The 114,889-nt window shown below is 72.9% G+C and carries 112 protein-coding genes and 1 riboswitch (1 of these 113 cut by a window edge); of the genes, 84 read left to right on the top strand and 28 right to left on the bottom strand.

Annotation, left to right across the window (positions count from 1 at the left end):
• Positions 1-329, top strand: the 3' portion of a protein-coding gene (locus IEZ31_RS29210; protein ID WP_190253205.1) for an adenine phosphoribosyltransferase. The gene continues 202 nt to the left of window position 1, outside the view; the window shows 329 of its 531 coding nt (coding positions 203-531); its start codon lies off the left edge, out of view; it ends in the stop codon at positions 327-329.
• 126 nt (positions 330-455) lie between these two features.
• Positions 456-2,930 carry a RelA/SpoT family protein gene (locus tag IEZ31_RS29205; RefSeq protein ID WP_190253204.1) on the top strand — a complete coding sequence of 825 codons (2,475 nt, stop codon included), beginning with the start codon at positions 456-458 and terminating at the stop codon, positions 2,928-2,930.
• On the opposite strand, the gene IEZ31_RS29200 is transcribed toward IEZ31_RS29205, so the two are convergent.
• The 6 genes from IEZ31_RS29200 to IEZ31_RS29175 form a co-directional block, all read right to left on the bottom strand.
• The gene (locus IEZ31_RS29200; protein ID WP_190253203.1) at positions 2,906-3,325 is read right to left on the bottom strand and encodes a S26 family signal peptidase; all 420 of its coding nucleotides are present in this window, start codon (positions 3,323-3,325) and stop codon (positions 2,906-2,908) included. The genes IEZ31_RS29205 and IEZ31_RS29200 overlap by 25 nt on opposite strands.
• Entirely contained in the window at positions 3,322-5,166 is a 1,845-nt protein-coding gene (locus IEZ31_RS29195) for an ABC transporter ATP-binding protein (RefSeq protein WP_229835948.1), read from the bottom strand. Before IEZ31_RS29195 ends, IEZ31_RS29200 begins: the two co-directional genes overlap by 4 nt.
• A gap of 2 nt (positions 5,167-5,168) precedes the next feature.
• Positions 5,169-5,720, bottom strand: coding sequence for a hypothetical protein (locus IEZ31_RS29190; RefSeq protein WP_190253201.1), 552 nt, complete (start codon positions 5,718-5,720; stop codon positions 5,169-5,171).
• Between the two features lie 14 nt (positions 5,721-5,734).
• A complete protein-coding gene (locus IEZ31_RS29185; RefSeq protein ID WP_373294708.1) occupies positions 5,735-6,355 on the bottom strand; it encodes a MauE/DoxX family redox-associated membrane protein in 621 nt (206 codons plus the stop codon).
• Positions 6,356-6,806: 451 nt separating this feature from the next.
• A complete protein-coding gene (locus IEZ31_RS29180; RefSeq protein WP_229835947.1) occupies positions 6,807-7,670 on the bottom strand; it encodes a peptidylprolyl isomerase in 864 nt (287 codons plus the stop codon).
• Between the two features lie 37 nt (positions 7,671-7,707).
• On the bottom strand, positions 7,708-8,607 hold the full coding sequence (locus IEZ31_RS29175) for a peptidylprolyl isomerase (protein ID WP_190253199.1): 900 nt from the start codon (positions 8,605-8,607) through the stop codon (positions 7,708-7,710).
• 178 nt (positions 8,608-8,785) lie between these two features.
• On the opposite strand from IEZ31_RS29175, the gene IEZ31_RS29170 reads away from it, so the two are divergent.
• The 14 genes from IEZ31_RS29170 (at position 8,786) to aroB (ending at position 26,099) form a co-directional block, all read left to right on the top strand.
• Complete coding sequence (locus IEZ31_RS29170) at positions 8,786-9,457, top strand: MBL fold metallo-hydrolase (protein WP_190253198.1); 672 nt, start codon at positions 8,786-8,788, stop codon at positions 9,455-9,457.
• A 3-nt stretch (positions 9,458-9,460) separates the two neighbouring features.
• Positions 9,461-10,780 (top strand): histidine--tRNA ligase, encoded by a 1,320-nt coding sequence (gene hisS / locus IEZ31_RS29165; protein WP_190253197.1) that lies wholly within the window; start codon positions 9,461-9,463, stop codon positions 10,778-10,780.
• Between the two features lie 40 nt (positions 10,781-10,820).
• A complete protein-coding gene (gene aspS / locus IEZ31_RS29160) occupies positions 10,821-12,644 on the top strand; it encodes an aspartate--tRNA ligase (RefSeq protein ID WP_190253196.1) in 1,824 nt (607 codons plus the stop codon).
• 43 nt (positions 12,645-12,687) lie between these two features.
• Positions 12,688-14,106 carry a replication-associated recombination protein A gene (locus IEZ31_RS29155; RefSeq protein WP_373294707.1) on the top strand — a complete coding sequence of 473 codons (1,419 nt, stop codon included), beginning with the start codon at positions 12,688-12,690 and terminating at the stop codon, positions 14,104-14,106.
• An 842-nt stretch (positions 14,107-14,948) separates the two neighbouring features.
• Complete coding sequence (locus IEZ31_RS58925; protein WP_190253195.1) at positions 14,949-16,646, top strand: hypothetical protein; 1,698 nt, start codon at positions 14,949-14,951, stop codon at positions 16,644-16,646.
• Positions 16,647-16,802: 156 nt separating this feature from the next.
• Positions 16,803-17,249, top strand: coding sequence for a DUF948 domain-containing protein (locus tag IEZ31_RS29145; RefSeq protein ID WP_190253227.1), 447 nt, complete (start codon positions 16,803-16,805; stop codon positions 17,247-17,249).
• A gap of 54 nt (positions 17,250-17,303) precedes the next feature.
• The gene (locus IEZ31_RS29140) at positions 17,304-17,570 is read left to right on the top strand and encodes a hypothetical protein (RefSeq protein ID WP_190253194.1); all 267 of its coding nucleotides are present in this window, start codon (positions 17,304-17,306) and stop codon (positions 17,568-17,570) included.
• A complete protein-coding gene (gene alaS / locus IEZ31_RS29135; protein WP_190253193.1) occupies positions 17,567-20,227 on the top strand; it encodes an alanine--tRNA ligase in 2,661 nt (886 codons plus the stop codon). Before IEZ31_RS29140 ends, alaS begins: the two co-directional genes overlap by 4 nt.
• Positions 20,228-20,871: 644 nt before the next feature.
• Positions 20,872-21,339, top strand: a complete 468-nt coding sequence (gene ruvX, locus IEZ31_RS29130) for a Holliday junction resolvase RuvX (RefSeq protein WP_190253192.1) — start codon at positions 20,872-20,874, stop codon at positions 21,337-21,339.
• A gap of 22 nt (positions 21,340-21,361) precedes the next feature.
• A complete protein-coding gene (mltG, locus tag IEZ31_RS29125) occupies positions 21,362-22,546 on the top strand; it encodes an endolytic transglycosylase MltG (protein ID WP_190253191.1) in 1,185 nt (394 codons plus the stop codon).
• Positions 22,536-23,345 (top strand): shikimate dehydrogenase, encoded by an 810-nt coding sequence (locus IEZ31_RS29120; RefSeq protein WP_190253190.1) that lies wholly within the window; start codon positions 22,536-22,538, stop codon positions 23,343-23,345. Before mltG ends, IEZ31_RS29120 begins: the two co-directional genes overlap by 11 nt.
• Positions 23,346-23,368: 23 nt before the next feature.
• Entirely contained in the window at positions 23,369-24,547 is a 1,179-nt protein-coding gene (gene aroC / locus IEZ31_RS29115; protein ID WP_190253189.1) for a chorismate synthase, read from the top strand.
• Positions 24,544-25,041 (top strand): shikimate kinase, encoded by a 498-nt coding sequence (locus IEZ31_RS29110; RefSeq protein ID WP_190253188.1) that lies wholly within the window; start codon positions 24,544-24,546, stop codon positions 25,039-25,041. Before aroC ends, IEZ31_RS29110 begins: the two co-directional genes overlap by 4 nt.
• Positions 25,038-26,099, top strand: coding sequence for a 3-dehydroquinate synthase (aroB, locus tag IEZ31_RS29105; protein ID WP_190253187.1), 1,062 nt, complete (start codon positions 25,038-25,040; stop codon positions 26,097-26,099). The genes IEZ31_RS29110 and aroB overlap by 4 nt, the downstream gene beginning before the upstream one ends.
• 22 nt (positions 26,100-26,121) lie before the next feature.
• Here the strand turns inward: aroB and mptB are convergent, their stop codons facing one another.
• Positions 26,122-27,465, bottom strand: a complete 1,344-nt coding sequence (mptB, locus tag IEZ31_RS29100) for a polyprenol phosphomannose-dependent alpha 1,6 mannosyltransferase MptB (protein WP_190253186.1) — start codon at positions 27,463-27,465, stop codon at positions 26,122-26,124.
• Between the two features lie 170 nt (positions 27,466-27,635).
• Here mptB and efp point away from each other — a divergent pair, with 170 nt between their 5' ends.
• The 3 genes from efp to IEZ31_RS29085 all read left to right on the top strand — a co-directional run bounded on the left by efp (position 27,636) and on the right by IEZ31_RS29085 (position 29,703).
• Positions 27,636-28,193, top strand: coding sequence for an elongation factor P (gene efp / locus IEZ31_RS29095; protein ID WP_190253185.1), 558 nt, complete (start codon positions 27,636-27,638; stop codon positions 28,191-28,193).
• A 32-nt stretch (positions 28,194-28,225) separates the two neighbouring features.
• Positions 28,226-28,633: a transcription antitermination factor NusB gene (nusB, locus tag IEZ31_RS29090; RefSeq protein WP_190253226.1), complete on the top strand. Its 408-nt coding sequence runs from the start codon at positions 28,226-28,228 to the stop codon at positions 28,631-28,633.
• Between the two features lie 62 nt (positions 28,634-28,695).
• Positions 28,696-29,703, top strand: coding sequence for a hypothetical protein (locus tag IEZ31_RS29085; RefSeq protein ID WP_190253184.1), 1,008 nt, complete (start codon positions 28,696-28,698; stop codon positions 29,701-29,703).
• A 324-nt stretch (positions 29,704-30,027) separates the two neighbouring features.
• On the opposite strand, the gene bldD is transcribed toward IEZ31_RS29085, so the two are convergent.
• The gene (gene bldD / locus IEZ31_RS29080) at positions 30,028-30,516 is read right to left on the bottom strand and encodes a transcriptional regulator BldD (protein WP_033356835.1); all 489 of its coding nucleotides are present in this window, start codon (positions 30,514-30,516) and stop codon (positions 30,028-30,030) included.
• A 190-nt stretch (positions 30,517-30,706) separates the two neighbouring features.
• Here bldD and pyrR point away from each other — a divergent pair, with 190 nt between their 5' ends.
• The 12 genes from pyrR to IEZ31_RS29020 all read left to right on the top strand — a co-directional run bounded on the left by pyrR (position 30,707) and on the right by IEZ31_RS29020 (position 45,479).
• Entirely contained in the window at positions 30,707-31,276 is a 570-nt protein-coding gene (gene pyrR, locus IEZ31_RS29075; protein WP_190253183.1) for a bifunctional pyr operon transcriptional regulator/uracil phosphoribosyltransferase PyrR, read from the top strand.
• A complete protein-coding gene (locus IEZ31_RS29070) occupies positions 31,273-32,187 on the top strand; it encodes an aspartate carbamoyltransferase catalytic subunit (protein ID WP_190253182.1) in 915 nt (304 codons plus the stop codon). The genes pyrR and IEZ31_RS29070 overlap by 4 nt, the downstream gene beginning before the upstream one ends.
• Positions 32,184-33,413 carry a dihydroorotase gene (locus tag IEZ31_RS29065; protein WP_190253181.1) on the top strand — a complete coding sequence of 410 codons (1,230 nt, stop codon included), beginning with the start codon at positions 32,184-32,186 and terminating at the stop codon, positions 33,411-33,413. Before IEZ31_RS29070 ends, IEZ31_RS29065 begins: the two co-directional genes overlap by 4 nt.
• Complete coding sequence (gene carA / locus IEZ31_RS29060; protein ID WP_190253180.1) at positions 33,410-34,522, top strand: glutamine-hydrolyzing carbamoyl-phosphate synthase small subunit; 1,113 nt, start codon at positions 33,410-33,412, stop codon at positions 34,520-34,522. The genes IEZ31_RS29065 and carA overlap by 4 nt, the downstream gene beginning before the upstream one ends.
• On the top strand, positions 34,515-37,817 hold the full coding sequence (gene carB, locus IEZ31_RS29055) for a carbamoyl-phosphate synthase large subunit (protein ID WP_190253179.1): 3,303 nt from the start codon (positions 34,515-34,517) through the stop codon (positions 37,815-37,817). Before carA ends, carB begins: the two co-directional genes overlap by 8 nt.
• Positions 37,814-38,800 carry a quinone-dependent dihydroorotate dehydrogenase gene (locus IEZ31_RS29050; protein ID WP_190253178.1) on the top strand — a complete coding sequence of 329 codons (987 nt, stop codon included), beginning with the start codon at positions 37,814-37,816 and terminating at the stop codon, positions 38,798-38,800. Before carB ends, IEZ31_RS29050 begins: the two co-directional genes overlap by 4 nt.
• Before the next feature lie 97 nt (positions 38,801-38,897).
• A complete protein-coding gene (gene pyrF / locus IEZ31_RS29045; RefSeq protein WP_268241696.1) occupies positions 38,898-39,740 on the top strand; it encodes an orotidine-5'-phosphate decarboxylase in 843 nt (280 codons plus the stop codon).
• Positions 39,741-39,860: 120 nt separating this feature from the next.
• Positions 39,861-40,181 carry an integration host factor, actinobacterial type gene (gene mihF, locus IEZ31_RS29040; RefSeq protein ID WP_190253177.1) on the top strand — a complete coding sequence of 107 codons (321 nt, stop codon included), beginning with the start codon at positions 39,861-39,863 and terminating at the stop codon, positions 40,179-40,181.
• 226 nt (positions 40,182-40,407) lie between these two features.
• Positions 40,408-40,674: a DNA-directed RNA polymerase subunit omega gene (gene rpoZ / locus IEZ31_RS29035; RefSeq protein ID WP_190253176.1), complete on the top strand. Its 267-nt coding sequence runs from the start codon at positions 40,408-40,410 to the stop codon at positions 40,672-40,674.
• A 6-nt stretch (positions 40,675-40,680) separates the two neighbouring features.
• Positions 40,681-41,913 carry a bifunctional phosphopantothenoylcysteine decarboxylase/phosphopantothenate--cysteine ligase CoaBC gene (gene coaBC / locus IEZ31_RS29030; protein WP_190253175.1) on the top strand — a complete coding sequence of 411 codons (1,233 nt, stop codon included), beginning with the start codon at positions 40,681-40,683 and terminating at the stop codon, positions 41,911-41,913.
• Between the two features lie 136 nt (positions 41,914-42,049).
• Positions 42,050-43,243: a methionine adenosyltransferase gene (metK, locus tag IEZ31_RS29025; RefSeq protein ID WP_190253174.1), complete on the top strand. Its 1,194-nt coding sequence runs from the start codon at positions 42,050-42,052 to the stop codon at positions 43,241-43,243.
• Positions 43,244-43,553: 310 nt separating this feature from the next.
• The gene (locus IEZ31_RS29020) at positions 43,554-45,479 is read left to right on the top strand and encodes a primosomal protein N' (RefSeq protein WP_229835950.1); all 1,926 of its coding nucleotides are present in this window, start codon (positions 43,554-43,556) and stop codon (positions 45,477-45,479) included.
• Between the two features lie 221 nt (positions 45,480-45,700).
• On the opposite strand, the gene IEZ31_RS29015 is transcribed toward IEZ31_RS29020, so the two are convergent.
• From IEZ31_RS29015 to def, 3 genes are read right to left on the bottom strand one after another with little or no spacing between them, the layout of a single operon-like run.
• Entirely contained in the window at positions 45,701-47,140 is a 1,440-nt protein-coding gene (locus IEZ31_RS29015; RefSeq protein ID WP_229835946.1) for an RsmB/NOP family class I SAM-dependent RNA methyltransferase, read from the bottom strand.
• Positions 47,137-48,081 (bottom strand): methionyl-tRNA formyltransferase, encoded by a 945-nt coding sequence (fmt, locus tag IEZ31_RS29010; RefSeq protein ID WP_190253173.1) that lies wholly within the window; start codon positions 48,079-48,081, stop codon positions 47,137-47,139. The genes IEZ31_RS29015 and fmt overlap by 4 nt, the downstream gene beginning before the upstream one ends.
• 7 nt (positions 48,082-48,088) lie before the next feature.
• Positions 48,089-48,637, bottom strand: a complete 549-nt coding sequence (def, locus tag IEZ31_RS29005) for a peptide deformylase (RefSeq protein WP_190253172.1) — start codon at positions 48,635-48,637, stop codon at positions 48,089-48,091.
• A 47-nt stretch (positions 48,638-48,684) separates the two neighbouring features.
• Between def and IEZ31_RS29000 the strand changes: the two genes are divergently transcribed.
• From IEZ31_RS29000 to IEZ31_RS28990, 3 genes are read left to right on the top strand one after another with little or no spacing between them, the layout of a single operon-like run.
• Positions 48,685-49,746, top strand: a complete 1,062-nt coding sequence (locus tag IEZ31_RS29000) for an amidohydrolase family protein (protein ID WP_190253171.1) — start codon at positions 48,685-48,687, stop codon at positions 49,744-49,746.
• 3 nt (positions 49,747-49,749) lie between these two features.
• Positions 49,750-51,477, top strand: a complete 1,728-nt coding sequence (locus IEZ31_RS28995; RefSeq protein WP_229835945.1) for an ABC transporter ATP-binding protein — start codon at positions 49,750-49,752, stop codon at positions 51,475-51,477.
• The gene (locus IEZ31_RS28990) at positions 51,474-52,076 is read left to right on the top strand and encodes a P-loop nucleotide/nucleoside kinase family protein (protein ID WP_190253170.1); all 603 of its coding nucleotides are present in this window, start codon (positions 51,474-51,476) and stop codon (positions 52,074-52,076) included. The genes IEZ31_RS28995 and IEZ31_RS28990 overlap by 4 nt, the downstream gene beginning before the upstream one ends.
• Positions 52,077-52,537: 461 nt before the next feature.
• Here the strand turns inward: IEZ31_RS28990 and IEZ31_RS28985 are convergent, their stop codons facing one another.
• Entirely contained in the window at positions 52,538-53,035 is a 498-nt protein-coding gene (locus IEZ31_RS28985) for a hemerythrin domain-containing protein (protein ID WP_229835944.1), read from the bottom strand.
• Between the two features lie 51 nt (positions 53,036-53,086).
• Between IEZ31_RS28985 and rpe the strand changes: the two genes are divergently transcribed.
• The 6 genes from rpe to ribH all read left to right on the top strand — a co-directional run bounded on the left by rpe (position 53,087) and on the right by ribH (position 58,396).
• Positions 53,087-53,767, top strand: a complete 681-nt coding sequence (gene rpe / locus IEZ31_RS28980) for a ribulose-phosphate 3-epimerase (protein WP_229835943.1) — start codon at positions 53,087-53,089, stop codon at positions 53,765-53,767.
• Positions 53,764-54,723 (top strand): GGDEF domain-containing response regulator, encoded by a 960-nt coding sequence (locus tag IEZ31_RS28975; protein WP_190253221.1) that lies wholly within the window; start codon positions 53,764-53,766, stop codon positions 54,721-54,723. Before rpe ends, IEZ31_RS28975 begins: the two co-directional genes overlap by 4 nt.
• An 81-nt stretch (positions 54,724-54,804) precedes the next feature.
• A riboswitch (FMN riboswitch) is annotated at positions 54,805-54,950 on the top strand.
• Between the two features lie 107 nt (positions 54,951-55,057).
• Entirely contained in the window at positions 55,058-56,077 is a 1,020-nt protein-coding gene (gene ribD, locus IEZ31_RS28970; RefSeq protein WP_190253220.1) for a bifunctional diaminohydroxyphosphoribosylaminopyrimidine deaminase/5-amino-6-(5-phosphoribosylamino)uracil reductase RibD, read from the top strand.
• A gap of 3 nt (positions 56,078-56,080) precedes the next feature.
• Positions 56,081-56,677, top strand: a complete 597-nt coding sequence (locus IEZ31_RS28965; RefSeq protein WP_190253167.1) for a riboflavin synthase — start codon at positions 56,081-56,083, stop codon at positions 56,675-56,677.
• On the top strand, positions 56,674-57,918 hold the full coding sequence (locus IEZ31_RS28960; RefSeq protein WP_190253166.1) for a bifunctional 3,4-dihydroxy-2-butanone-4-phosphate synthase/GTP cyclohydrolase II: 1,245 nt from the start codon (positions 56,674-56,676) through the stop codon (positions 57,916-57,918). Before IEZ31_RS28965 ends, IEZ31_RS28960 begins: the two co-directional genes overlap by 4 nt.
• A 1-nt stretch (position 57,919) precedes the next feature.
• The gene (ribH, locus tag IEZ31_RS28955) at positions 57,920-58,396 is read left to right on the top strand and encodes a 6,7-dimethyl-8-ribityllumazine synthase (protein ID WP_190253165.1); all 477 of its coding nucleotides are present in this window, start codon (positions 57,920-57,922) and stop codon (positions 58,394-58,396) included.
• A gap of 402 nt (positions 58,397-58,798) precedes the next feature.
• On the opposite strand, the gene IEZ31_RS28950 is transcribed toward ribH, so the two are convergent.
• The gene (locus IEZ31_RS28950) at positions 58,799-59,281 is read right to left on the bottom strand and encodes a hypothetical protein (protein WP_229835942.1); all 483 of its coding nucleotides are present in this window, start codon (positions 59,279-59,281) and stop codon (positions 58,799-58,801) included.
• Positions 59,282-59,388: 107 nt separating this feature from the next.
• On the opposite strand from IEZ31_RS28950, the gene IEZ31_RS28945 reads away from it, so the two are divergent.
• The 25 genes from IEZ31_RS28945 to IEZ31_RS28825 all read left to right on the top strand — a co-directional run bounded on the left by IEZ31_RS28945 (position 59,389) and on the right by IEZ31_RS28825 (position 86,399).
• A complete protein-coding gene (locus tag IEZ31_RS28945; RefSeq protein WP_190253164.1) occupies positions 59,389-59,919 on the top strand; it encodes a SigE family RNA polymerase sigma factor in 531 nt (176 codons plus the stop codon).
• Positions 59,916-60,929, top strand: coding sequence for a GerMN domain-containing protein (locus tag IEZ31_RS28940; protein WP_190253163.1), 1,014 nt, complete (start codon positions 59,916-59,918; stop codon positions 60,927-60,929). The genes IEZ31_RS28945 and IEZ31_RS28940 overlap by 4 nt, the downstream gene beginning before the upstream one ends.
• Positions 60,930-61,035: 106 nt before the next feature.
• Positions 61,036-61,299 (top strand): phosphoribosyl-ATP diphosphatase, encoded by a 264-nt coding sequence (locus tag IEZ31_RS28935; RefSeq protein WP_190253162.1) that lies wholly within the window; start codon positions 61,036-61,038, stop codon positions 61,297-61,299.
• Between the two features lie 45 nt (positions 61,300-61,344).
• On the top strand, positions 61,345-62,199 hold the full coding sequence (hisG, locus tag IEZ31_RS28930; RefSeq protein ID WP_190253161.1) for an ATP phosphoribosyltransferase: 855 nt from the start codon (positions 61,345-61,347) through the stop codon (positions 62,197-62,199).
• Between the two features lie 16 nt (positions 62,200-62,215).
• Positions 62,216-62,680, top strand: coding sequence for a PH domain-containing protein (locus IEZ31_RS28925; RefSeq protein WP_190253160.1), 465 nt, complete (start codon positions 62,216-62,218; stop codon positions 62,678-62,680).
• Positions 62,681-62,916: 236 nt separating this feature from the next.
• The gene (gene infC / locus IEZ31_RS28920; RefSeq protein WP_190253218.1) at positions 62,917-63,534 is read left to right on the top strand and encodes a translation initiation factor IF-3; all 618 of its coding nucleotides are present in this window, start codon (positions 62,917-62,919) and stop codon (positions 63,532-63,534) included.
• A gap of 144 nt (positions 63,535-63,678) precedes the next feature.
• Positions 63,679-63,873, top strand: coding sequence for a 50S ribosomal protein L35 (rpmI, locus tag IEZ31_RS28915; protein ID WP_190253217.1), 195 nt, complete (start codon positions 63,679-63,681; stop codon positions 63,871-63,873).
• A gap of 88 nt (positions 63,874-63,961) precedes the next feature.
• The gene (gene rplT / locus IEZ31_RS28910; protein ID WP_033356865.1) at positions 63,962-64,324 is read left to right on the top strand and encodes a 50S ribosomal protein L20; all 363 of its coding nucleotides are present in this window, start codon (positions 63,962-63,964) and stop codon (positions 64,322-64,324) included.
• Position 64,325: 1 nt separating this feature from the next.
• Positions 64,326-65,120: a TrmH family RNA methyltransferase gene (locus IEZ31_RS28905; RefSeq protein ID WP_229835940.1), complete on the top strand. Its 795-nt coding sequence runs from the start codon at positions 64,326-64,328 to the stop codon at positions 65,118-65,120.
• A gap of 139 nt (positions 65,121-65,259) precedes the next feature.
• On the top strand, positions 65,260-66,339 hold the full coding sequence (gene pheS, locus IEZ31_RS28900; RefSeq protein ID WP_190253158.1) for a phenylalanine--tRNA ligase subunit alpha: 1,080 nt from the start codon (positions 65,260-65,262) through the stop codon (positions 66,337-66,339).
• A gap of 1 nt (position 66,340) precedes the next feature.
• A complete protein-coding gene (pheT, locus tag IEZ31_RS28895) occupies positions 66,341-68,815 on the top strand; it encodes a phenylalanine--tRNA ligase subunit beta (protein ID WP_190253157.1) in 2,475 nt (824 codons plus the stop codon).
• Between the two features lie 232 nt (positions 68,816-69,047).
• Positions 69,048-70,250 carry a nucleotide sugar dehydrogenase gene (locus IEZ31_RS28890; protein WP_229835939.1) on the top strand — a complete coding sequence of 401 codons (1,203 nt, stop codon included), beginning with the start codon at positions 69,048-69,050 and terminating at the stop codon, positions 70,248-70,250.
• A 109-nt stretch (positions 70,251-70,359) separates the two neighbouring features.
• Entirely contained in the window at positions 70,360-71,166 is an 807-nt protein-coding gene (locus IEZ31_RS28885) for a glycosyltransferase family 2 protein (protein ID WP_190253156.1), read from the top strand.
• A gap of 11 nt (positions 71,167-71,177) precedes the next feature.
• Positions 71,178-72,203, top strand: a complete 1,026-nt coding sequence (locus tag IEZ31_RS28880) for an NAD-dependent epimerase/dehydratase family protein (RefSeq protein WP_190253155.1) — start codon at positions 71,178-71,180, stop codon at positions 72,201-72,203.
• Positions 72,204-72,345: 142 nt separating this feature from the next.
• Positions 72,346-73,554 carry a hypothetical protein gene (locus IEZ31_RS28875; protein WP_190253154.1) on the top strand — a complete coding sequence of 403 codons (1,209 nt, stop codon included), beginning with the start codon at positions 72,346-72,348 and terminating at the stop codon, positions 73,552-73,554.
• A 100-nt stretch (positions 73,555-73,654) separates the two neighbouring features.
• Positions 73,655-76,375, top strand: a complete 2,721-nt coding sequence (locus IEZ31_RS28870) for an AAA family ATPase (protein WP_190253153.1) — start codon at positions 73,655-73,657, stop codon at positions 76,373-76,375.
• Positions 76,376-76,948: 573 nt separating this feature from the next.
• A complete protein-coding gene (gene argC, locus IEZ31_RS28865; RefSeq protein ID WP_190253152.1) occupies positions 76,949-77,953 on the top strand; it encodes an N-acetyl-gamma-glutamyl-phosphate reductase in 1,005 nt (334 codons plus the stop codon).
• Positions 77,950-79,122 (top strand): bifunctional glutamate N-acetyltransferase/amino-acid acetyltransferase ArgJ, encoded by a 1,173-nt coding sequence (gene argJ, locus IEZ31_RS28860; RefSeq protein WP_190253151.1) that lies wholly within the window; start codon positions 77,950-77,952, stop codon positions 79,120-79,122. The genes argC and argJ overlap by 4 nt, the downstream gene beginning before the upstream one ends.
• Positions 79,119-80,009, top strand: a complete 891-nt coding sequence (gene argB, locus IEZ31_RS28855; RefSeq protein ID WP_229835938.1) for an acetylglutamate kinase — start codon at positions 79,119-79,121, stop codon at positions 80,007-80,009. The genes argJ and argB overlap by 4 nt, the downstream gene beginning before the upstream one ends.
• A complete protein-coding gene (locus IEZ31_RS28850; protein ID WP_190253150.1) occupies positions 80,006-81,175 on the top strand; it encodes an acetylornithine transaminase in 1,170 nt (389 codons plus the stop codon). Before argB ends, IEZ31_RS28850 begins: the two co-directional genes overlap by 4 nt.
• Positions 81,176-81,308: 133 nt before the next feature.
• Entirely contained in the window at positions 81,309-82,217 is a 909-nt protein-coding gene (argF, locus tag IEZ31_RS28845; protein WP_190253149.1) for an ornithine carbamoyltransferase, read from the top strand.
• Between the two features lie 25 nt (positions 82,218-82,242).
• The gene (locus tag IEZ31_RS28840; RefSeq protein ID WP_190253148.1) at positions 82,243-82,764 is read left to right on the top strand and encodes an arginine repressor; all 522 of its coding nucleotides are present in this window, start codon (positions 82,243-82,245) and stop codon (positions 82,762-82,764) included.
• Positions 82,761-83,960 (top strand): argininosuccinate synthase, encoded by a 1,200-nt coding sequence (locus IEZ31_RS28835; RefSeq protein ID WP_190253147.1) that lies wholly within the window; start codon positions 82,761-82,763, stop codon positions 83,958-83,960. Before IEZ31_RS28840 ends, IEZ31_RS28835 begins: the two co-directional genes overlap by 4 nt.
• A 93-nt stretch (positions 83,961-84,053) precedes the next feature.
• Positions 84,054-85,484 carry an argininosuccinate lyase gene (gene argH / locus IEZ31_RS28830; protein ID WP_229835937.1) on the top strand — a complete coding sequence of 477 codons (1,431 nt, stop codon included), beginning with the start codon at positions 84,054-84,056 and terminating at the stop codon, positions 85,482-85,484.
• 9 nt (positions 85,485-85,493) lie between these two features.
• Complete coding sequence (locus IEZ31_RS28825) at positions 85,494-86,399, top strand: NADP-dependent oxidoreductase (protein ID WP_190253145.1); 906 nt, start codon at positions 85,494-85,496, stop codon at positions 86,397-86,399.
• Positions 86,400-86,453: 54 nt separating this feature from the next.
• Here the strand turns inward: IEZ31_RS28825 and IEZ31_RS28820 are convergent, their stop codons facing one another.
• From IEZ31_RS28820 to IEZ31_RS28810, 3 genes are read right to left on the bottom strand one after another with little or no spacing between them, the layout of a single operon-like run.
• On the bottom strand, positions 86,454-87,152 hold the full coding sequence (locus IEZ31_RS28820; protein ID WP_190253144.1) for a hypothetical protein: 699 nt from the start codon (positions 87,150-87,152) through the stop codon (positions 86,454-86,456).
• Positions 87,149-88,018, bottom strand: coding sequence for an ABC transporter ATP-binding protein (locus IEZ31_RS28815; RefSeq protein WP_190253143.1), 870 nt, complete (start codon positions 88,016-88,018; stop codon positions 87,149-87,151). Before IEZ31_RS28815 ends, IEZ31_RS28820 begins: the two co-directional genes overlap by 4 nt.
• Positions 88,015-88,374, bottom strand: coding sequence for a GntR family transcriptional regulator (locus IEZ31_RS28810; RefSeq protein ID WP_190253142.1), 360 nt, complete (start codon positions 88,372-88,374; stop codon positions 88,015-88,017). Before IEZ31_RS28810 ends, IEZ31_RS28815 begins: the two co-directional genes overlap by 4 nt.
• An 84-nt stretch (positions 88,375-88,458) precedes the next feature.
• Between IEZ31_RS28810 and IEZ31_RS28805 the strand changes: the two genes are divergently transcribed.
• Together IEZ31_RS28805 and IEZ31_RS28800 are read left to right on the top strand one after the other, a co-directional pair.
• A complete protein-coding gene (locus tag IEZ31_RS28805; protein WP_229835936.1) occupies positions 88,459-88,914 on the top strand; it encodes a hypothetical protein in 456 nt (151 codons plus the stop codon).
• A 65-nt stretch (positions 88,915-88,979) separates the two neighbouring features.
• Complete coding sequence (locus IEZ31_RS28800) at positions 88,980-89,390, top strand: ribonuclease domain-containing protein (RefSeq protein WP_308429447.1); 411 nt, start codon at positions 88,980-88,982, stop codon at positions 89,388-89,390.
• 25 nt (positions 89,391-89,415) lie between these two features.
• On the opposite strand, the gene IEZ31_RS28795 is transcribed toward IEZ31_RS28800, so the two are convergent.
• Complete coding sequence (locus IEZ31_RS28795; protein WP_190253140.1) at positions 89,416-89,595, bottom strand: DUF4236 domain-containing protein; 180 nt, start codon at positions 89,593-89,595, stop codon at positions 89,416-89,418.
• Positions 89,596-89,752: 157 nt separating this feature from the next.
• Between IEZ31_RS28795 and IEZ31_RS28790 the strand changes: the two genes are divergently transcribed.
• Positions 89,753-90,121, top strand: a complete 369-nt coding sequence (locus IEZ31_RS28790; protein WP_190253139.1) for a PH domain-containing protein — start codon at positions 89,753-89,755, stop codon at positions 90,119-90,121.
• Between the two features lie 29 nt (positions 90,122-90,150).
• Here IEZ31_RS28790 and IEZ31_RS28785 read toward each other — a convergent pair whose 3' ends face one another.
• Positions 90,151-91,020 carry a hypothetical protein gene (locus tag IEZ31_RS28785; RefSeq protein WP_190253138.1) on the bottom strand — a complete coding sequence of 290 codons (870 nt, stop codon included), beginning with the start codon at positions 91,018-91,020 and terminating at the stop codon, positions 90,151-90,153.
• A gap of 34 nt (positions 91,021-91,054) precedes the next feature.
• Here IEZ31_RS28785 and IEZ31_RS28780 point away from each other — a divergent pair, with 34 nt between their 5' ends.
• The 5 genes from IEZ31_RS28780 (at position 91,055) to IEZ31_RS28760 (ending at position 96,354) form a co-directional block, all read left to right on the top strand.
• Positions 91,055-92,170, top strand: a complete 1,116-nt coding sequence (locus IEZ31_RS28780) for a M20 family metallopeptidase (protein ID WP_190253137.1) — start codon at positions 91,055-91,057, stop codon at positions 92,168-92,170.
• The gene (locus IEZ31_RS28775; protein ID WP_190253136.1) at positions 92,167-92,994 is read left to right on the top strand and encodes a GNAT family N-acetyltransferase; all 828 of its coding nucleotides are present in this window, start codon (positions 92,167-92,169) and stop codon (positions 92,992-92,994) included. Before IEZ31_RS28780 ends, IEZ31_RS28775 begins: the two co-directional genes overlap by 4 nt.
• Complete coding sequence (gene menC, locus IEZ31_RS28770; protein WP_190253135.1) at positions 92,991-94,097, top strand: o-succinylbenzoate synthase; 1,107 nt, start codon at positions 92,991-92,993, stop codon at positions 94,095-94,097. The genes IEZ31_RS28775 and menC overlap by 4 nt, the downstream gene beginning before the upstream one ends.
• A gap of 68 nt (positions 94,098-94,165) precedes the next feature.
• On the top strand, positions 94,166-95,686 hold the full coding sequence (locus IEZ31_RS28765; RefSeq protein ID WP_190253134.1) for an MFS transporter: 1,521 nt from the start codon (positions 94,166-94,168) through the stop codon (positions 95,684-95,686).
• 8 nt (positions 95,687-95,694) lie between these two features.
• On the top strand, positions 95,695-96,354 hold the full coding sequence (locus IEZ31_RS28760; protein WP_229835935.1) for a TetR/AcrR family transcriptional regulator: 660 nt from the start codon (positions 95,695-95,697) through the stop codon (positions 96,352-96,354).
• Here the strand turns inward: IEZ31_RS28760 and IEZ31_RS28755 are convergent.
• The gene (locus tag IEZ31_RS28755) at positions 96,341-96,694 is read right to left on the bottom strand and encodes a winged helix-turn-helix transcriptional regulator (protein WP_190253133.1); all 354 of its coding nucleotides are present in this window, start codon (positions 96,692-96,694) and stop codon (positions 96,341-96,343) included. The genes IEZ31_RS28760 and IEZ31_RS28755 overlap by 14 nt on opposite strands.
• Positions 96,695-96,800: 106 nt before the next feature.
• Between IEZ31_RS28755 and IEZ31_RS28750 the strand changes: the two genes are divergently transcribed.
• Positions 96,801-97,370 carry an NADPH-dependent FMN reductase gene (locus IEZ31_RS28750; protein WP_190253132.1) on the top strand — a complete coding sequence of 190 codons (570 nt, stop codon included), beginning with the start codon at positions 96,801-96,803 and terminating at the stop codon, positions 97,368-97,370.
• Between the two features lie 27 nt (positions 97,371-97,397).
• Positions 97,398-97,988, top strand: a complete 591-nt coding sequence (locus tag IEZ31_RS28745; RefSeq protein WP_190253212.1) for a DNA-3-methyladenine glycosylase — start codon at positions 97,398-97,400, stop codon at positions 97,986-97,988.
• A 289-nt stretch (positions 97,989-98,277) separates the two neighbouring features.
• Here IEZ31_RS28745 and recQ read toward each other — a convergent pair whose 3' ends face one another.
• Positions 98,278-100,104 (bottom strand): DNA helicase RecQ, encoded by a 1,827-nt coding sequence (gene recQ / locus IEZ31_RS28740; RefSeq protein ID WP_229835934.1) that lies wholly within the window; start codon positions 100,102-100,104, stop codon positions 98,278-98,280.
• A gap of 85 nt (positions 100,105-100,189) precedes the next feature.
• Positions 100,190-100,546 (bottom strand): YciI family protein, encoded by a 357-nt coding sequence (locus IEZ31_RS28735; RefSeq protein ID WP_190253130.1) that lies wholly within the window; start codon positions 100,544-100,546, stop codon positions 100,190-100,192.
• An 81-nt stretch (positions 100,547-100,627) separates the two neighbouring features.
• Here IEZ31_RS28735 and IEZ31_RS28730 point away from each other — a divergent pair, with 81 nt between their 5' ends.
• Entirely contained in the window at positions 100,628-101,539 is a 912-nt protein-coding gene (locus IEZ31_RS28730; protein ID WP_229835933.1) for an RNA polymerase subunit sigma-70, read from the top strand.
• Here the strand turns inward: IEZ31_RS28730 and IEZ31_RS28725 are convergent.
• Positions 101,534-102,508, bottom strand: coding sequence for a hypothetical protein (locus IEZ31_RS28725; protein ID WP_190253129.1), 975 nt, complete (start codon positions 102,506-102,508; stop codon positions 101,534-101,536). The two genes, IEZ31_RS28730 and IEZ31_RS28725, sit on opposite strands and share 6 nt — an antisense overlap.
• 59 nt (positions 102,509-102,567) lie before the next feature.
• Here IEZ31_RS28725 and IEZ31_RS28720 point away from each other — a divergent pair, with 59 nt between their 5' ends.
• From IEZ31_RS28720 to IEZ31_RS28700, 5 genes are all read left to right on the top strand, one after another.
• Complete coding sequence (locus IEZ31_RS28720; protein WP_190253128.1) at positions 102,568-103,119, top strand: hypothetical protein; 552 nt, start codon at positions 102,568-102,570, stop codon at positions 103,117-103,119.
• A 64-nt stretch (positions 103,120-103,183) separates the two neighbouring features.
• Positions 103,184-103,804, top strand: a complete 621-nt coding sequence (locus IEZ31_RS28715) for a hypothetical protein (RefSeq protein ID WP_190253127.1) — start codon at positions 103,184-103,186, stop codon at positions 103,802-103,804.
• Between the two features lie 48 nt (positions 103,805-103,852).
• Positions 103,853-104,473 carry a PadR family transcriptional regulator gene (locus IEZ31_RS28710; RefSeq protein ID WP_190253126.1) on the top strand — a complete coding sequence of 207 codons (621 nt, stop codon included), beginning with the start codon at positions 103,853-103,855 and terminating at the stop codon, positions 104,471-104,473.
• 156 nt (positions 104,474-104,629) lie between these two features.
• Positions 104,630-105,580 carry an ABC transporter ATP-binding protein gene (locus IEZ31_RS28705; protein ID WP_190253125.1) on the top strand — a complete coding sequence of 317 codons (951 nt, stop codon included), beginning with the start codon at positions 104,630-104,632 and terminating at the stop codon, positions 105,578-105,580.
• Entirely contained in the window at positions 105,577-106,338 is a 762-nt protein-coding gene (locus tag IEZ31_RS28700) for an ABC transporter permease (RefSeq protein ID WP_190253124.1), read from the top strand. Before IEZ31_RS28705 ends, IEZ31_RS28700 begins: the two co-directional genes overlap by 4 nt.
• Positions 106,339-106,484: 146 nt before the next feature.
• Here IEZ31_RS28700 and IEZ31_RS28695 read toward each other — a convergent pair whose 3' ends face one another.
• Positions 106,485-106,997, bottom strand: a complete 513-nt coding sequence (locus IEZ31_RS28695) for an NAD(P)-dependent oxidoreductase (RefSeq protein WP_190253123.1) — start codon at positions 106,995-106,997, stop codon at positions 106,485-106,487.
• A gap of 67 nt (positions 106,998-107,064) precedes the next feature.
• Here IEZ31_RS28695 and IEZ31_RS28690 point away from each other — a divergent pair, with 67 nt between their 5' ends.
• Both IEZ31_RS28690 and IEZ31_RS28685 read left to right on the top strand, forming a co-directional pair.
• A complete protein-coding gene (locus IEZ31_RS28690) occupies positions 107,065-107,436 on the top strand; it encodes a winged helix-turn-helix transcriptional regulator (RefSeq protein ID WP_190253122.1) in 372 nt (123 codons plus the stop codon).
• A complete protein-coding gene (locus IEZ31_RS28685) occupies positions 107,433-108,206 on the top strand; it encodes an SGNH/GDSL hydrolase family protein (RefSeq protein ID WP_190253121.1) in 774 nt (257 codons plus the stop codon). The genes IEZ31_RS28690 and IEZ31_RS28685 overlap by 4 nt, the downstream gene beginning before the upstream one ends.
• 130 nt (positions 108,207-108,336) lie before the next feature.
• Here IEZ31_RS28685 and IEZ31_RS28680 read toward each other — a convergent pair whose 3' ends face one another.
• From IEZ31_RS28680 to IEZ31_RS28660, 5 genes are all read right to left on the bottom strand, one after another.
• Positions 108,337-109,242, bottom strand: coding sequence for an NADP-dependent oxidoreductase (locus IEZ31_RS28680; protein ID WP_190253120.1), 906 nt, complete (start codon positions 109,240-109,242; stop codon positions 108,337-108,339).
• Between the two features lie 13 nt (positions 109,243-109,255).
• Positions 109,256-110,734, bottom strand: a complete 1,479-nt coding sequence (locus IEZ31_RS28675) for a class I SAM-dependent methyltransferase (RefSeq protein ID WP_229835932.1) — start codon at positions 110,732-110,734, stop codon at positions 109,256-109,258.
• Positions 110,735-110,736: 2 nt separating this feature from the next.
• Positions 110,737-111,045 carry an antibiotic biosynthesis monooxygenase family protein gene (locus IEZ31_RS28670; protein ID WP_190253119.1) on the bottom strand — a complete coding sequence of 103 codons (309 nt, stop codon included), beginning with the start codon at positions 111,043-111,045 and terminating at the stop codon, positions 110,737-110,739.
• Positions 111,046-111,117: 72 nt separating this feature from the next.
• Positions 111,118-111,564 (bottom strand): hypothetical protein, encoded by a 447-nt coding sequence (locus tag IEZ31_RS28665; protein WP_190253118.1) that lies wholly within the window; start codon positions 111,562-111,564, stop codon positions 111,118-111,120.
• Positions 111,561-112,988, bottom strand: a complete 1,428-nt coding sequence (locus tag IEZ31_RS28660) for an O-antigen ligase family protein (protein ID WP_190253117.1) — start codon at positions 112,986-112,988, stop codon at positions 111,561-111,563. Before IEZ31_RS28660 ends, IEZ31_RS28665 begins: the two co-directional genes overlap by 4 nt.
• A 153-nt stretch (positions 112,989-113,141) precedes the next feature.
• Between IEZ31_RS28660 and tyrS the strand changes: the two genes are divergently transcribed.
• Positions 113,142-114,410 carry a tyrosine--tRNA ligase gene (gene tyrS, locus IEZ31_RS28655; protein WP_190253116.1) on the top strand — a complete coding sequence of 423 codons (1,269 nt, stop codon included), beginning with the start codon at positions 113,142-113,144 and terminating at the stop codon, positions 114,408-114,410.
• Positions 114,411-114,889: the final 479 nt, after the last annotated feature.

The following is a 114,889-nucleotide window of genomic DNA, read 5'->3' as shown; positions in this document are numbered from 1 at the left end:
TCGCCGCCGCGGTGGCCTACGCGACCGGCAAGGGCATCGTGCCCGTCCGCAAGGCCGGCAAGCTGCCCCGGCAGACGGTGTCGGCGACGTACGCCCTGGAGTACGGCGAGGCGACCCTGGAGGTGCACGCCGACGCGTTCCTCGCCGGCGAGCGCGTGCTGGTCGTCGACGACGTGCTGGCGACCGGCGGCACGGCGGCCGCCACCCTCAACCTCGTCGAGCAGGCGGGCGGCCGGGTGAGCGGCTTCAGCGTGGTGCTGGAGCTCTCGTTCCTCGCGGGCCGGGAGCGCCTGGAAGGACGTCCGGTTCATGCCCTCTTGACCGTCTGAGCGGTCCTTTTGCTGCGGGGAAATGTCAGCCGGGGCAGGTAAGCTTGGCGTTCCTACGTTGTCGGCGATGAGGAGCGGCCGGTGACCGGCGACATCGCACCCCCCATTGAGGGTACGGTCGACCACGTGCAGGATGAACCGCGGCAGGACACGCCCACGACCCCCGAGCCGGAGACGGCCGAGGCCGGTGGTGTGGTGCTGCAGTTCCCCGTGGCGCCCGTGCAGTCCGAGACGCCGCAGCGGCGGGCGAGCGACCGCCGCCCCGCCGGCGACGCGCCGGGGGAGGACACCGAGGACCTGACCGAGGCCAGCACCGTGACCGGCGCCGCCCTCGGCCTGGTCGGCGCCGCGCCGACCGGCCGCCGGGTCCGCGCCCGGCTGGCCCGGTTCAACGCGCCCTGGCAGAGCCCGCAGGTCAGCGAGGTCCTGGAGCCGCTGATCGCGCAGCACAAGGCGAGCCACCCGAAGGCCGACGTGCGCCTGCTCCAGCGGGCCTACGACATGGCCGAGCACTTCCACAAGGGCCAGTTCCGCAAGTCCGGCGATCCCTACATCACGCACCCGCTCGCCGTCGCCACCATCCTGGCCGACCTGGGCATGGACACCACCACGCTGGTGGCCGCGCTGCTGCACGACACGATCGAGGACACCGAGTACACGATCGAGCGGATGCAGGTCGACTTCGGCGGCGAGGTCACGCTGCTCGTCGACGGGGTGACCAAGCTCGACAAGGTCAAGCTCGGCGACGCGGCGAAGGCGGAGACGATCCGCAAGATGGTCGTGGCCATGGCCAAGGACCCGCGGGTGCTGGTCATCAAGCTGGCCGACCGGCTGCACAACATGCGCACCCTGACCTTCCTGCCCCGCCCCAAGCAGGAGCAGAAGGCCAAGGAGACGCTGGAGATCCTGGCCCCGCTCGCCCACCGCCTCGGCATGAACACGATCAAGTGGGAGCTGGAGGACCTGGCGTTCCGCACGCTGTTCCCCAAGCGCTTCGACGAGATCAGCCGGCTCATCGCCGAGCACACCCCGCAGCGCGACTCGCTGCTGCGCACGGTGACCCAGAAGGTCGCCACCGACCTGCGCGCGGCGAAGATCAAGTCCGAGGTGACCGGCCGCCCGAAGCACCTCTACTCCGTCTACCAGAAGATGATCGTCCGCGGCCGCGACTTCGGCGACATCTACGACCTGGTCGGCGTGCGCATCCTGGTCGACACCGTCCGCGACTGCTACGCGGCGCTCGGCGTGATCCACGCGAACTGGCAGCCTGTGCCGGGCCGGTTCAAGGACTACATCGCCATGCCGAAGTTCAACATGTACCAGTCGCTGCACACGACGGTCATCGGCCCCACCGGCAAGCCGGTCGAGCTGCAGATCCGCACCTACGCGATGCACCGCACCGCGGAGTACGGCATCGCCGCCCACTGGCGCTACAAGGAGACCAAGAACGCGACGATTGCCGGTCCGCCGGCACACATCGACGAGATGACCTGGCTGCGGCAGCTGCTCGACTGGCAGCGCGAGGCGAGCGACCCGAGCGAGTTCCTCGACGCGCTGCGCTTCGACCTGTCCAGCCAGGAGGTCTACGTCTTCACGCCGAAGGGCGACGTGATCGCGCTGCCCACCGCCTCCACCCCGGTCGACTTCGCCTATGCGGTGCACACCGAGGTCGGCCACAAGTGCATCGGCGCGCGGGTCAACGGCAAGCTCGTGCCGCTGGAGAGCACGCTGTCCAACGGCGACGTGATCGAGATCTTCACGTCGAAGTCCGAGACCGCCGGCCCCACCCAGGACTGGCTGGGCTTCGTCAAGAGCCCCCGGGCGCGCACGAAGATCCGGCAGTATTTCAACAAGGAGCGCCGCGAGGAGGCGATCGAGGCCGGCAAGGAGGCGATCGTCAAGGCGATGCGCAAGCAGGGCCTGCCCCTGCAGCGCCTGCTGACCTCCGAGTCGCTCATGACGATCGCCCGCGAGCTGCACCTGGCCGACGTGGCGGCGCTCTACGCGGCCGTCGGCGACGGCCAGGCCTCCGCCCAGTCGGTCGTCCAGCGCCTGGTCGCCGGCTACGGCGGCGAGGAGGGCGCGGTCGAGGACATCGCCGAGACCGCCATTCCGACCCGCCCGGCCCGCACCCGCACCGGCGCCTCCGACCCGGGCGTCGAGGTGCTCGGCGTCGACGACGTCTGGATCAAGCTGGCCCGCTGCTGCACGCCGGTCCCCGGCGACGCCGTCTTCGGCTTCGTGACCCGCTCCGGCGGCGTCAGCGTCCACCGCGACGACTGCGCCAACGCGGCCGACCTCAAGGAGCAGCCGGAGCGCGTGCTGGAGGTGAGCTGGAAGCCGACTAGCGCGTCGACCTTCCTGGTCGCCATCCAGGTCGAGGCCCTCGACCGCCACAAGCTCCTGGCCGACGTGACCCGCGTCCTGTCCGACGAGAAGGTCAACATCCTCTCCGCGACGGTGACGACCACGCGCGACCGGGTGGCGATCAGCCGCTTCAGCTTCGAGATGGCCGACCCGAAGCACCTCAACCACCTGCTGGCCGCCGTGCGCCGCATCGACGGCGTCTACGACGCCTACCGGGTCACCTCGGGCGCCTGACGCCGAACCCTGCCTACCACGACCCCGACGACCCGCTCGACGGGTACCGGACCGAGCCGACGCGAGTCAATGCTGTCCGGTCGGGTGCCTAGCACGACCACCGCACCGGTTGGCACGACCATGCCCGGGATCGCGTGCCGTATGGCGTCCGGCACGGGATCACCGGCAACCGCGACTATCCGCTTGACCATCGGCATGCTGCCTGGCTCGAGCCGCAGGAGCGCGATGTTGCCCGACCGGTATCGGCGGCGGCGGTGGACCAGCACGACGTCGCCTCGGTTGAGATCCGGGGCCATGCTGTCACCGTTGATCGTAACCAGGAGCAGGCTGCTGCGCGCGCGCCAGAGCATCGCCAACAGCGCGACGATCGCGGCTGCGACGGAGACGACTGTCATCTCGACGCCACGCGCTCGTCCTGATAGCGACTGGCCTGCAAGGTGAACAGGCGGGCGTAGGCGCCGCCGGCTGCCATGAGTTCGTCGTGGGTCCCCCGCTCGGCGATCCGCCCCCCGTCGAGCACCACGATCTCGTCGGCGTCTCGGATCGCACCGAGTCGGTGTGAGACCAATAGCGTGCTCCGCCCAGCCCGTACGTTCCGCAGGGTGCAGTGCACCGCGTTCTCGGCGTCGGGGTCGAGCCCCGAACTCGGCTCGTCCAGGATCAGCAGGTCGGCGCCGTCGCGCAGGACGGCGCGGGCGATCGCCAGGCGTTGCAGTTGCCCACCGGAGAGCATGGTGCCGGCCTCGTCGGAGGCACCGAAGAAGTCAAGGCTGATCATCGTGGCGTAACCATGGGGGAGACGCTCGATCCGATCGGCGATGCCGGCCAGTGACGCGGCGCGCTCAACGGCGGCCTGGTCGGTGAGCCGGGCGAGGTCACCGACCCCGATGTTTTCCGCGGCGGTCATGTCGTACGTGGTGAAGTCCTGGAAGACGGCAGAGATCCGGCGGCGCAACTCGGCGACCCGTAGGTCGCGGAGATCCAGCCCGTCCCATGTGATCGAGCCGCGGGTCGGGTCGTAGAGCCGGCACAGCAGCTTGGCGATTGTGCTCTTGCCAGCACCGTTGAGCCCAACCAACCCAATCGAGCGGCCGGCTGGGATCGTCAGGTCGACGCCGCGAAGCACCCACGGGCCGTCATCGCTGTAGCGGAACCAGACGTCTCGCAGTTCGATGCAGTTGCGCAGGGGTGGCGCTGCGGCGCCGCCGTCCGGCAGATCTGGTGAGCCCGTCATGAACTCGTGGTAGTGACCGAGTAGTGCTGCCGCCTCCTCGACGCGGCCGAACTGCACGATGATCGTGCCGATGGCGCCCTGCAGCGCCGCGACGGCTGCGATGAACATCGTGACGTCGCCGACCGTCAGCGTGCCGCGCTGCGCCTGGACGACCACGACCGCCACGCCGACGCAGCTGACCAAGCCGTTGGCCAGCGTGAGGCCGCCCTGCAGCAGGGTGGCGCGGCGGTGGACAGCCTGCTCGGTGCCGGTGCTTTCGGCCAGCGACGCCACCATACGCTCTCGAAAGAAGCTGCCGAGTCCGAAGATCCGCAGCTCTTTGGCGGGCTGAACCTCGGTCATCAGCGACCGGTAGTAGAACTGCAGCCGCTGCATCGGCGACACCGCCTCGGCAACCGCAACCTGGTGTCGTACCAGCCCTCGCTGGGCCAGATACGCGGGTAAGGCGGCGATCAGCAGCAACAGGGCCATCGGCGGCCAGATGCCGAGCATCGCGGCGACGAACCCGGTAAGGGCGGCGGCCTGGCGTGCCGTGTCGAGTGTGAACGCGGCAACGTCGTGCGGCGCGCTGTCGGCGGCCTGGCCGGCAAGCCGCAGACGATCGTGGTGGGCGGGATCTTCGAAGTACCGCAATCCCACGAACTCATCGAGCCGCCGCGCGAGCCTGTCCTGTACCTCAATGGTGACCGTACGCCGGACGAGCGCGTTGACGTACATGCCGACCTGACCGAGCACAACGATAACGGTTGTGCAAAATGCGGCGCCGATCGCTGGCCACAGGACGGCGGCGGCGTCCGTCCGCCCCGCAGTCAGACGGTCGATGAAGACTTTGCTCAGCCAGGCCGCGAGAGGTGCGGCGGCGCCGCCGGCAACGGCGAGCGTAACGAGCAGGACGTATCCGCCGGGGGCGGCGCGCAGTCCGAGGAGCAGCGCCTGGCCCGCTGCCCGCCATCGACTGCTCTCATGAGCAAATGGTGGCGGGCTTCCCACAGAGAATCGCACGCTCATGGTGTATGGGCGAACTGGTAGTCCTTCTCCAGGTGCTCGAGCGTGATGCCCCCGCGGGCAATGACCCCGCCGGTGACACGAACGACCCGCGGATAGCCGTCGATGCCACCGAAGGCGGCGGCCACGTCGCCGCCAACGGCGGCCATCGCCACGCGGGCCGCCGAGAGCCGGGCGGCTATCGCCTCGACGTCGGCCTCGACGCCGAAGACGAACACCACGAGCGTCCCGAGGGTGTGCTGCTGTCGCTCCAACTGCTCCAAGACCTGCTTGCACGTTTCGCACGTTGCCGACACAAACGCCACAACGCTGTCGGTGGCGACGTCCTCGGTCGTGACAACGACGCCACCGGGTGTAGTGGCCCGGAACGGTCCGACTCGGGCGCCGACGGGCACCAGCGACATGGAGTGGTTGCCGTGCTGCTGTCCATGCCCGTGCCCCGGCTCTGTTGGGTTGTCGCGCATGCGTCGGACGATCGCGAAGGTCAGCGTCAGGTTGAGCAGTGAGATGACGAGCGCCGCAATGACGGCGACGGTCAGTATCCAAGTCACGATATGACCTCCGGTCAGCCTCGGTCGGTGCTCTGGGAGCCCGCTGTTCCGAACAGGAACGAGAGATCCCGCCAATGCGTCAGAGCGACGGCGCACAGCATGCCGGAGCTGATCGCGACTCCGGCGGCGACTGCTGGCACATCGAACGCCGATGCCTGATCATGGGCCGGGAGTGTCCCGGCCAGGAAAGTCCCGGTCGCGATGAGTATCAGAAGACCGTTGCGTACGAAGTGCCAGCCTTCGACCGGTCGGTCGTCGGCGCCGAAGCACGCGCAGCGGATATCGCCGCCGGCCGCGCGTGCTGCGGCCAAGGCCGCTGTCACGACGCTGAGGAACAGCGCGCAGAGCACCAAGCCGAGCAGGGCGGTCTGCGGGATCGCGAGCAGGACGATCAGCGCCGCCTCAGCCACCATCACGCTGAGCGGCAGAGTCGGGCGCAACGCGCGCGGGACCCAAGCAAGAGCCTCGAGTGACGCCCGAAACGCGCGCCTCGATTCGACGTCGGAGAGTTTGCCGGCGACGGCAAGCACCATGACGAAAGCTAACAACCCGCGGCCGGCGAGATATCCGTATGTCAAAATTGTCCCCGTCCGGAAAGCATGGCCGGAGCTGGGCCCGAACCCGGCTCCGGCCATGCTCTGCAATTATTCCGGATATTCATCCGGAATATGTTCTGGTCAGCAGGTGCCGATCTTCGGACCGTACGTGCAACGGCTCCAGTTGATCTGGCAGCCGCAGTCGCAGGTGTAGTAGCGCACGCAGGTCACCGTGCTGTAAACGGTGCCACGGCACGCGTAACCCTGGTACGGAGAGCACGGGCCAGGGCACTCGGTGCAGGCGCCAGCCTCTTGTTTGCGCAGGAATGATCCAAGCATCTTGTCGCCGACGCGCGCCAATACTTTCGTCATTTGATCCTCCCGTGATGCGCTGAAATGACTTAGACGCTGATCATCGTCGAGGAACTATAACCGGGCCTCGCCCGCCGGTTCAAGACATTGACAAATGACGAATATTGAGCTTCCCTGAACGAGATAAGGCGCGGCCCGGCAACTGCCGGGCCGCGCCATATCTGCGGTGAGCGGGACTTCAGGGGGTCGGGGGGCCCACCGTCAGTGTCTTGATCAGGACCTCGGTCTTCGGTGCTCCCTCGCTCGCCGGCGAGTTCGGATCCGCTGAAGCGTCCGGGACGACCCCGGCCTCGGCGACCTTCTTCACCAGGTCCAGGCCCTCGGTCACCTTGCCCACGACGGTGTAGTCCGCCGATAGGGACTCGATGTCCTTGTAGACGATGAAGAACTGGCTGCCGGTGCTGTTCGGGTCCTGAGTCTTGGCCATCGCGACCATGCCCTCCGTGTAGGCAGGGCGACGCCCGGTCGGCAGGTTCTCCTCCGCGTAGCGGTACGTCGGACCGCCCAGGCTTGTACCGCTCGGGTCACCGCACTGCAGCACATAGATGTTCTGCGTCACGAGGCGATGGCACTTCGTGTTGTCGAAGAACTTCTTGCCGGACAGGTAGGTGAAGCTCGCCGCGGCGCAGGGAGCGTGCGCGGTGTCCATCTCGATCTTGATGGTGCCCACGGTGGTGTCGAGCGTCATCAGCTGGGTGCCGGTGCGGGGCTCGCCGGACGTGGGCGGGGTGCCGACGTCCTTGACCTCCTTGGGGATCTCCGGCTTCGGCGACGCCGACGGGTCGACGAGCGGCAGCCAGGTGCAGTTCGCCGGGGTGGCGGTCGCCGAGGGGTTGGCGCCCGCCTCGGTCGACGTCTTGTCGTCGCCGGTCAGCGCGACCACGAGCCACGCCACGCCGAGCAGGACCACCAGGCTGCCCGCGCCCACGGCGATCGTCGTGTTCCTGCGCCGTCGGTGCCGGGACTTCTCGGCGCGATCAGCCATCTCCCGCTCCAGCCGCGCACGTGCCGCGGCGCGCTGGCGGTCCCGGTTGGTGGTCACGGTCGGTACTCCTTGCTCAACGGGGATGGATGATGTGTCACGACTGGCTCGAGGCGCTCGCCGCGGGCGAGGCGGAGGCCGACGTGCTCGCCGAGGTCGACGCGGACGGCGCCGTCGACGGCTCCTCCGGCGCGATGTCGGTGACGGTCAGCGAGCTGATCTTGACGTCCTGGTTCGGCTTGCCGCCGCCGGCCTGGTTGCTGCCGTCGTTGCCGCCCTCGCCGATCTTGGTCAGCACGTCCAGGCCGCCGACGATCGTGCCGAAGACCGTGTAGTCGGCCGGGTACTGCACGTCCTTGAAGACCAGGAAGAACTGGCTGCCGTTGCTGTCCGGCTCGGACGAGTGCGCCATGGCCAGGGTGCCCATCGGGTAGAGGGCGTTGCCCGTCGACGAGGCGTCGGCCGAGGCGGAGGCCGAGGGGTCGACCGTCGGCGACGGCACGTTCTCGTTCGGGAAGCGGTACGCCGGGCCGCCGCTGCCGGAGCCCGACGGGTCGCCACACTGCAGGATGGCGTCGGTCAGCCGATGGCAGACCGTGTTGTCGAAGAACTTCTTGCTGGCCAGGTAGGTGAAGCTCTCCACCGTGCACGGCGCCTTGCTCGGGTCGAGCTTCGCCGTGACGGTGCCCTGGCCGAGCGAGATCGTCATCGTCTTCACGCCGTTCTTGACGATGTCGTTCGTGCGCGGCTTGCCCACGTCGACGATCCCCGAGCCCGCCTCCACCGAGGTCCAGGCGCACTCCGAGGCGCGGACCGGCTCGGGCTCGAACCCCCCGGTCTTCCAGATCACCACGAGGACGATCAGGGCGAGCGCGACCGCGCTGCCGATGCCGGCCTGCCATTGGCGGCGGCGCCGCGCCGCGGCTGCTCGTCGCGCGATCTGCCGCTCGGTCTTCGCCCGCGCCAGAGCGCGCTGCCGGGCCTTACTGGAAGCCACCGGTGCTCCCCTCCAGGAAAATACATTTGGGTGCCACGTCACACGCCCGCCAGAGTGTACGGGTAGAACCCGGAATGCGGGTCGCCGCCCGGTCACGGTTCGCTGTGCCTGACCTCCGGATAGGGTTTACGAGGTCCTCAGCGGCCGGATTCAGGACATCGACAGGGAGGAGCGCCGCGTGCTCATCGCCGGCTTTCCCGCCGAGGTGTTCGGGACGAACTGCTTTGTCGTCGCCCCGGCCCCCGGCGAGCAGTGCGTGGTGATCGACCCGGGCATCGGCGTCACCGACCGGCTCGACGAGGTGCTCGCCGAGCACCGGCTGCAGCCGGCCGCGGTCCTGCTCACGCACGGCCACCTAGACCACACCTTCTCGGTCACCCCGGTCTGCGGCGCGCGCGGCATCACGGCGTACATCCACCCGGACGACGGCGAGATGCTCAAGGACCCGGCGAAGGGCATCAGCGCCGACCTCACCGCCCTCTTCGGGGGCCGCCTCACCTGGACCGAGCCCGACGACGTGGCGCCGCTGGAGGGCGGCCTGGTGCTGCGCATCGCCGGCCTGGAGCTGACCGTCGACCACGCGCCCGGCCATACCCGCGGGTCGGTGATGTTCCGCAGCGAGGGCACCTGCTTCAGCGGTGACGTGCTCTTCCGCGACTCGATCGGACGCACCGACCTGCCGGGCGGCAGCATGAGCCAGATGGTCGCGAGCCTGCGCGACAAGGTGCTCACCCTGCCCGACGAGACCGTCGTCCTGCCCGGCCACGGCCCCCAGACCACCATCGGCCGCGAGCGCCAGCGCAACCCGTACCTGCGCGAGGCCGCCGAGGCCCCCCGAAAAGGCTGGTAACCGATGTCCCTTTCCGCCTCGCTGTCGGGCTTCCCGGAGTGGACGCCCGCGCAGCGCATCGTCGAGCAGCAGGTCCTGGACCGGCTGCGGCGCACCTTCGAGCTCTACGGCTTCTCCTCGCTGGAGACGCGCGCGGTCGAGCCGCTCGACCAGCTGCTGCGCAAGGGGGAGACCTCCAAGGAGGTGTACACGCTGCACCGCCTCCAGGCCGCCGAGGGCGAGGAGGAGGCGAGCCTGGGGCTGCACTTCGATCTGACCGTTCCGTTCGCGAGGTACGTGCTGGAAAACGCCGGTAGGTTGCAGTTTCCCTTCCGGCGGTACCAGATCCAAAAGGTCTGGCGGGGAGAAAAGCCCCAAGAAGGACGGTATCGGGAATTTCTCCAGGCCGACATCGACATCGTCGACCGTGACACCCTCCCGCCGCACTACGAGGCCGAGATCCCGCTGGTCATCGGCGACGCGCTGCGCTCGCTGCCGATCCCGGCCGTCAAGATCATGGTGAACAACCGGAAGCTCTGCGAGGGCTTCTACCTCGGCCTCGGCCTGGCGGAGCCCGACGAGGTGCTGCGCACCGTCGACAAGCTCGACAAGATCGGCCCGGACAGGGTCGCCGAGGTGCTGATGAACGCCGGCGCGAGCGACGCGCAGGCCAAGGCCGTCCTCGCGCTGGCCGAGATCCGTTCGTCCGACGCGTCCTTCGAGGCGGCCGTGCGCGGCCTCGGCGTCGAGCACCCGCTGCTCGACGAGGGCGTCGCCGAGCTGGCCGCGGTCGTCGAGACCGCTCGCGAGCACGCGCCCGGCCTGGTCGAGGCCACGCTGAAGATCGCCCGCGGGCTCGACTACTACACCGGCACCGTGTACGAGACCGAGCTGGCCGGCTACGAGCGCTACGGCTCGATCTGCTCCGGCGGGCGGTACGACAACCTCGCCAGCGCCGGCAAGGACGTCTTCCCCGGCGTCGGCATCTCGATCGGCGTCTCCCGCCTGCTCGGCCTGCTGTTCGCCCAGAACGCGATCAGCGCGTCCCGGCCGGTGCCGACGGCCGTGCTGGTCGCCCTGTGGAACGAGGAGGAGCGGCCGGTCAGCAACCGCGTCGCGGCCGCCCTGCGGTCCCGGGGGATCGCGACCGAGGTCGCGCCGGTGCCGGCGAAGCTCGGCAAGCAGATCCGCTACGCCGAGCGCCGCGGGATCCCGTACGTGTGGTTTCCGGCCAACGGCGACATTCCGGACCAGGTCAAGGACATCCGCTCCGGCGAGCAGGTGGCCGCGGACAGCGCCGGGTGGAACCCCCCGGCCGAGGACATGGCGCCGACCCTGCAGTGAAAGAATGGGGCGTCTTGCGTAGTTCGCCGAAGGAGACCCTGTGATCCGATCCCATGAGTCCGGCACCCTGCGGGGGACCGACGCCGGCACGACCGTGACGCTGGCCGGGTGGGTGGCCCGCCGCCGCGACCACGGCGGCGTGATCTTCGTGGATCTCCGGGACGCCTCCGGCGTGGTGCAGGTCGTGTTCCGCGAGGAGATGGCGGCCGCCCACGCCCTGCGCAACGAGTACTGCGTGCTCGTCACCGGCGAGGTGCGGGCCCGGCCGGCCGGCAACGAGAACCCCGACCTGCCCACCGGCGACGTCGAGGTGGTCGCGACCGCGCTGGAGGTCCTCTCCGAGGCCGCGCCGCTGCCGCTGCCCGTCGACGACAACGAGGCGGCCAGCGACGACGTCCGCTATCGGTACCGCTATCTCGACCTGCGCCGCTCCGGCCCGCACAAGGCCATGAAGCTGCGCTCCCGGGCCAACCAGATCGCCCGCAACCTGCTCGCCGACCGGGACTTCGTCGAGGTGGAGACCCCGACGCTGACCCGCTCCACGCCCGAGGGCGCGCGCGACTTCCTGGTGCCGGTGCGCCTGCAGCCCGGCACCTGGTATGCGCTGCCCCAGTCGCCGCAGCTGTTCAAGCAGCTGCTCATGGTCGGCGGCCTGGAGCGGTATTACCAGATCGCCCGCTGCTACCGCGACGAGGGCTTCCGGGCCGACCGCCAGCCGGAGTTCACCCAGCTGGACATCGAGATGTCGTTCGTCACCCAGGACGACATCGTCGAGCTCGGCGAGGCGATCGTGCGGGCGCTGTGGTCCGACCTGGCCGGGCACGAGGTCGCCGGCGAGATCCCGAAGCTGACCTGGCACGACGCGATGGCGCGGTACGGCTCGGACAAGCCCGACCTGCGGTACTCGGTGGAGCTCACCGAGCTCACGGAGTACCTGCGCGGCACCGAGTTCCGGGTGTTCGCCGGCGCCATCGACGCGGGTGGCTACGTGGGCGCGGTCGTGATGCCCGGCGGCGCCGCCCAGACCCGCAAGGAGCTCGACGGCTGGCAGGACTGGGCGAAGGCGCGCGGCGCGAAGGGCCTGGCCTACGTCGTGCTCGACGCCGACACCGGCGAGCCCCGCGGCCCGGTCGCCAAGAACCTCTCCGAGGCCCACCTGGCCGGCCTGGCCGACGCCGTCGGCGCCAAGCCCGGCGACGCGGTCTTCTTCGCCGCCGCGGCCGAGCGGCGCGAGGCCCAGGAGCTGCTGGGCGCGGCGCGCATCGAGATCGCCAAGCGGGCCAAGCTCGTGGACGAGAGCGCCTGGGCGTTCTGCTGGGTGGTCGACGCGCCGATGTTCGAGCCCACCGACCCCGACGCCGGCGGCACCGGCGGCGGCGCCAAGGGCTGGACGGCCGTGCACCACCCGTTCACCTCGCCCAACCACGACTGGATCGAGCGGTTCGAGGAGTCGCCGGGCGAGGCCCTCGCCTACGCCTACGACATCGTCTGCAACGGCAACGAGATCGGCGGCGGCTCGGTCCGTATCCACCGGGCCGACGTGCAGAAGCGGGTCTTCGAGGTGCTCGGCATCAGCGCCGACGACGCCGCCGACAAGTTCGGCTTCCTGCTGGAGGCGTTCAAGTACGGGCCGCCCCCACACGCCGGCATCGCCTTCGGCTGGGACCGCATCTGCATGCTGCTGGCCGGCGCCGACTCGATCCGCGAGGTCATCGCCTTCCCGAAGACGGGCGGCGGCTACGACCCGCTGACGGGCGCGCCCACGCCGATCACCCCGGAGCAGCGGGCCGAGGCCGGCGTCGATGCCAAGCCGAAGGCTCCTGTTCCGCACACCGTCACCGTCCCGGTCGAGCGTTCGAACTGAGCGGTTACCCGCCGGTCGGCCCCCGACTGTAGGGTCGGGGGCCGTGGACGGGTTGTTCGAGGTGCAGTCGTCGGTGGGCAGCGGTGATCCCGCGGTCACCGGCGGTTTCGACACGGTCGCGCATGACGCGCCGCTCGCGGTGCGCATGCGCCCGGCGACCCTCGACGAGCTGGTCGGGCAGGAGCACCTGCTGGCGCCGGGCGCGCCGCTGCGCCAGCTGGTCGGTGGGGCGTCGCCGATGTCGGTGATCCTCTGGGGCCCGCCCGGCTCCGGCAAGACCACGATCGCGCACCTGGTGGCCGGCGCCACCGACCGGCGCTTCGTCGCCCTGTCGGCCCTGTCGGCCGGCGTGAAGGACGTGCGCGGCGTCATCGACACGGCCCGCAAGGAGCGCCGCCGCGGCGGCCCGCCCACCGTGCTGTTCATCGACGAGGTGCACCGCTTCAGCAAGACCCAGCAGGACTCGCTGCTCGCCGCCGTCGAGGACCGCACGGTGACGCTGCTCGCGGCGACCACCGAGAACCCGTACTTCTCCGTCATCTCGCCGCTGCTGTCCCGCTGCGTGCTGCTGACCCTGCAACCCCTGACCGAGGAGGCCGTCCGCGCGCTCCTGCGCCGGGCGGTCACCGATCCGCGCGGGCTGGACGGCGCCGTGACGCTCGCTCAGGCGGCGGAGGATCATCTGGTACGGCTGGCGGGTGGCGACGTCCGGAAGGCGCTCACGGCGCTCGAGGCGGCGGCGGGGGCCGCGCTCGCGCAGGACATGCCGGAGGTCGACCTCGCCACCGCCGAGAAGGCGGTCGACGTCGCCGCGCTGCGCTACGACCGGGCCGGCGACGAGCACTACGACGTGGTGAGCGCGTTCATCAAGAGCATCCGCGGCTCCGACGTCGACGCCGCCCTGCACTACCTGGCCCGCATGATCAGCGCCGGCGAGGACGCGCGCTTCATCGCGCGCCGGATGGTGATCTCGGCCAGCGAGGACATCGGCATGGCCGACCCGACGGCGCTGCCGGTCGCGACGGCCGCGGCGCACGCGGTGGAGTACGTCGGACTGCCCGAGGTCCAGATCGTCCTGGCCCAGGCGGTGATCCACCTGGCCCTGGCCCCGAAGTCCAACGCGGTCGTCGCCGCGATCGGGTCCGCCATGGCGGACGTGCGGTCGGGCCACGGCGGTGCAGTTCCCGCGCATTTGCGCGATTCGCATTACAAGGGGGCGGCCCGGGTCGGGCACGGCCAAGGGTACAAATATCCCCACGACGACCCCAGAGGCGTTGTGACGCAACAGTACGCGCCGGAGGGGCTCGGCGACCGGGAGTACTACCGCCCCACGGGCCATGGCGCAGAGCGCGCGGTGGCGGAACGATTGCCGAAACTGCGGCGTATCGTGCGGGGGACCGGAGCGGCCACCGACACGGCCGCCGCCCCGGACACGACCGGCACGGAGGAGCGGCACCGGTGACATCGGGTCGAGATGAGGCCAAGAAGCGGCGCGGCCGCGGCAAGGCCGAAGAAGGCCCGAGCGACGAGGACCTGGGCTGGCTCGCCGAGCTGCGCAGCGCCCGCGGCGACGACGCCCCGGACCTCGGCTACGGCGGGCCGCCACCGATCCAGCGCGACGTCCTCGACCAGGTGACCCCCCCGGCGCCGGCGCCGCAGCCCCGCGCCCCGGAGCCGACGCAGACGTGGCGGGCTCCCGCGGCGCCGGATGCTCCGCCGGCCCGGCGCGCTCCCGCGGCGCCCGAGCCGACGCAGGCGTGGCGTGCTCCCGCCGATCCTCCGCAGGGTCGCCGCGCTCCGGCGCCTCCTGCGGCGCCGGATGCTCCGCCGGCCCGGCGGGCTCCCGCGGCGCCGGACGCTGGGCAGGCCCGACGTGGGCCGGCGGCGCCCGAGCCGACGCAGGCCTGGCGGGCTCCCGCGGCTCCCGCGGCGCCGGATGCTGCCCAGGCCCGGCGTGCTTCCGCGGCGCCCTCGGGTCCTGCCGCACCTGCGGCATCCGAGCCGATCCGGGGCCGGCGCGGTGCCGCCCCGGACGCGGGGGAGCCGGCGACGGGCTGGCGCGGCTCGGCGGCCGAGCCTCCTGCCGGCCGGTCCGCGGGCCGCGCGGGCGTCCCGGATGCTCCGACCGGCCGTGCCGCCGCTCCGACCGGCCGCCCTGGATTACCGGACGCGCCGGCCGGGCGTGCCGCTGCTCCGACCGGCCGTACAGGGGCACCGGACGCCGTTCCGGGCCGCCCGGCCGTGCGTGCCGCTGCTCCGACCGGCCGTACAGGGGCACCGGACGCCGTTCCGGGCCGCCCGGCCGTGCCCGACCAGCGGCCGCCCTCCATCGAACCCCCGGCCGCCCCGCACCGCCCGGCCCGCCACGACGCACTTCCGGTGTGGCCGTCCGGCCAGGAGGAGTCCCCGTCCGGCCGCCGCCGCGCCGATGACGCGTTCGAGTCCCCGTCCGGCGGCCGCCGCCGCGCCGACGAGTCCTTCGAGTCGCCTTCGGGCCGCCGTCGCGCGGAGGAGGCCTTCGAGTCGCCGTCCGGTCGCCGGCACGCGGCGCCTGACGACGCGTTCGAGTCGCCGTCCGGCCGTCGCCATGCGGCCCCGGAGGAGTCTCCGTCGGGCCGCCGCCGCGCCCTTCCCGACGACGAGTCCCCGTCCGGCCGCCGCCGTGCCCTTCCCGACGACGAGTCTCCGTCGGGCCGCCGTCGCGCGCTGCCCGACGAGGAGTCTCCGTCGGGGCGGCGGCGCGCCAACCCGGATGACGAGTCTCCGTCGGGTCGCCGTCGTGCGCTGCCGGACGAGGAGTCCCCGTCGGGTCGCCGTCGGGCCGCCGAGCCCTGGCGCCAGGAGCCGCCCTCCGGCCGCCCCGGCGGCGACGGCACCGGCCGCCCCGGCGGTCCGGGCGGCGGCCGCGCGACCGGCCCCGATGGCCTCCGCTCCGGCGCACCCAGCGCACCCGGCCCGCAGCGCAGCCCGCAGCCCGACCAGCATCAGGGCCCGCAGGCCGGCCCACGTTCGGCGTCCGGCGCCCAAGGCGGCCCGCCCGGAGGCCGCGGCGCCCCTGGCCGCGCCACCGTGCCCGGACGCTCCGGTCCGGGCGGCCGCCACCCGGGCGGCCCCGGTGGCCCAGCCGGTCCCGGTGGACCCGGTGGCCCAGCCGGTCCCGGCGGTCCTGGCGGTCCTGGCGGTCCTGGTAGGCCCGGCGGCCCCGGTGGCCCTGGCGGGCACCCGGGCGAGGCGCCGCCGAAACCGTTCGTCGACCTCGCCCGCTTCGACCCGAACCCGGTCACCTACCGGGGCACGGCAAAGACCCCGGGCGCGTTCGACTGGGAGTCAACGACGCAGATCGCGCCGTTCGGCCTGCTGCAGCGCGCCCAGGCCAAGCGGGTGCGGCAGCTGCGGATGGCCACGATCATCTTCATGGTGCTTGCGGTGGTCAGCGCCCCGGCCGCATTCTTCATCATCCGCGAGTTCACCCGCGACCCCGTGTTCGTCGAGCTCGACCAGCTGAACCTGCCGGAGTGGGCGGCCCGCAACCCCACCGACGGCGCGCTCGGCAGCCGCTGGTGCATTGGTGAATGCCGATCCCGCCAGCGTACCTGGGAGTCCGCCCGCGGTCCGGAGGAGACCAACCGGGCCTTCGTCGGCAAGCTCCGCGACGCGGGCTGGGTCGAGTGGGACATCCCCGACTGCCAGCCGGAGGGCGTGGACGGCATCGAGACCTGCTGGCAGCGCGACGAGTACGTGCTGGACCTGTGGGTGCGGGCCGCCGTCTGCGACGTCAAGGGCACCCGGCCGACGGTGAACGCGTCGCCGCCCCCCGCCAGCGGCAAGCCCACCGGCAAGGCGCCGGTCAGCCAGCCCGCGAGCCAGCCGGCCGAGCCGCAGCCGAGCGAGATCGAGTCGCCGGCGCCCGGTCCGACGGCCATCTGCCCCCTCGCCGTGACCACGATCAAGGTCTTCAACCGGATCAGTTACGACCCCGGCGGTACCCGCGGCGGCGAGTGACGCCAGAATTGACGCCGGATTCTTGTCGTACCCCCGGCCTACGGTCTCTCCCAAGACCAGCGACACGGCCGGTCGAAAGGCGGCGATGCGTCACGGAGGGTAGATTTCCTCCGTCGGAGACGCGCGTCCAGTGAGCAAAGGAGGAACGGCGTGACCGTGACCTGGGGCGGTTTGGCGGCGCTGATCGCAGCGCTGGCGTTTCTCGTGCTCGTGTGCGTCCTCGCGGTGCCGATCCTGCGGCTCCGCCACACCATCGACGCCGCCACCGGTGCGCTGCGTGACGCCGCGGACCAGACCACGCCCATGCTGGAGCGGGTCAACATGACGATCGACAACGTCAACGTGGCGCTGCAGCAGACCCACACCACGCTGGACGGCGTCAACATGCAGCTCGCGAGGATCGACACGATCACCGAAAACGTCTCGCACATCAGCTCCAACGTTGCGAACCTGTCCACTGTGGTCAGCGCCGCCGCGGCCAATCCGCTGGTGAAGGTCGCCGCCTTCGGCTACGGCGTGCGCAAGGCCGCCGCCAACCGCCGGCGCGAGGCGGACGAGGCCGAGGTCCGCGAGCAGATCAAGCAGCGCCGCCGGCGCGGCTGAGCCAGACGCGGGCGTCCGCCCGCACTACATTCGAAGCGATAGAGAGGTTGAGCCATGCGGCGTTTGCTGTGGCTCGGGATCGGACTCGCCGTCGGGGCGTTGGTGGTCCGCGCGATCACCAAGAAGGCGCAGGCCTTCACCCCGCAGGGCATCGCCGCGTCGGCGCGCGACTCGGCCGCCGGCATCGCCGGCTCGGTGCGCGACTTCGTCGCCGACGTGCGTGACGGCATGGCCGAGCGTGAGGCCGAGATCCAAGCCGCGTTCGCCGACGGCTCGACCCTGGACGATGACCTTTACCCGGAAGGCCCGCAGCACCGATGAGAACCGCGGAGATCAAGCGCCGTTTCCTGGCCCATTTCGAGGCGAACGGGCACGCCGTGGTGCCGTCGGCGCCGCTGCCGGCCGTCGACGACCCCAACCTGCTGTTCGTCAACGCCGGCATGGTGCAGTTCGTGCCGTTCTTCCTCGGCCAGCGCACCCCGCCCTACCAGCGGGCGACGTCGGTGCAGAAGTGCATCCGCACGCCGGACATCGACGAGGTCGGCAAGACCAGCCGCCACGGCACGTTCTTCCAGATGAACGGCAACTTCAGCTTCGGTGACTACTTCAAGGAAGGCGCGATCAAGCTCGCCTGGGAGCTGTCGACCAACCCGGTCGACAAGGGCGGCTTCGGTCTCGACCCCGACCGGATCTGGGCCACCGTCTACCTCGACGACGACGAGGCCATCGACATCTGGAAGCGCACCGGCCTGCCCACCGAGCGGATCGTGCGCCGCGGCAAGAAGGACAACTTCTGGTCGATGGGTATCCCGGGCCCGGCCGGCCCCTGCTCCGAGCTCTACTACGACCGCGGCTCCGCCTACGGCCAGGAGGGCGGCCCGGAGGTCGACGAGGACCGCTACCTGGAGTATTGGAACCTCGTCTTCATGCAGCACGAGATCACCAACGTGCGCTCGAAGGAGACGTTCGACATCGTCGGCGACCTGCCGAACAAGAACATCGACACCGGCATGGGCCTGGAGCGGATCGCGTCGATGCTGCAGGGCGTCGACAACCTCTACGAGATCGACGAGGTCAACCCGATCCTCAGCAAGGCCGCCGAGATGACCGGCAAGCGCTACGGGCAGGCCGTGTCGCACGTGGCCGCCGAGTCGCACCCCGACGACGTGCGCCTGCGGGTGATCGCCGACCACGTCCGCACCGCGCTGATGGTGATCTCCGACGGCGTGATCCCGTCGAACGAGGGCCGTGGCTACGTGCTGCGCCGCATCCTGCGCCGCGCGATCCGGTCGATGCGGCTGCTCGGCTGGCAGGAGGGCCCGGCGCTGCCGCTGCTGCTGCCGATCGCCCGCGACTGCATGTCGCCGTCGTATCCGGAGGTGGCGGCCGAGTACGACCGCATCTCGTCGTATGCGTACGGCGAGGAGGAGCGGTTCCTGCAGACGCTGCACGCGGGCACGACCATTCTCGACCTGGCGGTGACCGAGACGAAGGCCAAGGGCGACAAGACCCTGGCCGGCGACAAGGCGTTCCAGCTGCACGACACCTACGGCTTCCCGATCGACCTCACGCTGGAGATCGCCGCCGAGCAGGGCCTGCAGGTCGACGAGGACGGCTTCCGCCGGCTCATGGCCGAGCAGCGGGCCAACGCCAAGGCCGACGCCCAGGCCCGCAAGACCGGGCACGCCGACCTGTCGGTCTATCGCCAGGCGCTCGACGAGGGCGGCCCGGTCGAGTTCACCGGCTATCGCGAGGTCGCCCGCGAGACGCGGATCCGCTCGCTGCTCGGGGCGAAGGTCGCGGGGGAGGGCGAGGAGGTCTCGCTGGTCCTCGACGCGACCCCGTTCTACGCGGAGAGCGGTGGCCAGCTGGCCGACCTCGGCGTCATCACGGTCGGCAGCGGCCGGGTCGAGGTGCTCGACGTCCAGTCGCCGGTCCCCGGCCTCGTCGTGCACCGCGCGCGGGTCCTGGCCGGCGAGGTCCGGCCCGGCGAGGCCGCGTTCGCCGAGATCGACGTCAACCGGCGCCGCGCCGTCTCCCGCGCGCACACCGCGACGCACCTGATCCACCAGACGATGCGCAACTTCCTCGGCGAGTCGGCGACCCAGGCCGGTTCGCTCAACGCGCCGGGCCGGCTGCGGTTCGACTTCAACACGCCGGGCGCCGTGCCGCAGAGCGTGCTGACCGACGTCGAGCAGCAGGTCAACGAGGTGCTGCTGCGTGACCTGCTGGTCCACGCCTTCATCACCACGCAGGAGGAGGCGCGCAAGATCGGTGCGATGGCGCTCTTCGGCGAGAAGTATGGCGACGAGGTCCGCGTCGTCGAGGTCGGCGACTACGCCCGCGAGCTGTGCGGCGGCACTCACGTCGAGCGCTCCAGCCAGCTCGGCCTGGTGAAGATCCTGTCCGAGTCGTCGGTCGGCTCCGGCGTCCGCCGGGTCGAGGCGCTCGTCGGCATCGACGCGTTCAGCCACCTGGCCCGCGAGCACGTCCTCGTGTCCCGCCTCGCCGAGCTCTTCCGCGTCCCCGGCGACCAGGTCGCCGACCGCGTCGAGCAGACCGTCGCGCAGCTGCGCGACGCCGAGCGTGAGCTGGAGAAGCTGCGCACCCAGCTCGTCCTGGCCGGCGCCGCCGGCCTGGCCGACTCGGCCCGCGACATCGGCGGCGTGGCGTTCGTGGGCACCGAGGCCCCCGAGGGCACCTCCGCCAACGAGGTCCGCACGCTCGTCCAGGAGATCCGCGGCCGCTTCCCGGCCGACCGCCCCGCGGTGGTCGCCGTGACGTCCCGCGCGGGCGGCAAGGCCTCCCTGGTCGTCGGCCTCAACGCCGCGGCCAAGTCCCGCGGCCTCAACGCCGGCACGCTGGTCAAGGCGGCCCTCTCCGGCCGCGGCGGCGGCAACGCCGACCTGGCCCAGGGCGGCGGCGTCCCGGCCGCGGACGCCCCGACCCTCCTCACGGCCGTGGAGCGCGCCCTGTAGCAAACCCGGCGCGCGCCCGAACCACCGTTGCCCTGCCCGTCCCCGACGGGCAGGGCGCCGCTGTCTCCGGCCCGGGCCGCAGGGGCAGGGCGCCGCTGTCTCCGAGCCCGGCCGCAGGGCGCAGCGCGGCGCCGTCTCCGAGCCGGGCCGCAGAGGCAGGGTCTCCGGCCGTGCGGGTGCCTGGAGCGGTGGACCGGGGCGAGGCCACGAGGGCGTGGGTCGTGTCCGGGCGCGGGAGACGCTCGGGTCGGAGCTTTCCGGGCGTGGGAGCAGCGCCCATGATCGATGGAGACTTCTGGTTGCCATGACAGCCAGCGGCCTCCATTGATCATGAGGCCGCGTCCGGGGCGGTCTCCAGGGAGGCTCCTGGTTGCCGGGGCAGCCAGCTGGTTCCCTTGATCATGGAGTGGCCGCAAGGGTGGCGCGACGGAGTGGGGCACCTGTGCGCATGTCCGAAATGTCGCCCAACGGGTGAGGCGTGCGGTGCTGGTGGGAGCTGAGTGACGCAGGGTGAACGCCGTGGGTGAACGATGTCGATGGGAACGGGCATATTGCCCCGAACGCGGTCGTAACAGCGACGGCAAGGGCTAGATCAACGACTCCGGGGCGGTTCGGGGGAGGCGAGGAGGGTTAGGGTGCCTAGCGTGACAGGCGAGTGGGTCCGCGGCAGGCGGATCGGTGTCGATGTCGGCAGTGTCCGCGTGGGGATCGCCGTCTGCGACCCCGACGGGATTCTCGCCAGCCCCGTCGCCACGCTCGCGCGCGACCAGCGCGCCGACGACGGCGACCCTTCCGACATGTCGCAAATCATGGCCTACGTCGCCGAGTACGAGGCGATCGAGATCGTCGTCGGGCTCCCCATCAACCTGGCCGGGAAGGAAGGGCCCGCGGCCGGGCTTATCAGGCAGTACGCGGATCGGCTCGGGCGAATGGCCGCGCCCGTGCCTGTCGTGCTCACTGACGAGAGGATGTCCACGGCGGCGGCAGCACGTAGGCTGTCCGAGCGTGGCGTCCGAGGACGGCGCCAGCGGGCGGTCGTCGATCAAGTGGCCGCCGTGGAGATCCTGCAAGGGTGGCTCGACGCGCGACGGGCCGGACCAGTTCGCGGCTGAGCAGCCAGGAGGCAGTGTGCAGATGAACGAGCTGGATCTGGCGTGGGACGAAGAGGAGCGGCCGCGGCACCGGCGCCGCGCTTCTTCTGCGCCCCCCAGGAAAAAGAAGAAGGGGCGCGGCGGAAGGACCTTCCTCGCCTTCTTCATCAGCCTGCTGGTCATCGGCGGTCTCGCGTTCGGGGCCTACGCGGGCATCGACCGCGTCAAGGACCTGTTCGCCGCCCCCGACTACAACGGCGGCGGCACCGGTGAGGTGACGGTCGAGGTCAAGAGCGGCCAGACGTCGCTGGAGATCGCCCAGACGCTGCTCGAGGCCGGCGTCGTCAAGAGCACCAAGGCCTTCGTCGAGGCGGCGAAGAAGAACGAGGAGCGCAGCAAGAAGATCCAGCCCGGCTTCTACAAGCTGCGCAAGCAGATGCGCGCCGAGGACGCCCTGACGACGCTCGCCGATCCCAAGAACAAAGTGGTCGACCGGGTGACGATCCAGGAAGGCCTGACGATGAAGGCCACCTTCGAGCTGCTGGCGAAGGAGACCGGCATCAAGGTCGAGGAGTTCAACGCCGCGGCCAAGGACCCGATCGCGCTCGGCGTGCCCGACTTCTGGTTCAACCGCACCGACGGCAAGACGGCCAACAAGACGGTCGAGGGCTTCCTGTTCCCCGACACGTACGAGTTCGGGCCGGGGGAGACCGCGACCACGATCCTCAAGAAGATGGTCGCCCATTTCCTGTCGGTGGTGCAGGAGCTCGACCTCGTCAACATCGCCCAGGGCAAGGAGCTCATGCCGTTCTCGGCGCTGATCAACGCCTCGCTGGTGCAGGGTGAGGCCGGCACGATCGCCGACATGCCCAAGGTCGCGCGGGTCATCTACAACCGGCTCAACAAGAAGCCGCCGATGAACCTCGAGTTCGACTCGACCACCAACTACTGGCGCGAGCTGCAGGGCCAGCCCCGCAAGCACAACCTCACGACCGCCGAGCTCACCGACCCCAACAACCCGTACCGCACGTACGGGCAGGCCGGCCTCCCGCCCGGCCCGATCTGCAGCCCGGGCAAGGACGCGCTCAGCGCGGCGCTCAACCCGACGCCGGGCGAGAAGTGGCTGTACTTCGTGCTGATCGACAAGGACAAGAACTCGGCGTTCACCGACGACTACCAGCAGCACCTGCGCAACATCGAGACGGCGAAGAAGAACGGTGCCTACTGAGCAACGAGCGGCCGTGCTCGGCAAGCCGGTGAGCCACTCCCGCTCACCGGTCCTGCACAACGCGGGCTACCGGGCCGCCGGTCTGACGCACTGGCGGTACACCTCCTTCGAATGCGGCGAAGAGGACCTCAAGGGGCTGGTCGAGGGCCTGGGCCAGGAGTGGGCCGGGCTCTCGCTGACCATGCCGCTCAAGGAGGAGGCGCTGCGCGTCGCCGCGCTCGTCGACCCGTTCGCGCAGGCGATCGGCGCGGCCAACACGCTGGTCCGCCGGGCCTACGGCTGGCACGCGTACAACACCGACGCCCCGGGCATGGTCCGCGCCCTGCTGGAGGCGGGCGTGTCCCGCACCCGGCGGCTCGCCCTGCTCGGCGGCGGTGGCACCGCGCGGGCGGCGATCGCGGCCGCGGCCAGCCTCGGCGCCGACGTCACGGTCTACACCCGCCGGCCGGAGGCGGCCGAGGAGCTCAGGCCGGTGGCGGAGGCGCTGAACGTCGACCTGGCCGGCGAGCCGTGGGACCGGGCGCACGAGGCGGCCACGGCGCCGGTGGTGATCTCGACGGTACCGAAGGGGGCCGCCGACCACCTCGCCACCGCCGACTGGTCGGGCCGTCCCGTGGTGTTCGACGCGGTCTACGACCCGTGGCCGACGCCGCTGGCCGCCGCCGCGCAGGCGGCCGGGTGCGCGATCGTCTCCGGGCTCGACCTGCTGCTGTGGCAGGCCGTCGACCAGTTCGAGTTGTTCACCGGCGTGGCCGCGCCAGTGGGTGAGATGCGCGCGGCCCTCTACGCCGCCGGATGACGGCGGCGTGACAGACTTGCCACGTGTTGCGCTGGTTGACCGCTGGTGAATCCCATGGCCCGGCGCTCGTGGCCATCCTGGAGGGCGTCCCCGCCGGGATCGAGCTGACGAGCGCGTCCGTGGCGGCAGAGTTGGCCCGTCGGCGCCTCGGCTACGGCCGCGGCGCGCGGATGAGCTTCGAGCAGGACGTCGTCGAGTTCGTCGGCGGCCTCCGGCACGGGCTCACGCTCGGCAGCCCGGTCGCCATCCGCGTCGGCAACAGCGAGTGGCCGAAGTGGGAGACGGTCATGGCGGCCGACCCGGTCGACCCCGACGTGCTCGCCGCCCAGGCCCGCAACGCGCCGCTGACCCGGCCCCGGCCGGGGCACGCCGATCTTGCCGGCATGCAGAAGTACGGGCACACCGACGCCCGCCCGATCCTGGAGCGGGCCAGCGCGCGGGAGACCGCGGCGCGGGTCGCGGTCGGCACCGTCGCCAAGGCGCTGCTGCGCCAGGCCCTCGGCGTGGAGATCGTGTCGCACGTGATCGAGCTCGGCTCGGTCGCCGCGAAGCCCGGCCTGGTGCCGCGGCCCGAGGACTTCGAGCGCATCGACGCCGACCCGCTGCGCTGCCTCGACCCGGAGGCGAGCGCGCGGATGGTCGAGGAGGTCGACGCCGCCAAGAAGGACGCCGACACGCTCGGCGGCATCGTGGAGGTGCTGGCCTACGGCGTGCCGCCGGGCCTCGGCAGCCACGTGCAGTGGGACCGCAAGCTCGACGCCCGCCTGGCCACCGCGCTCATGTCGATCCAGGCGATCAAGGGCGTCGAGATCGGTGACGCGTTCACCCAGGCGCGCTCCCGCGGCTCGGTCGCGCACGACGAGATCATCAACACGCCCGACGGGGTCCGCCGGATCACCGACCGGGCCGGCGGCCTGGAGGGCGGCATCACGACCGGCGAGCCGCTGCGCGTGCGGGCCGCGATGAAGCCGATCTCGTCGCTCAACCGGGCGCTGCAGACCGTCGACGTCACGACCGGCGAGCCGGCGACCGCGATCAACCAGCGGTCGGACGTGTGCGCGGTCCCGGCGGCCGCCGTCGTGGCCGAGGCCATGGTGGCGCTGGTGCTGGCCGAGGCCGCCCTCGAGAAGTTCGGCGGCGACTCGGTCCCGGAGATCCGCCGCAACGTCGCCGGCTACCTCGAGCACCTGGTGATCCGGTGAGCCCCCGCGCCGTGCTCGTCGGCCCGCCGGGGGCCGGCAAGACGACCGTCGGCGGGCTGCTCGCCGAGGCGCTCGGCGTCGAGTTCCGCGACGTCGACACCGACATCGAGACGATCGCCGGCAAGCCGATCCCGGAGATCTTCTTCGACGAGGGCGAGGACCACTTCCGGAAGCTGGAGCGCGAGGCCGTCGCCACCGCGCTGTCCACGTTCGGCGGCGTGCTCGCCCTCGGCGGCGGCGCGATCCTGGCCGAGCAGACCCGGGCCGCCCTCGCCGGGCACACCGTGGTGTACCTGTCGGTCGGGCTCTCCGACGCCGTCTCGCGGGTCGGGCTGGGCGCCGGCCGGCCGCTGCTCGCGATGAACCCGCGGGCCACCCTGAAGTACCTGCTCGACCAGCGCCGCCCGCTCTACGAGGAGGTGGCGACCGTGACGGTGGAGACCGACGGCCGCGAGCCGGAGGACATCGCCGCCGAGCTGGCGGGGCGGCTGTGACGATCGTCGACGTCAAGGACTACGCGGTCGAGATCGGCCGCGGCCTCGCCGACCGGGTGCCGGTGCTCGTCAAGGGCGCCAACCAGGTCGCCGTGCTCTACGCCGGCCCCGTCGAGGGCCACGCGACCGCCGTGCTGGACGCGCTGCGCGCGGCCGGGTTCGGCGTGCTGCCGATCGAGCTGCCCGACGCCGAGGCCGGCAAGGACATCACGGTCGCCGCCCGCTGCTGGGACGAGCTCGGCGCCGCCGCGTTCACCCGCTCCGACGCGGTCGTCGGCGTCGGCGGCGGGGCGGTCACCGACCTCGCCGGCTTCGTCGCCGCCTGCTGGCTGCGCGGCGTGCGCCTGGTGCAGGTCCCGACCAGCCTGCTCGGCATGGTCGACGCGGCCGTCGGCGGCAAGACCGGCGTCAACACCGCCGCCGGCAAGAACCTCGTCGGCGCCTTCTACCCGCCGGTCGGCGTGGTCTGCGACCTGGCGACCCTCGACACGCTGCCCGGGGACGACCTGCGCGCCGGGATGGCCGAGGTGGTCAAGTGCGGGTTCATCGCCGACCCCGGCATCCTCGACCTCGTCGAGGCCGACCCGGCCGCGGCGCTCGACCCGCGCGGGACGGTGCTGCCGGAGCTCGTCGAGCGGGCGGTGGCGGTGAAGGCGCGCGTGGTCTCGGCCGACCTGCGCGAGGCGGGCCTGCGCGAGATCCTCAACTACGGGCACACCCTCGGCCATGCCATCGAGCGCCACGAGGGGTACCGCTGGAAGCACGGCCACGCGATCAGCGTCGGCCTGGTCTATGCCGCGGCCCTGGGGCGGCTCACGGGGCGGCTCTCGCCGGAGGTCGCCGCGCGGCACCGGGCGATCCTGGAGCTGCTCGGGCTGCCGGTGACCTACCCGGCGGCGGCGTGGCCGCAGCTGCACGCGGCGATGCGGGTCGACAAGAAGGCCCGCGGCGCGATGCTCCGGTTCGTCGTCCTCGACGGGCTCGGCGTGCCCGGCACCCTGGAGGGCCCGTCCGACGAGCTGCTCGTGGCGGCGTATCAGGACGTCGTCACGACGTGACCGGGCCGGAGCGCAGCGGAGGTCACACGACCGGGACCAACGCCGGCACCGGCGGGCGCAGCCTGAGGTAGAGCAGGCCGGCGACGGTGCCGATGACCGCGGCGACGACCGCCTGCGGGTAGCCGGGGGCGCCGCCCGGCAGCAGGAACATGGCCACCCCGACGCAGCCCCAGACCGCCGCCGGCGGCACCCGCCGCAGGCCCGCCGCGATCGGGACGATCGGCCACAGGAGGTACCAGGGATGCACCACCGGGCCGAAGAGGACGATGGCCGCCAGCGCGATGCCCACGCCCGCCACCGGGTTGGGTGCCCGTAGCAGCGCCCAGGCGGCGATGAGGCAGCCGAGCCCGAGCGCCACCGTGCGGATCGCCTGGGTCGCGCCCGGCCAGCCGGCCTCACCGACGAGCATGGCGATGTCGGTGCTGAACGACAGCCCGTTGCGCACGGTGGTCGGGGTCCGCAGCGCGCCGATCCAGCCCAGCCCCAGGTCGGCGGCGAGCTGCAGGGAGAGCAGGGCGCCCGCGCCGGCGACGACGATGCGCAGGATCTTGGTCGGGGCGAGCGCGATGACGGCGACGATGGCGAGCGCGGCCGGCACCTTGATGAGCGACGCGGCCACGATGAGGGCGGTGGCGAGCATCGGGCGCTGCTTGGCGGCGCAGTAGAGGCCCGCGGCCATCAGCCCGACCATCACCGCGTCGTTGTGCACGCCCGCGACGAGGTGCAGCAGCAGGAGCGGGTTCAGCGCGCCGAACCACAGCGCGCGCTGCGGCGGCACCCCGAACCGGGCGGCGATCCCCGGCAGGCACACGACCACGAGGGCGACCCCGGCGAGGGCGACGACGCGCAGCCCGAACACGCCCCAGACCGCGTGGTCGCCGGTCACCTCCACCACGCCGGCGGCGGCGCGCAGGAACACCGGCCCGTAGGGCGCCGGGGTGTCCTGCCAGATCGGCGGCACGTTGGCCGCCAGGGGACCGCCGAGGCTCGACGGCCCGAACTTGTACGCGTCGAGCCCGTCGCGCACCATCGCGCCCTGGGCGAGGTAGCTGTACACGTCCCGGCTGAACATCGGCGGGGTCAGCGCGAGCGGCGCCCCCCACCACAGCAGCGTCTTCACCAGGTCGCCGGGGCTCTGCTCGTCGAGCGTCGAGCGCAGGCGCAGCCAGGCGCCGCACAGCAGGGCCAGCCCGAGGTAGGTGCCGGCCACCCCCAGCAACGGGAACGCCCGCAACTCCCGCACCACCGGCCAGTGCTCGAACGGGTCGCGCAACGGCAGGGCGCCCGCGGCCAGGCCGCCGATGGCGATCGCGATGGCGCCGGCGAAGCCGAGGGTACGGTTGACGGTGAGTTCCGGTCGTCCCACCCGGGCACGCTGGCAGAGTCAGATGTCTCGATGGAAACGTGCGGGTGAACACAGCCCGTTGCGGCCGGTATGCTGCTTCGGGCCGATTTCACTTCGACCGGTACACTTCACCGGGCCTTTTTCCGCCGGCGGACGCCGCGGACCATTCGACGAAAGTGACGTCTATCCACATGGCAACCACGAACGACCTGAAGAACGGCCTGGTGCTCAACCTCGACGGCGACCTCTGGACCGTCGTGGAGTTCCAGCATGTCAAGCCGGGCAAGGGCGGCGCGTTCGTGCGGACCACGCTGAAGAACGTGCTCTCCGGCAAGGTGGTCGACCGCACGTTCAACGCCGGGACCAAAGTTGACACCGCCACGGTCGACAAGCGCACGATGCAGTACCTCTACCTCGACGGTGAGGACTACGTCTTCATGGACCTGGAGACGTACGAGCAGATCAGCGTCCCGGGCGGCACCGTCGGCGAGGCGAGCAACTTCCTCCTGCCCGAGGCCGAGGTGATCGTCGCCACGCACGAGGGCGCGCCGCTCTACATCGAGCTGCCCACCTCCGTGATCCTCGAGGTGACCTACACCGAGCCCGGCCTGCAGGGCGACCGCTCGACCGGCGGCACCAAGCCGGCCACGGTGGAGACCGGCGCGACCGTCAACGTGCCGCTGTTCATCTCCACCGGCGAGAAGATCAAGGTGGACACCCGCGACAGCCGTTACCTGGGCCGGGCGTGAACTCTTTCCTTGGGGGCGACGTCACCGCGCAGATGACCGCGCGGCGCAAGGCCCGCAAGCGCGCCCTGGACGTGCTCTACCAGGCCGACCTGCGCGGTGAGCCGCGCGGGTCGGTCCTGACGGCCTACGTGGCCAACCTGGAGGAGCCGAAGCCGGCGTATCTGCCCTACACGGTCCGCCTCGTCGAGGGCGTCGAGTCGCACGCCGCCCGCATCGACGAGCTGCTGTCGAGCTACGCCGAGGGCTGGACCCTGGAGCGCATGCCGGTGGTGGACCGCAACCTGGCCCGCATCGCGGTGTACGAGCTGCTGTACAACGACGAGATCGACAACCCGGTGGCCATCACGGAGGCGGTCGAGCTCGCCGAGACGCTGTCGACCGACGACAGCCCCCGCTTCCTCAACGGCATCCTGGGCCGCATCGCCGACTACGCCACGTAGGGTTATCCACAGGCCGCACCCGGGGGCAGCGCTCGCCACCCGGCTCGTGCCACGGTCGGGGCATGTCCTGGAACACGGCGGAGCGCGAGCCCCCGCGCGGTGACGACCCGTTCGAGCACCTGCTGTTCCGGCAGCACCGGGTCGTCTCCCGCCGCCAGGCCCTGGGTCACCTGTCGGAGAGCGCCCTGCGGCACCGGGTCTCGTCCGGCCGCTGGCAGCGGCCGCACCGATCGGTCTACGTGGCCGTTCCCGGCGAGCTCGGCGTCGCGCAGCGCCGCTGGCTCGCGGTGCTGGCCACGGACGGCCTGCTCGCCGGGCTCAGCGCACTGGAGGCATCCGGCCTGCGGCACTACTTCCGGCATGAGACGTACATCCTGGTGCGCTCCGGCCGCAAGCTCGTGGCGCCGCCCGGGACCGTTGTGCGCCGGACCGTCCAGCTGCCGGCGGCCGACACGCTGGGCAACGCCGCACCGCCCCGGACGTCCGCCGCCCGCTCGCTGATCGACGCGGCGCAGTGGGCGGTGGACGACGCCGAGGCCGCGGCGGTGATCTCGGCCGGGTTCCAGCAGCGGCTGGTCGCGGGCGACGACGTGCACGCCGCGCTCGACCGGATGCGCGGCCTGCGGCGCGAGCGGCTGATCCGGGCCGCCGCCGACGACGCCCGGGGCGGCTCGGAGTCGCTGCCGGAGGTGGACTTCGTCCGGCTCTGCCGGCGTCACGGGCTGCCCGAGCCGAGCCGGCAGGTGGTGCGCCTCGACAGCCTCGGGCGCAAGCGGTACCGCGACGCGCTCTTCGACGACTTCGGCGTCCACGTCGAGATCGACGGCGGTCAGCACATGGAGGCGCGGGCGTGGGTCGCCGACATGCGCCAGCACAACGACGTGGCGATCGCGGGCGGCCGGCTGCTGCGGTTCGCGGCCTGGCAGGTCCGTCACCGGCCCGCCGAGGTGGCGGCCCAGGTGCGCGCGGCGCTGTGGTCCGCCGGCTGGCGCCCACCGGACGGCGCCCGTGCGCCTGGTCCTCGTCCGGCCGCGGACCCGGCGCGCGGTCGCCGTCCGCTGCCGGGTTGACCTTGGTGGATTTCCGCTGCCCTGGCGACCGGAATCCACCAAGGTCAACTTGAGGAACAAGGTCAACCAGAGAGACAAGGTCAACTTGAGAAATTGGTCACGGCCCGGGAGCGGGGCGAGGTGCGGGGCGTGCGGCGTGGCGGCGCGCGGTCGCCGTCCGCTGACCTTGGTGGATTTCCGCTGCCCTGGCGACCGAAACCCACCAAGGTCAACTTGAAGGAGCCGGCCGCCGGCCGGGCAGGGGCCCGCGGGCAGGCGGCCGGCGGTGGGGACGCAAAAGGGCCGCCCCCGGCCGGGCGCGGCCCCCTCAAGAGGCGCGTTTCGTCAGCTCTGGAACAGGCTGCGCGGGTCGGTCACCAGGACGCCGTGCTCGTTCAGGCGCTCGACCAGGCCCGACGGCGAGGCGTCGTAGACGATCGCCAGAGCGCGCAGGTCGTCCGCGCGGATCGACAGGACGCGGCCGTTGTAGTCGCCGCGCTGCTGCTGGATGGCCCGCGCGTACCGCGCCACGTAGGCCAGGTCCTCGGCGCCGGCGTCGTAGAGGCGCTCCAGGTCGAGGACGATCTTGTTGGTGGGCTCGTGGCGGACGCCGCTGCCCTCGGGGAGCAGTTCGGCGACGGGGACGCGGTAGAACTCGGCCAGTTCGGCGAGGCGCGACACCGTGACGGCACGGTCGCCGCGCTCGTAGGAACCGACGACGACGGCCTTCCAGCGCCCGGCCGACTTCTCCTCGACACCCTGCAGAGACAGCCCCTGCTGCTGTCGGATGGAACGCAGGCGAGCACCAAGAGACTTGGCGTACTCAGACGGCATACGGACACTCCCAGTCACTGGCCTGAGGGGTTTCCCCAGCGATCGCTACGGAGCGTGACCGTAACTGGGTTACGGCGCGTGGTCAAGTGCCCGAGACCCTTCCGTTGCCCTGGTCAGGGCGGTTGTTAGGGTAGGTGACGTTCGACGTCCTTTAACGACCCGTCCAGCGAGGCGGGGAAGGAGGTCTGGTTTGTCGTCCCCGACAACCGGCACTGAGCTGGGAAAAACCATCCTCTCGGCGGAAGATGTCGCCCGGGTGGTGGACCGGATTGCCCACCAGATTCTGGAAAAGACGTCCGGCGCGGCCGAAACTGTGCTGTTGGGCATACCCACCCGCGGCGTGCCGCTGGCCCGGCGCCTCGCCGCCCGGATCGCGACCTTCGAGGGCACGGACGTTCCGGTCGGTGTGTTGGACATCACGCTCTATCGGGACGATCTGCGCCTCCAGGCGACCCGTGCGGTTGGTCACACGGAGATCCCTCCCGGGGGCCTCGACGGGCGCCGCGTCATCCTCGTCGACGACGTCCTCTTCTCCGGCCGCACGGTCCGCGCCGCGCTCGACGCGCTGAAGGACCTGGGCCGCCCCCGTGCCGTCCAGCTCGCCGTCCTCGTCGACCGGGGCCACCGCGAGCTGCCGATTCGCGCCGACTACGTCGGGAAGAACATCCCGACCTCGCTGGACGAGAACGTGCGCGTGCTGACCGCCGAGCACGACGGCCTCGACGCGGTGATGATCCAGACGAAGGGGCAGAAATCATGATCAAGCATCTGCTCAGCGCCGCCGACCTCGACGCCGCCACCGCGACCCAGGTGCTCGACACCGCGGAGGAGATGGCCGGGCTCGCCGCCCGCGAGGTGAAGAAGCTGCCGACGTTGCGCGGACGCACCGTGGTGAACCTCTTCTACGAGGACTCCACCCGCACCCGCATCTCGTTCGAGGCGGCCGCGAAGCGGCTCTCCGCCGACGTCATCAACTTCTCGGCCAAGGGCTCCAGCGTGTCCAAGGGGGAGAGCCTCAAGGACACCGCGCTCACCCTGCAGGCGATGGGCGCCGACGCGGTGGTCATCCGTCACCCGGCCTCCGGCGCGCCGCACCGCCTCGCCAACTGGGTCGAGGGCAGCGTGGTCAACGCCGGCGACGGCACGCACGAGCACCCGACCCAGGCGCTGCTCGACGCGTACACCATGCGCAGCCGGCTCAAGCGGGTCGCCGGGCTCAACGTGGCCATCGTCGGCGACGTGCTGCACTCCCGGGTCGCCCGGTCCAACGTGCTGCTGCTGCACACGCTCGGGGCGAAGGTGACGCTCGTCGCGCCGCCGACCCTGCTGCCGGTCGGGGTGGCGGCGTGGCCCGCCGAGACCAGCTACGACCTCGACGCCGTGGTCCCGGACGCCGACGTCGTCATGATGCTGCGGGTCCAGCGGGAGCGGATGGACCAGGCGTACTTCCCGTCCGAGCGCGAGTACGCCCGCCGCTACGGCTTCGACCTGCCGCGCATGCGCCGCCTGCCGGAGCACGCGATCGTCATGCACCCCGGCCCGATGAACCGGGGCATGGAGATCGCGCCCGAGGTGGCCGACTCGGCCCGCTCCACGATCGTCGAACAGGTCGCCAACGGCGTGTCCGTGCGGATGGCGGTCCTCTACCTGCTCCTGGGGGGAAAGTCATGACCGTCATCAAGGGCACGCACCTGGGCGACATCCACGTCGAGAACGGGGCGATCGTCCGCATCGATCCGGACCGCAAGGGCGACCTCATCGCCCTCCCCGGCCTCGTCGACCTCCACACCCACCTGCGCGAGCCCGGCCGCGAGGACGCCGAGACCGTCGAGTCCGGCTCCCGCGCCGCCGCCCTCGGCGGCTACACCGCCGTCTGCGCCATGGCCAACACCTCACCCGTCGCCGACACGGCCGGCGTCGTCGAGCAGGTCTGGCGGCTCGGCCGCGAGGCCGGGCTGGTCGACGTGCAGCCCGTCGGCGCGGTGACCGTCGGCCTGGCCGGCGAGCAGCTCGCCGAGCTGGGCGCGATGGCCGACTCCGCCGCCCGGGTGCGGGTCTTCTCCGACGACGGGCACTGCGTGAGCGACCCGCGGCTCATGCGGCGGGCCCTGGAGTACGTGAAGGCCTTCGACGGCGTCATCGCGCAGCACGCCGAGGAGCCGCGGCTCACCGTCGGCGCGCAGATGAACGAGGGCGAGGTCGCCGCCCGGCTGGGCCTCACCGGCTGGCCCGCCGTCGCCGAGGAGGCGATCATCGCCCGCGACGCCCTCATGGCCGGGCACGTCGGCGCGCGCCTGCACATCTGCCACGTCTCCACGGCCGGCAGCGTCGAGCTCATCCGCTGGGCCAAGTCGAAGGGCTGGCGGGTCACCGCCGAGGTGACGCCGCACCACCTGCTGCTCACCGAGGACCGGGCCACCGGCTACGACCCGGTCTTCAAGGTCAACCCGCCGCTGCGCACCCAGGCCGACGTCGACGCGCTGCGCGAGGGCCTGCGCGACGGCACGATCGACTGCGTCGCCACCGACCACGCGCCGCACACCGTGGAGGACAAGGAGTGCGAGTGGGCGTACGCCCGGCCGGGCATGCTCGGCCTGGAGACCGCCCTCGCCATCGTGGTCACGACGATGGGCCCCGACTGGGACCGCATCGCCGAGTGGATGTCGGCGGCGCCGGCCCGCATCGCCGGGCTGGAGGGGCACGGCCACGCCCTGGCGGTGGGCGCCCCCGCCAACATCGCGCTCTTCGACCCGGCCGTCAGCTGGACCGTCGACCCGACGGCCCTGGCCAGCCGGTCCCGCAACACCCCCTATGCCGGAACGGAACTGCGCGGCCGCATCGTGGCGACCTACCTGCGCGGGGAGCCCACGGTACTGAACGGAAAGGCCACGCGGTGAAGCGCAGAGAGGCACTGCTCGTCCTCGAGGACGGTCGCACCTTCCGCGGCGAGGCGTTCGGCAGCATCGGCGAGACGTTCGGCGAGGCCGTCTTCAACACCGGCATGACCGGCTACCAGGAGACGCTCACCGACCCGTCCTACCACCGCCAGGTGGTCGTGCAGACCGCGCCGCAGATCGGCAACACCGGCATCAACGCCGAGGACGACGAGTCGGACCGCATCTGGGTGGCCGGCTACGTCGTGCGCGACCCGTCCCGCTCCTACTCGAACTGGCGCGCGGGCGGCAGCCTGGAGGACCGGCTCGCCGTCGAGGGGATCGTCGGGATCAGCGGCATCGACACCCGCGCGCTCACCCGCCACCTGCGCGAGCGCGGGGCCATGCGGGTCGGGGTGTCCAGCGTCGACGACGACCGCGGAGGGCTCCTCGAGCGCGTCCGGCAGCAGCCGGAGATGCTCGGCGCCGACCTCTCCGCCGAGGTGAGCACGCCCCAGCGGTACACCGTGGAGGCCGACGGCGAACGACGGTTCACGGTCGCCGCGATCGACCTCGGCATCAAGCGCAACGTGCCGCGCCGGCTCGCCAAGCGCGGCGTCACCACCCACGTGCTGCCGGCGAGCGCCACGCTCGACGACATCAGGGCCGTGGGCGCCGACGCCGTCTTCTTCTCGCCCGGCCCGGGCGACCCGGCGACCGCGGACGGCCCGGTGGCGCTGGCGCGGGCCGTGCTGTCCGCCCGGATCCCGTTGTTCGGCATCTGCTTCGGCAGCCAGATCCTGGGCCGCGCGCTGGGGTTCGGCACGTACAAGCTGGGGTACGGCCACCGGGGCATCAACCAGCCGGTCGTCGACCGGATCACCGGCAAGGTCGAGATCACCAGCCACAACCACGGCTTCGCGGTCGACGCGCCGGTCGACCGCCGCCACGACACCGAGTTCGGCGCGGTCGAGGTGAGCCACGTCTGCCTCAACGACGACGTCGTCGAGGGACTGCGGTGCCTGGACGTGCCGGCGTTCACGGTGCAGTACCACCCGGAGGCGGCAGCGGGGCCGCACGACGCGGATTACCTGTTCGACCGATTCGCGGAGTTGATGAACACCAATGCCTAAGCGGACCGACCTCCGGCACGTCCTCGTCATCGGCTCCGGCCCGATCGTCATCGGCCAGGCGTGCGAGTTCGACTACTCCGGCACCCAGGCCTGCCGCGTGCTGCGCGCCGAGGGCCTGCGGGTCAGCCTGGTCAACAGCAACCCGGCGACGATCATGACCGACCCGGAGTTCGCCGACGCCACCTACGTCGAGCCGATCACCCCCGAGTTCGTCGAGCAGGTGATCGCCAAGGAGCGGCCCGACGCGCTGCTCGCCACGCTCGGCGGGCAGACCGCCCTCAACACCGCCGTCGCGCTGCACGAGGCGGGCGTGCTGGAGAAGTACGGCGTGGAGCTCATCGGCGCCGACATCGAGGCGATCCGCCGCGGCGAGGACCGCCAGCTGTTCAAGGACATCGTGGCGCGGGCCGGCGGCGACACCCCGCGCTCGCGGGTCTGCCACTCGATGGAGGAGGTCCACGCGACCGTCGCCGAGCTCGGCCTGCCCGTGGTCATCCGGCCCTCGTTCACGATGGGCGGCCTCGGCTCCGGCATGGCGCACACCGCGGAGGACCTCGACCGGCTCGCGGGCGGCGGCCTGGCCGCCTCGCCCGTGCACGAGGTGCTCATCGAGGAGAGCGTGCTCGGCTGGAAGGAGTACGAGCTGGAGCTGATGCGCGACAAGCACGACAACGTGGTCGTCGTCTGCTCCATCGAGAACGTCGACGCGATGGGCGTGCACACCGGCGACTCGGTCACCGTCGCGCCGGCGATGACGCTCACCGACGTCGAGTACCAGCGCCTGCGCGACCTCGGCATCGCCGTGCTGCGCGAGGTCGGCGTCGACACCGGCGGCTGCAACATCCAGTTCGCGGTGCACCCGCGCACCGGCCGCCTGGTCGTCATCGAGATGAACCCGCGGGTGTCCCGCTCCAGCGCCCTGGCCAGCAAGGCCACCGGCTTCCCGATCGCGAAGATCGCCGCGAAGCTGGCCATCGGGTACACGCTCGACGAGATCCCCAACGACATCACCCTGAAGACGCCGGCCGCGTTCGAGCCCGCGCTCGACTACGTCGTGGTGAAGATCCCGCGCTTCGCGTTCGAGAAGTTCCCGGGCGCCGACCCCGAGCTCACCACGACGATGAAGTCGGTCGGCGAGGCCATGTCCCTCGGGCGCACCTTCGCCGAGGCGCTCGGCAAGGCGATGCGGTCGCTGGAGACGACGGCCGCGGGCTTCTGGACGGTGGCCGACAAACCGGACGTCAACGCCCTTGACGCCCTGAAGACGCCGCACGACGGCCGGCTCTACACCGCCGAGCGGGCGCTGCGCGAAGGGCACAGCGTCGCCGCCGTCGCCGCGGCGTCCGGCTTCGACCCGTGGTTCGTCGACCAGCTCGCCGCCCTCGTCGACCTGCGCGCCGAGATCCTCGACGCCGCCGTGCTCGACCTGCCGCTGCTGCGCCGGGCCAAGCGGTCGGGTCTGTCCGACCGGCAGATCGCGGCGCTGCGCCCCGAGTTCGCCGGCGAGGACGGCGTGCGCACCCTGCGCCACCGGCTGGGGCTGCGGCCGGTCTACAAGACCGTCGACACGTGCGCCGCCGAGTTCGCGGCCGGCACGCCGTACCACTACAGCACCTACGAGGAGGAGACCGAGGTCACGCCGTCGGCGCGGCCCAAGGTGATCATCCTCGGGTCCGGCCCGAACCGCATCGGCCAGGGCATCGAGTTCGACTACTCGTGCGTGCACGCGGTCATGGCGCTGCGGGCCAAGGGCTACGAGACGGTCATGGTCAACTGCAACCCGGAGACGGTCTCGACCGACTACGACACGGCCGACCGGCTGTACTTCGAGCCGCTCACCTTCGAGGACGTCCTCGAGGTGTTCCACGCCGAGGACGAGTCCGGCCACTCGGCCGGCGGCCCCGGCGTCGTCGGCGTGGTCGTGCAGCTCGGCGGCCAGACCCCGCTGGGCCTCGCCGAGCGGCTGTACCGGGCCGGGGTGCCGATCGTCGGCACCTCCCCGGCGGCGATCGACCTCGCCGAGGACCGCGGGCTGTTCGGCAAGCTGCTCACCGAGGCCGGCCTGCGCTCGCCGGCGCACGGCACCGCGACCACGTTCCCGGAGGCGAAGCTCATCGCCGACGAGATCGGCTACCCGGTGCTCGTCCGGCCGTCGTACGTGCTCGGCGGCCGCGGCATGGAGATCGTCTACGACGAGCCGACCCTGCGCGACTACATCGGCCGGGCGACGGAGATCTCGCCGGCGCACCCGGTGCTCGTCGACCGGTTCCTCGACGACGCGATCGAGATCGACGTCGACGCGCTGTGCGACGACACCGGCGAGGTGTACCTCGGCGGTGTCATGGAGCACATCGAGGAGGCCGGCATCCACTCCGGCGACTCGTCCTGCGCGCTGCCGCCGATCACGCTCGCCGCGGTACACCTGGCGGAGGTGCGCCGCTACACGGTGGCCATCGCCCGCGGGATCGGGGTGCGGGGGCTGCTCAACGTGCAGTACGCGCTCAAGGACGACGTCCTCTACGTCCTGGAGGCCAACCCGCGCGCCTCGCGGACCGTGCCGTTCGTGTCGAAGGCCACCGCGGTGCCCCTGGCCAAGGCGGCCGCCCGGATCGCGCTCGGCGCGACGATCGCCGAGCTGCGGGCCGAGGGCCTGCTGCCGGCCGAGGGCGACGGCGGCACCCTGCCCGACGACGCGCCGATCGCGGTCAAGGAGGCGGTGCTGCCCTTCAAGCGGTTCCGCACCGCCGAGGGCAAGGGCGTCGACAACCTGCTCGGCCCGGAGATGAAGTCCACCGGCGAGGTCATGGGGATCGACGCGTACTTCGGGCACGCCTTCGCCAAGTCCCAGGCCGCCGCCTACGGCTCGCTGCCGACCGCCGGCACCGTGCTGGTCACGGTGGCCAACCGGGACAAGCGCGGGATCGTCTTCCCGGTGAAGCGCCTCGCCGACCTCGGCTTCGCGATCGTCGCCACGGCCGGCACCGGCGAGGTGCTGCGCCGCTACGGCGTCGCGTGCGAGATCGTCCCGAAGCACTACGAGGAGGGCAGCGGGCGCAACGCGGTCGCGCTCATCGCGGGCGGCGAGGCCGACCTCGTCATCAACACCCCGCAGGGCTCCAGCGGCCGCCAGGACGGCTACGAGATCCGCAGCGCGGCCGTCGTCGCCGACATCCCGTGCATCACCACGCTGCCGGGCGCCGCGGCCGCCGTCATGGGCATCGAGGCACTGCTGCGCGGCGAGATGACCGTGCGCCCGCTGCAGGAGCTGCACGCGACCATGCGCGAGGCGCGGTGAGCCGCTACGAGCGCGTGGTCCGCCCCCTGCTGTTCCGGTGGGGCGGCGGGGACGCCGAGACCGTCCACGAGCGGACCCTCCGCGTGCTGTCGCGGGTGCCGGGGACCCGGCGCCCGGTCAGCCCGCCCGGGGCCCGCCGGACGGTCTTCGGCGTCGACTTCCCCAACCCGGTCGGCCTGGCCGCCGGGATGGACAAGGACGGGCGCGCGCTGCGCGCCTGGCCCCAGCTCGGCTTCGGCTTCGTCGAGGTGGGCACCGTCACCCGGCACGCCCAGCCGGGCAACGAGCGGCCCCGCCTGTTCCGCCTGCCCGAGCACGAGGCGATCGTCAACCGGATGGGCTTCAACAACGCGGGCGCGGAGGCCCTGGCGGCCCGCCTGCGCGCCCTGGGGCCGTTGCCGGTGCCGCTGGGCATCAGCCTGGGCAAGTCGAAGGTGACCCCCCTCACGGGCGCCGTCGAGGACTACGTGCACTCCTTTCGCCAGCTGTACGGCCTGGGCTCCTACTTCGCCGTGAACGTGAGCTCGCCGAACACGCCCGGGCTGCGCCAACTGCAGGACAAGGCCCAGCTGTCGGCCCTGCTCGGCGCGCTGCGCGCGGAGAACCGCGAGGGCAAGCCGGTGCTGGTCAAGGTCGCCCCGGACCTCACCGAGACGGCGCTGGGCGAGCTGCTCGACGTGTGCCTGAGCCTGGGTGTCGCGGGTCTCATCGCGACGAACACCACGGTCGAGCGCCCGGTGCCCTTCGCCGGGCCGGGCGGGCTCAGCGGCCGCCCGCTGGCGGCGCGGGCGCTGGAGGTGGTCCGGTTCGTGGCCAAGGAGAGCGGCCTGCCGGTCATCGGCGTGGGCGGGATCACCCGCCCGGCGGACGCCCAGCGCCTGATGGACGCCGGCGCGAGCCTGGTCCAGCTCTACAGCGGCCTGATCTACCACGGCCCCGCCCTCGTCCGCGGCTGCGTCGCGGCCACCCGGTTGCCGCTGTGACCCGGGCGCCCGGCCCACCCCGCCGCGGTCGCCGCCGGGCCGTTTCCCCTCTCCCGTCCCGCCGCGGTCCGGCCGCGGCCGATCTCTGGAGTCGCACGTGACCGTTCCGTTCGGAGCCCGGCTGCGGGCCGCCATGGACGCCCTGGGGCCGCTGTGCGTGGGGATCGACCCCCACCCCTCCCTCCTCGCCTCCTGGGGCCTCTCCGACGATGTCAAGGGCCTGGAAGCGTTCAGTCAGACGGTGGGGGAGGCGCTGGCCGAGCGGGTCGCGGTGATGAAGCCCCAGTCTGCCTTTTATGAGCGTTTCGGCTCCAGGGGCATAGCGGTTCTGGAGTCAACTATCCGACAGTTGCGCTCGGCCGGAACTCTTGTGCTTCTCGACGTCAAGCGGGGTGACATCGGTTCCACGGCCGCCGCGTACGCCGACGCCTACCTCGACCCGGCCGCTCCGCTGTGCGCCGACGCGATCACGATCAGCCCGTACCTCGGCTTCGGCGCACTGCGCCCGATCGTGGAGAAAGCCCAGCAGAACGGCCTCGGCGCGTTCGTGCTCGCCCTCACCTCGAACCCGGAGGGCGCGGCCGTCCAGCGGGCCGTCGGGGCCGGCGGCAAGACCGTCGCGCAGGCCGTGATCGATGAGATTTCCCAGGTCAACCAGGGTGCGAAGCCGCTCGGCGACGTCGGCGTGGTGATCGGTGCGACGATCGGGCCGACCGGTCACGATCTGACCAACCTCAATGGACCGATCCTCGCGCCCGGGCTCGGCGCCCAGGGCGGGCGGGCCGAGGATCTGCGGGCCGTCTTCGGCGACGCCCTCGGCGACGTCCTCCCGTCGTGGTCCCGCGAGGTGCTTTCGGCGGGCCCGGACGTGGCCGCGCTGCGGGCCGCGGCGGACCGCGCGAGGGACGTCTGCGCCGCCGCAATTGCGGTCACCGCCTGATCACCGAATCGGCACGGGCCGTCGATCTTGTCTTCCGACGTTGCTGAAATGGCTTCTGACCGCTAGTTTTCCCCGCGCTAGACCATCAACACTTTTTTTCAAGGGACCTGAGGAGACCTGGTGCCGCTCCCGTCACTGAGCCCGGAACAGCGCGCGGCCGCTTTGGAAAAAGCGGCTGAGATCCGAAAGGCTCGCGCTGAGCTGAAGGAGCAACTCAAGCAGGGCAAGACGACGCTTGCTGCCGTGATCGACCGCGCGGAGTCCGACGACGTCGTCGGCAAGCTCAAGGTCTCGGCCGTGCTCCAGGCGATGCCCGGCATCGGCAAGATCCGGGCAACGCAGATCATGGAGAAGCTGAAGATCGCCGAAAGCCGTCGCCTGCGCGGCCTGGGCGACCAGCAGCGCAAGGCACTGCTCGGGGAGTTCGCCGGCGGCAAGTGACCGCCCAGCCGGTCCCCCCCGGACCAGTGTGAGACCTCGAAGCGCCCGGGCCACGGCCCGGGCGCTTCGCCGTTGCCCTCCGTGTCGGCCATTCGACACCCCGATCGGCTGGCTTGCGCTGGTCATCGCGCGACGCTGCGACGAGGGTCACGCCGACGGTCGTCACGCTCTGGTAAGGTTGCTGGGTTCGTGAGCCGTCAATTGCGAAAGTGTTGAGGTTGTTTCCGTGGCCGGAACCGTGGCAGACCCGCAGGGGATCACCAACCCGCCGATCGACGAGCTGCTCGAGAAGACGACGTCGAAGTATGCGCTGGTGATCTTCGCGGCGAAGCGTGCCCGCCAGGTCAATGCCTACTACAGCCAGCTCGGCGAGGGTCTTCTCGAATACGTGGGCCCGCTCGTCGAGACCACGCCGCAGGAGAAGCCGCTCTCCATCGCCCTGCGGGAGATCAACGGCGGTCTGCTGACCGCCGAGCGCATCGACGAGGCCTAGGCCTCGATGGACCAGCACGCCGAGGCACGGCCGCGCGTCGTGCTCGGCGTCGCCGGCGGGATCGCCGCCTACAAGGCCTGTGAGCTGCTCCGCCTGCTGACCGAGTCGGGCCACCGGGTGCGGGTCGTGCCCACCGCCGCGGCGCTCACCTTCGTCGGCGAGGCGACCTGGGCGGCCCTGTCCGGCCAGCCGGTCGCCACCGACGTCTTCACCGGCGCCCACGAGGTGCCCCACGTGCGGCTCGGCCGCGAGGCCGACCTGGTCGTCGTCGCGCCCGCCACCGCCGACCTGCTCGCCCGGGCCGCGCACGGCCTGGCCGACGACCTGCTCACGAACACGCTGCTCACGGCCCGCTGCCCGGTCCTGTTCGCGCCCGCGATGCACACCGAGATGTGGGAGCACCCGGCGACCCGGGCCAACGTCGCGACGCTGCGCGAGCGCGGCGCGGTCGTCCTGGAGCCCGCCGTCGGCCGGCTCACCGGCGCCGACACCGGCAAGGGCCGGCTGCCCGAGCCGCCCGAGATCTTCGCCGCCGCCGTCCGCCTCCTGCGCCGCGGCGGGCTACCCCCCGAGCAGGCCCTCGACCTGGCCGGACGGCACGTCGTGGTCACCGCCGGCGGCACCCGCGAGCCGATCGACCCGGTCCGGTTCATCGGCAACCGCTCGTCGGGCAAGCAGGGCTACGCCATCGCCCGGGCCGCGATCGCCCGCGGCGCCCGCGTCACGCTCGTCGCCGCCAACGTGGCGCTGCCCGACCCGGCCGGCGCCGACGTGGTGCGCGTGGAGACGACCGAGCAGTTGCGGCAGGCCACCGTGGCCGCGGCCGGGACGGCCGACGTGGTCGTCATGGCCGCCGCCCCCGCCGACTTCCGCCCGGCGGTGTTCGCCGAGAGTAAGATCAAGAAGGTGGACGGCGCCGCACCCACGCTGGAGCTGGTCACCAACCCGGACATCGCGGCCGAGCTGGGCGCGGCCAAGCCGGCCGGCCAGGTGCTCGTCGCGTTCGCCGCCGAGACGGCCGAGCTGGAGCGCGCGGTGGCCAACGGCCAGGAGAAACTGCTGCGGAAGCGGGCCGACCTCATCGTCGTGAACGAGGTGGGCGTCGGCAAGACGTTCGGCGCGGAGCACAACCAGGCCGTGATTCTCACCGCAGAAGGCACGCGCGTCGCAATGCCCGAACTGTCCAAAGACGACCTAGCCGATAGGATTTTGGATCTGGTTTCGGACCGTTTGCGCTGATCACTGAGCCGGATTGGGGTCCCCAGGGTGAGTTTCTGGGGTTGTTTCACGCGATGCCTTTGCCGGTCGTCATGCGTAGGGTCGTACACTCTGGCGAAGCCCGAAATCCGATCGCCGTAACCCCTGAGGAGCACCATTGGCCCGCCGCCTGTTCACGTCAGAGTCGGTCACCGAAGGTCACCCGGACAAGATCGCCGATCAGATCAGCGACGGTGTCCTCGACGCGCTCCTCGCTCAGGACGCGCGGAGCCGCGTGGCGGTCGAAACGCTGATCACCACCGGTCAGGTCCACGTCGCCGGCGAGGTGACCACCAGTGCGTACGCCGACATTGCCAAGATCGTGCGGGAGACGATCCTCGGCATCGGTTACGACTCGTCGAAGAAGGGCTTCGACGGCGCGTCGTGCGGCGTGAGCGTCTCCATCGGGTCCCAGTCGCCCGACATCGCGCAGGGTGTCGACTCGGCGCTGGAGGTCCGCGAGGGCAGCGGCGAGGACGCCCTCGACCTGCAGGGCGCCGGCGACCAGGGCATGATGTTCGGCTTCGCGTGCAACGAGACGCCGGAGCTCATGCCGCTGCCGATCGCGCTCGCGCACCGGCTGGCCCGCCGCCTCTCGGCCGTGCGCAAGGACGGCACGATCCCCTACCTGCGCCCCGACGGCAAGACGCAGGTCACGATCGAGTATGACGGGCTCCGCCCGGTCCGCCTGCACACCGTCGTGGTGTCCAGCCAGCACGCGCCCGACATCTCGCTGGAGTCGCTGCTGACCCCCGACGTGCGCGAGCACGTCATCGCCCCCGAGCTGGAGGGCCTCGGCCTCGACACCGAGGGCTACCGCCTGCTGGTCAACCCGACCGGCCGCTTCGAGATCGGCGGCCCGATGGGCGACGCCGGCCTGACCGGCCGCAAGATCATCGTCGACACCTACGGCGGCTACGCCCGCCACGGCGGCGGCGCCTTCTCCGGCAAGGACCCGTCGAAGGTCGACCGCTCCGCGGCCTACGCGACGCGCTGGGTGGCCAAGAACGTGGTGGCGGCCGGCCTGGCCGACCGCTGCGAGGTCCAGGTGGCGTATGCGATCGGCAAGGCCCACCCGGTCTCCCTGTTCGTCGAGACGTTCGGCACCGAGGTCGTCCCGGTCGAGCGCATCGAGAAGGCCATCAACGAGGTCTTCGACCTGCGCCCCGCGGCCATCATCCGCGACCTGGACCTGCTCAAGCCGGTCTACCAGCAGACGGCTGCCTACGGTCACTTCGGCCGCGAGCTGCCCGGCTTCACCTGGGAGCAGGTCAGCCGCACGGCGGAGCTCAAGTCCGCCGCCGGCGCCTGACCCCGGCCCCGCGCCCGTGCCGCCGGCCGACCCGTCCCGTTCGTGGACCGGTCGGCCGGCGTCGTCTGCGCCCTCGCCCGCCGCGCCGCGACCGGCCACCGTATTGACTTCGGACGATGTTGTCATTCCGGCGACATCCGCCGTCGCGGGTGCCCGCGAAGCACCCATAGATCCACTGGCGTCTATAGAATCGACCGGCGGGGAAGCGCCCGCGCTCTTTCCCGAATCGGCCGTCGCGCCCCGCGGGGCCGCCCGGGCCGGGAAGGCGCGCAAGGCCGCCGCCGAGCGCCCCGCCGCCGCGGAGCTGCCGATCGCCCGGGTCTGCGTCGACACCCCGCTGCCGCACCTCGACCGGCCCTTCGACTACCTCGTCCCGGCCGATGCCGACGCCGCCGCCCGGCCCGGCGTGCGGGTCCGGATCCGGTTCGCCGGCCAGCTCGTCGACGGCGTCCTGCTCGACCGCACCGCCGCCTCCGGGCACGACGGCCGCCTCGCCTTCCTCGACCGCGTCGTGTCGCCCGAGGTCGCCGCCGCCCCGGAGGTCGTCGCCCTGGCCCGGGAGATCGCCGACCGGTACGCGGGGACGCTGTCGGACGTGCTGCGCCTCGCGGTACCCCCGCGGCATGCGAAGACCGAGGCGGCGCCGGTGCCGGATCCCCCGCCCGCCTGGGCCGGGACCGTCGCGCCCGACGGCTGGGGCCGCTACCCGGCCGGCGCCGCCTTCCTGCGCGCCCTCGGCGACGGGCGGGCGCCCCGGGCCGTCTGGACCGCGCTGCCCGGCGAGGACTGGCCGGCCCGCCTCGCCGAGGCCGCCGCCGCCTGCCTGGCCGGCGGGCGCGGCGCGCTGCTCGTCGTCCCCGACGCCCGCGACCTCGACCGCGTCGACGGCGCCCTGACCCGCGTGCTCGGCGGGACGGCGCACCACGTCGCGCTCTCCGCCGCGCTGGGGCCGGCCGAGCGGTACCGCCGCTTCCTCGCCGCCGCCCGCGGCCGCGCCCGGATCGTCGCCGGCACCCGCGCCGCCGCGTTCGCCCCGGTGGCCGGCCTCGGGCTCGTCGCGATCTGGGACGACGGCGACGACCTGCACGCCGAGCCCCGGGCGCCGTACCCGCACGCCCGGCAGGTCCTGCTGTCCCGCGCCGAGCAGACCGGCTGTGCCGCGGTCGTCGGGGGATTCGGCCGTACCGCCGAAGCCCAGCAACTCGTCGAGACCAACTGGGCGATCGAGGTCACCGCCGGCCGGGATGGGCTGCGCCGCGCGATGCCCCGCGTGATCACGACCGGCGAGCACGACCAGCCGCGCGAGCCGGAGGCCGTCGCCGCCCGGCTGCCGTCGATCGCCTGGCGCGCGGCCCGCGAGGCGCTGGCCCGCGACGCGCCGGTCCTCATCCAGGTGCCCCGGCGCGGGTACATCCCCGTCGTCGCCTGCGCCGACTGCTACACCCCGTCGCGCTGCGTGCACTGCGCCGGCCCGCTCGCGCTGCCCTCCGCCACCGAGGCGCCGCTGTGCCGCTGGTGCGGCCGCCCCGCGGCCAACCACGCCTGCCCGGAGTGCGGCGGCCGCCGGCTGCGCGCCGCGGTGATCGGCGCCCGGCGCACCGCCGAGGAGCTGGCCCGCGCCTTCCCCGGCACGCCGGTGCGCACCTCCGGCCGCGACGAGGTCCTGGCGACGGTCCCCGCCGGCGCGTCGCTCGTGGTGGCGACCCCGGGCGCCGAGCCGGTCGCTGCCGAGGGCTACGGCGCCGTGCTCCTCCTCGACACCTGGGCCCTGCTGACCCGGGCCGACCTGCGCGGCACCGAGGAGGCGCTGCGCCGCTGGCTGGCCGCGGCCGCGCTGGCCCGCCCGGCGGCCCGGCACGGCCAGGTGGTCGTCGTCGCCGAGGGCGGCCTGGCGGTGGTGCAGGCCCTGCTGCGGTTCGACCCGGGGTGGCTCGCGGCGCGGGAGCTCGCCGACCGCCGGGAGCTGGGCTTCCCGCCCGCGGTCCGGATGGCCGCGGTGACGGGGGTGCCGGCGGCGGTCGCGGAGCTGCTGGCCGCCGCGCAGCTGCCGGCGGGGGCCGAGGTGCTCGGGCCGGTGCCGGTTCGCGAGCCGGGGCACGAGCGGATGCTCATCCGTACCCCGCGGTCAGCCGGACGGGCGCTGGGGCTGGCGCTGCGGGCGGCGGCTGGGGTGCGGTCGGCGCGCAAGGCCCCGGACCCGGTCCAGATCCAGATCGACCCGCTCGACCTGCTCTGACCGCCGCGCGGTGCTTGCTCATGATCCAGGGAAGCTTCCGGCCCGCCCCGGCAGCCAGACGCTTCCCACGATCATGGGCGGACGCGGGCCCGGGCGGTGGTGGCCTCGCTCATGATCGATGGAGCGTTCCGGCTGCCATGACAGCCGGAACGCTCCATCGATCATGAGCGCGGCCGGTCGCGGAGCGGCGGCCCGGTGCGCGGCGGTGCGGGCGCGGTGTGCTAGGCGGTGCGGCGCAGCAGCGCCAGGAACATCGCGTCCGTGCCGTGCCGGTGCGGCCACAGCTGCACCGTCGGCCCGGTGCCCACCTCGGGCAGCGAGCCGGGCAGGTACGGCCGCGCATCCACCAGGTCCACCTCCACGTCCGAGCGCCGCGCCGCCTCGGTCACCGACACGGAGGTCTCGGCCTGGTGAGGGGAGCAGGTCACGTACGCCACCAGGCCGCCCGGCCGGACCGCCCGGAACGCCGCCTGCAGCAGCTCCCGCTGCAGGCGAGTCAGCGGCGGCAGGTCCGACGGCTGGCGGCGCCAGCGGGCCTCCGGGCGGCGGCGGAGCGCGCCCAGGCCGGTGCACGGGGCGTCGACCAGGACCCGGTCGAAGCCGCCCGCCGGCAGGTCACGGTCGCGGCCCACGTCGCGGCCGTCGGCGTTGATGGTGTACACCGGCAGGCCCGTCGTCGCCGAGGCCACCAGGGCGGCGCGGTGGTGGGCCACCTCGACCGCGGTCACGTGCGCGCCCCGCTGCAGGGCCAGCGCGCCGAGCAGGCCCGCCTTGCCGCCGGGGCCCGCGCAGAGGTCGAGCCACGTGTCGTCGCGACCGTCGAGCGGGGCCGTCGCCAGGGCGTTCGCGACCAGCTGGCTGCCCTCGTCCTGGACGTGGGCGCGGCCGTCGCGCACCGCCGCGATCGCGGCCGGGTCGCCGCCGCCGGACAGGACGACCGCATAGGGGGAGTACCGGCCGACCGACGCGCCGCGCAGCGAAGCGGCCAGGTCGGCGGTGTCGATGAGACCCGGGTGGGCGCACAGGTGCACCGGCGGGGCCAGGTTGTCGGCGTCGAGCGCCAGCTCCGCCTCCTCCAGGGAGCCCAGGGCGTCGGCGAAGGCGCGCACGATCCACGCCGGGTGGGCGTGGGTCAGGGCGGCGCGGTCCACCGGGTCGGCCGGGGCGAGCCGGGCCAGCCAGGCCGTGCGGTCGGTCTCGGCGACCCGGCGCAGCACGGCGTTGGCGAAGCCGGCGGCGCCGGGCACGAGCGAGCGGACCAGGTCGACCGTGGTCGCGACCGCCGCGTGGGCGCCGACGCGCAGGTGCAGCAGCTGGTAGGCCCCGAGGCGCAGGGCGTCGCGCACCGGCGGGTCGATGCGCTCCATCGGCCGGTCGGCGGCGGCCGCGACGATCGCGTCGAGGGTGCCGGTCTGGCGCAGCGTGCCGTACGTCAGCTCGGTCGCGAACGCCGCGTCGCGGCCGGTCACGCCGGACTCGCGCAGGATGCGAGGGAGGACCAGGTTGGCGTAGGCGTCGTCGCGGTGCACGGCCGCCACCGCCTCGTACGCGGCCTCGCGGGCCGGGTCGAGCGCGGGCCGCCCACCGCGGGGCGGGCGGGCGAGGCGGTCGTCGCGCCCGCCGGCCGGCCGCGCGCCCGGACCACGGCGCGCGGATCTCAAGACGCCCGCTCCCCCGACTCCACGCGGGCACCGCGGGCCCAGGCATCGGCCGGCATCGCCTTCTTCCCCGGCGCGGTGACGCTGCCGAGGACGACGGGCACGGTCCCGGTGCCGGCGAGCACCCGGTTGCGCTCGACGACCAGCTCCCCGGGCGCGGGCGACGGCGACCCGCCGATGACGGTCGCGGCGGTCAGCGGCGTGACCGGGCCCAGCTTGAGCCGCTCGCCGCGGAACGTCGTCCACGCGCCGGGCGCCGGCGTGCAGGCCCGGATCCGCCGGTCGACGGCGAACGCCGGGTCGGCCCACCGGACCTGCGCGTCCTCGACGGTCAGCTTCGGCGCGAGCGAGATGCCTTCCTGCGGCTGCGGCACCGCGGACAGGTCTCCCGAGGCGATCCCGTCGAGCACCCGGACCAGCAGCTCCGCGCCCGACACCGCGAGCCGGTCGAGCAGGTCGCCGGACGTGTCGCGCGGCCCGACCGGCTCGGTCAGCGTGCCGTAGACGGGGCCGGTGTCGAGGCCCTCCTCGAGCAGGAAGACGCTGGCGCCGGTCATGTCGTCACCGTGCAGCACCGCGTGCTGGACGGGCGCCGCGCCGCGCCAGGCGGGCAGCAGCGAGAAGTGCAGGTTCACCCAGCCGTGGCGGGGGACGTCGAGGGCGATCCGCGGGACCAGCGCACCGTAGGCGACGACGGGCGCGCAGTCGGGCTCGAGGGCCTTGAGCCGGTCGAGGAACTCCGGCTCGCGCGGCCTGGCCGGGGTGAGCACCGGGATGCCACGCTCGGTCGCCCAGGCCGAGACCGGCGACGGGACGAGCTGGCGGCCCCGGCCGGACGGCGCGTCGGGCCGGGTGACGACCGCGACGAGCTCGTGGCCCGAGGCGGCGATGGCGTCGAGGGAGGGCAGCGCGACCGCCGGCGTCCCCGCGAAGACGAGCCTCATCCGCGCCTCACCGGATCCCGAAGAGCCCGTGCGGGCTGGACTTGACGACGGGCGGGGCGTCCGGGTTGTACCACTCGGCCGCGCGGATCTCCTTCATCGCCTGCTTGCGGCGCTCGGCGTCGAGCCGGTCGACGAACAGCACGCCGTCGAGGTGGTCGGTCTCGTGCTGCGCGCAGCGGGCCATGAGCCCGGTGCCGACGATCTGGATCGGGTCGCCGTGCTGGTTGAAGCCCTTGGCGATGACGTTCTGCCGCCGCTTGGTGTCGACATACACCCCGGGGATCGACAGGCAGCCCTCGGGCCCGTCCTGCTCCTCCTCGTCGGGGAACTCCAGGACCGGGTTGATGAGGTGCCCGACCACGTCGTCGACGTCGAACGAGAACACCCGCAGGCCCACCCCGATCTGCGGGGCGGCCAGGCCGGTGCCGTTCTGCTGGGCCATCGTGTCGAGCAGGTCCTTGACCAGCTTGCGCAACTCCTTGTCGAAGTCCACGACGGGATCGGCGGGCGTGCGCAGCACGGGATCGCCGAACAGGCGGACGGACTGGACGGTCAAGCGGCACCTCTTATCTGATCCGAGTCAATCAAGTCTAGTGTGACCGGGTGACCAGCCTGCACCTGCGTGGCACCGTGCTGCCGGAGGGTGAGGTCCGCGACGTCTGGGTGGTGGGCGACCGGCTGACGTTCGCCCGCCCGGCCGGCGGCGCGGACACCGTGGTGGACGGCGGCTACCTGCTGCCCGGCCTGGTGGACGCCCACGCGCACCTCGGGCACGACCCGGCGACGATGGCGTTCGACCCGGCCCTGTTCACCGAGGCCGCGCTGGCCTACGCGGCGGCGGGCACGACCCTGCTGCGGGTGCCCGGGCACCGGTCCCCGATCCCGGCCGGGCTGCGGGCCGACCGCCGCCTGCCCCGCCTGGTGACGGCCGGCGAGTGGCTCGCCTGGAGCGGCCTGCACGACCTCGACGGGCCGCAGTCGACGCCCGGGGACCTGACCGCGGCCGCGGTCGCGCAGGCCCGGGCGAACGACGGCTGGTGCAAGACCTACGGCGACTGGGAGCCGTTCACGCCCGCGGTTCCGGCAGGTGTACTGCGGGAGCTGTGCGCGGCCGTCCACGCGGCCGGCGGCCGGGTCGCGGCACACTGCCAGACGGCGGAGGGCACCCGCAACGCCGTCCTCGCCGGCGTCGACTCGATCGAGCACGCGTGGTACCTCACCGACGACCTCCTCGCCGTGCTGGCCGAGCGGGGCGGGGCGGTCACGCCGACCTGGTCGGGCTTCCTCCCGCACGTCGCCGGCGTGCGCACCAAGCCGGAGGGCCCGCGCAAGGACTGGTTCCTCGGCGGGGTCGAGAGCCTGCGCACCGCGACCGTCGCCGCGCACGAGGCCGGGGTGACCGTGCTGGCCGGCACCGACTCGCTCGCCTTCGGCGACGTGGTCACCGAGATCGAGCACCTGGTGTCGGCCGGCCTCCCGCCCGCGGCGGCGGTCGGCGCGGCGAGCTGGGACGCCCGCCGCTACCTGGGCTTCCCGGGCCTCACCGAGGGCGCGCCGGCCGACCTGGTCGCCGTCGCGGACGACCCGCGCCGCTTCCCCGGTGTGCTGCGTCACCCGTCGCTCGTCCTGCTCAGCGGTACCTCAGCGAATCCTGGCTACCGTTGACCCGTGGCGGATGAACGGGCGGCCGTCGGACTGCGGTCGTTGTTGCCCTACCTGCGGGACCACCGCGGCACCCTCGTGGTCGTCGGGGTCCTCTCCCTCGCCGGGTCGGTCACGACCCTGGCCCAACCACTGCTCACCCGGCAGGTGCTCGACGGGCTGCAGGCCGCGCGGGCGGTCGGCGGCACCGTCGCCGTCCTCGTGGCCGTCCTGGCCGGCGTCGCGCTGCTCAACGCGCTGCGCGACTTCCTGCTCCAGCGCACGGCCGAGGGCCTCGTGCTCACCGCGCGGCGGCGGCTGACCCGGCACCTGCTGCGGCTGCCGATCAGCGAGTACGACCGGCGGCGCACCGGCGACCTGCTGTCCCGCGTCGGCGCCGACTCGACGCTGCTGCGGGCCGTGGTCACCGCCGGGCTGTTCGAGACGGTCACCGGCGTGGTCATGGTCGTCGGCGCCGCGGTCGCGATGGTGCTGCTCGACCCGGTGCTGTTCCTCACCGCCGGCGCCGGGCTGGCGCTCGGGCTGACCATCGCGCTGGTCTTCGCCCGCCGGGTGCGGCCGGCCTCGGAGGCGGCCCAGGCCAGGATCGGCGAGATGACCAGCGCCGTCGAGCGCGCGCTGACCGCGGCCCGCACGATCCGGGCCAGCAACGCCGAGGAGCGGGAGCTCGCCACGGTCGACGCGAGCGCCACCGAGGCGTACCGCGCGGGCGTGCGCATCGCGAAGCTGCAGGCGCTCGTCGGCCCGGCCAGCGTCGCCGCCATCCAGGGCGCGTTCCTGCTGCTGCTCGGCGTCGGCGGCGCCCGCGTGGCGGCCGGGACGATCACGGTCGGCGATCTCGTGGCGTTCGTGCTGTACCTCTTCTTCCTCGTCATGCCGCTCGGCCAGGCCATCCACGCGTACACCCAGCTGCAGACCGGGCTCGGTGCGCTGCAGCGGATGGAGGACGTCCTGGCCGTGCCCCTGGAGGCCGACACCGGCACCCGGGCACCCACCTCGGGCCCGGTCGCGGTCGCGTTCGACGGCGTGACCTTCGGCTACGGCCCGGACGGCGTGGTGCTGCGCGACGTGACGTTCACCGTGCCCTACGGCACCCGCACCGCCCTCGTCGGGCCATCGGGCGCGGGCAAGTCGACGCTGCTGCAGCTCGTCGAGCGGTTCTACGACGTCACCGGCGGCGCCGTGCGGGTGGCCGGCGTGGACGTGCGGGAACTGCCGCGCACGACGCTGCGGGGGATGCTCGGGTACGTCGAGCAGGAAGCCCCGGTGCTCGCCGGCACCCTGCGGGAGAACCTGCGGCTGACCGTCCCCGACGCCACCGAGGCGCAGATGCTGGCGGTCCTGGACGCGGTGAACCTCACCGACATCGTCGCCCGCACGCCCGAGGGCCTCGACGCCCAGGTCGGCGAGGGCGGCGTGCTGCTGTCCGGCGGCGAGCGGCAGCGGCTGGCGATCGCCCGCACCCTGCTGGCGGCCCCGCCGATCCTCCTGCTCGACGAGCCTACGTCCAACCTCGACGCCCGCAACGAGGTCGCCCTCCGCGAGGCGATCGACACGGTCGCCCGCAACCGCACGATGATCGTCGTCGCGCACCGCCTCTCGACGGTCGTCGACGCCGACCAGATCGTGGTCATGGACGGCGGCCGGGTCGTCGCCACCGGCCGGCACGAGGAGCTGACCGAGACCAGCGCCCTCTACCGCGAGCTCGCCACCAACCAGCTCCTCGTCGCATGACGGCTGTCGCCTGGGTGGTCGCCGGGCCGCCGGGAGCCGGCAAGTCGACCGTCGCCGACCTGCTCCTCGGGATGCTGTCGCCGGTGCCGGCCCTGCTCGACAAGGACACCGTCTACGGCGACTTCGTGGCGGCCACCCTCGCCGCCGCGGGCCGGCCGCCGGGCGAGCGCGAGGGCCCGTGGTACGACCGGAATATCAAGGTCCACGAGTACGCCGGCCTGGCGGCGACCGCCCGGGAGATCCGCGCCCACGGCTGCCCGGTCCTGCTGTCGGGCCCGTTCACCGGCCAGATCACCGACCCGGCGCGCTGGTCGGCGTTCGCCGGCGCGCTGGGCGGCGAACCGGTCCGCCTGATCTGGGTCCGCTCCGACCCCGAGACCCTGCGGGAGCGGCTGACCGCCCGCGGCTCGCACCGCGACGGCCAGAAGCTCGCCCGCTGGGACGAGTTCCTGGCCGCCATCCCGCCGGACCGCGCCCCGGCGGTGCCGCACCTCGCGGTGGACAACCGCCGCGACGCCCCGTCCCCGGCCGAGACGCTCAGGGAGGCGCTGCGAACGGCGGGCTGGCTGGGCGCCCCGCCCCCACCTGGCCGCCGCTGACCCCGGCCTCGTGCCCGCGCCGGAGGCCCGACGCGGCCGGGCTTCCCGCGCCCCGACCACGCCGGCCGCGCCCCGACCACGCCCCGGACCGCGCCGCGCCGCGCCGGCCGCGCCCCGACCACGCCCCGGACCGCGCCGCGCCGGCCGCGCCCCGACCACGCCCCGGACCGCGCCGCGCCGGCTGCGCCCCGGACCGCGCCGCGCCGGTGCGCGCCCCGACCGCGCCGCGCCGGCTTGGCGAAGACGTTGGTCGATCTACCATCAAGTTGATCTCGAGTTTTGAGGGTAGATCGACCAACGTCTTCGCGGGAGCGGCCCGGTCGAGGGCCCCGCGCCGCCCGGGCGCCGGCCGGCCCGGCTCCATGATCGTGGGAACGATCTGGTTGCGCCGGCAGCCGAATGGTTCCCACGATCATGAGCGCGGCGGCGGCCGTGGGCGCGATGCCGTCCCGCGGCGCGGGTCAGTCGGGGAGGAGGGCGGCCACGGCGTCGCGCGAGCCGCAACCCGTGGCGATCAGGCGGTCACGCTCGGCCAGCCAGGCCGCGCCCAGCGACGCCCGCGTGTCGGCGTCCAGGTTCAGGCGGGCGTCGTTGAGCAGCGTGCGCTCCTCCTCGTCCAGGTGGTGGGTCAGGGAGTTGGCCAGCTTGCCCAGCGCCCGGTCGAAGTCCTTCGCCGTCACGTCCGCGACGTCCAGGAGGGCCAGCAGCTTGCGGTGGCCGTCGACGTGCTCGTCCTCGCCGTGCTCCACGTGGCCGTCGCCGCCGAAGAGCTCGCGCAGCTTCGGGTACACCTCGGACTCCTCGGCCAGCGCGTGCGCCACCAGCAGGCCGGCCAGCTCCGCCCGGTCCGCGCGGCGGCGGGCGCGGAGGGCGTCCAGGTCGATGTCACGGGCGCGGAGCCGGCGCAGCAGGTTCTCGAACCGCACATGGTCGGCGATGATCACGTCCACGACATCCATGCCGGCCATTGTCGCAGTTGGGTGACCGCCGGCGCACAGTACAGTGAGCGGGTGCAGGAGAACGTGCTGATCGCGCCGTCGATTCTCGCCGCGGATTTCGCCCGTCTGGCTGACGAGGCGCGGATCGTGGAGGGTGCGGCCGACTGGCTGCACGTCGACGTCATGGACTACCACTTCGTCCCCAACCTCACGATCGGGCTGCCCGTGGTGCAGAGCCTGCGCAAGGCCACCACGCTGCCGTTCGACTGCCATCTCATGATCGCCGACCCGGCGCGCTGGGCGACGGAGTACGCGGAGGCGGGGGCGTACAACGTCACGTTCCACGCCGAGGCGGCCGCCGACCCGGTCGCGATCGCGAAGGACCTGCGCTCGGCCGGCAGCCGGGCCGGGCTGGCGATCGACCGGGACACGCCGGTGGAGGGGTACCTCGACCTGCTGCCCCACTTCGACCTGCTGCTGATCATGACGATCAAGGCGGGCTTCGGCGGCCAGCGGTTCCTGCCGCACCTGCTCGACAAGGTCCGCGCCGCCCGGCGCCATGCCGACGCCGGCCACCTGGAACTGCGCATTGAAGTCGACGGCGGGGTGGCCGAAGATACCATCGCGGCCTGCGCCGAGGCGGGTGCCGACACGTTCGTGGCGGGCACCGCGGTCTACGGCGCCGACGACCCGGCCGCCGCGGTGCGCAAGCTCCGCGCCACGGCCGCAGCGGCCAGCGCACAGACGGGATAGATGTGGGCGAGCCGGACGTCATCCTCGTGGTCGACGACGACGTCGACATCGCCCGCTTCATCAAGGTCAACCTCGACCTGGAGGGCTTCGAGGTGCTGCTCGCCCACGACGGCGAGACCGCGCTCGACATGATCGCCCGGCGCCAGCCGGCCCTGGCCGTGGTCGACTGGATGATGCCGCAGCTCGACGGCCTGGAGCTGACCCGCCGGCTGCGGGCCGACCCGATGACCGCGCCGATGCCGATCATCCTGCTCACCGCCCGCGGGCAGACCGCCGACAAGGTGATCGGGCTGCAGGCCGGGGCCGACGACTACCTGGTCAAGCCGTTCGACACCATGGAGCTGATCGCCCGGGTCCGCTCGACGCTGCGGCGCAACCAGGAGAACCGCGAGGTGTCCCCGCTCACCGGGCTGCCCGGCAACAGCCGCATCCTGCGCGAGATCACCGACCGGGCCCGGACCGGCATCGACTTCGCCGTCTCGCACGTCGACATCGACCGGTTCAAGCCGGTCAACGACGTCTACGGGTTCGCCCGCGGCGACGAGTTCATCACCTCCCTGGCCCGGGCGCTGCACCGGGCCGTGGTCGAGGTGGGCCTGCCGCCGGCGTTCCTCGGCCACATCGGCGGCGACGACTTCCTCGTCGTCTGCGCCCCCGAGCAGCTCAAGGACCTCACCACCAAGGCGATCCTGGAGTTCCAGAACGCCGCCGACGCCCTCTACGACCCGATCGACGCCGAGCGCGGCTACATCGAGGTCGTCCAGCGCAACGGCGAGGTCCAGCAGGCCAACCTGGTGACGCTGTCGATCGGCGTGGCGATCGGCACCCCGTCGATGGGCGGGCCGCTCAGCGACCCGCGCGACGTCATCTCCGTCGCCACCGAGATGAAGTCGGTCGCCAAGAAGCACCACGGCAACTACGTCGCCGTGGACCGGCGGGGCGTGGTCGGGCTCTGAGCGGGTCTGTGACGCATGTCCCTCGCCCGGGACGGCGGTAAGGACCGCATTCGTGTGGCAGACTCGGGTTACGTACCCACCACGCGCTGGCGGGGCTCGGTGCAATTCCGAACCGGCGGTGACCGGCCGAGAGGCCGGAAGCCCGCGACCCGGCCGAAGCCATCGGCCGGTGGACCTGGTGTGAGTCCAGGGCCGACGGTGAAAGTCCGGATGGGAGTTCAGCGCGCGGAAGCAGGGGACGGTCCGCGCGTCCGCGCGTGACCCGTCACCCCCTGCCGCCGTTGTGTCCCCATCAGCCTCCCCACGCGTGACCTTGACCGCGCGGGAGTTGGCGATGGACGACCAGGAGCTCATGCGCCGAGCCGTGGAGCTGGCGCGCCTGAGCCTCGGCGAGACCAGCCCCAACCCCAACGTGGGCGCCGTCATCGCCGCCCCCGACGGCACGGTCGTCGGCGAGGGGCGCACGGCCCCGGCCGGCGGGCCGCACGCCGAGGTTCGGGCCCTGGAGCAGGCCGGCGAGCGGGCCCGGGGCGCGACCGCATACGTCACGCTGGAGCCCTGCAACCACACCGGCCGCACCGGCCCCTGCACCCAGGCGCTCATCCGCGCCGGGGTGACCCGGGTCGTGGCCGGTGTCCGCGACCCCAACCCGGTCGCGGCGGGCGGCGTGGAGGCGCTCCGCGCGGCCGGGCTGGCGGTGGAGATCGGCACGGTCCTGCCGGACGAGGCCCGGGACGCGATGGCCGGCTGGCTGACCGCGGTGACCCGCGGCACTCCTTACGTCATCTGGAAGTTCGCGGCCACGCTCGACGGGCGCTCCGCCGCCGCCGACGGCACCAGCAAGTGGATCACCTCGCCGGAGGCCCGGGAGGACGTGCACCGGCTGCGGGCCGGCGTCGACGCGATCATCGCCGGCGGCGGCACGGTGCTGGCCGACGATCCGCAGCTCACGGTCCGGCTGCCGGACCGGCGGGCGCGCCCGCTCCGCGTGGTCGTCGAAGGCTCCCGCAGTACACCCGGGGGATCCAAGGTCCTCGACGACAGCGCCCCGACCTGGGTCGTGACCGGGGAGGGCGGCCGGGTGGCGCTGCAACCGATGCTGCACGAGTTGTACCGCAGGGGCGTGCGCACCGCGCTCCTGGAGGGCGGCCCCACCCTCGCCGGGGCCTTCCTCGCCGAGGGCCTGGTCGACCGGGTGGTCGCCTACCTGGCCCCGAAGCTGCTCGGCGCCGGGCCGGCCGCGCTCGGCGCCGCGGGAATCTCCACGATCAGCGAAGCATTGACGTTCGACGTTGTCGACCTCGCCAGGATCGGGCCCGACGTCCGCCTGACGGCAACTGTGAAAGGTGTGTGACCAGTGTTCACGGGCATCATCGAAGAGCTCGGGACGGTCGTCTCGATCGACGAGCTGGGCGACTCGGCGCGGCTGGCGATCCGCGGCGCCACCGTCACCTCGGACGCCGCCCACGGCGACTCGATCGCCGTCAACGGCGTGTGTCTGACCGTGGTCGACAACGCCGACGGCGTCTTCACCGCCGACGTGATGGGCGAGTCGCTCAAGCGCTCCACCCTCGGGTCGCTGCGCGTGGGCTCGGCGGTCAACCTGGAGCGGGCCGCCACCGTCGCCACCCGGCTCGGCGGGCACATCGTCCAGGGCCACGTCGACGGGGTCGGCGAGGTACTCGCCCGCGAGGCCGGCGACCAGTGGGAGACGGTGACGTTCGCGCTGCCGGAGCAGCTGGCGCGGTACGTCGTGGAGAAGGGCTCGATCACCGTGGACGGCATCTCGCTCACGGTCACCGCCGTCACCGCGGACACGTTCTCGGTCGGGCTCATCCCGACCACGCTCAAGCTCACCACGCTCGGCGCCCGGGGCGTCGGCGAGCGGGTCAACCTGGAGGTCGACATCATGGCGAAGTACGTGGAGAAGCTCCTCGGGGCGGTGCGGTCATGAGCGACCCCGTCACGGGCCTGGACCCGATCGAGCGGGCGATCAAGGACATCGCCGCCGGCAAGGCCGTCATCGTCGTCGACGACGAGGACCGCGAGAACGAGGGCGACCTCATCTTCGCCGCCGAGTTCGCGACGCCCGAGCTGGTGGCGTTCATGGTGCGGTACACGTCGGGGTACATCTGCGTCCCGATCACCGAGGAGGAGGCGGACCGCCTCGACCTGCCCCCGATGTACCGCACGAACCAGGACCGCCGCGGCACCGCCTACACGGTGACCGTCGACGCCCGGTTCGGCGTCTCGACCGGCATCTCCGCCGCCGACCGCGCGCACACCATCCGGCTGCTCTCCTCGCCCGACACCGCCCCGACCGACCTCTCCCGCCCCGGCCACGTCGTGCCGCTGCGCGCGAAGGCCGGCGGCGTGCTGCGCCGCGCCGGCCACACCGAGGCCGCCGTCGACCTGGCGAGCATGGCCGGCCTGCGCTCCGCGGGCGTGCTGTGCGAGATGGTCAACGACGACGGCACCATGATGCGGCTGCCCGACCTGCGCCGCTTCGCGCAGGAGCACGACCTCGCGCTGGTCAGCATCGCCGACCTCATCGCGTTCCGCCGGCACACCGAGCAGCAGATCGAGCGGGTCGCCGAGACCCGGCTGCCGACCGAGCACGGCGTGTTCCGCGCGGTCGGGTACACCACGATGTTCGACAACGGCGAGCACATCGCCCTCGTCTACGGCGACCTCGGCGACGGCGAGGACGTGCTGGTCCGGGTCCACTCGGAGTGCCTCACCGGCGACGTGTTCACGTCGGTGCGCTGCGACTGCGGCCCGCAGCTGCAGGCCTCGATGCAGATGGTCGCCGCGGAGGGCCGGGGCGTCGTGCTCTACATGCGCGGCCACGAGGGGCGCGGCATCGGCCTGATCCACAAGCTGCAGGCGTACCAGCTGCAGGACCTCGGCCGCGACACGGTCGACGCCAACCTCGACCTGGGCCTGCCCGCCGACGCCCGCGACTACGGCACCGGCGCCCAGATCCTGGTCGACCTCGGCATCAAGACGATGCGCCTGTTGACGAACAACCCGGCCAAGCGCGCGGGCCTGGAAGGGTACGGTCTGTCCGTGCTGGGTCGCGTGCCCCTGCCGACCCGGCCGCACCCGGAGAACGTGCGGTACCTGCGCACCAAGCGGGACCGGATGGGTCACCTGCTCGACGAGCTCGACGAGGTCGCGGAAGGACTTGCGTAAGATGGCTGGTAGTGGAGCGCCCGTCCTGCAGCGCGTGGACGGCACCGGACTGACCCTGGGCATCGTCGCCACCCGCTGGCACGGCGAGCTCGTCGACCACATGCTCAACCGGGCGATCGAGGCCGGCGAGGCGTCGAACGTCGACCACATCACGGTGGCCCGCGTCGACGGCGCGGTCGAGCTCCCGGTGCTGGCCCAGGCCCTGGCCCACCGCTTCGACGCCGTGGTGGCGCTCGGCGTGGTGATCCGGGGCGACACGGCCCACTTCGACTACGTCTGCCAGTCGGTCACCGACGGGCTGACGCGGGTCGCGCTGGACGAGTCGACCCCGGTCGCCCACGGCGTGCTGACCGTGGACAACTACGACCAGGCCCGCGACCGGTCCGGCCTGCCGGGCTCGTCGGAGGACAAGGGCTACGCGGCGACGCTGGCCGCGCTGGACGCGGCTCACGCGCTGCGGCTGGTCGCCAAGTCCTGAGGGCTGCGCTCGGCCCGCCGCGCGCCCCGGCGTCCGGGTCCAGGGAGCGCAGCGTGCCCGCCCGGGCCCGCGCCGCCCGGGCCCGCGCCGGCCACGCTCGCCTGGCGGCACTCGCGTGTCCGGCGGCGGCCCCGTGTCCGGCCGCGCTTGCCTGCCCGGCCGCGATCTTGGAGTTGTGGTTCCCGCTTTATGCGGAAATTTCCGACAAATCCGGGACCCAACTCCAAGATCGTGGAGGTGCGCGCGGCGTGGAGGTGCGCGCGGCGCGGTGAGTCGCGGTGAGTGTGGTGCGGTGAGTGACGTCCGTTCGGGCGGGCGCAGCGCGGGCCAGCACCGTGCGGGCAGGCGCGGCCGCGCCGCCGGTGAGCACGGCGCGGCCCGAGACAGCGGGGGAGGGGCGGGTCAGACCGCCAGAGCCGTGGCCAGGGAGTCGCGGAACGAGCGCTCGGCCGGCGTCACCTGCTCGCCGCCCAGCCCCAGCACGCCGCCGGTGCGGGTGGCGCTGACGACCGCGTCCGTGACGGTGATCAGCCAGAAGCGGTACGCCTCGGCGTCCTCCGGGTCGGCCTTGGCGACCAGCAGCTCGTGGGCCTGGCCCGCGCGGCTGATCACGTCGGTGATGCCCGCGTCGCGGTCCGGGAACTCGATGATCGGGGGCTCCTCGCCCTCCTCGACGTTGCCCTGGCGGGCGACCACCTCGGCGGCCACCGACTGTACCAGCGACGACGCCGAGCCGCGGCCGTCGGCGATCGCCGTCATGCCGACCGTCCACTCCTCGCGGGTGCGCCGGCTGCCGTCGGCCTCCGCCTGGGAGGCGGCGATGAGCACGGACTGCGGCAGGCCTACGAGGAGGCCCCACTCTTCGTCGGTGTAATCCACATCCACGATCGACAGATTATCCGCGGCGCCGATCAGGTAAACCGACGGGCACGTTCGTGCGTCAGTGGGGCGTGATGGCGAATGCCGGGGCGGCGGCGTGGGACGGTAGGCCCATGGTGGGTGAGGCCGCCCTGGAGGAGCCGTGGAGCGCGGACGAGGCCGTCACCATGCTGTTCTCCGCCCACTACCGCGGCCTGGTCCGCCTCGCGGTGCTGCTGCTGCACGAGGAGCCGCTCGCCGAGGACGTGGTCCAGGATGCGTATGTGGCGCTGCACCGGCACTGGTGGCGGCTGCGCGACGCGGACAAGGCGCTCGCCTACCTGCGCACCAGCGTGGTCAACGGCGCCCGGTCGGCGCTGCGCAAACGGGGGGTCGCCGACCGGTATGTCGCCCGCAGCAGCGCGGACGAGCGGACCGTCGCCAGCGCCGAGACCGGCGCGCTGAGCCTGCTGCGGCACCGGGAGATCCTGGAGGCGGTGCGGCGCCTGCCGGCCCGGCAGCGGGAGGCGATCGTGCTGCGGTATTACGCGGAGCTGTCCGAGGCCGAGATCGCCGACGCGATGGGGGTCAGCCGCGGCGCGGTCAAGAGCCACGCCGCGCGGGGCATGGCGGCCCTGCGGGAGATTCTGGAGCACGCGCCATGAGACCAGGCGAGACGCCCGAGGACCGGCTGCGCGACGCGCTGCGGGCCCGCGCGGTCGAGGTCGAGCCGGCGCCCGACGCGCTGGCCCGGATCCGGATGCGCACCGCCGGGCGGCGCCGCAGCGGCTGGGCGATGATCGGCGCCGCCGGCGCGGTGGCCGCCGCCGTGGCGGCCGCCGTGGTCGTGTTCGCGCCGGAGCGCGGGCCGGAGCCCGACCCCCAGCCGGCCGCCACCGCGAGCCGCGTCACCCCGTCGCCGGCGCCGCCGAGCGCGTCGGCGGCCCCGTCGCCGGCGAGCGTGCAGCTGCCGGTCTACTTCATCCGCAACGGGATGCTGTACCGCGAGTTCCACGCCGTCCCGCTGACCGCCGACACCGACGCCGACCGCATCGCCGCCGCCGTCCGCGAGTCGCTGACGGGCGAGGCGCGCGACCCGGACTACGGCACGGCCTGGCCCCCGGGCATCACGGTCCGTGGCGTGTCGATCGACGGCAAGGCCGTGACGGTCGACCTCGGGGACGTCGGCGCCGACGCGCGCGACGGCGCCCGGGCCCTCGCCGTGCAGCAGTTGGTGTACACGGTGGCCGCCGCCAGCACGTACACCTCGATCAAGAAGGCCGACGCGATCCGTCTCGTGGTCGACGGCGCTCCCGTGGCGAAGCTGTGGGGGAGCGTCGACGCGGGCGGCCCGCTGCGCCAGGCGCCGATGACCGAGGTCCAGGGCCCCGTCTGGGTGATCGACCCGCAGCAGGACCAGCAGGCCGGCCGGAGTTTCACGGTGTACCTCGCGGGCGTGGTCCACGAGGGCACCGTCCAGCTGCGGATCCGCGGCGCCGGGGGGAAGGTCGTGTTCGAGCGGACCGTCCAGCTGAGTGCGGGCGCGCCGGCGCTCGGCGAGGCGCGGGTGCCGGTGACGCTGCCGCCCGGTCGCTACACGGTGGAGTCGTGGTACGTCTCGATGCAGGACAGCAGTGTGCAGGCCGTCGACGACCACGAGTTCACGGTGGGGTGAAGCGGCGGCGTGCAGCGGCGGCGTGCAGCGCGGTGGCGTGAGGCACGACACGCCTGTCGAGATATGGATTCCGTGCCGGGGCCGGAGCCTGCGACAATTCGTGCCCGTGAAGACCTTCGACGAGCTGTTCGCCGAGCTGGCCGCCAAGGCCGAGGCGGGCACCCCGGGATCCGGCACCGTCGCGGCGCTGGAGAAGGGCGTCCATTTCATCGGCAAGAAGGTCGTCGAGGAGGCCGCCGAGAGCTGGATGGCGGCCGAGCACGAGGGGCCGGAGCGCACCGCCGAGGAGCTGTCCCAGCTGCTCTACCAGGTGCAGTGCCTGATGCTGGCCACCGGGCTGTCGCTGGAGGACGTGTACCGACATCTCTAGTCGGACACCCGCCTTCCCCCAACGACGCACAAAGGAGCCCGCGCCATGCTGCGCATCGCCGTCCCCAACAAAGGAACCCTCTCCGGCCCCGCCGCCCAGATGCTGCAGGAGGCCGGCTACCGCCAGCGCAGCGACCCCAAGGACCTGCTCTGCCGTGACGTCGCCAACGACGTCGAGTTCTTCTACCTGCGCCCCCGCGACATCGCCACCTACGTCGGCTCGGGCGACCTCGACCTCGGCATCACCGGCCGGGACCTGCTCATCGACGCCGAGAGCGACGCCGAGGAGCTGCTCGACCTCGGCTTCGGCAAGGCCACGTTCCGCTTCGCCGCGGTGCCGGGCTCGCTGAAGGGGTCCGAGCCCGGCGACCTGGCCGGCCTGCGGGTGGCCACCGCCTATCCGGGCGTGATGCAGCGGTACCTCGCCGAGCACGGCGTCACCGCCGAGGTGATCCGCCTGGACGGCGCGGTCGAGAACGCCATCCGGCTGGGCGTCGCCGACGTGATCGCCGACGTCGTCGAGACCGGCGCCACGCTGCGCCAGGCCGGCCTGGAGACGCTCGGCGAGCCGATCCTGCGCTCGTCGGCGGTGCTCATCCGCCGGGCCGGCTCGGACACCGGGAACGCCGGGTTCAAGCAGCTCCTGCGCCGCCTGCAGGGCGTCCTGGTGGCCCGCCGCTACGTGATGCTCGCCTACGACGTGCGGGCCGACTCGCTCGACGCCGCCGTCGCGCTGACCCCCGGCATCGAGTCGCCGACCATCTCCCCGCTGCACCGCGAGGGATGGGTCGCGGTGCAGGCCATGGTGCTGCGCGAGGAGATGCACCGGATCATGGACGAGCTGTACGACGTGGGCGCGCGCGCCATCCTGGTGACCGACATCCACGCGTGCCGGCTGTAGTGGCACACTCGAACCCGTGAGCAGCACCGTCTCCGCACGCCCGCAGCGGGCCCGCGTCATCGCCTACGTCCTGGCGGCGGTCGTCGTCGTGGTCTTCACCCTCATCGCGTTCGGCCTGCACGGCAAGACCGGCGACGGCCCGGGTTACTTCCAGCGCGGCGACCAGGCCGCGATGATCGGCCTGGGCCTGTGCGCCGCCGCCGGCATCCTGCTGATGACCCGGCCGCGGGTCGTCGCCGACGAGCAGGGCGTGCGGGTGCGCAACATCGTCGGGTCCTACGACCTGCCGTGGGACGTGGTCCGCGCCGTCACGTTCGGCCGGGGCACCCCGTGGCTCACCCTCGACCTCGAGGACGACGAGCGGGTCGCGGTCATGGCGGTGCAGATGGCCGACAAGGAGTATGCGGTGCAGGCCGCCCGCCGCCTGCGGGCCCTGCACACCGCGCACACCGCGAGCCGCGCGGCGGGCGTGGTAGAGTAGTCGGCGTCGACCGCATCCTGCCTCCGGGTGGGATGTTCGAAGCGGAGCGCACCAGGCTCCCACCCGTGCGGCGCAAGGCGGCCGGGTCCGGTCTGACCGTCACGGCCCGCCGGGCTGGCGTCGGTCGAATGGGACCTCGCATGCGCACAAGCGCGGCGGGGCCTTTCCGTTTTGGAGGCCCAGCGTTTGGGTCCAGCGTCGACCACCGGAGTTGAAACACCGATCGAGGAGGCCACATCAGCGTCGAGCCACGCGTCAACGAGCAGATCCGGGCACGTGAGGTCCGGCTGGTCGGCCCGGAGGGTGAGCAGGTGGGCATCGTCCCCCTGGAGCGCGCTCTGCAGCTGGCCGCCGACGTGGACCTGGACCTGGTCGAAGTTGCGCCCATGGCACGCCCGCCCGTTTGCAAGCTCATGGACTTCGGCAAGTTCAAGTACGAGAGCGCGCTCAAGGCCCGGGAAGCCCGGCGTAACCAGCAGCAGACCGTCATCAAGGAGATGAAGCTCCGCCCGAAGATCGACCCGCACGACTACGAGACCAAGAAGGGTCACGTGGTGCGGTTCCTGAAGGCGGGCGACAAGGTCAAGGTAACGATCATGTTCCGTGGCCGCGAGCAGAGCCGCCCGGAGCTGGGGTTCCGGCTGCTGCGCAAGCTCTCGGAGGAGATCCAGGAGCTGGGCTTCGTCGAGGCCGCGCCCAAGCAGGACGGCCGCAACATGATCATGGTCTTGGCACCGCACCGCAACGTGAAGGCCGCGGCGACCCAGTCCCGCGAGACCAAGGCGGACGGCGGCGCGGGCTCGGAGGGTGAACCAGCCGCCGTGCCCGAGGTCGTCACCGCAGACCAGGCATAACCAGCACCGACACATATCAACCAACCGCGTCGTGCGGGCGGGACCTGCACCACGCGGGGTTCTCGGCTGCGCGCCGGCGCGTCACGGCACCCTGACCACGGCAAGATCAGGGTGCCGGCGCACCTCATGAAGGGCAACACCAGCATGCCGAAGTTCAAGCCGCACTCCGGGATGAAGAAGCGCGTGAAGATCACGGGCAAGGGCAAGTTCCTCGCCGAGCCGGCCGGCAAGCGCCACCTGCTCGAGGTCAAGCCCACCAAGCGCACCCGCCGCCTGAGCGGCAACGTCGAGCTCGCCGGCACCGAGACCCGGAAGATCAAGAAGCTGCTCGGCCTCTGACCCGCTGCGCCACAAACCCCCCGACTTTGACCGTTTCTTTCCGGCCGGCCCATCTCCCCGGGCCGGTCTCGCATGAGGAGTACGAACCGTGGCACGCGTGAAGCGGGCAGTGAACGCCCAGAAGAAGCGCCGCACCGTCCTGGAGACCGCCAGCGGCTACCGGGGCCAGCGCTCCCGGCTGTACCGCAAGGCCAAGGAGCAGGTGCTGCACTCGATGCAGTACGCCTACCGCGACCGCCGTGACCGCAAGGGCGACTTCCGCCAGCTGTGGATCACCCGGATCAACGCGGCGGCCCGCGCCAACGGCCTGACCTACAACCGGCTCATCCAGGGCCTGCGCCTCGCCGGCGTCGAGGTCGACCGCAAGATCCTCGCCGAGCTCGCGGTGAGCGACGCCAAGGCGTTCAGCGGCCTGGTCCAGGTGGCGAAGACGGCCGTTGCCGCGGCCTGACGTGATCCGGCAACCCGGGGCGGTCTTCACCACGCGGACCCCCCGGGTTGTCGCTGCCCGGCGCCTGCAGCGCCGCCGCGACCGCGACGAGACCGGCCGGTTCCTGGCCGAGGGTCCGCAGGCGGTCCGCGAGGCGCTCCGCGCGGGCGTCGTCGCCGAGCTGTTCTGCACCGCCGACGCGCACGAGCGCCATCCCGAGCTGACCCGCGACGCGAGCCTCGTCGACGACGCCGCCCTGGAGGCGCTCACCGAGACGGTGAACCCGCAGGGCATGGTCGCCGTCTGCCGGCAGCGCGACGTGCCGCTCGCCGAGGCCCTGGCCCGCGCGCCCCGCCTCGTCGCCGTGTGCGTCGAGATCCGCGACCCCGGCAACGCCGGCACCGTCCTGCGCACCGCCGACGCCGCCGGCGCGTCCGCCGTGGTCTTCGCCGGCGACAGCGTCGACCCGTACAACGGCAAGGCCGTCCGCGCCTCCGCCGGCAGCCTGTTCCACGTCGACGTCGTCCGCGCCCGCGACACCGCGACGACCGTCGACGCGCTGCGCGCCGCGGGCCTGCGGGTGCTCGCCGCCGACGGCTACGGGCCGGTGGACCTGTTCGACCTTTTCGATACGGGGACGCTCGGCGCGCCGACCGCCTGGCTGTTCGGCTCCGAGGCACACGGCCTGCCCGAGGACGCCAAGGCGCGTGCCGACGCCCGCGTCCGGGTGCCCCTGCTGGGCGGCGCCGAGAGCCTCAATCTGGCTGCGGCCGCGGCGGTATGCTTGTACAGTTCCGCGAAAGCGATGAGGGAGTAGATCCGTGAGCGTCCTGTTTATGCGGCCCGCCGGTGACGGTGGGCGACAGGCGCTCTCGCACGCCTCCTGACGCCTCCCACGATCCGGCGGGCGGACCTCACTACACTGTCCGAGGCCAATCTCGCGTGGGAAGAGTCTGATGACGTACCGCAATGATCCGTACGATCCGAAACAGGCCGCGCTGCTGGACCAGGGCGCACTCGACGACGCCGTCGCCGCGGCCGAGAAGGCGTTCGCGGGAGCGGGCGACCTCGACGCGCTCGCCGCGCTGAAGCACCAGCACCTGGGCGACCGCGCCCCGGTCTCCCTGGCGCGCCGCGAGATCGGCAGCCTGCCGCCGGCCGCCAAGGCTGATGCCGGCAAGCGGGTCAACGTGGCCCGCGTCGCCGTGCAGGCCGCCTACGACGCGCGCCTCGCCACCCTCACCGCCGAGCGCGAGGAGCGGGTCCTGGTCGAGGAGGCCGTCGACGTCACGCTGCCGGTCGACCGCCGGCCCCGCGGCGCCCTGCACCCGCTGACGAAGATCATGGAGCGGGTCGGCGACCTGTTCGTCGGCATGGGGTACGAGATCGCCGAGGGCCCCGAGGTCGAGTGGGAGTGGTACAACTTCGACGCCCTCAACATGCACCCCGACCACCCGGCGCGCTCGATGATGGACACGTTCTTCGTCGCCGCCGCCGGGGTCGAGGAGGACTCCCGGATCGTCCTGCGCACCCACACCTCGCCGGTGCAGGCGCGCACGATGACGACCCGCAAGCCCCCGATTTACATCGTCTGCCCCGGCCGGGTGTACCGCACGGACGAGCTCGACGCCACCCACACCCCCGTCTTCCACCAGGTCGAGGGCCTGGTCGTCGACAAGGGCATCACGATGGCGCATCTCAAGGGCACCCTCGACCACTTCGCCCGGATGATGTTCGGCCCCGAGGCGAAGACCCGGCTGCGCCCGTCGTACTTCCCGTTCGTCGAGCCGGGCGCCGAGATGGACCTGTGGTTCCCGCAGCACCGCGACGGCCCGCGCTGGGTCGAGTGGGGCGGCTGCGGCATGGTCAACCCGCGAGTGCTGCGCGCCTGCGGCATCGACCCGGAGGAGTACTCCGGCTTCGCGTTCGGCATGGGGATCGAGCGCACCCTGATGTTCCGCAACGAGGCGAGCGACATGCGCGACATGGTGGAGGGCGACGTGCGGTACGCGCGGGCGTTCGGATGGGAGGCCTGAGGTGCGCGTAACGCTGTCCTGGCTGCGCGAGCACGTCGACCTGCCGGCCGGCCTCGACGCCGACGGGCTGGAGAAGGCCCTGGTGAAGGTCGGCCTCGAGGTCGAGGAGATGACCGACACCGGCGCGGCCGTCGAGGGGCCGCTCGTCGTCGGCCGGGTCGAGTCGATCGAGGAGCTGACCGGCCTCAAGAAGCCCATCCGGTACTGCCTGGTCGACGTCGGCGAGGACCAGCCCCAGGGCATCATCTGCGGCGCCCGCAACTTCGCCGAGGGCGACCTCGTCGTGGTCGCCCGGCCCGGCGCCGTGCTGCCCGGCGGGTTCGCGATCTCGGCCCGCAAGACCTACGGCCACGTCTCCAACGGCATGATCTGCTCCGGCCGCGAGCTGGGCGTCTCCGACGACCACGACGGCATCATCGTGCTGGCCGCCGACTCGGCGAAGCCCGGCGACGAGGCCCGGCCGCTCGTCGGGCTCGACGACGTCGTGGTCGAGATCAATGTCACGCCCGACCGCGGGTACTGCTTCTCCGTGCGCGGCATCGCGCGGGAGCTGTCGCACTCGCTCGGCGGCGCCTACCGCGACCCGGTCGCGGCGATCCTCCCGCTGGAGGGCGACGGCACCGAGGCGTACCGCATCGACGTCCGCGACAGCATCGCCTGCGACCGGTTCACCGCCGTCGCCGTGCGCGGCGTCGACCCGGCCGCGGCGACGCCGAAGTGGATGAAGGACCGGCTCACGGTGGCCGGCATCCGGTCCATCTCGCTGCCGGTCGACATCACCAACTACGTGATGGTCGAGCTGGGCCAGCCGATGCACGCCTGGGACCTCGCGCAGCTCACCGGCCCGCTCGTGGTGCGCCGCGCGGCGGCGGGGGAGAAGCTCACCACGCTCGACGGCGTGCAGCGGACCCTCGACCCGCAGGACATCGTCATCGCCGACGACACCGGCGTCGTGTCGCTCGCCGCCGTCATGGGCGGCACCACGACCGAGGTGTCGCCGGCGACCGTCGACGTGCTGCTGGAGGCGGCCCACTGGGACCCGCTGTCGGTCGCGCGCACGATCCGCCGGCACAAGCTGCCGAGCGAGGCCGGCAAGCGGTACGAGCGCGGCGTCGACCCGCAGATCACCGCCGCTGCCTGCGCGCGCGCCGCGCGGCTGCTGGCCGAGTACGGCGGCGGGACGATCGAGCCGAGGGTCACCGACGTCTACGCGGTGCAGCCGCCGGCGCCGGTCACGATGCCGCTGTCGCGCCCGTCGGCGCTGGCCGGCATCGACTACACGCCGGAGCGGGTGCTCGAGGTCCTCGCCATGATCGGCACCCAGGCCGAGGTCACCGGCGACACCGTCACCGTCACCCCGCCGAGCTGGCGGCACGACCTCAACGACCCGGCCGACCTGGTCGAGGAGGTGCTGCGGCTCGACGGCTACGACCGGATCCCGAGCGAGCTGCCGATCGCGCCGCCCGGCGCCGGGCTCAGCGCGACGCAGCGCCGCCGCCGCACCGTCGGGCGGGCGATCGCCGACGCCGGGTTCGTCGAGGCGCTGAACTACCCGTTCGTGGGGCAGGCGACCCTCGACGCGATGCGCGTCCCCGACGGCGACCCGCGCCGCGACCTGGTGCTGCTGCGCAACCCGCTCTCCGACGAGGAGCCCGGCCTGCGCACCACGCTGCTGCCGCCGCTGCTCGCCGCCCTGCGCCGCAACCTCGGCCGCGGCCAGCGCGACGTCGCGCTGTTCGAGGTCGGCATGGTGTTCCTGCCCCGCGGGCCGATCGCGGTCGCGCCGGCCGCCGGGGTCGACGGACCGCCGCCGGCCGCGGAGCTGGCCGCCGCCGACGAGCTGCTGCCGCACCAGCCGTGGCACGTCGCCGCGGTGCTCGCCGGCGACGCCCAGCCCGCCGGCTGGTGGGGCGCCGGCCGCCCGGCCGACTGGGCCGACGCGGTCGAGGCCGCGCGCATCGCCGCCGATGCCGCCGGGGTCGAGCTGACCGTCCGCCCGGCGGCCGAGGCGCCCTGGCATCCCGGGCGATGCGCCGCCCTCCTGGTGGGTGACACGGTGGTGGGCCACGCGGGTGAACTCCACCCGGCCGTCTGTGCCGATCTGGACCTGCCGCGGCGCACCGTCGCAATGGAGCTCGACCTCGACCTGCTGCCGATCCCGGGTGCGTGGCCCGCGCCGCGGCTGTCGTCGTTCCCGACCGCGCTCATCGACGTCGCGCTCGACGTCGATGCGGCCACCCCGGCCGCCGACGTCGAGGCGACCCTCGCCGAAGGGGCCGGTCCGCTGCTGGAATCGGTGCGGTTGTTCGACGTCTACGCCGGAGCGCAGCTCGGCGAGGGTCGCAAGTCGCTCGCCTACAAGCTCACGTTCCGGGCGCCCGACCGGACGCTCACCGGTGAGGAGACGCTCGCGGCCCGTGACGCCGCGGTCGCGCTGGCCGCCGAACGGCACGGCGCGGCCCTCCGCGGGGCCTGATCGAAGGATCGACGGCGGCCACTTCAACGTGGGTGGCCGCCGTCGCTCCGGGTCAGATATCGGACCGTTGGCCTTCGTCCGCGTCCGATCGCCGAGTCGCGAAAGTGGTACCGTCACGGCGCCGAGCCGTACTTCCGCCGTGCACCCTGCGGCGTGACCCGATTGCAGGCTCGGCCCGCGCCAAGCGCCGGTATCGAATCTCGGCTTCCTGGAGGGGCAGCGCGTGTCAGAAGTGAGTGCATCGGCGGGGTTCACCACCGACGTCGTGGTGATCGGCGGGTGCGGCCGGGTGGGGCTGCCCCTGGGCATCGCCCTCGCCTCCCGCGGACTGCAGGTGACGCTGTACGACATCAACGCGGCCGCGGTCGCCGTGGTCAACGAGGGCCGGCTGCCCTTCGACGAGGAGGGCGCGGCGGCGCCGCTCGCCAGCTCGGTCGCGGAGGGCCGCCTCAAGGCGACCACCGACCCGGCCAGCGTCGCGACGGCCGAGCACCTCGTCGTGATCGTGGGCACACCGGTCGACGAGCACCTCAACCCGAACATCGCGGCGGTGCCGGCGGCGATCGAGCGCTGCGCGGACTTCCTGCGCGACGGCCAGCTCATCGTCCTGCGCAGCACCGTGCACCCGGGCGTCACCGCGCTGACCGAGAAGCTGCTCAAGCGGCTCGGGGTCAACGCCGACGTCGCGTTCTGCCCGGAGCGCATCGCCGAGGGCAAGGCCATGACCGAGCTGTTCGAGCTGCCGCAGATCGTCGCCGCCCGCACCCCCGAGGCGACCCAGCGCGCCGAGAAGCTGTTCCGCAACCTGGCCAGCCAGATCGTCGTGCTGGAGCCGGAGGAGGCGGAGCTCGCCAAGCTGTTCACCAACACCTGGCGATACATCAAGTTCGCGGCCGCCAACCAGTTCTGGATGATGTCCAACGACTTCGGCCTCGACTTCGAGCGGATCCGCCACGCGATCCGGTTCGAGTATCCGCGCGCCGCCGACATGCCCGGCGCCGGTTTCGCCGCCGGCCCGTGCCTGCTCAAGGACACGATGCAGCTCGCGGCGTTCAACAACAACAACTTCGTGCTCGGCCACAGTGCGATGCTCATCAACGAGGGCCTGCCGCTCTACGTGGTGTCGAAGCTGCAGGAGCGCTTCGACCTGTCGGAGCTGACGGTCGGCATCCTGGGCATGGCGTTCAAGGGCGGCAGCGACGACATCCGCGAGTCCCTGGCCTACAAGCTGCGCAAGGTCGTCATGCTGCGGGCCAAGGAGACGCTCTGCACCGACCCGTACGTGAAGGACGACCGGTTTGTCCCGCTCGACGAGGTGCTCCAGCGGGCCGACCTGCTCATCGTCGCCGCCCCGCACCCGGAGTACCGTGACCTGCAGACCGACATCCCGGTCGCGGACATGTGGGGTGTGACCAACAAGGGCGTGCGCATATGAGCGGTCCGGAGCGAAGCGGAGGTCGCGTGGCGGGTCCGGAGCGCAGCGGAGGGGCCGCTCATCATGGGCTCAGTGTGAAGGCGTGCCGACGGAGCGAAGCGGAGGCGGCATGACCTTGACGCCGCAGATTTCTGTGGTCATTCCGGTGTACAACGAGGGCGACGCGATCGTCCCGTGCCTGGAGCGCATCCTGCGCGCGGTCATGATGCCCGCCGAGGTCCTCGTGGTGCACGACATGCCCGAGGACACGACCGTCCCGTTCGCGCTGGAGGTGCAGGCCCGCGACCCGCGGGTCCGCCCGGTCCTCAACACCTACGGCCGTGGCCCGGCCAACGCGATCCGGTTCGGCATCGACGTCGCCCGGGCTCCCGTCGCGGTGGTCACGATGGCGGACGGGTCCGACGACCCGCGCCAGATCGAGGACCTGGCCCGGCTCGTCGACCGCGGCGTCGTGGTCGCCGCGGCCTCGCGGTACATGCCGGGCGGTCAGCAGGTCGGCGGCCCGCGCTTCAAGCGGCTGCTGTCCCGCACCGCCGGCCGCACGCTGCACATGTTCGCCCGCGTCGGCACGCGCGACGCGACGAACAGCTTCAAGGCCTACTCCACGAGCTTCGTCCGGCAGGTCGGCATCGAGTCGAAGACCGGCTTCGAGATCGGCATCGAGCTGACCGCGAAGGCGACCCGGCTGCACCTGCCGGTCGCCGAGATCCCGACGATCTGGCTCGACCGCCAGCTCGGCGAGTCGCGGTTCGACATCGGCCGGTTCATGCCCAGCTACCTGAAGTGGTTCCGCTTCGCCTTCGGCCGGCGCCTCACGATGGAGCAGCTGGCCAAGCGGCCCGCGTCGTCGGCGGCCCGGTCGGACGCCCAGACGGCACGCGCCAACTTGTCCGAGAATCAGACAGTCCAGAGCTAGAAGGAGCGTTTGTGGCAAAGGTCCTGGTCACCGGCTCGGCCGGCTTCATCGGTGGATACGTCGTCGAGGAGCTGCTGTCCCGCGGCTACCAGGTGGTCGGCCTGGACAACTACTCGAAGTACGGTCCGGTCACCCGCAGCTACGACTCCCACCCCGACTACCGCTTCGTCGAGGGCGACGCGCGCGACGTCGACCTCGTCTCCGAACTGCTGGACGGCTGCGACCACTTCATCGCCGGCGCGGCGATGATCGGCGGCATCTCGTACTTCCACGCCTACGCCTACGACCTGCTCGCCACCAACGAGCGGATCATGGCCTCGTCCTGCGACGCGGCGATCAAGGCGCACCAGGCGGGCACGCTGAAGAAGATGACGTACCTGTCGTCCTCGATGGTGTTCGAGTCGACCACGCACTGGCCGTCGAAGGAGGGCGACGAGCGCAAGGTCGCGCCGCCGCTGTCGTCGTACGGCTTCCAGAAGCTCGCCGTCGAGTACTACGCGAAGGCGGCCTGGGACCAGTACAAGCTGCCCTACACGATCGTCCGGCCGTTCAACTGCGTCGGCGTCGGCGAGGGCCGCGCGCTGGGCGAGGTCGAGGTGCTCTCCGGCAACGTCAAGCTGGCGATGTCGCACGTGGTGCCCGACCTGGTGCAGAAGATCGTCAAGGGCCAGGACCCGCTGCACATCCTGGGCTCCGGCGAGCAGGTCCGCCACTACACCTACGGCGGCGACCTCGCCAAGGGCATCATCGCGGCGATGGAGCACGAGAAGGCCTTCAACGAGGACTTCAACATCTCCACGGCCGAGTCGACCAACGTGCTCGAGCTCGCCGAGGTGATCTGGCGCAAGATCAAGGGCCCGGACGTGCCGTTCAGCGTCGTGTCCGACGACCCGTACGAGTACGACGTCCAGAAGCGCGTCCCGGACGTCTCGAAGGCCAAGGAGATCCTCGGCTACGAGGCGACCACGTCGCTGGACGAGATGCTCGACGAGGTCATCCCGTGGGTGACCGAGGCGGTCAAGGAAGGCCGCCTGTAGTTCCGCCTGCTGCCGAGCGCCCCGCCACGACCGTGGCGGGGCGCTCGTTGTTCTCTGCGTGGCAGTGACGACCCGGCCGGCGATCGAGGAGATGCGGCCCTCAGCTCCAGCTCGTGCTCCCCGACGGCGGTGGGCGGCCCCGGTGCTGGCCGTCGTGGGCGCGGCGGTGGTCGGGCTGTGGCGGACGCGCACGCCGGCCGCCGTCGACTCGATCTGGGCCGAGGACGGGCAGAACTTCCTCACCGACGCGGTGACGCTCCCGTGGTACGAGGCGATCGTCACGCCCTTCAACGGGTATTTCCACGTCGTCGCGCGCGCCTGCTGGGCCGTCGTCGCGCTCTTCCCGCTGGCGTGGGCGGCGGCGCTCAACGCGGTCGTCGACGCGGTGCTCACCGCGCTGCTGGCGCTCGGCGTGTACGCCGCCGCCCGCAGCCGCCTGCCGCGCGCCGCCGCCGTGGTCGTCGGGGCGAGCGCCGCGGTACCGATCGGCTTCGAACCCAACACGCTCGCACAACTGCAGTTCCCCCTGGTGTACTGCGGCCTCTGGATGCTGCTGCGGGAGCCCGGCGGCCGCGTCGCGCGGGTGGTCGCCGCGGCGGTGCCGGCCCTCGCCGTGCTCAACTCGATGCTGGGCGTGCTCCTCCTGCCGGTCGCCGTGCTGCGGCTCGCCGCCCGGCGGGACCGCGCCCGGCTGGTGCCGGCGCTCGCCCTGCTGCCGGGGGCGGCGCTGCAGGTCGTGCCGCTGCTCACCGGCGCCAGCGAGCGCTCGCTGGGGGAGCGGCCGGACACGAACCCCGTCTCGGTGGCCGAGACCTACCTGCGGTGGGGCGTGCCGCGCTCGTTGCTCGGGCAGGCCTGGCTGGCCCCGCCGTACGAGGACGCCGCCGCGCACACCGCGCTCGTCGCCCTCGGCCTGGTGATCCCGGCGGTGATCGTCGCGCTGGCGGTGTCGCGCCGGACCCGCGCCGAGTGGGGGCTGGCCGCGACCCTGGCCGGCTTCGCCGCCCTCGCCGGCGCCGTCCAGCTCGCCGCGCACGGCGGGCCGGAGGACCGGTACCTCGTCCTCGTCGCCCTGCCGAACATCGCCGCCGCCGTCTGCCTGCTGTTGCCGACAGGCGCAGAAACCGGCAGAACGCCACTTGTCGTGTTCGCGACACTCCTGAGCGTGGTTTTCGCGGCGAACCTGCGGGTCCCCGGCCCGCGCGACGGCATCCCGGAGTGGGGGCCGACGGTCGCCGCGGCCCGGGCGGAATGCCGCGCTGCGCCCGGATTGACCTGGGTAACCGTCCACATCGCGCAATGGCCGGAGATCGGCTGGCAGGCCGTCCTCCCGTGTGATCGACTACGCTGACCGCTCGTAGCCCGTCTGTCATCGGACGGCCGGGTGACGTTCGTCAGCCGTTGCGGTGAGGAAGCGTTCGTTAGAGACTCGGCGTCGTGGTGAGACGGTCGTGGTGAGCACAGGGTCGGCCGCGCCCATCGGCCGCGCGGACCTGCTGGCCCACGCCCGGGAACGGCTCGCGGGCGGCGGCAGCGTGGTGGTCTGCGGACCGGCCGGCATCGGCAAGTCGACAATCCTCGACGCGCTCGCGGCCGGCGAGACGGAGGCCCTGGTCCTGCGCGCGGCGGCCGCCGAGGCCGAGGCCGACCTGCCCTATCTCGCGCTGGTCGACCTGTTCGACGGCGCGCCCGACGCGGCCGAGCACCTGCCGCCCCACCTGCGCGCGGCCCTTGACGGCGCCCTGCTGCGCAGCGCCCTGCCGGCCACCCCGCACGACCAGCTCGCGGTGCGGCTGGCGGTGCTGGAGCTGTTCCGCGGCCTGGCCGCCAACCGGCCGGTCCTGCTCGTGCTCGACGACGTCCAGTGGATCGACGAGCCGAGCGCGGGCGTGCTGCGGTTCGTCGCGCGGCGCCTCGGCGACGTGCCCGTGCGGGTGCTCGCCGCCGAGCGGCTGCCCGACGGCGGCGCCCCGACCCGGCTGGACCTGTGCCCGCCGCCGAGCATCACGCTGCCGGTGCCGCCGCTGCCGCAGAGCGACATCGCCGACCTGCTGCGGGCCCGCTACGGTCCCGAGGCCGGCCGGGCGCACGTCCAGCGGATCTACGACGCCAGTGCCGGCAACCCGCTGTACGCCGTGGAGCTGGGCCGGACGCTGGGCAACGCGCCGTATCCGGCGACCGATCCGCTCCTCGTCCCCGAGCGCCTCCGCGAGCTGCTCGCCGCGCGCCTGGCCACGCTGCCGGCCGAGGACTGGCCGGTGCTGCTCACGGTCGCGGCGGCGGCCCGGCCGAGCCTCGCGCTCCTGGAGCGGTGCGGCCTCGCCGAGGCGAACCTCGAGGCGGCGGTGGCGGCGGGTGTACTGCAGGTCGAGCCGGACGGCGCGATCCGGTTCAGCCATCCGCTGCTGCGCGAGATGGTCTACGCCGACGCCACGGTCGCGGCGCGGCGGGAGACCCACGAACGGCTGGCCGAGACCGTCTCCGACCCGGTCGACCGGGCCCGGCACCTGGCCGCGGCCCGCCCCGAGCCCGACGAGGCGCTCGCCGAGTGCCTCGCCGACGCCGCGTCCGCCGCCCGGCTGCGCGGCGCCCCGGCAATGGCCGCCGACCTGGCCGCGCTCGCCGCCGAGCGCACCCCGCGCGACACGCCCGGCGTGGCCGCGGTCCGGCGGCTGAGCGCCGCGCAGTACGCCTACGCCGCCGGCTCCCCGGTCGACGCCCGCCGCCATGCGGCCGCGGCCCTGCGCGACGCCGCCGACCGCCGCACCCGCGTCGGTGCCCGGCTGCTGCTGGTCGAGATGTCCGGCGAGGACCACTCGAACTCCGGCCCGCTGCTCGACGCCGCGTTCGTCGAGGCCGTCGAGACCCCCGACCTGCTCGCCCACGTGCGGCTCTACAAGGCCGTGAAGGCGTATTACGACGGCGACGGCGAGGCCGCGCTCGCCGAGCTCAAGCGGGCCGAGGAGGCCGCCGAGCTGTGCGGCGACATGGAGCGGCTGGTCGAGGTCCTGAGCTGGCGGGGCAACATCCTGCTCGGCACCGAGGGCGACGAGTACCTCGAGCGCGCCGGCAAGCTGGCCCGCGGCCTGTCCCTCACGCCCGCCACGGTCGCGGCCCGGCAGGTGGCCGCGATGAGCCGCCTCTTCAAGGGCGAGACGGCCGAGGCCGTGCGCCGCATCGAGGCCCTGCGCATCGCCGTCGAGCGGGCCGGCACCGTCCGCGACCTGGCCACGGTCCTGGTCTCGGTCGCCGGCATCTACTGGCGCGCCGGCCGCTGCGCCGACGCCCTGGCCGCCGGCCGCGACTGCGTCCGCCTGTACGTCGACGTCGAGACCACCCCCGGCCCCGGCTACCTGGTCGCCGCCCTCGCCGAGAGCGGCGGCGGCACGGCCACGGCCGCCGCGGGCTTCGCCGAGCGCGGCCTCGTCGCCTGCCTGGCAGCCGGCGACGAGGACTGGATCAAGCTCGCGTACGCCACCAGCGGCCTGGTCCACGTCCTGCGCGGCGACCCGGTGGCCGCCGCCGAGGCGATGCGCGAGGCCTACGCCCTCGACCAGCGCCTGGGCCGCCTCGACCCGGGCATCCTGCCCTGGCACGCCGACTTCATCGAGGCCCTGGTCGGCGCGGGCGCGCGGGCCGAGGCCGCCGAGGTGCTCGACGAGGTCGAGAAGCACGCCCGCCACCTGGACCGCCGGGTCGTGTTCCTGGGCCTGGCCCGGGCCCGGGCGGTGCTCACGGCGGCGACGGGCGAGGCCCGCGAGGGCGCGGAGACGCTGCACCGGGCGATCGAGGAGTGGCAGGACCACCCGTACCCGCTGGAGGTCGCCCGCGCCTATTACACCCTCGGTGGCCTGGAACGCCGGGCCCACCGCCGCGGCGCCGCACGGGCGGCCCTGTCGGAGGCGGTCCGCCGCTACGCGCTGGCGGAGGCGCACCCGTGGCGCGAGGTGGCGTCGGCCGACCTGGCCCGCCTGGACGGCGGCCGGGGCGCGGGCCTGTCGGAGACGGAGCGCCGCATCGTGGAGCTGGTCCGCGGGGGCGCCACGAACCGCGAGATCGCCCGGGCGCTGTTCCTCTCGATCAAGGCCGTCGAGGCCAACCTGACCCGCCTGTACCGCCGCCTGAACGTCCGCAACCGCTCCCAGCTGGCCCGCTTCCTCGATCCGGAGTAGCGCCCGCGTCCGACGGCTCGGGCTTTCCGCACGGTGGTGTCAGGTGTCCGTCCCCGCCTCCTGCTTCCGTCGCGCGTCCTGCCCGCACGCTGTCCCTCAGCGCGTTTGTGTCCGCGCGCCCGTGGTCGCCTTCCGATGAAGACGGACTAGGTTCCTAGGAAGCTTTGCACGGCGGGTGCGCTGTCGCTGTCGCTCCATCTTCGGCCGGCGGGCTGCTACGCGCGGCGGCCCGCCGGAACCCGCGTCCGGGCCGTCGAAGGCGCGGCGCAGCCCAAGACGTTGGTCGATCCACCCTCGTTTTTCGAGATCGACATGAGGGTGGATCGGCCAACGTCTCTGTGTTGGGATGGTGCGGGACGTGTGGGCGGAAGCGGACGGCCCCGTGCGAGCGCCAGCTGCGCCCCTTGGTCATGGAATGGCGTGTGCAACCGCTCTGCGGCCGGCCGGCGGGTGGCCCGCGGGTGAATGGCTGGCCGACCGCATGGGAGGCGGAGGTGGCAATCTCATCGGCCGGGGTGACCCTGGCCGCAATCTCCTTGAAACCTACGGATGCATAGAGATACAGTCGAGCGCATGGGAATACGCGTCGCTGTGGTGGGTGCGTCCGGGTATGCGGGCGGTGATCTGCTGCGCATCGTCGCCGGGCATCCGCATCTCGAGCTGGCCGTCGCCACCGGGCATGCACAGGCCGGCTCCACGATCGGGAGTGTCCATCCGCACGTGCGATCGTTCCGCGACGTCGTGCTCGCCAAGACCGAGCCCGCCGCGCTCGCCGGGGTGGACCTCGTCTTCCTCGCGCTGCCGCACGGGCAGTCGGCGGCCGTCGCCGCGCAGCTGCCGGAGTCGGTCAAGGTCGTCGACCTCGGCGCCGACTTCCGGCTCAAGGACGCCGCGGCCTGGTCCCGATACTACCCGGGAGAGCACGCCGGCACCTGGACCTACGGGCTGCCGGAGCTGCCGGGCCAGCGCGAGCTGATCGCGGCCGCGAGCCGGGTGGCCAGCACGGGGTGCTACGCCGTCAGCACGACGCTCGCGCTCGCGCCGCTCATCGCGGCCGGCGTCGCGGACCCCGAGGACGTGGTCGTGGTGGCCGCGTCGGGCACGACCGGCGCGGGCCGGGCGGCCAAGCAGCACCTGCTGGCCTCGGAGGTCATAGGCTCCCTGTCGCCGTACAAGGTCGGCGCCCACCAGCACGTCCCCGAGATCAAGCAGGCGACCGGCGCGCGGACGCTGTCGTTCACGCCGGTGCTGGCGCCGATGCCGCGGGGCATCCTGGCGACGGTCACCGCCCGGCCGACCGGCGACGCCGACCCGGCCGAGGTGCTGCGCGCGGCGTACGCGGACGAGCCGTTCGTCCACGTGCTCCCGCCCGGCGAGTGGCCGCGCACCAGCGCCACGTTCGGGTCGAACGCCGCGCACCTGCAGGCGACGATCGACGTCGACAGCGGCCGGATCGTCGTCGTGTCCGCCATCGACAACCTGGGCAAGGGGGCGGCCGCGCAGGCGGTGCAGAACGCCAACCTGATGCTCGGCCTGCCCGAGACCGCCGGCCTCGCCGTGGACGGGGTGGCACCGTGAGCGTGACGGCACCGAAGGGTTTCCGGGCCGCCGGCGTCGCGGCCGGGATCAAGGCGAGCAACGCCCTCGACGTGGCCCTGGTGGTCAACGACGGGCCCGACACCACCGCGGCGGCGGTGTTCACCGGCAACCGGATCAAGGCCGCGCCGGTCCTGTGGAGCCAGCAGGTCCTGCGGGCCGGGATCGTGCGCGCGGTCGTGCTCAACTCGGGCGGCGCCAACGCCTGCACGGGGCCGGCCGGCTTCCAGGACACGCACGCCACCGCCGAGCACGCGGCGGCCGTGCTGTCCGGCCGTGCGTCGCGCTTCCCGGTCGGCGCCGGTGACGTGGCGGTCTGCTCGACCGGCCTGATCGGCGAGCGGCTGCCGCTGCCGAAGCTGCTGTCCGGCGTCGACGCGGCGGCCCGCGGGCTGTCCCGCGACGGCGGCGCGGACGCGGCCACGGCCATCATGACGACCGACACCGTCTCGAAGACCGCGGTCCACAGTGGACAGGGCTTCACCGTGGGCGGGATGGCCAAGGGCGCCGGCATGCTGGCCCCGGGCCTGGCGACGATGCTGGTGGTGCTGACGACCGACGCGGTCGCCGACGCGTCCACGCTGGACGGTGCGCTGCGGGCGGCCACCCGGCGCAGCTTCGACCGGGTCGACTCCGACGGCTGCATGTCGACGAACGACACCGTGCTGCTCATGGCGAGCGGCGCGTCCGGGATCGAGCCGACGCCGGAGGAGCTGACCGCGGCGGTCACCGAGGTCTGCGTCGACCTGGCGCTGCAGCTCGTCGCCGACGCCGAGGGCGCCACGAAGGAGATCGCGATCGAGGTCCGCGGCGCGGCGAGCGAGGACGACGCCGTCGAGGTCGGCCGGTCGATCGCGCGCAACAACCTGGTGAAGACGGCGTTCTTCGGCAACGACCCGAACTGGGGGCGCATCCTGGCCGCGATCGGCACGACGGCGGCCGCGTTCGAGCCGGACGAGGTCGACGTCGCCATCAACGGCGTCTGGATCTGCAAGGGCGGCGCCGCGGGGGAGGACCGGACCAAGGTGGACCTCACCGACCGCTCCGTGACCGTGTCGGTCGACCTGCACGCGGGCGGCGCGGCGGCCACGGTGTGGACCAACGACCTGTCGATGGGCTACGTCCACGAGAACTCGGCGTACAGCTCGTGAGCGCGCGGGTGCGGGACCTCGGCATCGCGCTCGGCAAGGCCAACACGCTCATCGAGGCACTGCCCTGGCTGGAGCGCTTCTCGGGCTCGACGATCGTCGTGAAGTACGGCGGCAACGCCATGGTCGACAACGAGCTGAAGCGCGCCTTCGCGGCCGACATGGTCTTCCTGCGGCACGTGGGCATCAAGCCCGTCGTGGTGCACGGCGGCGGCCCGCAGATCTCGGCCATGCTCAAGCGGCTCGGCATCGCCAGCGAATTCAAGGGCGGCCTGCGCGTGACGACGCCGGAGACCGCCGACGTGGTGCGGATGGTGCTCGTCGGGCAGGTCGGCCGGGAGCTCGTCGGGCTCATCAACGAGCACGGCCCGCACGCGGTCGGCATGTCGGGCGAGGACGCGGGCCTGTTCACCGCGGTGCGCCGCCCGGCCATCGTCGACGGCGCCCCGGTCGACATCGGGCAGGTCGGCGACGTCGAGCACGTGAACGTCGGCGCCGTCGCCGACCTCATCGCGGCCGGCCGGATCCCGGTGGTGTCGACGGTCGCGCCCGACGCCGACGGGGTGCTGCACAACCTCAACGCCGACACGGCCGCCGGCGCGCTGGCAGTGGCGCTCAAGGCGCGCAAGCTCGTCGTCCTGACCGACGTCGAGGGCCTGTACGCGCGATACCCGGACCCCGATTCGCTCATCTCGCAACTGACCACCGACCAGCTGGCGGACCTGCTGCCGACGCTGGAGGCCGGGATGGTGCCGAAGATGGAGGCCTGCCTGCGGGCGGTCAAGGGCGGAGTCCCCGCCGCCCACGTGGTCGACGGCCGGGTGCCGCATTCGTTGCTGTTGGAAGTGTTCACGTCGGAGGGTTTCGGGACCATGGTGGTGAGCTCATGAGCCTCGTTGAGCGGTTCGAAGCGTCGGTCATGAACACCTACGGCGCACCGCAGCTGGGCCTGGTGCGCGGCGCGGGCGCCGTGGTCGTCGACGAGTCCGGCCGGTCCTACCTGGACCTGCTCGGCGGCATCGCGGTGAACCTGCTGGGCCACGCCCACCCGGCCGTCGTGGCCGCGGTGACGCAGCAGATCTCGACGCTGGGTCATGTCTCGAACCTGTACGCGTCGCCGCCGCCGGTCGCGCTCGCCGAGAAGCTGCTGTCGCTGGCCGGCCGCACCGGCGCGGTGTTCTTCTGCAACTCGGGCGCCGAGGCCAACGAGGCGGCGTTCAAGCTGTCCCGCCGCACCGGCCGCACCAAGGTCGTGGCGGCCCAGGCCGGTTTCCACGGCCGGACGATGGGCGCGCTGGCGCTGACCGGCCAGCCGGCCAAGGCCGACCCGTTCCGCCCGCTGCCGGGCGAGGTGGTCCACGTCCCGTACGGCGACGTGGCCGCCCTCGATGCCGCCGTCGACGGCGACACCGCGATGGTGCTGCTGGAGCCCATCCAGGGCGAGTCGGGCGTCGTCGTCCCGCCGGTCGGGTACCTGACCGCCGCCCGCGAGATCACCGCCCGCCACGGCGCGCTGCTCGCGCTCGACGAGGTGCAGACCGGCACCGGTCGCACCGGATACTGGTTCGCGCATCAGGCCGAGGGCGTGCGCCCCGACGTGGTGACCCTCGCCAAGGGCCTCGGCGGCGGGCTGCCGCTCGGCGCGCTGCTCGCCTTCGACGACGCCGCGACCCTGCTCGGCCCGGGCATGCACGCCTCGACCTTCGGTGGCAACCCGGTGTGCTGCGCGGCCGGCCTCGCCGTCATCGACACGATCGAGTCGGAGCAGCTGCTCGACCACGTCAAGCAGCTCAGCGAGCGGATCCGCCGCGGCGTCGAGGCGCTCGGCCACCCGCTCGTCACCGGGGTGCGGGGCGCCGGCCTGCTGCTCGGCATCACGCTGCGCGGCCCGGCGGCCGGCGCGCTCGCCGCCGTGCTGCGGGACAGGGGCTTCCTCGCGCAGGCGGCCCAGCCGGACGTGCTGCGGATCGCCCCGCCGCTGATCCTCACCGACGAGCAGGCGGACGCGTTCCTGGCCGCGCTCGGCCCGTCGCTCGACGCCGTGCAGCCGTCATGACCGGTCCGGAGCGCAGCGAAGGGCGCATGACCGGTCCGGAGCGCGGCGGAGGGGCCGGTCAACATAGGCTCGGAGTGGAAGGCGTCATGGGCTCAGTTTGGAAGGCATGCGACCGGAGCGAAGCGGAGGGCGCATGACCAGGCATCTCCTCCGGGACGACGACCTGACCGCGGCCGAGCAGCGGGAGGTGCTCGACCTCGCCGCCGCGATGAAGGCGGACCGTTTCGGCTTTCGCCCCCTGGCGGGCCCACGGTCCGTCGCCGTCATCTTCGAGAAGCAGTCGCTGCGGACCCGCGTCTCGTTCGAGACCGGCATCGCCGAGCTCGGCGGCACCCCGATCATCATCGACGCGCTGTCGACCCACTTCGGCCGCGGCGAGGCGATCGGCGATGCGGCCCGGGTGCTGTCGCGCTACGTCGACGCGATCGTGATCCGGTCGAACGTGGACGCCCGCGTCCGTGAGCTCGCCGAGCACGCGACGGTGCCGGTCGTCAACGCGCTCACCGACGGCTTCCACCCCTGCCAGCTGCTCGCCGACCTGCAGACCGTGCGGGAGCGGCTGGGCGGCACCGAGGGGCGCACGCTCGCCTACCTCGGCGACACCGCGAACAACATGGCCCACTCCTACGCCCTGGCCGGCGTGACGGCCGGGATGCGGGTGCGGCTGTCCGGCCCGGCCGGCTTCGAGCCCGCCCCGGAGGTACTGGAGGCGGCCCGCCGGCGCGGCGTCGTCGAGGTCGTCACCGACCCGGCGGAGGCGGTCAAGGACGCGGACGTGGTCGCCACCGACACGTGGACGTCGATGGGCCAGGAGGCTGACGGGCTGGACCGGGTCACGCCCTTCCGCCCGTTCCAGATCAACGACGCGCTGCTGGTGAACGCCAAGCCCGGTGCGATCGTGCTGCACTGCCTGCCGGCGCACCGCGGCGACGAGATCACCGACGACGTGATCGACGGCCCGCAGAGCGCGGTCTGGGACGAGGCGGAGAACCGCCTGCACGCACAGAAGGCGCTGCTGGCCTGGCTGCTGGAGCACTCGTGAGCGGGCCGGGAAGCCGGGCGGCGGGATGAGCTCGCCGACCACCAAGGCCGCCCGGCACGACCGCATCTCGGCGCTGATCCGGGGTTCGGCCGTGCGCTCGCAGACCGAGCTGGCCGAGCTGCTCGCGAGCGACGGCATCCAGGTCACCCAGGCCACGCTGTCGCGCGACCTGGAGGAGCTGCGGGCGGTGAAGGTCCGCGGCGCGTACCTCATCCCGGAGGACGGCGAGCGCGTCCTGCGCCCGGCCGAGGAGCCCCCGACGCGGCTGATCCGGCTGCTGCGGGAGCTGCTCACCGGCGTCGACTGCTCCGGCAACCTCGTCGTGCTGCGCACCCCGCCGGGGGCCGCGCAGTTCCTGGCCAGCGCCATCGACCGGACCGGCCTGCCCGACATCGTGGGCACGATCGCCGGCGACGACACGATCCTCGTCGTTGCCCGCGAGGCGCCGGACCCCACCCGGCATCCGTCGGCCGGCGAGCTGCTGGCCGCGAAGCTCACGGCCTGGGGCCAGCCCGGCGACGAGCATCTGGAAGGAACGCCGAAATGACCGACCGGGTCGTCCTGGCCTACTCCGGTGGCCTGGACACGTCGGTCGCGATCGGCTGGATCGCCGAGCAGACCGGCGCCGAGGTGGTCGCCGTGACCGTCGACGTGGGTCAGGGCGGCGAGGACCTGGCCGTCGTCCGGCAGCGGGCCCTCGACTGCGGCGCGGTCGCGGCCGAGGTCGTCGACGCCAGGGAGGAGTTCGCCGCCGGCTTCTGCATGCCGGCGCTGCGGGCCAACGCCCGCTACATGGACCGCTACCCGGTCGTGTCGGCGCTGTCGCGCCCGCTCATCGTGAGGCACCTCGTCGACGCGGCGCTGCGGCACGACGCGACGCACGTCGCCCACGGCTGCACCGGCAAGGGCAACGACCAGGTCCGCTTCGAGGTCGGCATCGGCGCGCTGGCGCCCTGGCTGCGGGTGATCGCCCCGGTCCGCGACTCGGGCTGGACGCGGGACAAGGCCGTCGCCTACGCCCAGGAGCGGGGCCTGCCGGTCGGCGTGACGCACCGGTCGCCCTACTCGATCGACCAGAACCTGTGGGGCCGCGCCGTCGAGACCGGCTTCCTGGAGGACATCTGGAACGCGCCGATCGCCGAGCTGTACTCGTACACGCAGGACCCGGGCCTGCCGCGCGACCCCGACACGGTCGTCATCACGTTCGACCAGGGGGTGCCGGTCGCGCTCGACGGCGAGACGGTGACCCCGCTGCAGGCGATCCGGGAGCTCAACCGCCGCGCGGGCGAGCACGGCGTCGGCCGCCTGGACTTGGTCGAGGACCGGCTCGTCGGCATCAAGAGCCGCGAGGTCTACGAGGCGCCGGGCGCGATCGCGCTGATCACCGCCCACCAGGAGCTGGAGAACGTCACCGTCGAGCGGGACGTCGCCCGCTTCAAGCGCTCCGTCGACCAGCGCTGGGCCGAGCTCGTCTACGACGGGCTGTGGTTCTCGCCACTGCGGCAGGCTCTCGACGCGTTCGTCGACGAGACGCAGCGGCACGTGTCGGGCGAGGTCCGGCTGGTCCTGCACGGCGGCAAGGCCGTGGTGACCGGCCGCCGCTCCGAGGCGAGCCTCTACGACTTCGGCCTGGCCACCTACGACTCGGGCGACACGTTCGACCAGTCCCTCGCGCGGGGCTTCGTCGAGCTGTGGGGCCTCCCGTCGCGGCTCGCCGCCGACCGGGACCGCCGGCTGGGCTGACGCGCGACCGTTCCCCGCGCCGATCGGCACGTGGCGGTCCGCGACCGCAACGCCAAGATCGGCGCTCGTCGTCCGTGTGGAAGGATGGACTTCGTGGTGACCTCTGATACGCCGACCCGCCTGTGGGGCGGCCGGTTCGCCGGCGGGCCCGCCGAGGCGCTGGCCCGGCTGTCGGTGAGCGTGCAGTTCGACTGGCGGCTCGCGCCCTACGACATCGCCGGCTCCCGCGCCCACGCCCGGGTGCTCGCCCGCGCCGGCCTGCTCGACGCGGAGGAGCTGGGCCGGATGCTCGCCGCGCTCGACGACCTGGAGTCGGCGTGCGCGGCCGGCGAGTTCCGCCCGACCGTCGACGACGAGGACGTCCACACCGCGCTGGAACGCGGGCTGCTGGAGCGGCTCGGCACGCTCGGCGGCAAGCTGCGCGCCGGCCGCTCGCGCAACGACCAGGTCGCCACGGACCTGCGCCTCTACCTGCGTGACCACGCCCGCGGCGTCGCCGCCCGGATCGTCGAGCTCGCCGACGCACTGGTCGAGCAGGCGGCCCGCCACGTCGACACGCCCGCGCCGGGCTTCACCCACCTGCAGCCGGCCCAGCCGATCGCCTTCGGCCACCAGCTGCTCGCCCACGTGCAGGCGCTGCTGCGCGACCTCGACCGGCTCCGCGACTGGGACGCCCGGGCCGCGGTGAGCCCGCTCGGCGCCGGCGCGCTGGCCGGCTCGTCGCTGCCGCTGGACCCGACCCAGGTCGCCAAGGAGCTCGGCTTCACCTCCGCCGCGCCGAACTCGATCGACGCCGTCGCCGACCGTGACTTCGTCGCCGAGTTCCTCTTCGTCGCGGCCCTCACCGGCGTGCACCTGTCGCGCCTGGGCGAGGAGGTCGTGCTGTGGACGACGCCGGCCTTCGGCTGGGTGCAGCTCGACGACGCCTTCGCGACCGGCTCGTCGATCATGCCGCAGAAGAAGAACCCGGACATCGCCGAGCTCGCCCGCGGCAAGTCGGGCCGGCTCGTCGGCCACCTCACCGGCGTGCTGACCATGCTCAAGGGCCTCGCCCTCGCCTACGACCGTGACCTGCAGGAGGACAAGGAGCCCGTCTTCGACGCGGTCGACACGCTGGAGCTGGTGCTGCCCGCGCTGGCCGGCATGATCTCCACGATGACGGTGCGGGTGGACCGGCTGGCCGCGCAGGCCCCGGTCGGCTACACCCTGGCCACCGAGGTCGCCGAGTGGCTGGTGCGCCAGGGTGTGCCGTTCCGCGAGGCGCACGAGATCACCGGCAAGCTCGTCGTCATCTGCGCGGCCCGCGACGTCGGCCTCGACGAGGTGTCGGACGACGACCTCGCCGCGGTCAGCCCGCACCTGACCCCCGCGGTCCGTGAGGTGTTCTCGGTGCCGGGCGCGCTCGCGGCCCGCGTCACGCCCGGCTCGACCGGCCCGCGCCCGGTCGCCGACCAGCTCGCGGTCGCCTCCGACAAGCTCGACCGGTGGCGCGACTGGTCCGCGGAGCCCGTCCTGCCGGCGTAGCCTGACGCCGTGCGGAAGATCACGCAGGACGTCCTCGGCGGCCCGTCGGTGCTCCGGCTGGTCGAGACCGAGGTGCCGGTGCCGGGCCCGACCGAGATCCTCGTCGAGGTGCACGGCATCGGGGTCAACCCGGTCGACTGGAAGGTGCGCACGTCCGGCGGGGTGCTCGGCACCCCGCCGTTCACCGTCGGCTGGGAGGTCTCCGGCGTCGTCGCCGCCACCGGCCCCGGCGTGACCCGCTTCGCCGTCGGTGACGAGGTCTTCGGCATGACCCGCTTCCCCAAGGAGGCGGCCGCCTACGCCGAGTTCGTCACCGGGCCGGCCCGCCAGTTCGCCCGCAAGCCCGACGGGCTGACCCACGTCGAGGCCGGCGGCCTGGCGCTGGCCGGCCTCACCGCCTGGCAGGTCCTCGTCGAGACCGCCGCCGTGCTGCCCGGCCAGCGGGTCTTCGTCCCGGCCGCGGCCGGCGGCGTCGGCCACCTCGCCGTGCAGATCGCGAAGGTTCGCGGCGCCCACGTCATCGCCACCGCCTCGGCCCCGAAGCACGACTTCGTCCGGTCGCTCGGCGCCGACGAGGTCCTCGACTACCGCACCGAGGACCTGTCCGCCGTCACCGGGATCGACGTGGCCGTCGCCACCGTCGCCGGCCAGGTGCCCGACCTGGCCAGGATGCTGCGCCCGGAGGGCCTGCTCGTCGCGCTCAACGGCGTCGACGCGCAGGCCGCCACCGACGCCGGGGGTGTCTTCCTGCTCGCCGAGCCCGACCGGGCCGGGCTGGAGACCCTCGCCGCGCTGGTCGTCGAGGGCCGGCTGCGGGTGCATGTCGACCGGGTCTTCCCGCTGGCCGAGGCGGCCGAGGCCCACCGCGCCGGCGAGGCGGGCCACACCACGGGCAAGCTCATCCTGACGCCGTGACAGCCATCGAAGGAACATGGCCGACACCGTAGAACGGGTGTACGACAAAACCGGTCAGGCCGTCGCCCGCCGCAGCGTGGCCCACGACGCCAGCGCCAGCACCACGGCCAGGCCCAGCGGCAGCAGCCCGAAGAGCGTCAGCACCGACTGGTCGATCAGCCACCGCCCGATGGCGGGCCAGCTGCGCGTCCAGGTCAGCAGCGCCGCCAGCCCGCCCAGCACCAGGAGCAGCCCGGCCGTCGTGGCGAACACGCCGTTGACCTTCCAGCGGATGTGGATGGCGCCGAGCGTGACCCCGATGAGGGACATGGCGAGCATGGGCAGGCCGTAGGCGGCCAGCTGTGCGGGCACGCCGACCTCGTCGATGATCCCGAGGCCGAAGAACCGCAGCCGCATGCCCCAGCCGTCGGTCGCGTGCTCGATCGCCTGGCAGACGGTCAGGATCACGCTGTACAGCACGGCCTGGCCGAACAGGAACAGCCCGAGCCCCGTCGCGAACTCGCGTCGGGTGACGCTCATGCCGAGCGCGAACGGGAACTGCTGGCTGACCGCGACCGCCCCGAACGCGAGCGACGCGATGTAGACGCTGGCCAGCCCGCCGGTGATCGGCTCGCCGTCGAGGGCCTCGTCGCCGATCGCGGCGAAGACCAGCAGGTTGACGGCGAACGCGATGGCGGCGATGACCAGCGGCCAGAGCAGGCCGTCGCGGCGGCCCAGCGCCTGCAGGCGGGCGATGGCGAGGATGCGGTTCATGACGTGGGTTCCTTCCTCGTGATCCGGACGACCAGCTGCTGCAGCGAGACCGGCTGCAGCTCGACCCCGGCGGCCCGCGCGTCGCCGGCCTCGACCCGGCCGCGCACCGTCGCGCGGGTCAGGCCGCCGAGCCGCTCCCGGTGCAGCTCGTCGGTGTTGGCGGTGAGGGCGTCGACCGCCGGCGCCGGGCCGGTCAGCGTGACGACCTGGCCGCGCAGGGTCTCGGCGTCCTCGTCGAGGACGATCCGGCCGCGCTCGATGAGCAGCACGTGCTCGATGAGGTCGGCGACCTCGTCGATGAGGTGGGTGGACAGCACGACCGTGCGCGGGAACTCCGCGTAGTCGGCGAGCAGCCGGTCGTAGAAGAGCTGGCGCGAGACGGCGTCGAGCCCGAGGTACGGCTCGTCGAAGAAGGTCAGCGGCGCGCGGGACGCCAGCCCGATGGTGACGCCCAGGGCCGACAGCATGCCGCGGGACAGCTTCTTCACCGGCCGGCGCAGCGGCAGCTGGAAGTCGTGGACGAGCTCGCGCGCGAACCGCTCGTCCCAGTCGGCGAACATCAGCCGGCCGGCGAGGAGCGCGTCGCGGACGCGGTACGTGTCGGGGTACTTCTGGCTCTCCTTCACGAAGGCGACCTGCCGCAGCACGGCCGGGTTCTCGACCGGCGACGCGCCGAAGACCTCGACGCTGCCGCGGGTCGCGAACTGCTGCCCCGTCAGGATCTGCATGAGGGTCGTCTTGCCGGCGCCGTTGCGGCCGAGCAGGCCGTAGACCCCGTTGCGTCGCAGGGAGAAGCTGACGTCGTCGAGCGCGGTCACGTCCCGGAACCGCTTCGAGAGGCCGCTCACCGTCACGATCGTGCTCATCGGTTCTCCTCGTAGCGGTCGATCATCGACTTCAGTTCGGTCGGGTGGATGCCGAGCTTGGCGGCCTCGGCCAGCAGGGGCTGCAGGAACTGCTCGGAGAACTGGTCGCGGCGGCGCTGCCGGAGCTTGGCCTGCGCGCCGGGGGAGACGAACATGCCGATGCCTCGCTTCTTGTGGAGCACGCCGTTGTCGACGAGCTGGTTGACGCCCTTCGCGGCGGTCGCGGGGTTGATGCGGTGGAAGGCGGCCAGCTCGTTCGTCGACGGGACCTGCGTCTCCTCGGGCAGGCTGCCGTCGATGATCGAGTTCTCGATCTGCTCCGCGATCTGCAGGAAGATCGGCCGCCCGTCGTCCATCAGTCGCCCTGGTTCATCGGTTCGTTACTCATGTAACTAACCATGCAACCGAGGAACCCGGGTGTCAAGCGCTATGTTCGAGGGGTGACGACGGCAGGCTTCGGCCCGAAGATGAGCTGGCTGGCGGTGCGGGCGGACGACCCCGAGCCGGTCATGGCCGGGTTGGGCCTGCGTGACCTGGGTGAGGTCGACGTGCGGGCCGGTCTCGACCTGGCCCACTTCACGGACGACCGCGTCATCGTCACCGGGCCGATCGAGGGCTGGGTGCTGGTCGCCGGTCGCTGGCTCTTCGGCGAGCACCCGGCCGCGGGCCTGTCGGCCAAGCTGTCGACCGAGGTGCAGTATTTCGCCACGCACCGCGGCACCCTGACGCACCGCTGGGAGCGGGCCGTCGACGGCGACCTCTCCGACGTGTTCCGCGGCACCGAGGACGACCTGGTCGACGAGCAGGACGTCTTCGCCCGGGCGAAGGGGTGGAGCGTCGACCCGCGCCGGCTGCCGGTCGCGACGTTACATATCGCGGCGGTACCTGTTAACTAATAATCTTCCATGCGTCGATGTATTTCCAAGAGGATTGAGGCTCCCCGATCCTCTTGGAGGCATGCGTGACCCGTCTGCTGTCAAGGCTGACCCTCGCCGCCGTGCTGGTCGCCGGCCTGATCGCCGGCCCCGCCGTGGTGGCCCCCTCGACCGTCGACGCCGCCCAGGCGTCGGTCTTCTCCTCGTGCAACATCTCCGGCTGCGCCGACGCGCGGGCCGCCCGCTCCGGCTGGAGCAGCCTCGGCTTCCCGACGACCCGCGCCTGGTACCAGTGGCCGGCCGGCAAGTACAACTTCGCGGGCGGCCGCTACTACAACCGGGAGGCCGAGCTCCCGGCGAACGCGACCTACTACGAGTACGACGTGATCCCCCGCAACCAGGGGGCCGCCCGCGACGCCAAGCGCATCATCGTCAACCGCAGCACGGGCGCCACCTGGTACTCGCCGAACCACTACACCGACTTCTACCGGCTCTGAGGCACCGGCGGCAGGGGCGGGCGGGTCAGCTCCGCTTGCCCTTGCTGCGCCACGAGAACGGGCCGGGCAGGTCGTAGCGGTGGGCGCGGGTGCGGGAGTTCCACGACCAGCGGCCGATCTTCAGCCCCCACGAGGAGAACCCCTTCGGGGTGAAGTTCAGCACCAGCGGGCCGATTCGCATCGCCTTGCGGAACAGGATCGGCACTGCGTTCCTCCTCGGGGTGGTCTACGCCATCCAGCATGACCCATGGCCGCCACACCATCGGCCGAGGGGTCCATTGACGGCGCGCCACGCCGCGGCGTGCGGGTCGGACGGTCGCCGGAACATGACTGCGGTTGCGGCTTCCGCTTAGGTTGGAGGCATGGCACAGCAGGTGAAGTACGACCGGCGGGAACAGTACGAGCAGATCGTGTCCGGGCTGCTGCCCGGCGAGAGCGTCATCGCGGTCTACGACGCGGTCGGGGTGGGCACCGGCTTCATCGGGCTCACCGACAAGCGGGTGATCCTGCAGGACCGGTCGTTCGTGGGCAAACGGGTCGCCATCACGTCGATCCCCTACGGCAAGGTCACCGCCGTGTCCGTGGTGAGCAACAAGTCGTGGGCCGGCAGCTTCTTCAGCAGCGGATCGATCGCCGTCCACGTCGGCACGCACACCTACGAGGTCGAGCTGCGCGGGGTCGAGAAGACCCAGCACGTGCACAACGTGATCCTGCACTACGCCGCACGGTGACCGATCGGTGATCCGCCCGCCGCGTCCAACTAGGCGGTCAGCAGCCGCCCCAGGGCGCGGGCGACGGCGGCGCGCTGGCGCGGGTCGCGGCGGATCACCCAGCCGAGCTCCAGGTGGATGAACTGGGCGCCGACGGCGGCCGCGGCCTTGCCCTGCTCGTTCCCGGCGCCCTCCAGCCGGCCGCAGCGCTGGTCCCAGGCCCGGCGGACGACCAGGCCGGTGCCGGCCTCCAGGCCGCTCGCCAGGTCGCGGGCCAGCCGGCCCGGCGCGCCCGCGCCGGTCGACACGACGACCTGCGCCTCGGGCAGGTTCCGGTCGGCGAAGCCGTGCAGCTGGACCTGCGGCAGGCCGCGCCCGGCGAACGCCGTGGCCAGCGTGTGGAACATCGAGCCGCTGTTGTGCGCCACGTCGGCCGCGCCGCCCTGGGCGGCGCGGTGCGCGCCGGCGACCAGCAGGACGGCCCCGGGGACGAGGCGGTGCACGGCCACGCCGAGCTTGTCGGTGTTGGTGTCGAAGCCCGGATGCGGTACCTCGACGACGACGCTCGGCGGCGCCGACCGGTCGACGAGGAGGAGCCCCCAGGCCGGCTCCTCGGTCGGGCTCATGGCGAACATGCGGTAGGGCCGGCCCGTCGCCGGGTCGGTGCCCGCGGACGCCGGGTAGCCCAGCGCGCCGAACGCCGCGTCGACGGCCGCCCGGTCGTCGGGCCGGTCGAGCAGCAGCCGGACGGCGGCGCGCGCCTTCGCCCGCTCCGGCGCGGACGGGTCGCGGTAGGGCCCGTCGCGCGAGAGCCGGGCGGTGTGCGCCTCGACGATTGAGCCCGGCGGCGAGCCCTCGACCGGTGGGCCGCACGCCGTCGGCCGGACCACCGGCCGGCCCGCCGGGGAGTCGCGTGACACTGGAACGACACTACCCAACGGCTACGGTGGCACTATGAGCGCCTTGCGGAAGCTGCGGTCCGCTGCCCCGGTGATGCTGGACGACCTCGCCGAGCTGGTCCACGTCGAGTCGCCCTCCGCCGACGTCGACGCCCTCGCCCGCTGCGCCGACGTGGTGGCCGAGCTGGGGCGGCGGTGCACCGGGGAGGCGCCCGAGCGGCTCGTGGTCGGCGGCCGGCCGCACCTGCGCTGGCGGTTCGGGTCCGGCACGCCCCGCGTCGTGCTCATCGGCCACTTCGACACCGTCTGGCCGATCGGCACGCTGGCCCGCTGGCCGTTCACCGCCGAGGGTGACCGGGCCACCGGGCCGGGCGTGGTGGACATGAAGGCCGGCCTGGTCATGCTGTTCCACGCCCTCGCCGCGCTCGGCGGCGACCTCGACGGGATCACGGTGCTGGCCAACAGCGACGAGGAGATCGGCTCGCCGACCTCGACGGCGCTCATCGAGGACACCGCCCGCGGCGCGGCCGGCGCGCTGGTGCTGGAGGGCAGCGCCGGCGGGCGGCTCAAGCTGGCCCGCAAGGGGATCGCCCACTACACCGTGCGGGTCGCCGGCCGGGCCGCGCACGCCGGCATCGCCCCGCACCTCGGCGTCAACGCCGGCGTCGAGCTGGCCCACCAGATCATCCGCATCGCTGCCCTCGGCGACGCCGAGCGCACCACGACCGTCACCCCGACCGACGCCACCGCCGGCACCACCAGCAACACCGTGCCCGCGTCGGCCCGGGTCAGCGTCGACGCGCGCTCCTTCGACCCGGATGAGCTGGCCCGGGTCGACGCCGCGTTACGGCGGCTGACCCCGGTGCTGCCGGGCGCCGAGGTGCACGTCGAGGTCGGCCCGGCCCGGCCGGCCATGCCCGACTCGGCCTCGGCCGCGCTGTTCGCGCTCGCCCAGGGCCTGGCCGCCGGCCAGGGCCTGCCGCCGCTGGTCGGCGAGGCGGTCGGCGGCGGCTCCGACGGCAACCTCACCGCCGGCATCGGCGTGCCGACGCTCGACGGGCTCGGCGCGGTCGGCGGCAACGCCCACGCCGAGGGCGAGTGGATCGAGCTGTCCAGCCTGCCGGACCGGGCCGCCCTGGTGAGCGTGCTCGCCGGCGCGATCGGCCGATGAGCGCCCGGGAGGCCGCGGCCGAGGCCGCCGCGCGGGCCGGGGTCATCGTCGCCGAGCTGTTCACGCCGGACGAGTGCGAGGCGGCGTCCGCGCTGCTGCAGCAGGTCTGGCGGGCCGACCACCCGGCCGAGATCGCGGCGCCGTCGCTGCTGCGCACCTACGCGCACGCCGGCGAGTACGTCGCCGGCGCCTACCGCGACGGCCAGCTCATCGGCGCGGCGACGGGGTTCTTCGGGTTCCGGCACGGCCGGGCACACCTGCACTCGTTCGTCGCCGGGGTGACGCCGGGCCGGCTGGGCAAGGGCGTCGGCTTCGCCCTCAAGCAGCATCAGCGCGCCTGGACGCTGGAACGCGGCGTGGCCGAGGTGCACTGGACGTACGATCCGCTCATCCTCCGCAACGCGTACTTCAACCTGCAGAAGCTCGGTGTGACCGTGACCGGCTACCTGCCGGAGTTCTACGGGGTGATGACCGACGGCATCAACCGCGGCGACCTGAGCGACCGCCTCTACGTGGAGTGGCGCCTCGACGCGCCCCACGTGGTGGCCGCGGCGAACGGGTCACCGGCCGAGGTCGACGCGGGGCGGGCGGTGGCGGCGGTGGCGGCCGGTCCGGACGGCGGACCGGTCGAATCCACAATGGACGAGGAGGAGATCTCGGTGGCGGTACCGGAGGATGTCGAGGCCCTGCGCGGGCACGACCCGGGGCTGGCGCTGCGCTGGCGGCATGCCGTCCGCGCGGCGCTCGCCGACCGGCTGGCCGGCGGCTGGCGCGTCGAGGGCATCACCCGCGACGGGCGCTACCTGTTACGGAGGCCGTCGTGAAACTCAACGGGCTGGAGCTGCGGCGCATCGCGATGCCGCTCGTCGCGCCGTTCCGCACGTCGTTCGGGGTCGAACGGGAGCGTGACGTGCTGCTGGTGCGCGCGGTCGCCACCGACGCCGAGGGGTGGGGCGAGTGCGTCGCGATGGCGGCGCCGCTCTACTCCGCCGAGTACGTCGACGGTGCGGCCGAGGTGATCCGGCGGTATCTCGCCCCGGTCATCGGCGCCGGTGACGTCGACGCGCACATCCTCGAGGCGCGGTTCGCCCGCTTCAAGGGCCACCCGATGGCGAAGGCCGCCGTGCTGACCGCGGTCCTCGACGCCCAGCTGCGGGCGGCCGGGATGCCGCTCGGCACGTACCTCGGGGCGGTCAAGGACCGCGTCCCGGCCGGGGTGTCGGTCGGCATCATGGACTCGATCGGCGAGCTGCTCGACGCGGTCGCCGGCTACCTCGACGCGGGGTACCTGCGGATCAAGCTGAAGATCGAGCCGGGCTGGGACGTCGAGCCGGTGCGGGCGGTCCGCGAGCGCTTCGGCGACGCGGTGCTGCTGCAGGTCGACGCCAACACCGCGTACACGCTGCGCGACGCCCGCCACCTCGCCCGGCTGGACCCGTTCGACCTGCTGCTCATCGAGCAGCCGCTCGACGAGGACGACATCCGCGGCCACGCCGAGCTGGCCAAGGTCGTGCGCACGCCGGTCTGCCTCGACGAGTCGATCACCTCGGCCCGCGCGGCGGCCGACGCGATCGCGCTCGGCGCCTGCTCGGTGGTGAACGTGAAGCCCGGCCGGGTCGGCGGCTACCTGGAGGCCCGCCGCATCCACGACGTCTGCGCCGCGGCCGGGGTGCCGGTCTGGGCCGGCGGGATGCTCGAGACCGGGCTGGGCCGGGCCGCCAACGTCGCGCTCGCCGCGCTGCCCGGGTTCACGCTGCCCGGCGACACCTCCGCCTCCGCCCGGTACTACACCCGCGACATCACCACCCCGTTCGTCCTCGACGGCGGGCACGTGGCCGTGCCGACCGGCCCGGGGATCGGCGTGACGCCGGTGCCGGAGCTGCTGGAGGAGGTGACGACGGCCACGTCGTGGATCGAGCTCGGCTGACTTTACACGCGTTAGCTGACGGGTCTAACCTTACGGGCGTAAATACACGCCCGTAAGGAGCCCCGGTCATGTCCGAGTACCCGCGCAGGTGGGCCGCGCTGGCGGTGCTGAGCCTGACGCTCGTCGCCGTCACCCTCGACAACTCCGTCCTCAACACCGCCCTGCCGTCCCTGGCCCACGCCCTGCGCGCCGGCACCGCCGACCTGCAGTGGATCACCGACGCGTACACGCTGGTCTTCGCCTCGGCGCTGATCCTCGCCGGCACCATCGGCGCCCGGATCGGCTCGCGCCGGGCCCTCATCGGCGGCCTGGCGGTCTTCGGCGGCGGCTCCGCGATCGCGGCGCTGTCCGACTCGCCCGGGCAGCTCATCGCCTGGCGCGCGGTGATGGGCCTCGGCGCCGCGTTCGTCATGCCGGCGACGCTGGCGATCATCACCCGGATCTTCCCGCCGGCCGAGCGCCCGAAGGCGTTCGGTGCCTGGTCGGCCGCCGCCGGCATCGGCGTGCTCATCGGCCCGGTCACCGGCGGTGCCCTGCTCGAGCACTACTCGTGGAGCAGCGCGTTCTGGATCAACGTGCCGCTGGTCGCGGCGGCCCTCGTCGCGGTGCTGTACCTCGTGCCCGCGGTGCCCGCCGTGTCGAGCGGCCGGCTCGACGTCCTCGGGGCGCTGCTCTCCACCGCGGCCGTGGCCGCCCTGGTCGACGCCGTCATCCAGGCGCCGTCGCGGGGCTGGACCGACGCCCTGACACTGGGGGAGCTCGCGGTGGCCGCCGGGCTCGCCGCCGGGTTCGTGCTCTGGCAGCGCCGCGCCGCCGCGCCGCTGGTCCGGCTCGACCTGTTCGCCAACCGTACCTTCCTCGTCGCGGCGCTGTCGCTCTCCGTGGTTTTCTTCGTGCTCTTCGGGACGCTGTTCGAGCTGTCGCAGTACCTCCAGCTCGTCCACGGCTTCACCCCGCTGGTCGCCGGCCTGGGCGCGATGCCGTTCGCGGTGGCCGTGGCGCTCACCTCGGCGACGTCGGCGCCGCTGTCGGCCCGCATCGGCGTGCGGGCCACCCTCGCCGCCGGCCTGCTGCTGGCCACGGCCGGCCTGCTGGACCTGGCCACCACCGGGGTCGCGACGCCGTTCTGGAAGATCGCCATCGGTACCGGCGTGATCGGCCTCGGCATGGGGATGATGATGGCGCCGGCCAGCCTGCAGATCTCGGGCTCGGTGCCGGTGCAGTTCACCTCGATGGCGAGCGCGCTGAACAGCGTCATCCGGGAGCTCGGCGGGGTGCTCGGCATCGCGGTCCTCGGCACGGTCGTCTCCTCGGCCTACCGGTCCGGCGTCGGTACCGATCTCGGGCCGGCCGGCACCGACCTGCCGACCGCCCACGCGGTGGCGGCACAGCTCCCGGCGCCGGCGGCGGAGCGGGTGCTGTCGACGGCGGACGCGGCGTTCACCTCGGCGATGGACCGCGGGGCGCTGGTGGCGGCGGGGATCGCGTTCGCGATGGCGCTGGTGGTCATCCTGGTCCGCCCGCGGGTCGCCGCTGCGGTCCCGGCTCCCTCGCCCGTCGAGGCTTCCCTCGCCGCCAGCACGGCATGATGAATGGCATGACAGCGGACTCGCCGGGTGCGGCCAGCGGTGGCCGCACCCGCAACCGTCGTGGTGAGGGCGGCCTGCTGCGCGACGAGATCGTCGCCGCGGCCGAGCGGATCCTGGAGCGCGAGGGCAACGAGGATGCGCTCACGCTGCGCTCGGTCGCCCGCGAGGCCGGCATCGCCGCGCCGTCGATCTACGCGCACTTCGCCGACCGCGAGGCGATCCTCGACGCCGTGCTCGACATCGCGTACGAGCGCCTCCGCCGGCTGGTCCTCGACACCGTCGCCGAGATCGACGATCCGGTCGAGTCGCTGCTCGCCGGCTGCCGGGCCTACGTCCGGTTCGGGTTCGACGAGCCCGCGCGGTACACCGTCCTCTTCGGCCGCCGCCGCGCCGACCGCCCGGTGATCACCTCGGCGCAGAGCCTCGCCGACCTCCCACCGGAATGGCGCCGGCGCACCGAGTCGTTCATGGTGATGGTCGACGCGCTCGCCGCCTGCGTGAAGACCGGCCGCTCCGCCAGCACCGACCCGTTCACCGACGCGACCGCCCTGTGGACGTCGCTGCACGGCGCCGTGGTGATGCGCCAGTTCGTGCCGGGCTTCCCGTGGCCGCCGGTGGAGGAGGCGGTCGACGCGATGGTGCGCCGGCTGGCGCTCATCCGGCCGTAGCGCGATTGCGCAGCACGGCCTGGCCGTGCTCGTCCACCCAGCGGATGAGCCCGTCGACCGGGTCGAGCAGCGTGCGGCCCAGCGGCGTCAGCGCGTACTCCACCCGCGGCGGGGTCTCGGCGTGCGCGGTCCGCGACACGAGCCCGTCGCGCTCCAGGTCGCGCAGCGTCTTGGCGAGCATCCGGTGCGAGATGCCGTCGGTCTCCCGCTGGATCGCGGTGAACCGCTGCGCCCCGCCCACGAGCGTGGCGACGACGGCGAGCGTCCACTTGTCGCCGATGGTGGTGAGCAGCCCGCGCAGCACCGCGCGCAGCTCGTCGTCCTGGCACGTCTCGGTCATGGCCGGTTACCTCAAAGTGCGTAATTCCGATAGGGAATTTGCAGTATCGCGCCGTCGCTCACCGGTTCGTCAAGCACCACCGGACCCTCAGTGAGGAGCGATTCCCATGACCGACATCGCCATCGTCGTCGGCAGCGTCCGCCCCGGCCGGTACAGCCGGCAGGTCGCGGACTGGGTGCACGCGGAGGCCTCGAAGCGCACCGACGCGACGTTCGAGATCGTCGACCTGGCCGACTACCCCCTGCCGCACCTGGACGAGCCGGTCCCGGCGTCGGCCGGGCAGTACGCGAACGAGCACACCCGGTCGTGGTCAGCCGCGGTCGCGGCGTTCGACGGCTACGTGTTCGTGACCCCGGAGTACAACCACTCGACGAGCGGCGTGCTGAAGAACGCGCTGGACTACCTGTACGCCGAGTGGAACAACAAGGCGGCCGGCTTCGTGAGCTACGGCGTGGCCGGCGGCGCGCGGGCCGTCGAGCACCTGCGGCTCATCGCGGCCGAGTTGCAGCTGGCGACCGTCCGCTCGCAGGTCGCGCTGTCCTTCTACACCGACTTCGAGCAGTTCACGACGCTGACCCCGGGCGCGCACCAGTACGACGCGCTCACGGCGACCCTCGACCAGCTCGTCGCCTGGTCCAACGCCCTGGCCCCGCTGCGGACCGAGCTTCGCCTGTGATCGGATTGCCCGGTGGAGTACCCCTGGATGCGCGCACCCGCGGCCGCGATCGCCGACACCGCCCGGACGCTGCTGGGGTGGCACCTGTCCGCCAACGGGGTGACGGTCCGGCTGACCGAGGTCGAGGCGTACGCGGGCACCGGTGAGGACCCCGCGTCCCACGCCCACCGTGGCCCGACGCCCCGCACGCGGGTGATGTTCGGCCCGGCGGGGCACGCGTACGTCTACTTCATCTTCGGCGTCCACTGGTGCCTCAACATCGTGTGCGGCGCCGAGGGCGAGGCGGCCGCGGTCCTGCTGCGCGCCGGCGAGGTCGTCGCCGGCGCGCAGCTCGCGTCGCAGCGCCGGTCCGGCGCCTCGGCCCGCGAGCTGGCCCGCGGCCCGGCCCGCCTGGTCCAGGCCCTCGGCATCGGCAAGGACGCCAACGGCACCTCGGTGGTCGACGGCACCGGCCCGTTGCTGCTGTCCCCGCCACCGACCCCGCTCGACCCGGCGTCGGTGAGCTCCGGCCCCCGGGTGGGCGTGGCGAGCGCCCACGACCTCCCGTGGCGCTTCTGGCTGACGGCCGACCCGACGGTGAGCGCGTACCGCCGCCACGTGCCGCGCCTTCGCAAGTGATGGCCGCACCTGCTGGGCTCTGTCCGTTTGTCACCCTCGGTGGCTGTGGGTCGGGGCTCGGCGCCGCGCGCCCGCCTGACCGCGCGGGCACGTCCGGCCCGCACGCGCGACCGGCCCGGCTCGTGCTTGCGGCCCGCCCCGACCCCGACCCCGACCCCGGCGCCAGCCCGGCCCGGTGCGGCCTGGCGCCATCCCGCCCGCACGATCCCGCACGATGTCGCCTCCGGCCTGGCACGATCCCGCCCGGACCTCGACCGCGGCCGCGGGTTGGAGCGTGCCGTGGCGGCGGTCAGGGCGTGGCGTCGGCGATCGTGTCGAGGATCTGCTGGCCGAACTTGGCCAGCTTGTTCTCGCCCACGCCGTTCACCGTGGCCAGCGCGGGCAGCGTGCGGGGCGCCTCGGCGGCGATCTGGCGCAGCGTGGCGTCGTGGAAGATGACATACGCCGGGACGCTCTGCTCCTTGGCCGTGGCCGCGCGCCAGGCGCGCAGCCGCTCGAACAGCGCGGCGGCCTCGGGGGAGAGGTCGGGGGCGTCGGCGCGGGACTTGGCGGCCCGCGCGGCCTTCGACGGGGAGACCGGGCGGTCGGGCTCGCGGCGGAGCATGACCTGGCGGCGGCGGCCGAGGACCTCGCCGCTGGCATCGGTGAGGACCAGCGTGCCGTAGTCGCCCTCGACCGCCAGCAGGCCCTGGGCCAGGAGCTGGCGGATGACGGCACGCCACTCGGCCTCGCGGAGGTCGGCGCCGATGCCGAAGACGGTCAGCTCGTCGTGGTGCCACTGGACGACCTTGTCGGTCTTCTTGCCGAGCAGGATGTCGATGCACTGGCCGGCGCCGAACTTCTGGTTGCGCTCGCGGTGCAGGCGGAAGACGGTCGACAGGAGCTTCTGGGCGGCCACCGTGCCGTCCCAGGACTCCGGCGGGGCGAGGCAGGTGTCGCAGTTGCCGCACGGGGCGCTCTGCTCGCCGAAATAGGCGAGGAGCTGGACCCGGCGGCACTCGACGGTCTCGCACAGAGCGAGCATGGCGTCGAGGTGGCCGCCGAGGTTGCGGCGGTGGGCGGCGTCGCCCTCGGAGCCCTCGATGAGCTTGCGCTGCTGGACGACGTCCTGCAGGCCGTAGGCCAGCCAGGCCGTGGAGGGCAGGCCGTCGCGGCCCGCGCGGCCGGTCTCCTGGTAGTAGCCCTCGACGGACTTCGGCAGGTCGAGGTGGGCGACGAACCGGACGTCGGGCTTGTCGATGCCCATGCCGAACGCGATCGTCGCGACCATGACCAGCCCGTCCTCGCGCAGGAAGCGGGACTGGTTGGTGGCGCGCAGGTCCGCGTCGAGGCCGGCGTGGTAGGGCAGGGCGGGGATGCCGTTCTCCTTGAGGAACTCGGCGATCTTCTCCACCGAGTTGCGGGAGAGGCAGTAGACGATCCCGGCGTCGCCGCGGTGCTCGGTGCGCAGCAGGTCGAGCAGCTGGCGGCGCGGGTCCTGCTTGGCCACGATGCGGTATTGAATGTTGGGGCGGTCGAAGCTCGACACGAAGTGCCGCGCCTCGCCCAGGCCGAGCCGCGTGGCGATCTCGCGGTGCGTCGCCGTGGTGGCGGTCGCGGTCAGCGCGACGCGGGGCACGTCGGGCCAGCGCTCGTGCAGCAGGTTGAGGTTGAGGTAGTCGGGCCGGAAGTCGTGGCCCCACTGCGAGACGCAGTGGGCCTCGTCGATGGCGAACAGCGCGATCCGGCCCCGCTCCAGCAACCGCAGCGTCGACTGGGACGCGAGCGCCTCGGGCGCCAGGTAGAGCAGGTCCAGCTCGCCGGCGGCGAACCGCGCCTCGATGACGCGGCGGGTGTCGAAGTCGAGCGTGGAGTTGACGAAGCCGGCCTGCACGCCCAGCTCGGTCAGCGCGTCGACCTGGTCCTGCATGAGGGCGATGAGCGGGGAGACGACGACCGCGGTGCCGGGGCGGACGAGCGCCGGGATCTGGTAGCACAGTGACTTGCCGCCACCGGTCGGCATGAGCACGAGCGCGTCGCCGCCGGCGATGACGTGCTCGATGATCTCCTGCTGCTGGCCGCGGAAGGCGTCGTAACCGAACACCCGCCGCAGGACCTCGACCGCTGCTGCATCCACGGCCGCGAGTCTACGAGCCCCCACCGACAAAAGCCGCCCGGCCGGTCCGTTGCTGCACGGACCGGCCAGGCGCCATCACGCACCGTCACGCATCCTGGGAGTACACGATCGGGCGAACCTCGATCGCGTTCCACTTCGCGTCCGGAATCATCGCCGCCAGCTCGGTGGCCCGCTCCTTGGACTCGCATTCGACGAGGTAGAAGCCGGCCATGAACTCCTTTGCCTCGACGTACGGCCCGTCGGTGACGGTCTCGGCACCGCCACGGATGCGCACGACGGCGCTCTCCTTCGGCTCGGCCAGCGCGTGCGTGCTGAGCATCTCACCGGACTCGGTGATGGTCTTGATGAACCGCTCGTGGCCGGCCATGACCTCGTCGACGTCGGCCTGCGTCAGGGTCGACCAGACGTCGGGGTTCATGTGGATCAGCAGCAGGTATTTCACGTTTCGCTCCTTCGACGAACCGTAGGGACACCATCAGGTCGGAGCCGTCGTCCCCACATCTACACGAGTACCGTCCCCGATGTGGATTTCCGGGAACTCTTCGAACGCCACCGCCGTGAGCTGCACGTTCATTGCTACCGCATGCTCGCCTCGTTCGAGGAGGCCGACGACGCCGTGCAGGAGACGTTCCTGCGCGCGTGGCGGCACCAGGAGCGGTTCGAGCCGGGCACCAACCCGCGCGCCTGGCTGTACCGGATCGCCACCAACGTCTGCCTCGACGCCATCCGCAAGCACGACCGCCGCCCGCCGAGCGAGCAGGAGGTGACCTGGTTGCAGCCTTATCCCGACCACCTCCTCGACCGGGCGGCGCCGTCCGACGAGCAGCCCGACGCGGTGGTGGTCGCCCGGGAGACGATCGAGCTGGCGTACCTCACCGCGATCCAGCTCCTGCCGCCGAAGCAGCGCGCCGTCCTGCTGCTGCGCGACGTGCTCGACTGGTCCGCCGCCGAGACCGCCGAGCTGCTCGAGCTCTCCGTCGCCTCGGCGAACAGCGCCCTGCAGCGGGCCCGCGCGACGCTCAGGAGCGCCCGGCCGGCCGAGCCGCAGGCGCCCGACGAGAGCGAGCGCCGGCTGCTGGCCCAGCTCATCGACGCTCATGAGCGCGCCGACATCGAGGCGGCCGTGGCGCTGCTGCGGGCGGACATCCGCGTCACGATGCCGCCGCTTCCCCAGGTGTACCTCGGGGTCGATGCGTTCCTGGGACTGCTGGACCGCGCGTTCAACAGCGGGATGGGCGAGTGGCGCCTGGTGCCGACGAGCGCCAACCGCACCCCGGCCGCGGCCAGCTACCTGCGGGCCCCCGGCGACGACCGGTTCCGGGCGTTCAAGCTCGACGTCGTCCGGATGGCCGGCGGGAAGGTCGCCGAGTTCACCACCTTCGGGCCCGGCTTCTTCGAGCGGTTCGGGCTTCCGGCGGTACTGCTGGAATCATGATTTTGTCTCCTGCGGCAGCGGCAGGGACCTTGCGATCTTCGTAAGCGTCGCCGCGGCGGTCGCGAACTTCGTGCCGTCGGGGTGGACGGTCAGCACCGCCACCAGGTAGCGGTCGCCCTCGCCGACGGTGCCGGTCGTGTGCAGGACCTCGCCGCTCATGTCCGGGTTGTTCGGCGCGGCGGCCGGCACGACCTCGGGGTCGGACCCGCTGTCCGCCGCGCCGGCCGCGCACGGGGTGTCCGGGTCGTCGCCGAAGCCCGACCAGCCCTGCTTCGCCGACCACGGCCTGCGGAAGGCGCTCGGGATGCCGAAGGACTGGTCGTAGCGGTCGGTGCCGCACTTCGTCGACGCGTGCAGGTTGCCCATGATGTAGTCGCGGACGGGTGCCGGCGCCTGTTCGAGGAGGTAGCGGTACACCCGGACGAGATCCGCGGCGCTGACCGCCGTGTAGCCCCAGTAGCCCGGCTGGCTGACCGGTGGCGGCGCGGTGTCCTGCAGGCCGAGGCGCTGCACCATCCGGGTCACCACCTCGCGGGAGCCGTTCGCCTTCCACAGGGCGGTCGCCGCCGCGTCGTCGCTGCTGCGCAGCATGACGTCGAGCTTCGGCTTGTCCGCGGCCGGCACCGTGTAGTCCGGGCCCTTGTTCCAGAAGTAGTCGAGCGCGATGAGCAGCTTGACCAGCGACGCCGACCGGAACCGCCAGCTGGCCTTCTGCTGCAGCACGAACGTGCCGGCCTGCCGGTCGTAGATCACGATGCCGGCGGTGACGCCGGCCGGGATCGGCACCGCGGTCGCCGACGGGCTCGTCGACGGGGACGGGGACGGGGCCGCGCTCGGGGTCGGTGACGCCGTCACTGGGAGTGGCGAGGCGGCGACCGGCAGGCGCGCGGCGGCCGGCTGACCGCCGCCGCAGCCGGCGAGCGCAACGGCCGCCAGCAGGGCGATTGATGCTGCACGCGCGATGGGCACGGTCCATCCTGACGCACGGAGCGGCCCGCGTCACGGTGGTGGTGAGGGACCATGAACTCGTGGGGTCTGGTCGGGGACGTCCGGGGTGGCTTGTCCTCGCCGCCGCGGTCCCGGTCGGGCTGCCGCTGCTCGGCCGGTGGCAAGCCATGGCCATGTTCGCCGCCGCGGTCGCCGCGGTCGCCGTCCCGGTGTTCGCGGCGCAGTGGCGGGACCGGGAACGGCAGCGGGCCGCCCACCGGGCCGGGGTGCGGACCTGGACCGGGCACGTTCCCCTCGACCACGCCGTCGGGCTCTGGGACCTCGGCGTCGTCGCCGCGTTCCGGTTCGGCGGCGGGCTGCCCGTCCGGGTGACGCCGACGCAGGCCGGGCTCTTCGTCGCGGTCCGCTCGTCCGCGGGCGGACGGCGGTACGCGCCCGTGACCGTCCAGTGGTCGGACATCGCCGGGGCGCGCACCGAGGCCGCCGGCCGGGCCACCGACTGGGGCCGGGTGGCCATGCTGCCCCTGACGACGGTGACCGTCGAGCTGGCGCCGCCCGGCGCGGGCGCGTTCGTGATGACGACGACCGATGCGGCCGGGCTTGTGGAAACGGTCACCGCCCGGCTCGGGTGATGGTGCGGGCACCGTGCGTGGCTGAGTTGCGTCAATTTCTGGCGGTTCCGTACGGTGGTCTTCCATGGCGGAGTTGATCGAGGTTGGTGTCTGGTACGAGGCCCGACCGATCACGGTTGACCAGGGCGTCGACCGATACGAAGCGCTTCGGCGCGGTGATGACGGGTGGGCCGCGCCCGATCCCGGCGTCGAGCGGTTCCACCGCGAGGTGCTCGCCGGGGTCGATCCCCGGTGGTGGGCCGGGCCGGTCGGCGGCACGGCGAGCTACGTGCTGCTGAGCCTGCTCGGCGGCACCCCGGAGGAGATTCTCACCTTCGTGCACAAGCTCGCCGACGAGTGCGAGCTGCTGTGTTTCCAGCGGCCGGGCCGGCACCAGCCGGCGGCCCTCTGGCAGCCCCGGCGCCTGCTGCGCGTCCCGGTGCCGCGGATGGCCACGGAGGACGGCTCGCTCGCGCACCATCCGACCCGGTCGGACATCCGCGACTTCCTCGGCCGGCTGCACGAGGACAACCGGTCGGCCGTGCTCTGGCGGGAGGACGGTTCGTCGATCCGGGTGGCGTTCGTGCCGGCGCAGCGGCGCTGGCGGATCGAGACCACCGAGGGCGAGCGGGTGACCTCGGCCGAGCAGGACGACCTGGACGGGGTGGCCGAGCGGTTCGAGGAGTTCGCGCTCGGGTCCTCGTAGGCGTATACTCGTCGGCGAGCATCCGGCGACGTGTAGGAGGTGGGGCGGGTGGCCAAGCGACGCAAGGTCGGCAACCTGCTCGGCCTCCACGTGCTCGCGACCCTCTTCGGGCGGCCCATGCATCCGTATGAGATGGCCGCCGAGATGCGCAGTCGCGGCAAGGAGCAGGACGTCAAGATCCAGTGGGGCTCGCTCTACACGGTGGTGCAGAACCTCGAGAAGCACGGCTTCATCGAGGCGGCGGAGACGACCCGGGAAGGTCGTCGCCCCGAGCGCACCGTCTACCAGATCACCGAAGCCGGGCGGGCCGAGGCGGCCGACTGGCTCCGCGAGATCCTCGCCGTGCCGGAGCCGGAGTATCCGCGGCTCAAGGCGGCGCTGTCCGTCGTCGGCGTGCTCCCGCCCGACGAGGTGATGTCGCTGCTCGACGAGCGCATCGGCGTGCTCGACGCGGAGATCCGGACCGTCACCGGGATGCTGGAGGAGTGGGGTCGCGACGTGCCCCGCATCTTCCTCATCGAGACGGAGTATTCGGTGGCCCTGCAGCGGGCCGAGCGTGACTGGCTCATGGGCCTGCAGGCGGAGCTCAAGGCCGGCACGCTGCCCGGCATGGCGGAGTGGCGGCACTACCACGAGACGGGGGAGCTGCTGTTCGGCCAACCCAACTGAGAAGAAAGCCCCGGCCGGGGTGCGGGAACACCACGGCCGGGGCCCAGAGAATCCCTCGACCGGCCCGCGGGAACGAGCACGGCGCAAGGTGTCTGCAACCACCAGCTTAGCGAACCCCCGCGGTCCGGTCCCCAGCTCGGGAACCGGAGACCCACCATGGCTGCTGCCGTCACGGCGCACGACCTCGTCAAGACCTACCCCAAGGGCGTCACCGCCCTCGACCACCTCTCGCTCACCGTCCAGCGCGGGGAGGTGCTCGGCCTGCTCGGGCCCAACGGCGCCGGCAAGTCGACGACCGTCAAGATCCTGACCACGCTTGCCCGGCCCGACCGCGGCACCGCCATGGTCGGCGGCCACGACGTCATCACCGCGCCCGACCGGGTGCGGCGCGTGATCGGCGTCGTCGCGCAGCGCTCGGGTGCCGACCCGGCCGCGACCGGCCGGGACAACCTCACCCTGCAGGGCCGCCTGTTCGGGATGCGCGGCGCCCCGCTGCGCCGCCGCGTCGACGAGCTGCTCGGGCGCTTCGAGCTGGCCGACGCCCAGCACCGCGTGGTGCGCGACTGGTCCGGCGGCATGCAGCGCCGGCTCGACGTCGCCATGGGCCTCGTCCACCGCCCGGAGGTGCTGTTCCTCGACGAGCCGACGACCGGCCTCGACCCGGAGGGCCGCGCCGCGCTGTGGGCCGAGATCGCCCGGCTCGCCGGCGACGACATGGCCGTCCTGCTCACCACGCACTATCTCGACGAGGCCGATCGGCTGGCCGACCGCCTCGTCATCGTCGACGGCGGGCGGGTCGTCGCCGAAGGCCCGCCCGACGCCCTCAAGGGCGAGCTGCGCGGCGACGCCGTGCACCTGGAGCTGGAGGCCGGCACCGACGGCGGGCGCGCCCGGGCGGCCGCCGAGCGGGTGCCCGGCCTGCGCGAGATCACCCTCGACGGCACCCGGCTGTCCGCCCGCGCCGACGACGGTGCCGCCGCCGTGCCGGCCGCGCTCGCCGCGCTCGACGCGGCCGGCCTGCGGGTGGCGACGGTGACCGTGGCCCGCCCCAGCCTCGACGACGTCTACCTGCGCCACGCCGGCCACCGGATCACGGAGGCGGCATGAACCTCGTCCACCTCACCGCCCGCCGGCTCAAGGTGTTCGTCCAGCAGCCCGCGTTCCTGCTCATCACGCTGATCCAGCCGGCGATCTGGCTGTTCCTGTTCGGCAACCTCTTCCGGCGCATCGTCGAGCTGCCCGGCTTCGGCGGCGGCAGCTACCTCGACTACCTGGTGCCCGGCGTCGTGGTCATGACGGCCATCTCGTCGAGCATGTGGTCGGGCATGGGCGTGCTGGAGGAGATCGACCGCGGCACCATGAACCGCTTCCTGAGCACCCCGGTCTCCCGCGGCGCGATCCTCACGGCGGTCGTGATCGAACAGGTCCTGAGCGTGACCGTCCAGGCCGTGATCATCATCCTGCTGGGCCTGCTGGCCGGCGCCTCCCTCCCGGGCGGCGTGCTCGGCAGCGTGTTCCTGATCCTGTCCGCGGCCCTGCTGGGCACGATCTTCAGCGCCCTGTCGAACACGGTCGGCATGCTGGTCCGCCAGCGCGAGACCATCATCGGCCTCAACACGCTGCTCCTCCTGCCGCTGACGTTCCTGTCGTCGGCCTTCATGGCCCCGGCGCTGATGCCCGGCTGGATGCGCACGCTGGCGGACGGCAACCCGGTGAACTGGGCGCTGCGAGCCGCACGGGCCACGATGTCCACGACGGTGGACTGGCCGGCGCTGGCCCGCTCCGGCGGCGGCTTACTCGTGCTGGCCGCGGCGATGCTGTGGTTGTCGACCCGGACCTTCCGCTCGTACCAGAAGTCGGTCTAGCCGCTCGCCCCCGGCCCGGACGCCTGCCGCCTGCCGCTCGGCGGTGCCGTCCGGGCCGGGTTCGGCGTGCTGGCCCGGCCATGATCGATGGACGCAGCTGGTTGCCGTGGCGGCCAGGTCGTTCCATCGATCATGGCGAGGTGGGGCTACGGCTCCAACGCGTACTGCTCGCGGTGGTGGTGCGGGGTCGTTGCCTCGTCGAGGAGGGCCTTGGCCAGCTCCGCGTACGTGTAGCCGGCCGACTCGTCGGCCACCAGCGTCATCGGTGGGGTGCAGACCGCCCAGTCGACCGGGCCGGCGTACGAGCGCAGGACGTCCAGCTCCGCCGCGCGGGCCTCGCTGAAGGGGCGCCACTCCTCGGGGAAGTCCGCGGACTCGAACAGCATCGTGCCGTCCGGCGCCCGCAGCGTCGATGCCAGGCCCACCACCAACAGGCGGGGGATGGCGGCCTGCTCCAGGTCGGCCAGCACGCGGTGGGTGCCGGCGACGTATACGGCGTCGTAGTCGGGGCCGTACACCGTGCGGATCGCGACGTCCGCGCCCGGCTGCGGTGGGGCCGTGCGTGACGCCGGGATCACCTGGAGGCCGCGGCGGGCCGCCTCGCTGCGGATCTGGGTGCCGGCTCGGCCGTTCGCGCCGTACAACAGGATCGAGGTCATGCCGGGACCGTAGTGGGCCCCACCACGGTAACCGCAACGTAACCGCAGCGTGCGCTACCGTCGGCGGGTGCGCGAGCCTCTGCCACGGGACCTGTTCGACCCTGCCTGCCCGTCCAGCGTCACGCCGTTCCGGATCGGGGACAAATGGGCCGGGATGGTGCTCACCTGCCTGCGGGACGGGCCGCGGCGGTTCTCCGAGCTGCGCGTGCCGATGCACCGGGTGTCGGCCAAGGTGCTCGCCGAGACGCTGCGGGCGTTGGAGCGGGACGGGATGGTGACGCGCACGCGGTACGACGGGATCCCCCTGCGCGTCGAATATGCCATCACGCCGCTCGGGCGGTCCCTCTTCCCGGCGATGGATGCCTGCCGCCTGTGGGTGGACGAGCACCTGGGCGAGCTGATCGCCGCCCGTGAGGCGTATGCGGAGCGTGGCGCATGACATTCCGGCGGTACGTCGCGATCGGCGACTCGACGACCGAGGGCATGGACGACCCGGACGGCCGCGGTGGGTACCGGGGGTGGGCCGACCGCTTCGCCCAGCACGTGGCGGCGGCGCAGGGCGGGCTGGAGTACGCGAACCTGGCGATCCGCGGCCGCACCACCGCCCGGATCAGGGCCGAGCAGCTCCGACCGGCGCTCGACCTCAGGCCCGACCTGGCGACCGTGGTCGCCGGGATGAACGACATCCTGCGGACCTCGTTCGACGTCGGGACCGTGGCCGGGGACCTCGCGGCCATGCAGGCGGCGCTGGTCGGGCAGGGCGCGACCGTCCTCACGTTCACGCTGCCGGACCCGGCGCCGGTGATGCCGATCGCCAAGCCGCTGCGGGGCCGGGTGCTCGCGCTCAACGTGGCGATCCGGGAGGCCAGCGCGGCGAGCGGGGCGCTGCTGCTCGACCTCGGTGCGTACCCGGTGGCGTCCGACCCGCGGCTGTGGAGCGACGACCGCCTGCACGCCAACGCGGCCGGGCATGAGCGGATCGGGGCGGCGCTGGCGTACACGCTGGGGCTGCCCGGGTTCGACGACTCGTGGACGGCCCCGCTGCCGGCGCCCGTGCGACGCCGGCGGCATCAGGCCGTCGCCGCCGAGCTGGCCTGGGTGCGCCGCCATCTGCTGCCGTGGGCGGCGCGGCACCTGGTCGGGCGCTCGTCCGGCGACGGCCGGACCTGCAAACGGCCGGAGCCGCTGCCGGTCGCGGCCGCGGAATGAGTCGCGGCCGCGAACCTGGTCGCGGCGGCGGATTGCGGTCGCGGCCGCGGACCCGGTCGCGGCGGCGGATTGCGGTCGCGGACTCGGTCGCGGCAGCGGACTGCGGTCGCGGTCGCGGCCCGGCAACCGGTTACGGGAACAGAATGATCTTGCCCCGGGTGTGACCGGACTCGCTCAGGTCGTGCGCGGCGGCCGCCCGGGCGAACGGGAACGTCGCCTCCACCGGCATCCGGAAGCGCCCCTGCTCGAACAGCTCCGCGGCCTCGCGCAGCGCCGTCCAGGAGCGGCCCTCCGAGCCGTCCGTCACGCGCGCGCCCAGCTTCGGCGCGTCGAAGTCGGCGATGCTCACCACGTCGGCCGGCGTGGGGGTCAGGGTGACCAGCTCGGCGACCGCGCCCCGCCCGGCCGTGTCCAACGCCAGGTCGACGCCCTGCGGTGCGAGCGCCCGCACCCGGTCGGCGAGCCCGGGGCCGTAGGTGACCGCGAGCCCGCCGAGGGAGCGGATGTACTCGTGGTTGCGCTCGCTCGCGGTGCCGATGACGGTCGCGCCGCGGGCCACCGCGAGCTGCGTGGCCGCGCTGCCGACGCCGCCGGCGGCGCCGTTGACGACGAGCGTCTGGCCCTTCTCCAGGCCGAGCAGCGCGAGGGCGCGGCCGGCCGTCTCGACGACCGAGGGCAGGCCGGCGGCCTCCTCGAACGACATCCCGGCCGGCTTGGCCTGCCAGACCTTCAGCTCCACGAACTCGGCCGCGCCGCCGGCGGCGGACACGCCGAACACCTCGTCGCCGTCGGTGACCCCGTCGACGCCGGGACCCACCTCGTCGACCACCCCGGAGACGTCGGAGTGGGGGATCACGGGCAGGCGGCTCGGCGTGGTGTCGCCGAAGGCGCCGCTACGCACCTTCCAGTCGAACGGGTTGACGCCGACCGCGCGCACCGCGATGCGGATGCGGCCGGGGCCGGCGGTCGGCTCGGGCACGTCGACGACGTGCAGGACGCTCGACGGGCCGTACTCGGCGTACTGCAACGCTTCCATGGGCGGCTGCCTTTCAGGTGTTGAGCGGGCGCCGGGCGACCAGGAGCACGTGGGTCACCGGCCAGTCCAGCGGGGCGCCGTCCAGTGTGGACAGCTCGGCGAGGGAGGCGATGCGGTGGTCGACGATCCAGTCGTTGCGCCAGGCGTGGGACGCCCCGTCCATCTCGAAGCCTACGTCGGTCAGCAGCGCCTTCCAGTCGGCGAACTCCAGCCCGCAGAACTGCTCGTGCGCCTCCGACAGCCAGTTGTCGGGGTAGTCCTTGTGGGTGAGGAACTCCATGGCGTCGCCGAGGGCGAGCTCGACGGACGAGCCGTGGTCGGTGAACGGCAGCGGGAAGTGGAAGTCGGCCGCGAACCGGTCCAGGCGGGCCCGCACCGGCAGAGCCTCGACCAGCGCGGCGATCTGCTCGCGGGTGAGCCCGTCGAGCGACGGCGCCGGCGCCGCGGCACCCTGCAGGGCGAGCCGGACCGGCCGGTCCCGCCCGTCCGGGCCGCAGACGTCGGAGTTGATCCAGACACCGCCGGGCACGGTGTGCTCGTAGATCGCCGCCGCGAACGCGCGCAGGGAGTCGAGGCGCTGCCCATACGACCAGATCTCGTGCGTCAGCGCGAACGTCAGCGTCGTGTCGACCGACCTGCTCGGGAAGACCGCGCCACCCAGCACGTTGCGGCAGTAGAAATACACATTCGGGTTGCTGAACCAGCCCTGCGCCTTGCGGTGCACGCACTCCTCGTAGAGGTGCCGGGCGACCTCGACGCCGATCAGGTCGCTCTCACGCAGCGCCGGCTCGCGGTCGGCCAGGGCGAGCACCGCCCCGGCGCCGCAGCCCACGTCGACGATCCGGCCGGGCCGCACGTGCCGGCGCACCAGCTCCCACTTGCGCGCCGCGCTCGCCTCGAACGCCTCGGCATAGGTGCGGTAGTCGCGGGTCGTGGTGAGCCCGCCCTCCTCGCCGACCACCGGGTCGTTGACGACGAGCGCGACCTGCTCGCCGAGCCGATACCGGTCGTAGACGTCGAGCGTCGCCGGGTGGGCGAGGTCGCGCCAGGCGGATTCGCCCGCGGCGAGCATGAGCAGCACGTCCCACGGCCGGGCCGGTGCCGGGTCACGGTCGGCCTCGACGCCGGCGATCTCGAAGCCGAGCGCCTCGTACAGCGCAGCGACCTCCGGCGTCGAGCACGCCACGAGCGCGTTCTGCGGCGCCAGGCGGATGCCCAGCGCCGACTCGACGCTCTTGAGGGTGACCTCGGCGAACCGGTCGGTGTGTGCGGTGTCGAACACCGGCACGACCAGCGATCGCAGCCCCTCCTGGACGCTGAACCGCTCGATCGCGGCCTCCCGCCGGTCGTAGGCGACCGGGTTGCGCTTCGTGTTCTGGTGATTGGCGCTCGTCACCGCCCAGACCACCGTGCCGCCCAGGCCGCGCAGATACTCCGCCTGGAACCGGGTCAGCAGATGGTGGCGCCCCGGGAACAGGACGAAGCGCTCCACCGTCAGTCCTGCGGGCCGGCGGACTGCACGACCTCGAACTCCAGCAGGCTCGAACCGGACGCCACCGGCTTGGCCCGCTCGCCCGCGTGCGCCTCCTTCGCCGGGCCGTTGGCCCAGGCCTGGAAATGCTCCTCGGATTCCCACTTGGTGTAGACGAAATACCGCGTCTCGCCGGCCGTCGGACGCAGCAGCTCGAAGCCCAGGAAGCCGGGCGAGCCCTCCACCGCGCCGTGCCGCGCGGCGAAGCGCCGCTCCAGCTCCGGCCCCGCACCCTCCGGGACCTCGATCGCGTTGATCTTCACAACCGCCATGCACCCACCCTACTGGGCACCGGACACGGCATCCCGGGACCTGGTACGGCCCCGGGACGCCCCCTCGTTGTGTCAGTTGTTGACGTTGACGATCTCGCGGCCGGTGTTGAGGTTCCAGTAGCCGGCCGGGCCGCTGATGTCCGCCGAGCCGACCGCGTAGGCGACGCCCGGCTTGAACGGCGCGCCGTCGGCGAGCACGTGCAGCTTGACGTTCTCGACGGCGCCGGTGCAGACCTGGTTGTAGAGATACGCCGTGCCGTGCGCGGTGGTGTTGCCGTTCACGACCTGGCCGACCTCGACGCCGACCTGGTAGCGGGCGCCCACCGGGCAGCCCACCTTCACCGTGACGACGGTCGCCGCGCCCTTCGCCTTCAGGTTCGCCGTCTTGGCGATCTTGATCGACGAGCTGCCGTTGGACTCCGACTGCAGGTTGACCGCCGCGCCCGCCGGGACGGCGAACGCGAGCACCGCGCCGAGGGCCAGCGTGCCGGCCCCGAGGTGGGTCTTCGTGAGCTTCATTGCGGTTGTTCCTCCCCTGTGAGTGATGGTGCGGGTTCTTCACCGGGGAGCGGACCGGCCATGCCCACCAGCACGCCGAAGAGCAGCGGGACGACCGCCAGCTCCCACAGGAAGTCGAAGGCGCTGTGCACGGCCAGGGCGGCGATCGCCGCCACCGCGCCGGTCCACAGCAGATGGGGCGCGCCCGAGCGGCGGCCGCGCCGGAGCACGACCACGACGGCGGCGCCGAGCACGCCGAGCAGCACGAGGCCGACGGCGCCGAAGTCGACGAGCCACTGCAGGTACTCGTTGTGCACCCAGCGGCTGGCCACGAGCTTGCCCTCGTAGTCGGACCAGAAGAACCGCGCCAGCCCGGGCCCGGTGCCGAGGACCGGATGCGCGGCGACCTGGTCGAGGGCCGAGCGCAGCGCGCCTTCGCGGCCCATCGAGTCCAGCGTCAGGCGGCGCACCGCGATCGCGTCGAGCTGCGCCGGCAGTGGACGCGACGCGGGGAACGCCACGGCCCCGGCCGCCAGGGCGAGCAGGCTCGTCCATGCCGCGAGGAGTCTTCGTCCGTGCAGACGTGGCAGGTGTACCGCGAGCAGCCCGCCGATCAGCAGCGCCGCCACGGCCGGCAGCGGCTCCGGCTCGCCACCGGCGGGGAACGACGGGACGAGCCCGGCCAGGGCGACCGCCGCCCCCAGCCCGGCGGGCGCGACGTGGCGCAGCATTGCCCGTGCTGCCGACGCGAAGGGCAGCAGCAGCGCGCCCGCGGCGAAGGCCAGCACGCCCGCCCGGCTCAGCGTCGCGCCCAGGCCCACCAGGAGCAGGTACGCCGCCACGGCCCGCCACGTCGAGCCCGGGTCCGCGAGCAGTGACGCGAGGGCGAGCAGGGCCAGCGCCGCCAGCACGGCCGCCGCCGCGTTGGGATAGGTGAGGGTGGACGCGCCGCGCCACAGCTTCGTCTCGACCAGCACCGACCACCGCTCGATCCGCCACGCCACCCCCGCCCACGCCGTGACCGCCACCAGGACACCCAGGCCGACGAGCGCGTCGGCGAGCGACCGCCGCTCGTCGGCCCGGGTGCGCCCGGTGACGGCGACGGCGGCGACGACGACGGCGAGGGTGACGCAGACGCCGGCCGCCGTGGGCCAGCCACCGGCTGTCGCGGCGCGGATCAGGGCCCAGGCCGCGACGGCGCCGGCGGCGGCTGCGAGCAGGACTGTCGGGCGGTTCCACGGCGTTCGTCGCCTCGGCTGCTCCTGGACCTGGGCCTGCTTCCCGGCTGCCAGGTGCTCGCGCACTGCCAGCGCGGCGGCGGCCAGCGCCAGGGCCGTCACGAGCGCCCGGCCCGGCAGGTAGAAGCCGCCCTGGGCGACCAGGCCGGCCGTCGCCGCGGCGAGCACCGCGATGAGCGGAAACCGTTGCAGCGCAAGCGAATCCACCAGAACCACCCACCCCCGTCGAGTGCCTGTCCCGTCCGACTATAGAGATCGAGTCCGATCCGTGGGGCCCCGCGGGACGTTGGGAAATCGACACAACCAAACGGCCGGGCAAAGCGTTGGGAGCCGCTCGGACCCGGGTGCGAGAATCGCGGAATGACCGATGTGCTGGAAGATCTGCAGTGGCGGGGCCTGATCGCGCTCTCGACCGACCTCGACGAACTGCGTGCCGAGATGGCGAAGGGCCCGATCACCTACTACTGCGGCTTCGACCCGACCGCGCCGAGCCTGCACATCGGGCACCTGCTGCAGGTGCTGACCGTGCGGCGGCTGCAGTTGGCCGGGCACAACCCGCTCGCGCTCGTCGGCGGCGCCACCGGGCTGATCGGTGACCCGCGCCCGTCCGCCGAGCGGCAGCTGCACTCCCGCGACCAGGTCGCGGAGTGGGTCGAGAAGATCCGCGGCCAGATCGAGCCCTACCTGGACTTCACCGGGAGCAACGCGGCCCGGATCGTGAACAACCTGGACTGGACCGCGCCGATGTCCGCGATCGACTTCCTGCGCGACATCGGCAAGCACTTCCGGGTCAACAAGATGCTCACCAAGGACGCCGTGAGCGCCCGGCTCAACTCCGACGCCGGCATCAGCTACACCGAGTTCAGCTACCAGATCCTGCAGGGGATGGATTTCCTGGAGCTGTTCCGGCGGTACGGGTGCCGGCTGCAGACGGGCGGCAGCGACCAGTGGGGCAACCTGACCGCCGGCACCGACCTGATCCGGCGGATGGAGGGCGAGTCCGTGCACCTGCTCGCCACCCCGCTGCTGACCAACAGCGCCGGGGAGAAGCTCGGCAAGTCCACCGGCGGCGGGAGCCTTTGGATGGACGCGGGGATGACCAGCCCCTACGCGCTGTACCAGTACCTCGTGAACCTCGAGGACGCGATCGTCGGCGGACTGCTGCGGCAGCTGACGTTCCTCTCGCGGGAGGAGATCGACGTGATCGACAAGGAGACCGCCGACCGGCCGCAGGCCCGGATCGCGCAGCGGCGCCTCGCCGAGGAGGTCACCCGGATCGTGCACGGCGCCCACGAGACGGACCAGGTGATCGCGGCCAGCCAGGCGCTGTTCGGCCGGGGCGAGCTCGCCGAGCTGTCGGCGTCGACGCTGCGGGCCGCGCTGAGCGAGGCGGGGCTGGCCAGCGCGCCGGCCGGGTCGACCGTGGCCGATCTGTTCATCGCCGCGGGCCTGGTCAGCAGTCGCAACGAGGCGCGCCGGACGGTGGCCGAGGGCGGGGCGTACGTGAACAACGAGCGGGTCAGCGACGCCGAGGAGGCCGTGCCGGCCGAGCGGGCGCTCGCCGGCGGGCTTCTGGTGCTGCGCAAGGGAAAGCGCACGTTCGCCGGGGTCGAGCTCACCGCGATGTGACGATGTCGCCGGGCGCCGCGTGGCCTTGCGCCGCGCTACGGCGCCTGGCGGACACCGGATCTTCACCAAAGGGAGTGATCGATTTGGTGGAGATCGGCAAGCCGGGTAACGTGGATGGCCGGCAGGGAAACGGACGAGACAGCGGAGCGCACAGCGTGCCGCGGCGGTTGTCCTGCCGGAAGCCCGAAACCAACTCGGCGGCCTCGATTTGGACGCTGAGGGAGGAGCGGGTAAGGTAAGCAGCCGGCAGGGACACGGACGAGACCCGCGGGTCGCGAGAGCGAGCCGCAGCGGACGTCCTGCCGAATACCCTACGACATCCTTCCGGTTACCGGAAGCGTTGTTGTGTGTCTGTGAAACGGGACAAAGTGCGGCAAGCCGGACTTGACACCGCAAAGCGGGCGGGTTAGGATTGAACGGTACGAAAACGCCCCGGGTGGGTGGCGCCGGAAACGGTGCGGCTCGGCGGTGTGTGTTGG

Source organism: Dactylosporangium sucinum, from assembly GCF_014647515.1.
Classification (GTDB): Bacteria; Actinomycetota; Actinomycetes; order Mycobacteriales; family Micromonosporaceae; genus Dactylosporangium; species Dactylosporangium sucinum.
Note: the sequence above shows the minus strand (reverse complement) of the source record. Positions and strands in the feature narration are given on the sequence as shown.

Coding starts and splice junctions, on each gene's coding strand:
- IEZ31_RS29200 (WP_190253203.1), bottom strand. CDS start 3,325: ATGACAGTCGTCTCCGTCGCAGCCGCGATCGTCGCGCTGTTGGCGATG.
- IEZ31_RS29185 (WP_373294708.1), bottom strand. CDS start 6,355: ATGGCCGGAGCCGGGTTCGGGCCCAGCTCCGGCCATGCTTTCCGGACG.
- hisS (WP_190253197.1), top strand. CDS start 9,461: ATGTCCCTTTCCGCCTCGCTGTCGGGCTTCCCGGAGTGGACGCCCGCG.
- IEZ31_RS29140 (WP_190253194.1), top strand. CDS start 17,304: ATGCGGCGTTTGCTGTGGCTCGGGATCGGACTCGCCGTCGGGGCGTTG.
- alaS (WP_190253193.1), top strand. CDS start 17,567: ATGAGAACCGCGGAGATCAAGCGCCGTTTCCTGGCCCATTTCGAGGCG.
- mltG (WP_190253191.1), top strand. CDS start 21,362: ATGAACGAGCTGGATCTGGCGTGGGACGAAGAGGAGCGGCCGCGGCAC.
- efp (WP_190253185.1), top strand. CDS start 27,636: ATGGCAACCACGAACGACCTGAAGAACGGCCTGGTGCTCAACCTCGAC.
- nusB (WP_190253226.1), top strand. CDS start 28,226: ATGACCGCGCGGCGCAAGGCCCGCAAGCGCGCCCTGGACGTGCTCTAC.
- IEZ31_RS29085 (WP_190253184.1), top strand. CDS start 28,696: ATGTCCTGGAACACGGCGGAGCGCGAGCCCCCGCGCGGTGACGACCCG.
- bldD (WP_033356835.1), bottom strand. CDS start 30,516: ATGCCGTCTGAGTACGCCAAGTCTCTTGGTGCTCGCCTGCGTTCCATC.
- IEZ31_RS29070 (WP_190253182.1), top strand. CDS start 31,273: ATGATCAAGCATCTGCTCAGCGCCGCCGACCTCGACGCCGCCACCGCG.
- IEZ31_RS29065 (WP_190253181.1), top strand. CDS start 32,184: ATGACCGTCATCAAGGGCACGCACCTGGGCGACATCCACGTCGAGAAC.
- carB (WP_190253179.1), top strand. CDS start 34,515: ATGCCTAAGCGGACCGACCTCCGGCACGTCCTCGTCATCGGCTCCGGC.
- coaBC (WP_190253175.1), top strand. CDS start 40,681: ATGGACCAGCACGCCGAGGCACGGCCGCGCGTCGTGCTCGGCGTCGCC.
- fmt (WP_190253173.1), bottom strand. CDS start 48,081: ATGAGGCTCGTCTTCGCGGGGACGCCGGCGGTCGCGCTGCCCTCCCTC.
- IEZ31_RS28990 (WP_190253170.1), top strand. CDS start 51,474: ATGACGGCTGTCGCCTGGGTGGTCGCCGGGCCGCCGGGAGCCGGCAAG.
- IEZ31_RS28985 (WP_229835944.1), bottom strand. CDS start 53,035: ATGGATGTCGTGGACGTGATCATCGCCGACCATGTGCGGTTCGAGAAC.
- ribD (WP_190253220.1), top strand. CDS start 55,058: ATGGACGACCAGGAGCTCATGCGCCGAGCCGTGGAGCTGGCGCGCCTG.
- IEZ31_RS28960 (WP_190253166.1), top strand. CDS start 56,674: ATGAGCGACCCCGTCACGGGCCTGGACCCGATCGAGCGGGCGATCAAG.
- ribH (WP_190253165.1), top strand. CDS start 57,920: ATGGCTGGTAGTGGAGCGCCCGTCCTGCAGCGCGTGGACGGCACCGGA.
- IEZ31_RS28945 (WP_190253164.1), top strand. CDS start 59,389: ATGGTGGGTGAGGCCGCCCTGGAGGAGCCGTGGAGCGCGGACGAGGCC.
- IEZ31_RS28940 (WP_190253163.1), top strand. CDS start 59,916: ATGAGACCAGGCGAGACGCCCGAGGACCGGCTGCGCGACGCGCTGCGG.
- hisG (WP_190253161.1), top strand. CDS start 61,345: ATGCTGCGCATCGCCGTCCCCAACAAAGGAACCCTCTCCGGCCCCGCC.
- rpmI (WP_190253217.1), top strand. CDS start 63,679: ATGCCGAAGTTCAAGCCGCACTCCGGGATGAAGAAGCGCGTGAAGATC.
- pheS (WP_190253158.1), top strand. CDS start 65,260: ATGACGTACCGCAATGATCCGTACGATCCGAAACAGGCCGCGCTGCTG.
- IEZ31_RS28885 (WP_190253156.1), top strand. CDS start 70,360: ATGACCTTGACGCCGCAGATTTCTGTGGTCATTCCGGTGTACAACGAG.
- argC (WP_190253152.1), top strand. CDS start 76,949: ATGGGAATACGCGTCGCTGTGGTGGGTGCGTCCGGGTATGCGGGCGGT.
- IEZ31_RS28850 (WP_190253150.1), top strand. CDS start 80,006: ATGAGCCTCGTTGAGCGGTTCGAAGCGTCGGTCATGAACACCTACGGC.
- argF (WP_190253149.1), top strand. CDS start 81,309: ATGACCAGGCATCTCCTCCGGGACGACGACCTGACCGCGGCCGAGCAG.
- IEZ31_RS28840 (WP_190253148.1), top strand. CDS start 82,243: ATGAGCTCGCCGACCACCAAGGCCGCCCGGCACGACCGCATCTCGGCG.
- IEZ31_RS28835 (WP_190253147.1), top strand. CDS start 82,761: ATGACCGACCGGGTCGTCCTGGCCTACTCCGGTGGCCTGGACACGTCG.
- IEZ31_RS28820 (WP_190253144.1), bottom strand. CDS start 87,152: ATGAACCGCATCCTCGCCATCGCCCGCCTGCAGGCGCTGGGCCGCCGC.
- IEZ31_RS28815 (WP_190253143.1), bottom strand. CDS start 88,018: ATGAGCACGATCGTGACGGTGAGCGGCCTCTCGAAGCGGTTCCGGGAC.
- IEZ31_RS28810 (WP_190253142.1), bottom strand. CDS start 88,374: ATGGACGACGGGCGGCCGATCTTCCTGCAGATCGCGGAGCAGATCGAG.
- IEZ31_RS28790 (WP_190253139.1), top strand. CDS start 89,753: ATGGCACAGCAGGTGAAGTACGACCGGCGGGAACAGTACGAGCAGATC.
- IEZ31_RS28780 (WP_190253137.1), top strand. CDS start 91,055: ATGAGCGCCTTGCGGAAGCTGCGGTCCGCTGCCCCGGTGATGCTGGAC.
- IEZ31_RS28775 (WP_190253136.1), top strand. CDS start 92,167: ATGAGCGCCCGGGAGGCCGCGGCCGAGGCCGCCGCGCGGGCCGGGGTC.
- IEZ31_RS28765 (WP_190253134.1), top strand. CDS start 94,166: ATGTCCGAGTACCCGCGCAGGTGGGCCGCGCTGGCGGTGCTGAGCCTG.
- IEZ31_RS28760 (WP_229835935.1), top strand. CDS start 95,695: ATGACAGCGGACTCGCCGGGTGCGGCCAGCGGTGGCCGCACCCGCAAC.
- IEZ31_RS28755 (WP_190253133.1), bottom strand. CDS start 96,694: ATGACCGAGACGTGCCAGGACGACGAGCTGCGCGCGGTGCTGCGCGGG.
- IEZ31_RS28750 (WP_190253132.1), top strand. CDS start 96,801: ATGACCGACATCGCCATCGTCGTCGGCAGCGTCCGCCCCGGCCGGTAC.
- IEZ31_RS28745 (WP_190253212.1), top strand. CDS start 97,398: ATGCGCGCACCCGCGGCCGCGATCGCCGACACCGCCCGGACGCTGCTG.
- IEZ31_RS28715 (WP_190253127.1), top strand. CDS start 103,184: ATGGCGGAGTTGATCGAGGTTGGTGTCTGGTACGAGGCCCGACCGATC.
- IEZ31_RS28705 (WP_190253125.1), top strand. CDS start 104,630: ATGGCTGCTGCCGTCACGGCGCACGACCTCGTCAAGACCTACCCCAAG.
- IEZ31_RS28700 (WP_190253124.1), top strand. CDS start 105,577: ATGAACCTCGTCCACCTCACCGCCCGCCGGCTCAAGGTGTTCGTCCAG.
- IEZ31_RS28695 (WP_190253123.1), bottom strand. CDS start 106,997: ATGACCTCGATCCTGTTGTACGGCGCGAACGGCCGAGCCGGCACCCAG.
- IEZ31_RS28685 (WP_190253121.1), top strand. CDS start 107,433: ATGACATTCCGGCGGTACGTCGCGATCGGCGACTCGACGACCGAGGGC.
- IEZ31_RS28680 (WP_190253120.1), bottom strand. CDS start 109,242: ATGGAAGCGTTGCAGTACGCCGAGTACGGCCCGTCGAGCGTCCTGCAC.
- IEZ31_RS28670 (WP_190253119.1), bottom strand. CDS start 111,045: ATGGCGGTTGTGAAGATCAACGCGATCGAGGTCCCGGAGGGTGCGGGG.
- IEZ31_RS28665 (WP_190253118.1), bottom strand. CDS start 111,564: ATGAAGCTCACGAAGACCCACCTCGGGGCCGGCACGCTGGCCCTCGGC.
- tyrS (WP_190253116.1), top strand. CDS start 113,142: ATGACCGATGTGCTGGAAGATCTGCAGTGGCGGGGCCTGATCGCGCTC.